The organism is Parabacteroides sp. PF5-9 (assembly GCF_029893105.1).
Lineage (GTDB): Bacteria > Bacteroidota > Bacteroidia > Bacteroidales > Tannerellaceae > JARXWG01.
Map to the genome: position 1 here is coordinate 1 of NZ_JARXWG010000009.1, position 113,586 is coordinate 113,586.

Sequence of the window (113,586 nt, forward strand, 5' to 3'; positions counted from 1 at the left end):
GCTGTAACGAATACTGCCATTTTGTTTCGTTTCTAACATAAGTTTACTTTTGTTGAATGACAACCTATTTCAGGACAGGACAGGTACGTCTAAAATAATTTAGAGGTACGTCTAAATCTATTTAGAGGTACGTGTAAAATAATTTAGAGGTACCTCTAACAAAAAACAGACCTGGGTGTAACAAAAAAACAGACAGATTGATGTTTTTATCTCTATAGGATGATGCAAAAAAGGCATGCTGATTTTTCAAAAAAACAGCTAATGGGTAAATATGCGAAACAAAAAGATGGGAGATTCAATCAGTCGGCACGGCTCATCACCAACTTACCATGTTTTATACCCTTAATGGTCGTTAATCGATCGGAAAGTTCAGTCAAACGGTGTGCTGTTCCCAAGACTGTGACGATATGCAAACAGAAATTCTGATTCACATAATATTGAGAAGAAGAGAGGATCACATCCTGGTAATTCTGTTGGGCAGCAGTAATTTTTGAGGCGATCTCCTTTTTGATCTGATCATACATAATAATAATAGTACCGGCAACGATATGGTTGCATTGCCACTTTTTCTCTGCTAAATTTTTTTCGATCAAAAAACGGATCGCTTGAGAACGGTTGGAAAAACCGTTTTCTTCGACATATTGGTCTAACGACTCCAACAGGTCATCTTCCAGAGATACTCCAAAGCGCTTCAGTGACATTTGATTCGTATTGTTTGTGTTTGTAAAGATAAAACTAATTCTTTGAAATCACGGAAAACTATGAATTTCCGATTATTTTGACCACACCAGATGGGGTTTGTTTAAAAAATCAAAAAATAGTTGTTCGTATGATAATAATGTTTTCCTTTGCATTAAACAAATGTTTAAAACAACCATTTAAAACAGATGCTTAAAACAAAAGCCGACTCAGAAGTAAAAGAACGGATCCTCAAAGCGGCACGAGATCTGTTTATTGAGAAAGGGTATAATGGAACAAGTATACGCGACATAGCTACCGCCTCCGGCACCAATGTGGCTATGGTCAATTACTATTTTCATTCCAAATACAACCTGTTTGAGATTGTTTTTGAAGATGCTTTTACCGGTCTTCAGGAAAAAATATTTTCAACGTTAACATCCGATCTTCCGTTTTTTGAATTAATCGAAACAGTCATTGATTCCTATTACGAGATGCTACTGGAATATCCTCAGATCCCCATATTCATCTTAAATGAAGTCAATCAGAATCCGGAGCGATTATCGGATAGGATCAGAATAACAAACCCTCACAATGCGTTTGCCAAAATATCTGAAAGGATCAAAGAAGAAGAAAAGAGAGGTACCATCCGGGAAACACCACCGATCGATTTGTTGTTAAATCTCTTATCCCTCTGTGTATTCCCGTTTATACTAAAAAATTTAGGTTCTAATGTTGCCAACGTTTCACCCGAAGAATACACGGTAATGATAGAAAAACATAAAAAATATGTCATCCAATTTGTTATTAATGCATTAAAAAAGTAATTCCTTTTTTTGCTTTTATATTAAACATTGGTTTAATGGGAGGAGTCTGTCATGAAAGTCAAAAAAAATGTTTGTAGAATAGGAATCGATGTGGGTTCTACTACACTGAAATTGATCGTTTTAGATCACAAAGACAACGTTATTCACAAAGCTTATCGTCGTCACAAAGCGAATATCACCCCTATATTAGCTGCAGAATTAAACGATATCATCACGCAATTTCCCGATCTGAGTTTTTCAATAAACATTACCGGATCAGCAGGTTTAGGGATAGCCGAACGAATCGAGATCCCTTTTATTCAGGAAGTTGTCGCCTCTGTAGAAGTCGTAAACAAATTATACCCTGAGACCCGTACTTTAATTGATTTAGGAGGTGAAGATGCTAAGATGGTTTTCTTCAATGTTGGTAAACAACCCGATATCCGCATGAATGGCAATTGTGCTGGTGGCACCGGATCGTTTATCGATCAAATGGCTGACCTGATGCATATCGCCATTAACGAATTAGGCGAACAAGCCCTATCGCATGAAAAGATCTATCCGGTAGCATCACGTTGTGGGGTGTTTGCCAAAACAGATGTTCAAAATCTGATTTGCCGCAACGTACCCATTCCCGACATTGCGGCATCGATCCTGCATACAGTCGCTTTGCAATGCATCACGTCTTTAGCCAGAGGATACGATATCAAAGAAAAAATCCTTTGTATCGGTGGTCCGCTGACCTTCATCCCGGCATTAAGAGATGCATTCAGAAATCTATTGAAAATGGATGACAGTCAATTTATCATACCCGAAAACGGTGAGTTTTTTCCGGCTTTAGGGTGTGCGTTATCTGCTGATATAAACCCTGATGCTGTGATCTCATTATCCGGTTTAATTGAAAAGTTAGCTGATAACGACAAAGTTCAAACAGAAACTTTACCCGCTCTTTTCAGTAATCTGGAAACCTATCTCACCTGGAAAGAGCAGCGAAAAATAAAAAAAATAAACCGGCAAGCGTTGGGTATCCATAAAAATATCTCCTGCTTTTTAGGTATTGATTCGGGATCAACCACCACCAAAATACTGGTAATGAAGGATTCGGGAGAAATTCTTTACACCTATTATGCCGGTAATGAAGGGAATCCTCTGAAGAAAGTCGTCGAAGGATTAGACCGCTTTTATAAGGATGCCGAACAGAAAGGGGTCACCTTTCATTTTCTGGCCTCAGCGGTAACAGGCTATGGTGAAGACCTTATAAAATCGGCATTGAACCTGGATTATGGGATTGTAGAAACAATGGCTCACCTCTCAGGTGCCCAGTATGTAGATCCCGAGGTTACGTTCATTCTTGACATAGGCGGACAGGATATCAAATCGTTATTCATTGAAAATGGTCTTATTGCAAATATAGAGTTGAATGAAGCCTGTTCATCTGGATGTGGTTCTTTTTTGCAGAACTTTGCAGCGACCATGAATCTTTCGCTGGAAGAATTCTCTAAAGCGGCGTGTATGTCCGAATATCCGAGCGATTTAGGATCTCGTTGTACTGTCTTCATGAACTCCAAAGTAAAACAAGCGCTCCGCGAAAATGCACAGTTAGGAGACATTGCTGCCGGATTGGCTTATTCGGTCGTCAAGAACTGTCTATTTAAGGTGCTTAAAATAGCCAATCTGAATCAGTTAGGAGACCATATTGTTGTGCAAGGCGGTACATTTCGGAATGATGCCGTATATCGGGTGTTGGAACTGTTATCAGGTAAAACGGTTTCAACCACCGATCATCCCGAATTAATGGGCGCTTTAGGTTCTGCACTGTATGCCCGGAAAATGTGGGCGGAAGAGAAAAAAAGCAGTTCGTTCTCCGGAGCACTTGCTTTACCGGAGATTGATAAGATCGAAACGAAAGAGTTATCCTGCAAAGGGTGTACCAATAAATGTGCTGTTCTCCGTTTCAGATTCGATAACGGAAATACCTGTTATGCAGGTAATAAATGCGAAAAGGTATTCTTTAACAATAGCCAGGCTGAAAAGAAAGGATATAATGCCTTTGAAATGAAAAACGACTTGCTCTTCAAGTCGGAGGTTTCGTCGATCAATACTCCGGATCCTTTACCGACAATCGGTATTCCTCGTGTATTGAATATGTTTGAAAACTATCCTTTCTGGCATGCATTATTTACCGCATGCGGATTTAATGTCATCCTATCACCGGAATCTACATTCTCGCTTTACCAGAGTGGAGCGGGAAGTATCATGTCGGAAAATATCTGTTTCCCGGCTAAACTGGTACACGGACATATTCTTGCCCTTATCCAACAAAAGGTCGATCGCATATTCTATCCGATGATACCTAAAGAAGAGAAAGAATTCAACCGGTCGGTCAATTCTTTCAACTGTCCGGTGGTAAGCGGTTATCCCGATGTCATAAGAAGTGCGATGGATCCAGAAGGTAAATATGGGATACCCTTCGACAAACCGGTTATTACGTTCAATACTGAGAAAGCTTTGGAAAAAACCGCCTATGCCTATTTCGCAACATTGGGCATCTCCAAACCGGTTTTTCTAAAAGCGCTTGGCAAAGCCAAACAGATACACAACGATTTTAAACAGCAATTAATCGACCAGCAAAAGCAATTACTTGAAAAGGCTGCTAACGACAAAGAGTTGGCTTTCATTGTTGCCGGACGACCTTATCATGCAGATCCGTTGGTGCATCAGAAAGTCGGACAGATCCTTTCAGATCTCGGAGCACATGTCTTTACGGATGATGTTTTCCGGACTGCTCCCAACAGTGGTTTTGGCAAATTAAATATCGTCTCCCAATGGTCTTATCCCAACCGGGTGGTACAAGCAGCAATGGAAGTGGCCAAACTGCCACAACATATACAGTTGATTCAGTTAAACTCGTTTGGATGTGGTCCTGATTCTTTCTTTATGGATGAAATCAATGACATATTAAAACAGGCCGGTAAAAACCATACCATTCTCCGGATAGATGAAATAGCCAGTCCGGGATCTATCCGTCTGCGGTTACGTTCGTTGATCGAATCCTTAAAATCGGCTCAACAAAAAACGACATTTACCCCAATACAACCATTCAAGGGATACGATACGTTTTATACGGAAAAAGATCGACAAAAAACGATCTTAATTCCCTGGTTTGCTGATTATATCTCCCCTTTTATACCGGCTATTGGAGCGTTAGCCGGTTATACGTTTGTCAATCTGCCGAAATCGACCAAACAATCGGCCGAAACAGGACTTAAATACGGGCATAACGAAGTCTGTTATCCTTCCACGTTAATATTGGGGGATATTATCAACGCCCTGCAATCGGGCAAATACGATCTGGAGAATACCGTTGTTGCGATCACCCAGACTGGGGGACAATGCCGGGCAACCAACTATATTGCTCAAATCAAGAATGGTATTCAAAATGCCGGTTTCAAAAACATCCCTGTCCTGGCCGTCAGCACGGGAGAAGTATTTCAGAACGATCAGAAAGCCTTTAAAGTACCTGTCGTTAAATTGCTCAACATCATTGTATATGCGCTGTTATATGCAGACGGATTACAACAGATGTACAGTTCGACCATTATTCGGGAAAAGAAAAAAAATGAAACACAAAAGTTATTCGATTTTTATGTCGAGCGAGGGATCGATGCCATCAAAAAGAATAATCATCACCTGTTGCTCGGTTTATTGGAACAAGCCGTAGCCGACTTCAATCAGGTCGATATTCATGAAAAATCATTTACCCCCATCGGGCTGATCGGTGAGATCTATCTCAAATACAATGATTACGGACAGGCGCACATCACCGAATGGCTTCGTTCGAAAGGGATGGAAGTGATGACTCCTCCGATTATGGATTTTGTCATGCCGTACTTTGTCAATGCCAAAGTCAATATGCAAAACGGACTTCTCTCTTCCGGAGTTTTAAAACAGCTGTTCCAGTCCATCGCCTGGAAATACATCAACTCCAGGATGGAGAAAACCGAACAGGTGATGAAGAAATTCCGTTTCTACAGACCGGCAGAATCGGTCTTTACCAAGGCGGAATATGCTTCCGAAATTGTCGATCTGTCTAATCAGTTCGGAGAGGGATGGTCTATTCCGGCCGAAGTGGCTTGTTACGCCCATCAGGGAGTAAACAAAGTGGTCTGTGTACAGCCTTTTGGGTGTATTGCCAATCACGTAGTTGCCCGCGGTGTAGAAAAAAGGATGAAAAAATTATATCCGGATATGAACCTGTTGTTCCTGGATATCGACGGAGGAATAGCCGAAGTAAATCTACAAAATCGATTGCATTTTATGTTGGCGTATGAATAATACTGTAAGTATCGACACATGGATATAAACAATCCATTTTAAAACTTATACGTAAGCATTAATCGCCCCTCACCGGTAGTAGATGTCACCGTCTCAAAATTCTTATAATTCGTTTCGCGGCTATAGGTGCTCCCTATAGTTGTTAAATAAAAGTTTTTCTTCAGCCGTAAGTCCAGTCGGAGACTTACTGCATGAAGAATCGCTTTCGAGCGATCTCCCTGTGCATCGAGCGTTTTACTATTAAAATCGGTCCAATCGATATCTCCCGGATACCCTTTCCAGGTATACATCCGATACACTTCATAGAGCGTTGAAGCGGCAAATTTCCCTTTCTTGTATATAAAATTAAAGCCGACCTTTGTGCTAAACCCACTCGCCAGATTATAATTGCGGTCATCCACCCGATAATAGTCACTGAATGCACCACCCAACAGTATACCATTCAAATGTCCGAATGCGTCAATATCCCACCACTTAAACCGTTTACTTTGATAAATAACACCTATCCCAAATGATGCCGGTGTACAAAACTTATACGGCGTTTTGGCAGACACGTCCGAAATGGTATCCGAATCATAATAGTCAAAGTGTTGATACAATCCCACACTCAGATATTTCTTCTGATCATCCCAGATATCGGTTCCTATTAATCGACCGATAATATTAAGTTGTCCCAACATCGGCTGTGAAGTCTGTCCATTGAGGCTCGCTTTAACCGAAAAATAGTCATATGGTTTACGATCGTCCGAATCAAACCGATCGCCATATTCTATATTGATCTCCGAAGCAACTCCCATACCTGCATCAAAAATCTCATCCCGCAATTCCAAAGTTCTGACACCGATAGAGAATTCCACATATACCTGAGGTACACCGAATTGTTTGCCCGAGGTTGGCCTTTTGCGCCAGGCATCCCCATTGATAAGACGTGTCAATCCACGTGTGGGGGATAAAAGAAAAACAGACAATTCACGTCCAACCCGAGTATTTCCTGTTTTCCGATCATCCAAGATCAAATCGGTTGTTCGGTACAACATTTCTCCTAAAGCCATGCCTCCGATTGGAGTCGCTATAATATCATTGGTCGACGGATATTCGCATTCCATAAACATCTCCCACATCCAACTCCCTGCAAATGCAAACAAGCCCGACTGCCAATAATTGTACCCATTCGATCGAGCCGAATTATAATACAGACTACCATGATAAGGATGAAGAAACATATTAGTCCCCATCTGATCATTGTCCCAAATAAATCCATGTTTGAAATTTTCTTTTATCGTATGTCCGTTGATATAAGCAAAATCCCCTTTCTGAATATACCGATCGAACGTCCATACAGCCATATTCACTCCAAAAACCATTGATCCGGCTAAAAGCCCGTTCTTTTTAGAATGATAAACCACATCGACCGAATCCGGCAACCGGGGCATGGATGTCAGCTTTCGGATTCCAATCTGCGCATAAAGCGTACAACAAGAAATCACAAAAAAGAATAGAAATAACCCTCTTCTCATCATAAGTTAACCAATACAATCCGGATACAAATATCCATTTATCTATACAAATAAGGAAGGGATGTTTAAAGAGGTTTTTAGTCAAAACATATTCTTTTTGACCTAAACACATTTGCTTTACCACTAATCCATCATGACTTCAACGATAAGATATCGCTTTAATAAATGATGTTAATCTGTCGTGATGTAGTCGCACTTGTCATTAAAAATATTGATATCTTTGCGGCAGTCCACAACTCCTCAAAAGGAGTTTTTAAACAAATAAAGAAACACTACAAAATTAGATCCACAATGAAAAAAAGTATTTTACTATTAATTATACTTTGCGGCTTTTTTATGCCTGATTTATCTGCTCAAAATGAGTTTAATATTGAAGAAATCACAGTGATCAACCTGGGTGACGGGCGATACCTGCATCGCCGAAAAAGTGATGACAAACCGATAGATGGAGAACGCCGAATCATTGATGGACGCCGTTCGGAATATAAGCTGGCTACATTTAAGGACGGTCTGTACGATGGGAAATATCAACATTTCAAATACAACAAACTGACAGAAGAAGGAACTTATAAAGAAGGACGTAAAGACGGGATTTTTAAAGAATATACTTCCGACGGAGTTACTCTAAAAAATCAAAAATCATATAAAGAGGGTAAAACAGATGGTCTCTGGATCTCCTATTATACTAACGGAGAACCTGAACGTGAAAAAAATTACAAAAATGGTCTTGAGGATGGAGTCGAACGTAAATATGATTATGAATCCGGAGCCTTAATTACCGAAATGAATTTTGTAGATGGCAAAAAGCATGGCAAACAACGTCAGCAAATCACCAGTAATCACAAAGACTATGTCATCGACAGCAATTATGAGATGGGGGTTCTGAACGGGAAATACTCGGAAACATATGTTGATAATGGCATCGTTCGTAAAGAAGGCGTTTATAAAAACGGAAAAGAAGAAGGTGTATGGCTCCTTCAGACAACGGATGGTATGCCTGAAAAAGAACTGAGATATAAAAACGGAAAACTGGACGGAGAATGTAAAACGAAATTTTTTACAGATGGTTCCGTCAGTGAAATAGAGCACTATAAAGAGGGCAAACGTCATGGTCTTTCCACCAGCTTTCTCTACCAGAAAAAAGGTAAAGTGCAATCCGAAACGAATTATGTCGATGGGAAAAAAGAGGGTCTATACAAGAAATACAACCAGGAAGGCAACCTCTACGAAGAGGGTCGCATAGAAAATGGTAAATTGGTTTTTCAAAAAGAATATTTCTCCAATGGAAAACTTCGCACTAAAAAAGAGTTGAAAGACGGAAGGTTGGAAACTACAGAGAAATACGATGAAAATGGCAATAAAATATAATTCGATGAAACGAGCCATTCAAACTGTTTTGCTGCGATGACTTTCATGCGAGTTCCATACGACCGAAATACAAAAAAATAAATAATGATGTATGAAAACAAGTATCTATTTATTCCATTCTATTTTATTTTCCTCCGCCGTATGTAGCTTATCGGCCAAGGAAAAACCGAACATTATTTTTATCTATGCCGATGATTTAGGGTATGGCGACTTAGGGTGTTACGGGTCGAAGGTCAATCGCACACCGAATCTGGATCAAATGGCCTCCGAAGGGATTCAATTCACCGATTTATATAGCGCCTGCTCTATCTCTTCTCCTTCCCGCGCCGGCTTGTTGACAGGCAGACATCCTGTGCGAATGGGTATTCATAGTGTGTTCTTCCCCGGAAGTTATACTGGCATACCGACCACCGAGGTGACCCTGGCTCAGAAGCTACAGGAAAATGGATACCATACGGGAATAGTGGGTAAATGGCATTTAGGACATATGCAGCAATTTCGCCCATTGCAACGAGGATTTGACGAATATTTCGGTATTCCTTACTCCAACGACATGAATCCATGCATCTATATGGATGGAAATGAAGCAGGAACGACCCTTGTCAACCAAGATTCGATTACCTATACATATACAACCAAAGCGTTGGATTTTATCGAACGGAATCAAGAAAAACCGTTCTTCCTGTACCTTGCACATAATATGCCTCATATCCCATTAGCGGCATCGGCTAATTTCCGGGGTAAATCGGCCAACGGACTCTATGGAGATGTGATTGAAGAGTTAGACTGGGGGATTGGTCAAGTGCTCAATAAAGTCAAAGAATGTGGCTTAGACGAAAATACAATCATTATATTCTCCAGTGACAATGGGCCATGGCTGACGGAAGGCCCTATGGGAGGCGTTGCCACACCTCTTTTCCAAGGGAAAGGCACAACCTGGGAAGGCGGCCAACGGGTGCCTGCCCTCATCCGGTGGAAAGGAACGATTCCCGCCGGTAAGGTTTATCAGGAAATGGTCACAATGTTGGATTGGTTTCCAACCCTTGTGAACATCGGAGGAGGTCAAACTCCGACCGACCGTATGATTGACGGAAAAGATATTAGTCCTATTTTACTCAATCCTGAAATAAAAGAAGAAAGGGAGTTCCCTTTTATCGAATTCGGCCGAATTGTGGCCTATCGCAAAGGAGACTGGAAGTTAATTTTACCGGAAGATATCCGCAAAGGGAATTATTGGGTTGCAGATGTACCGGCACATGAAACTCTATTATTCAACCTTCGTACCGACATCGGCGAACAAACAGATTTGTCGGCTCAATACCCTGAGAAAGTCAAAGAACTCACCGCTGCACTGGAGAAATTCAAAGCAACAATTAAAGATGCTCCTCCTGCCCTATTCACAATGGAATGGCAGACTCCTCAGCTGGTGAGTAAACAACGACAGGAAGCGATTGAGAATCATCAAAAGAAATGATTGGTTAAAAAAAGGATGTCCCAAAAGTCAGAGAGTTATTTGATGTACTTTTGGGACACCCTCCTTTCAGTCTGTATACTCCTCTCGTTTTTCTATAATGAGTGGCATATGCTCTGCCGCCCAATCGACTAAAGCCTGTATATGAGGAAGTAAGCCCTCCCCCATCTCGGTTAATGAGTATTCTACACGTGGTGGAATTTCAGCATAGGCCTGCCTATACACTAATCCATCGGTCTCTAACGACCGTAAAGTAACAGTCAGCATACGTTGAGAGATATCACTGATCCTCCGATGAAGATCGTTAAACCGTAACGTTCCGTTGGCCTGAAGCATAATCAATACCAAAATAGACCACTTATCTCCCAACCGGCTTAAGACGTTTCGAATAGGACAACTATCGATTGTCTGAAATTCTATCAATTTTTTTGTTTCCATATCTCGTTGTGAATGAACGATACTTACCTTTTTGTAAGTAGCTGATTTTCTTGTTCGTTCTTGTTTGGTAAAATGTTAATACTTACATTTGCTACACAAAAGTAATAAACTTACTTAATGTAACTATTGTATCACTTTAATTATTTAAAATCATGGCAAAAAAAGTAGCAGTTTTAGCAGTGAACCCGGTAAATGGTTTCGGTTTATTCCAATATCTGGAAGGATTTTTTGAAAATGGTATTTCTTATAAAACGTTTGCAGTTGCCGACAATAAAGAAATCAAAGCAAACTCAGGGATCACACTTTTTGTTGACGATGTGATTGCCAACCTGAAAGGACACGAAGACGAATATGATGCTCTGGTTTTCGGTTGTGGTGATGCAATCCCTCAATACGGTGAAAATGCGGGTAAATCATACAATCAAGATATGTTGGCTGTGATCAAAACGTTTGCCGATAAAGGTAAATTATTGATCGGACATTGCGCGGCCGGAATGATGTTTGATAGTGTAGAGGCAATAAACGGTAAGAAAATAGCCGTTCATCCACTTGCCAAACCTGCCATAAAAAATGGAGTCGCTACCGACGAAAAGTTTGAAATCGACGGTAATATTTATACCGCTCAAACAGAAAACACCATCTGGATGATGATGCCGGAAGTACTGAAAGCGCTGAAATAATGATGAATTATTAATGATTAATGGTTAATTGAAGCAGATTAATTAATCATTAATCATTAAACGAGATTTCGTGCAAAGGATTCCAAAAGATCTTTTTCCAATTTTTAATTCTGTCGTTTACCACCTCCACACCTTCAGCTTCCAATAGTTTCTGCATCTCACATCCCGGACCAAAAGCATCTTTAGCCGACAACACACCCTGACTATTGACCACCCGATGGGCCGGTATATGATTGACTTTAGAATCGCATTCACTCATTATCTTTCCGACCAGACGGGATAAATTCGGATAACCAATCGCTTTGGCTATTGCCCCATAACTGGTTGCTCTTCCTTGAGGTATTGTTTCGACAATTTCATAGATTGCCTGAACTAAACGTTTTCTTTCCTTCTGATCCATTTCTACAAAGATAAGATGATTATCAGAAAAGTGCTTTACACGTTGTCCGATAAAATATTATTTACTGTTTTTCTACTGATAAAAGAAATTATGTCAGACATATAGCCGTTTTTTGTGACTATTTATACTATTTTTTTCATTTAGAAGGTTTTCTAAATAAAGAAACTTAAATACCTTTGTGACCCAGCCACATATCTTTTTTCACAGAATTTAGGCTGAAAACCAAGCTGAATGTTTAATTACTAATTGATATATACCATGAATACAAACATTTTCAAGCTGACATCCGAACAGCTTAAAGAGATTGCTCAGTCTTTACACGACAAAGTAGAAAACGGTCTTGCCAACGACAACACAGAAGTTCAGTGTATCCCTACTTTTATCATTCCTAAATCTTCCGGAGTAGAAGGTACGGCTTTGGTTTTGGATCTTGGAGGCACAAACTATCGTGTAGCTACTGTTGAATTTACAGAGAAAGGGCCTAAAATACATCCTGAAAATGGTTGGAAAAAAGATTTATCGGTGATGAAAACGCCTGGTTTTACCCAGGAGAATCTGTTTAAAGAACAAGCTGATCCTATCGGAGAAATCAAACGCAATAAAGAAATGCCTATTGGCTACTGTTTCTCTTACCCTGCTGAGTCGATGCTGGATGGAGACGCTAAATTATTGCGTTGGACAAAAGGAGTGGATATCAAGGAGATGATCGACAAACCTATTGGAAAACCATTTATGGATTACCTCAACACACAGAACGATCCGAAATTCACCGGCGTAAAGGTGATCAACGATACGGTTGCCAGTCTATTTGCCGGATTAAGTCATACCAACTATGATGCCTATATCGGACTCATTGTTGGAACCGGTACCAATATGGCGACATTTATTCATTCGGATAAGATCAGCAAATTAGATCCTTCTTCAAATATCAAAGGTTTACTACCGATCAATCTTGAATCCGGTAATTTCAATCCTCCATTCCTGACTGAAGTTGATGATAGAGTAGACGCAAACTCAGACAGTCAAGGTCGTCAACGTTTTGAAAAGGCAGTATCAGGAATGTATCTGGGAGAAATTCTGAAAACATTCTTCTGTAATGATGAATTTGAAAAGAAATTCGATGCAGAGAAACTAACAACAATGATGAGTTATCCAGGCATTTACAAAGAAGAGTATGTTGAGATAGCCCGTTGCATTTATGAAAGATCGGCTAAATTAGTTGCCGCTTCATTGGCCGGATTAGTCAACGTGATCGTGTCACACGACAATTCGATTAAACGTGTATTGTTGACAGCCGAAGGCAGTTTATTCTGGAGTCAGGATAAAAGAGGCAAAAACTATAAAGATATCGTAAACGATGAACTACATAGTCTGTTGGCTGCATTTGGCCATGGCGATGTACATGTCGATATCAACCAGATGGATAATGCCAATCTGATCGGAACAGCAGTAGCAGCATTATCATAAAAGAAAACATCCATATAAAAATTGCGGAAGGAATGGCAGCTGTTCATCCTTCCGCATTTTTATTTTCAATCGTTGAAAAAGTCATATCTTTACACAAATTTTGAGGCTTCATGAACAGAATAAAAGCGTTCCTGCAACAACCCATCCCCACTATTCAAAGGCGCAGTATCGTCGTACTGGTATCATCAATCATTGTCATTCTTATCCTGGGCTTTTTTCAACCTTTTGGACTAAACAATCTCGCATCTCCTTTCAAATGGCTGTTTATTGCCGGTTATGGGCTGGTGACAGTATGCGGCACATCTATTGTCTGTTTTCTTTTTCCTTATCTGTTCCCTCGTTTTTACGATCCACAACAATGGACTGTGGGGAAAAACCTGATTAATATGTTTATCCTATTGTTGATTATCGGATTAGGAAATTTCACCTACGAATGGTCGTTATCCAATCATGATCCCGGAATGTTTGTATCGGTATTACTCGCTTATCTGTTTGTCACACTGCTTGTCGGTTTCTTTCCTGCTGTAATCATCTTTTATATCACTCAGACCTATGCCCTTAAACAAAATCTCCACGCTGCAGCGGAGATGAACAAACGGTTAATGGATCGTCTCAACAACCTGCAAGAGATAAAAACAGACACAGAAAATCGCCTTACACTTACCGGGAGTACAAAAGATTCCGTCGAACTCTCCATTGACCAACTACTTTACATTGAAGCCTCCGGCAATTATGTGAAGATCTGTTATCTGGAGAACGAAGTTGTTAAACAAAAAATGCTTCGTGCAACAATCGCACAAATGGAAAAAGAGTTAGAAGCACACCCCGATATCATTCGTTGTCACCGGGCCTTTATGGTCAACATCCGACAAATAGCGACTGTCGAAGGGAATTCACAAGGTTTTCAATTAAAATTGTATCATATCAAAGAAGAAGTCCCGGTTTCACGTTCCTACACTCCGGTCATTCGCAAAATGTTGGAATAAGTCTGCTTTTTAATACAAGATAAGTTGTAAGTCAAATCCTAAAATAACATAAGAGAAGAACAACCTAAACCAAACTTGTTACTTTTGTACAATTATTTTAGTCCAAATAGCGTATGAGATATCTTCCGGTTGTGTTGATGATTATTGTTTTTCTAGGCGGTAATTACTATGTTTTTAACAGGTTATGGCAGATGATGCCTCCTACAGCGATAGGGAGAGGCGCCTTAATGGCTATTTTCCTCTTTGTATTTCTCTCCTTTTTTCTCGTTATGTTAGCCGGAAACTACCTCCCTTTACACATCGCCTCTATGATGTATAAGATAGGGACTTCCTGGTTTTTTTTCTTTCTGTACCTCTTGATGATTTTCTTGACATTCGATCTGATACGGATTACTCATCTGCTTCCTATCAGCAAACTAATGTACAATAACTGGATCGGTTTCATTCTTATAGCAGTTCTGTTAACCGGTATCTTTGGCTACGGATATTTCAACTATCTGAATAAACGAAGGGTTGAAATGTCTCTCTCTTTCAATAAAGAAAAAGAGTCGACCAAACCGTTGAAAGTAGTAGCCGTCAGTGATCTACACCTGGGTTATGGCATCGGAAAAGAAGAGTTCGAACAGTGGATCTTACTGATCAACAATGAAGATCCTGACGTGGTATTGATAGCCGGTGATCTGATCGATAACAGCCTTAAACCACTTCTCGAAGATGATTTTGCCCCTCTGTTTCGAACAATTCAATCAACCTATGGCGTATATGCCGCTGTAGGTAATCATGAATATATCTCAGGTGCAGCCGAAAGCAAACAGTTTCTAAGTCAAGCCGGAGTCCATGTCTTAACAGATTCGGCAGCACTTATTGATGATCGACTTTACATCGTCGGCCGTGATGATCAAAGCAACCCAGCCCGACGATCGATCTCCGAATTAACCGCTTCTCTGGATCGGTCAAAGCCTGTCATTCTATTGGATCATCAACCCCACCATCTGGAAGAGGCCGAAAAGAATCAAATCGATCTTCAGATTTCCGGGCATACCCATCGTGGACAATTATGGCCGATTACCTGGATTACCGATGGGCTGTTTGAAGTCTCACACGGATATAAAAAGAAAGGACACACACACATCTATGTCAGTTCCGGATTAGGGATATGGGGCGGAAAATACCGGATCGGCAGTCAATCGGAATATGTGGTGTTCAATCTGACACTGTAAATTAAAATCAACATCTTTTTTGCAGATCGCTTATACCTTTTGTCTGAATGGTATCACTATTTTCTTTGCATATTTTAATCGTCTACCAATTGGTAGACGATAGTGACACAGTTGGTAGACGAAAGTGACACAACTGGTAGACGATCAAACGATTCAAATAAAAACAGATGCACATTACGAACAATAACTTTGTAGAACACAATAAAAATGGTAGCTAAACAAAACCCTCTCTTACACGGAAATAGGAATTTGACTTTTGGAATACGTTTTGTGTTATAATTTTCGTTACATTTGTATGGAGTAATAAGTAGTAATACATGACAACGATCATTATTGACGAGAACAGCCCACAGGCAAAAAAACTTCTTGAATATATCAAGACGTTACCTTTTGCAACGGTTGTCGAAGAGAAGAAAAAAAGTTTCCGTAAGGCTGCCGCAGAATGCAACGCGATGCCGGTAAAAGCGTTTACCGACGAGTTGCGTCAGCGCATAGACCAATGGGCGGAATAATGCGTGAAGTCGTAATCTCCCAGATGGTTCTGGATAAAACACCATCAGATCAAGCTTCTATTTCCTTGTTATCAATCTTTTACATTAACTAAGACCGGAAACGTTTTTACCAAGCGAATTGTTGGCTTTACATGGCCACAAAAATAAAGAGTTTCACTATCTTTGCGCCAAAATACAAATACCCATCATTATGAACGATACAAAGATCATGAACAGAGCGGCGGATAATATCCGTATATTGGCAGCATCCATGGTAGAAAAAGCAAAATCAGGGCATCCTGGTGGTGCTATGGGAGGTGCAGACTTTATAAACGTATTATTCTCCGAATTTTTAATTTATGATCCTAAAAATCCGACATGGGAAGGTCGCGACCGTTTTTTCCTGGACCCCGGACATATGTCACCGATGTTATATGCCGTACTCGCTTTTGCGGGTAAATATACCTTGGAAGAATTAATGCAGTTCAGGCAATGGGGCAGTCCTACACCGGGGCATCCCGAACGTGATATCACCCGAGGTATAGAAAACACCTCCGGCCCATTGGGACAAGGTCATACCATGGCTGTAGGTGCTGCGATCGCTGCTAAATTTTTCAAAGCCCGTCTGGGTGAACAGATGAGCCAAACGATCTATACATTCATCTCTGACGGAGGTATTCAGGAAGAAATATCTCAGGGAGCCGGACGAACAGCCGGTTCGTTAGGATTGGATAACCTGATCATGTTCTATGACGCAAATAATGTCCAGTTATCGACGAAGGTAGAAGAAGTCACGACCGAAAACGTCGCAATGAAATACGAAGCCTGGGGGTGGAAAGTCATTACCATTAACGGGAATGATGTTAATGAAATCCGTAAAGCATTAACTATCGCCAATGCTGAAAGGGAACGGCCAACCTTAATTATTGGTAATACCATTATGGGCAAAGGGGCAATGGCTGAAGACAAAAGCAGCTATGAAGACAAAGTGTCGACTCATGGTCAGCCGTTATCTGCCGCAGGTGCTTCGATCACAGAAACGGTTAAGAACCTGGGAGGTGATCCTGAAAATCCGTTTACCATATTCCCTGAAGTGGCCGAGTTGTATATCAACAGAGCAAAAGAATTAGAAGGTATTGTCTCCAAACGATATGCCCAGAAAGAGAGTTGGGCCAAAGCAAATCCTGAATTGGCCGTAAAGATGAATAAATGGTTTAGCGGAGAAATCCCGGCCATCGACTGGTCGGCTATCGAACAAAAGTCGAACCAACCGACCCGTGTTGCTTCGGCAACGGTATTAGGGGTCTTAGCCTCACAGGTTGAGAACATGATTTGTTCTTCTGCCGACCTCTCTAATTCAGACAAAACAGATGGTTTCCTCAAGAAAACACACGCATTTACCAAAGGTGATTTCAGCGGTGCATTCTTTCAGGCAGGAGTATCCGAACTGACAATGGCCTCTATCTGTCTGGGGATGTGTCTGCACGGTGGTATTATTGCGGCATGCGGCACATTCTTCGTATTCTCCGACTATATGAAACCGGTGATCAGAATGGCGGCATTAATGGAACAGCCACTGAAATTTATCTGGTCGCACGATGCTTTCCGTGTAGGAGAAGATGGTCCGACACATGAGCCTGTCGAACAAGAAGTGCAGATCAGACTAATGGAAAAATTGAAAAATCATAAAGGACAAAACTCCATGCTTGTGCTTCGCCCGGCAGATGTCAATGAAACGACAGTGGCTTGGAAGATGGCTATGGAAAATACAACCACTCCGACAGGACTTATTTTCTCTCGCCAGAACGTCAACGATTTGCCCTATAAAAGCGATAACCATTATCAGGAAGCTTTACCCACTGAAAAAGGCGCTTATGTCATAGAAGAAGATGCGAATGCCGATGTGACGCTGATAGCTTCCGGATCGGAGGTTGCTACCTTAGTCGAAGGCTCCGCCCTGCTTCGTGCGGATGGTATAAAGGTGCGTATCGTATCTGTGCCTTCTGAAGGAGTTTTTCGTACCCAGAGTAAAGCGTATCAGGAAGCAGTTATTCCTCCGGGAAGTAAAGTGTTCGGACTGACGGCAGGTCTGCCGGTGACTCTTCAGGGATTAGTCGGTGATCATGGTAAAGTATGGGGACTGGAATCTTTCGGATATTCAGCGCCCTACAAAGTATTGGATGAGAAACTCGGCTTTACTGCTCAGAATGTCTATCAACAGGTAAAAGAATATTTAGCATAATTAGAAACGAATCATGAGTATAATAGGTATATGCAGTGACCATGCCGGCTTCGAATTGAAAGAATTTATCAGACAATTATTAGAAAAAAAAGGATTGCCGTATAAAGATTTCGGAACCTACTCGACCGAACCTTGCGACTATCCCGATTTTGCGCATCCTTTAGCCTATGCCATTGAAAAAGGTGAGGTCTATCCGGGTATTGCGATTTGCGGATCCGGAGGTGGAATCAGCATGACGCTGAACAAACATCAAGGGGTCAGGGCTGCATTATGCTGGGAAAAAGAAATAGCACGTTTGGCTCGTGCGCATAACGATGCAAACGTGCTTGTAATGCCTGGACGCTTTATCAGTAAAGAAGAGACTACAGAGACTCTTGAGGTCTTTTTAACGACCGATTTTGAAGGTGGCCGCCATCAGAAAAGGGTCGACAAAATACCTTTGCCTTTATAAAGGGAGTTGATCTGATCGAACGCGTTATTCGGCGTAATCAATCAATTCCTCTGTTGCAACGGCTTCTATTGAAAGTTCCCTTTGCTCTTTTTGTCGAATCAGAAATCGTTTAGCTGTCGTTGGGAATAATTCCAACAACAATAACTCTTTTTCCGTTTCAGCCAACAGGCTTCCTTCCTCATCCACAAGGGGCTTTTGCATGATATAATTCGCATCATCAAAAGCGATTTCTTTCTGTATACCTGTTATTTTTTGCCTGAAAAGAGGATCTATAGCAACAGGCATTTTACCGTAATCTCCCCTGATTAGTTCGATAAACTGAATAGAGGGATTACTGTATAAAGGACGGTTATTGACTTTATCCAATGCACAAGAAACCGCTTGGGCAGCAATAATCTGGCTGATCGGTGTCACTAACGGAGGCATACCGGCATCTTCCCTGACCTTCGGTATCAAACATAAAGCATCTTCCAATAGTCTTTCTTCACCGACTTGCTTGAGTTGAGCCACTAAATGGGTATACATCCCCGCCGGCAACTGAGACACTTTAACCTGTTCATTCGGAACAGGGAAATTAAAATACGCTTCTATCGCATGACAATACCGTAGTAAATCGTCTTCCTTTCCATGGCGCGCAGCGACTATCGCCTCATTAAAAAATCGATCGATTTCGGCGGGAAAACTATCCACTAACGGGTTAAATGGTTTGGGGAACTCTTTTACCGGATCATATGCCGACAACTCTTTTCGGATCGTATAAAGTTCTTTATTGATCGCTGCAACAGCTTCCATATTTAGATCCAGTTCAATCCCCATTTTTTTACAAAAGACATAAACCAGTTCCAAAGCCGGTGATGCTGATCCTCCGGCAAAATACCAGATATTCGTATCTACCATATCTACACCATGGAGAATAGCCATTAAAACGGAGGCCAATCCATATCCGGGAGTACAATGTGTATGAAAATCGACCGGTACTTTTAAATGTTGTTTAAACAATTGAATGATAGATGCCGTGCGCGATGGCGTCATTAATCCGCTCATATCCTCAATCGTTATGATATTTGCTCCGGCAGCTTCCAACTGAAGCGCTTTTTCCAGAAAATACGCATCCGTATAAATCGATCCGGGTATTTTCTCTCCATGTAAAGCCGCTTTTATCCGGTCGACCGGTGAATAATGTGCATCCACTTCATAACAAATTGCACCATCGACCTTTGCCTTCGAACGTTTGATATAACGAATAGATGATTTCAGATTCTCAATATCGTTTAACGGATCAAAGACCCGCATAAGGTCAATACCTGATTCGATGACATTTCTGTAAAAACTTTCTATAAGCGTATCGGGATAAGGACTGTATCCCACCAGATTTCGTCCGCTTGACACCGCTGAAAGCCGGGACATATTACCTATTTCTGCTTTAATTTGATCCAACCGGTTCCACGGATTCTCCCCCAGAAAACGCATCATGGTATCAGGTACTGCCCCTCCCCATACCTCCATGGCATAAAAACCGGCATTTCTGTAATAAGGAAGTACATGATTGATCTGTTCCTGAGTCATCCGGGTAGCAAAGGTAGATTGTTGAGCGTCACAAAGAGTTAAGTCACGAACGAATATTTTTTGAGTCATATCGATTTTGATTAGATTGTTTCACACATATATCTATAACAGACCATATCGGAAATCAGCAGATATTTTAAGATTTATTTAGAAATATAAAACATATCGATATGCATTCATCAGGAACAAAATATTCAACCGGATTGTTACATTTATAAGACATCAGTGATAAACGACAAAATAACTATTAAATCTTACGTCTTATGATTCAAAGAGAAAAAAGTATTGAACTGCTTAACAAGGCAGTAGCAGAAGAGATGAATGCAGTCAACCAGTACATGTATTTCCATATCCTGTTGGAAGATATGGGTTATGATTATCTGGCGGCTTATTTCAAGCGTACATCCATCAAAGAAATGATCCACGTAGAAAAATTTGCAGAACGCATCCTCTATCTCAAAGGAGAATTAGATTTGAAAGCGACCAAAAAAGTAGAACGGATAAAAGAGGTGAAAGGTATGTTGGAATTAGCCAATCAAATGGAACTGGATGCTATCGAAAAGTACAATGAATGGGCAAAGATCTGTGGTGCTGAATCGGACTCGGCATCGAAAAAACTCTTTGAGAGTATCATCCTTGAAGAAGAAGAACACCAGGATCAATTTGATACAGAGATGGATAATTTGAAAAATTTCGGAGATAATTATCTGGCTCTTCAATCGATTGCGCATAGTAAAAGTGCTGCTAAAGAATAAAAAAAACGAAAAATAGAAACAAGGAAGACCGTCAAATTGGCGGTCTTTTTTTATTGCTTTGCAGCTGATTTTGTTTAGTTGTATAAGTTACAGCGGTTGATTTTTATCAAAAAATAATCAAAAACAAAAAAAACGCCCTGTTTCTTCGATGATATGATTAACTTTCTGCCCTCAATTTATTATACAGACAAAACAGATGAAAAAACTATCTATTTTAACAGGAATGCTACTGTTGTGCATCACCACTTTTGCGCAGCAAGCTTTATTCGGAGGACAAAGCGTCGTTTCACCGGAAGTGCACGAGAACAACACAGTGACATTTCGTTTTACGGCTCCTAAAGCAATAAAGGTACAATTAACCGGAGATTTCCTTCCTACGCAAAAAATGGAAACACAATTCGGAACAGTTGATGCTCCTGGTATAGCAGATTTGAAAGAAGGCGAAAACGGCGTATGGGAATATACAACACCCTCTCCTCTTTCCCCTGAACTATACAGTTACTCATTTATCGTTGACGGAGTAAGAACAACTGATCCAAACAATGTATATCTGATCCGTGACGTGGCATCAGTCACAAATATTTTTATCATCAAAGGAGGAAGAGGTGATTTATACAGTGTCAACAATGTGCCTCACGGAACGGTCGCCCGTCGTTGGTATGATAGTCCAACATTAGGCATGTCGCGCAGAGTGACTATTTATACGCCTCCGGGTTATGAGAAGAGTGCTCAGCGTTATCCGGTTCTTTACCTCTTACATGGAATGGGTGGCGACGAAGAGGCTTGGATCGCTTTAGGACGAACGGCACAGATCTTGGATAATCTGGTGGCACAAGGCAAGGCTAAACCGATGATTGTTGTAATGACTAATGGTAATGCGATACAAGAAGCTGCTCCCGGCGAATCATCACTCGGACTCTACAAACCAACCATGCAATTGCCGAAAACAATGGAAGGATCTATGGAAACAAGTTTTCCTGATGTGGTCAAATTTATTGATAATAACTACCGGACCATCAACCGGAAATCGAGCCGTGCAATATGTGGTCTTTCCATGGGTGGATATCATTCGCTACATATATCAAAAGAGTATCCCGATATGTTTGATTATGTGGGTTTATTTTCAGCAGCGATCATACCGAATGATAATGTCGAGTCGAAAATATATAAAAACATGGATGAAAAGTTGAAAATTCAATTTGGTAAAAAGCCTAAACTTTATTGGATTGCTATCGGTAAAACTGATTTCCTTTATCAAGCCAATCTCGACTACATGAAAAAATTAGATGAAAACAACTATCCATATACCTACTTCGAAACTGACGAAGGGCATATCTGGAAGAATTGGCGCATCTATTTATCGGAGTTTGCTCCGTTGTTATTCAAATAAATAAACATTCTCCAACTGAGGAATGTTAATTACTTATATAATTAATTAATCGTGCATTATGGCAAAATTTGAAATTACAAAAAGAAAAAATGGAGAGTTTCAGTTTAATCTGAAAGCAGGAAATGGAGAAATTATCCTGACAAGTGAAGGGTATAAAGCGAAAGACAGTTGTAAAAACGGGATAGAGTCTGTAAAGAAAAACAGCCAGATCGATGAACGTTTTGAAAAATTGACAGCAAAAAACGGAAAGCCTTATTTCACACTAAAAGCAAGCAACGGACAAGTGATTGGAATGAGTGAAATGTATGCTGCTGAATCGGGTCGGGCAAATGGAATTGCTTCTGTCAAAAAGAATGCTCCTGATGCTGAAGTTGTAGATCTCTCTGATAAATAAAAACGAGGTTTATAGATAAAAAACGAGGTTAGTCAAAAGATTAACCTCGTTTTTTGTTATATATATCCTCTGTTTATTTTATACGACGTGCACCGTCACTAATCACGACATCATATAATTTAGGTTCACGACCAAATTTTTCTTTATAGGCTGAGAATGCTTTTTCTATAAAAGCATCGTACTTCTCTGCTTTGACCAGATTGATTGTACAACCTCCAAAGCCACCTCCCATAACACGTGAGCCTGTTACTCCGCATTCTTTGGCAATATCATTGAGGAAATCAAGTTCTTCGCAGCTTACCTCATACAGTTTGCTCATGCCGTAGTGGGTTTCGTACATCTTTTGTCCTACAGTTTCATAATCTCCCCTTTCAAGAGCATCAGAAACATCGAGTACGCGCTGAATCTCTTCAACGACATATTCTGCACGCATATAATCCTCCTCACTGACTTCCGATTGCACGGCTTTCAGCATCTCCATATTGACATCACGTAAAAATTCCACATTCGGATGAGTCCGCTGAATAACAGCAACAACATTTTCACAAGATTGACGACGTTTATTGTAGGCAGAAGAGGCCAATTCATGTTTTATAACCGAATCGAGCAATACCAGTTTATAACCTTCCGGATTAAATGGGAAATATTTATACTCTAACGACCGACAATCCAAACGGATCAAACTACCTTTCTTGCCGAAGATAGATGCGAATTGATCCATAATACCACAATTAACTCCTACATAGTTGTGCTCTGTTGCCTGGCCTATTTTGGCTAATTCAAACTGATCAATGCCTAACTGAAACAACTCATTCAATGCAAAACCATATGTGCTTTCCAATGCCGCGGAAGAGGACATTCCGGCACCCAAAGGAACATCACCGGCAAATACCGTATCAAAACCAGCTACCTTTCCTCCTCTTTTTATGATCTCACGACAAACGCCGAATATATACTTTGCCCATCCGGCAGTAGGGATATCCCCCTCTTCAAGGCCAAACTCTGCATAATCATCTAAATCAATGGCAAAAGCACGTATGCGATCTGTTCCGTTAGGTTTGATCTCTGCAATCATTCCTTTATCTATTGCGCCTGGAAAAACAAAACCTCCATTATAGTCAGTATGCTCACCGATCAGGTTTATACGACCAGGGGAAGCAAAAACCGAACCTTCGGTTTTAAATAGTTCATCAAACTTTACTCTAATCTTTTTTTGCATGGGTTATTGTCTAATTAATAGGTTATAAAACGGGAAGAAACTATCCGACCAGGCCTCCTGTATCGAATAGTTTCTTCACTATATTAAATGGTCATATTCAGTCGTCTGTCATTCAACCGGAATATCTTGATTGACATTCTTGCTACCTATTAAAGCATAATACAACAGATAAGCAAAACCTGCAATAGGTACCCAATATGAAGTCATATAAGTAGTTGCGTCAGCTATAGCGTTCTGAATCAAAGGAAGAATACCTCCACCGCAAACCATCATCATAAAGATACCGGAAGCAGCAGCCACATATTTACCCAGACCTTCAACAGCCAGGTTAAAGATTCCACCCCACATAACAGATGTACACAAACCGCATAACATCAAATACAAAGCATTAATAGGCACACTAACCATACCTAATGAAATTGAACCGACATCATTTGTCTGAATAACAGGCATAGAAACTGTTGAAGTAATCGGCGAGAACATAGCTAACAACACCAATAAAATACCTACGGCAGAAGCTCCTGTCAACATGGTCTTACTGGATACTTTTCCACCAATCGCAGCACCGATTGTACGACCGATAAGCATCAAGAACCAGTATGTTCCAGCCACGAATCCGGCTGTAGCAGCACCTACTCCACCGGCATTAGGATCTGCAAGGAATAAATTCATTGTACCCGGAATACCAACTTCAATACCTACATATACGAAAATACCAACAGCACCTAACACAAAATGACGGAAAGCCCAAGGGCTATGTGCATGTTTTACACCTGTAGACTTTGCAATATGAGGTTCAGGAATGTTTACAAAATAAAGAACAACAAAAATTGTTAGGAAGATACCCATAGCCATATACATCACAGGATAAACATCCGTAATATTTGCTTTTGTTACTTCACCAACCAACGCACCAACCATCATCGGAACGATAGTAGCACACAATGAGTTCAACGTACCTCCAACCTGGATCAATTGGTTACCTTTGTTACCACCGCCACCAAGTGTGTTCAACATCGGGTTTACTACTGTATTCAACATACACATAGAGAAACCTGCAACGAATGCACCTAATACATACACAGCAAAGCTACCTGCTGTTCCCGACAGATATTGAATACCTACGCCGATAAAACCAACAGCGATTGCTGCCAATGCAGTCTTTTTGTAACCGATTTTTTCCAGCAATTTACCGGCAGGAATACCCATAAAGGCATAAGCGGCAAAATTGGCGAAGTTACCTAACATTCCGAGGAAGTTAGACGCTCCAAACTGGTTTTTCAATACAACACCCATCGGTGCAGCAAGATTGGTTACAAATGAGATCATCGCAAACAAGATGATCATCATAATAATAGGCACCGTGTAATTTTTTTGATTTGTAGATTCCATAAATATTAAAATATTAGTTAATAAGATTATGTTATTCTATTGAAAATTTATAACTCGTTTGACTACGAAAAACCTCACCCGGACGCAACACGGTAGAGGGATATTCCGGTTTATTCGGACTGTCCGGGAAATGATGGGTTTCCAAGCAAAGGGCGGAACGGGCGGGATAACGCTGTCCATGCTTGCCTTCAAAATTACCGGTCATCCAGTTTCCGGTATATAATTGTACACCTGGTTCCGTAGTATATGTATCCATAACAATCCCCGTTTTGGGAGATGAACAACGGGCACAGAATGACAACTCTTTCCCTTCCTTATTTAAGACATAAGTATGGTCATATCCTTTTCCAAAGATCAGTTGTTCAAAATCTTCATGGATACGATCCCCTACTCTATAAGGTGAACGGAAATCCATAGGAGTTCCTTCCACCTGCTCTTTCGGACCATAAGGAATAGCTGTGTCATCTGTCGGCAGATAATAATCAGCGTTGATCGTCAACAGATGATCACCAATCGAAGGATCTCCTGCCCCGGAAAGATTAAAGTAAGAATGATTAGTCAGATTGACAACAGTAGGTTTATCTGTTATAGCCTCATAAGTCATAACGACTTCGTTCTCATCCGTCAGATGATATATCAATATTGTCTGTAAATTTCCGGGAAAGCCCTCCTCGCCGTCTTCAGATGTATATTTCAACACGACAGTCTGTGGGTCTTTTTGCTCGATATCCCACACAACAGCATTGAACCCTTTAACTCCTCCATGCAGGTTATTCGATCCGTTATTAATCGCTAATTGATCATAAACAATACCGTCTATAACAAACCGTCCGTTGGCAATACGATTTCCATATCGCCCACACACAGCGCCAAAATAAGGTTCTTCGGAAGAAAGATATTCATCTATCGAATGATGACCGGTCACTACATCGATTAATTTCCCGTTGCGATCCGGCACCATTAAGGATACAATTTTAGCCCCATAATTGGTAACTGTCAATTCGGAGCCTGTTTGATTGGTCAGTACACAAAGTTGCGTATCTTTTCCGTCAATCTGTTTATTAAAGTTTTCTTTAGCTAAACCAGACAGGGTATTTTCGTTCTTCATGTATTACTTTGAGTTACTAAATTGCGTGTAAAAGTAACTTTCTTCTTTGTATTACGATCCCCTAAAAAACATGTTTTAAAGCATGGTTTACTGTTTCGTTCTCACTTATAAGAAGTTTCATTCAAACCAATGAAATCGGATTAGATATTCAGACAAGTTTGCTTCTGCGCGCGGCTTTTCATATCTTTGTGAACACAAGCAAAAAAGCATGATTCAAAAATACCCCTCTGTTCTTCTCGAAAATGCAGTCAGAGAATTGGCCTCATTACCCGGAATAGGCAGAAAAACAGCTCTACGACTCGCCTTACATATTTTGCGTCGCGACGAAACATATGCCGAAAATTTTGCTGCCGCCATTACTGCTTTACGAAAAGAGGTGAAATACTGTAAATGTTGTCATAACATCTGTGATGAAGAGATTTGTGAGATCTGCGGAAATTCAAATCGCGATCACTCTATCATCTGTGTTGTTGAGAACATCAAAGAAGTGATGGCCATCGAAAACACCGGACAATTCCGGGGTATTTATCACGTCTTAGGAGGTATTATCTCACCGATGGATGGGATTGGCCCTGGTGATTTAGAAATTGATAGCTTGATACAACGGGTTGCCAATGATGATATTACCGAAATAATTTTGGCTTTAAGCACGACCATGGAGGGAGACACGACCAATTTTTTCATCTATCGCAAACTTTCAGCATATGATGTCAAAGTATCTGTCATTGCCCGTGGTATTTCTATCGGAGATGAGATCGAATATGCCGATGAGATCACCTTGGGACGTTCCATCTTAAACCGGACAAATTTTAGTGACTCGATGAAAATTTAATTGAATACTTAATATGTACGAAACAAAATTATCTATTCTTATTTTCAACTATACGTCCAAACCTTTACTTGAACAATGCCTTTATGCCGTTCAAGCTGCTACAACCGGTATGGATCTCGAACTATTTATCATCGACGATCATTCGTCCGACGAGATCAAACCATTTGTAACAGAACATTTCCCGCACATAACACCGGATGATAACCAGATAAATTTCACAACAACAAAAGAAGATGCGATCCGGCAATCTCAGGGAGAGTATATCTTGTTACTAAACAGTAATACAATTATAGGAGAAGAGAGTTTACGTACACTCTGCTTTTTTATGGACGAACACCCTAAAATCGGCCTGTTAGGCTCCAAACTAATTGATATACACGGGGTATTTCGCCCGGAAAGCAAACAACGATTCCCTTCATGGCTGACCGCTTTTTGTAAAAAAACAGGTCTGGTACATCTTTTTCCCCAATCACGAAGCGAATTGTCTCATTTAAATGAAAACAAACAACACAAAGTTGATGTATTGCCTGATACTTTTTTGTTGATTCGCCATGAAGCTTTTGATCAAACAAGACGGCCTGAGGGAGAGCTAAACTATCAGGAAGCACATATTGAACACTGTTATCGGATCATGCAAGCGGGCTACAAAAACTATTATTATCCGGAACGGATACTCTATTTCGACCCGCTTTCTCCTCCTGCTAAAAAGAAAAAAAAGATCAAACATCGTCGTTTATTGATCTTATGTGAAGAAGATCATTTTGAAACGATAAAAGCAATCGCAGTCAAACAGATGCCCGAGCTGGAGTATGTCAATCTGTGGGATCTGGATGTTGAACGCGTAACAGATGCCATCTGCAGAAGAAATCAAATGAAAGGATTCACCGATTACGTATTCTGTTATCCGGATGCCCGTTTCGAACAGATGTTGCTGTTTATGGACAAAATGGTCAACAAAAATTCAAATTATCATTTCTATAATCTAAAAAACAAGCGATTCTTTTCGCCGGAAAAATAAGTATGTCTTTACTTGAAAACAATCGTATACGTTTACGAGCACTTGAGCCGGAAGATCTGGCGTTGCTCTACCAATGGGAGAATGATTCGGATCTATGGAGTTGGGGTAATTCGCTTATTCCTTATTCGCATTACACGCTTAAAGAATATATTTTGCAGGCACACCGGGATATTTACGACTTAAAACAACTCCGGTTAGTGGTCGAACAAAAATCCAACAATAAAGCGATCGGACTGATCGATTTGTTTGACTTCGACCCGCATCACCGACGAGCCGGTATGGGGATATTGATCGATAAAACGAGCCAGAAAAACGGATTTGCTTCCGAGGCTGTTGATATACTGTGCAACTATGCCTTTGTTTTCCTGAAACTGCATCAGATATATGTGCATATACCTGTCTGCAACGAAGTCAGTACAAGATTATTTAGTCGTTGTGGGTTTACACAAACCGGCCTGTTAAGCGACTGGATAATTGCAGAGAATGACTACATGGACGTTCTGGTCATGCAAAAAATCAATCACTCTACCACAGATCAATAAGATCGTATTAATTTAATTGAGGATCTTTGGGATAGTTGATCCACGATTTGTAGTCACTACCCAATAATTTCAGTGAATTTTTCCAGTATAATTCGCCTTCAGCCTGAATGATACTGTCATTGACTGCCTGACTGACTACCCATGAATGGCCTTCGATCTCTTTTCCTAATTGTCCCTTTGTCCACCCACTATAACCCAGGAAAAATTTTACTTTATCTTCGACAGCAAGTCCGTTTCTTATATATCCTTTAAGGATATCAAAATCACCATCAAAATAGAGATGATCATTTATTTTTTTTGAATCAGGAATAAGATCTCCTAAGGAATGAATAAAAAACAAGCGATTCGCACAGACCGGTCCTCCTAGAAAAATAGGCATTTCAGCTAAATCTTCCAGTTCTGTAAAAAATGAATTGACTAATAAATCGGTTTTTTTATTTAATACAAACCCCATCGAGCCATCCTGGTCATGATTTACTAACAGCACTACCGAACGTTGAAAATACATATCCTGCAGGCCAGGTTCCGAGATTAGGATATTTCCTTGGGTAGGTAATAGATTGTTATCCGTGACTCTGAATATGTTATTGAAATACGCCATAGTTATGGATGTAAACAATTAGTTAGCACCCACAATATATGGTTTTCTATCAGAATATACAAATACTGACTCCGATAATTGTGTTAAGAAAAGTAAATAAACAGAGCGGCGATGTGAATTAAAGCGGGTGATTTTGACTGAATAACTTCAACCGTTCTTCAAGCAACGCATACTGATGATCTTTAATAAAAGAGGTACACGCACGAAGCCCTTGTTGATTACTTCCGGTGGTACTCAACGAAATCGCACTAACCCCATAATAGATCAACTCCTCCATCAGTTCACCGCCAGTCATTCCTGGGTAAGCAATGGTAAAATAAAAGCCATCTGCTATCGGTTCGTCCAGATCATGATCGTACACGATCCGAAAACCATAATCTGTAAAAATCTTTTTCAATCGCTCCGCCCGTCGTCCATACGCTTTGACCTCCGATATAAAATCAAATGTTCCGTCAGAAGCAGCTTTAAACATAGCAGCCAAGGCATACTGAGCCGAATGGCTCGTCCCCGATGAAAGCGCATATAACACACGATGAATATAAACCGTTCCGAATGTGCCTCCGCCATAACGTTTGGTCAGCCCCGGATAAATACGTTGATAGAGTTTGTCAGAGATAGCAGTCACTCCGATGCGTTGTCCGGCATAACTGAATGCCTTTGAACCCGAAATCTGCAAGACATAATTCTCCGTATAATTGGCCACCGAAGGCTGATAAGGAGGTTCAAAAGGAGTACCCAGTTCTTTACGGAAATCCATCGCAAAATAGGCCAGATCTTCTATCACCACCACATCATATTTATCGGCCATCTCGCCAATGATCTTCAACTCATCCTCCGTCAGACAAAACCAGGCCGGATTATTCGGATTGGAGTAAATCATTGCTGCAATATTTCCCTTTGAGAGGAACGATTCAAGCTTTTCCCTCAACTTCTCCCCCCTGTATTCATACACATCAAACGATTCGTATCGACTGCCCATAACCGTGATTTGCTGTTTCTGTACAGGGAATCCCGGATCAATAAAAAGAATCGTATCCCTTTCCGGCCAACACTGGCTGCAGACCATAAACGAAGCATACGTACCCTGCATCGAACCTGTTACCGGAACACACGATTCGGGCGAAACAGTGATATTCATAAAGGCCTTAATAAAACGAGAAGCCTCGTTTTTCAACTCGGGAATACCATTAATATTCGGATATATAGAGGCTATACCTTTCTGCAATGCTTCTATTTCCGCATCTACACCCACCTGAGCCGGTTTCAAACCAGGAACACCCATTTCCATATGGATAAACTCTGTTTGCGTTTGCTGTTCCAACTCGGTTGAAATAGCAACCACTTCACGGATGGTCGCTTTTCCAAAATCGGGAAGCCCGTAAGCTTGAATAACCTTTTGCACTGCTTGATAATCTACAGGTGTATTTTTCATATCCGAAATTATTTATTGGGATACAAAAGTAGAAAAATTATTGATGCCGTAAAGGTTGTTCCTCTTTTCATGAAATAAAATGCCCAATACCTTATCCTTTTCTTCACTTTATGTTCCATAATTGATCTGCATACGTTGACATTTTTATAAAAATGGATTAATCGTCCAACAGCCGTGTCACTTCCGTCTACCAGTTGGTGCACTTTCGTCTACCAACTGTGTCACTATCGTCTACCAATTGGTAGACGATTAATTCTTCCGGCAAAAAAGTGAGAGAGATACGATAAAACCAATAGTGCATCGGGATAAATTTATTAAGGCTACAAAGAGTCTTTTTTCTACCCCTCCTTCGAAAATATTTTACAATCTGTTCATTTGCATATCCAAATAAAAACATTACCTTTGCGCCCGAATAAATGGCCGGTCGGGTAGCTCAGCTGGATAGAGCAACAGCCTTCTAAGCTGTGGGTCATGGGTTCGAATCCCATCCTGATCACAACGCATTAAATCACTGGATTACAAAGGCTTTGTATTGATTTACAAGGCCTTTTTTCTTTTCAAATCTGAAAACTAAAACAACTAAAACAAACAAAAAATTTGATATATTTGTTGGCAATCTTACAAATACCTTACAAGAATATCATGGCAAAATTCACTCCATGCATTAGGAAAAAGAGAAGTGATGGACTGTACCCTGTATATATTGCTACTAACCAATCAAAAGTTGTTGGATTCTACAATTAATCCATTTGATTTGCCAATATTATGCAAAAGATCATTCATTAGCAATTTTTCTAATTCTTCCCGGTTTAGAGACCTCATGTATTCGTCTATAGTGACAAACAGCTTCTTCATTTTTTCTCTTATAGCTATTTGAATATGGCTTAAAACCTCCTCTATATCGAAATAAACTTGTGTTGAAAAAGAGGTTTTCTTGTTAGAAACGCACTTTAAGTAATACTTAAATTCAGTGTTTGGTTTAATATTCTTAGGGAAAAGATAAAAAGTATTTCCCCATTCAAAGCTATGCTCATAACGATGCGCAACATGCTTATGTCTAAGATCCATCAATATCTCATGCGTTTGAATAAGATTTTCAGAATTTTTAAAGATATTTTTTGCGTTTAATATAGGAATGCCTACTCCTGCATTAGTGAAGCATTTACCATATAATGTAGCAATTGAGTTGACCAACGATGTTCTAATGGATGCACTTTCTGTTATCTCTAATAAATGCAAGTATTCTTGGCATAGTTTCAAATCTTGTTCAATAAAGAAGTAGCCTAAAAAGATCTTTGATTGCTTATGAGAAGAAGCATCAAAGACTTCATACTCGTTAATCCATCCTAGATTACCAGCTTCGATAATAAGTCTTGCTTTCTTTTCTTTTTCATTTGTCATAAAAACTGTCACTAATGAGTCAAGTTACTAAAACGAGAATGAGACAATATGATTATTCCTCTGGTTTTCTGTATCCTATCGGATTGCGGGGCTTGTTCACTTGTTTATGTTTTGCAGCCAATTCTGCCAATGCGATATAAATATCATCAAACTCTTTTTGAGTATCTTCGGACAAGTCGTTTATTGCAGCTAAAGTTTCCTCGCTGACTTCCTCTAAAGTCTTTATACGATCCATCAGAGCCGGCAACAGATCGTTATCTTTCGCAGCGGTCAAAACGTTACGTAGGGCTACAAAAGCGCGCATGATACCAATATTAACCTCTATGGCTATATCACTATTAAGCAATCCGGATAACATCCCAACACCTTGTTCCGTAAATGCGTATGGTGTAGCTGATTTAGGACGCTTTGTCGGGTATGTCATCACAAATTGTGATAACATATTCTTCCATTCTTCAGGTGATAACCGGAACATAAAGTCAGGAGGAAAACGCTTTATATTACGTTTGACAGCTTGATTTAAGGTTCTTGTTTCTACCCGGTACATCTCGGCTAAATCATAGTCCAGCATTACCCGGACACCTCGAATCTCGTATATCTTACTTTGTATCAGTGATAATTCCATAATGTCAATAACTGATCTTTTATTCCTTTCCTACGCTTTATCCTTCTGCCACAATGCGGACAGTTTACTGTATTTTTAGAAGGCTGGTCGAAAAGGTTCGTAAAGGGTACATTTAAAGTGTCTGCAATTTTTTGCAATATTACTCTGACTTTTAGAAAACAGAACTCTTTGGTTTTGTTTTGCGTGTTAAAAAAATCTAAAAGTTTTGTTTATTGCTCTTTTTACGTCTTTAATTCTTCGTCAGTAAAGGTGGGTATTATCCCATTTACTTTTCCATATACACCTTTTAATGAATAGTTTCTACTTACTCATAAGTCGTTATATTCTTTACCCCGATGATATCGCGTTCGGCTACTGTTGAATTAAACAAATATTGTAATTCATCGGTAGAGATAGACGATTGCGGATTAAACTTCTCCGAAGCCATATATTCATAAATAGCTTGTCGGAACTGTCTGCCCTCTGGTTTGTCCATAATCTCATCCAGACGACACATACTAACCAGTAAACTCCCCTCTCCTACTTTAAATTCAAACAATAATCCGAGTTTATGATTTCGTTCGATATTATCAATCACCTGAATCAATGGTTTATACCCAGCAGGAGCTTTATCCAAAATAAAAGGCCGTGAGTGCTTAGAGATCATCCACCATTGCCAATTACTGTGTAAATCGGTTGGAAAATGATCAAATAACGGATGTGCAGGATCAGTCAGAATCGATAGTGTCCCAGGAGAGACTTCACGCCCAAGGCCTTCCGATATATTCTTAAACATTGCATAATTCCAATAATCAGGAGTAAACAAACCACCTACCGAGAGCGATTGCATCGCTTTATGATCGGGGGTATAAAGTACTTTTTCTCCACGTTTCAGTGTCTCTATTACTACCGGCATAGCGGATGTTTCAATAATCGCATAATTATTTATTTTTTCTATTTCCGGATAAACCCATAAATCATAGGCATTTACTTGTGAGCCGATCGTTAATACCAGACGTAATTGTGTCGGTACATCTACTGTCTGAAGTGGCAATTCAATCTGTCCGACATCACTTAGTTCACCTTGGCTGATATTGAGATAAAATTTTCCTTCACCCAATATCTCCAGACTCTTTTCATTCAAAATAGTCCATTCCAGTTCGGCATCACGAATCGCTGCTGCTGAATAATTACTGACTTTTATCTCAGAATGAAAAATTTCATGAGTACTCCAACAATATTTAGGCATGACGGCAAGCGGTACAATTTCATTACAAAACCCTTTGAATTCTTCCGGTGTCATACCCTCTTTACTATCCATAAACGCATCCAAAAGGCCGACATAAGCACTCCCCTGCCCCGGGTAATCCTGAAGATCCAATACTTGAAAACCTCCAAAACCAGGGGTACGGAAACACATTTCAAAATCAGCTTTGTAACACAATGCCGCAAAACGGGCAGTCGCCTGATGAAACAGTTCTGCCTGATCGTCAAGTCCGTTTTCCTCCAGTCTTTTACGGAATATTTCCAGATTATACGGATACAGTACACCGGTATATTTTGCGATCTCATCGTAATTCGGATACACTTGAAACTGTCCGTTCTCATGACTGATCACAGGAACCGTACAATCGTCAATTGCCGTTTCAAAGGTCAGATCTGTAGAAGGATAACAACCATTCATATATCCGCCATCTTTAGCATCGGCAAAAGAAAAAGTGGCACGCGTATGCTGAGAATAATCGTCCGAACCAACTTGTCCTCCAACCCTACAAGTCACGAAAAAGTCTTCTCCTTCCTGTTGACCAGCTGTTCCCAACGCATTATTCGCACCAAAGGCATAAAATGGGCGATCATCCAGATTCCGGAAATGATCCACGATTTCATGCATCAGACTAAAGTCGCCTCCCAACTCATTGCCTAAAGCCATCATCACAAAAGAGGGATTATTGGCATAAGAGGACAAAATATGCTCCCCTTCACGTATCAGGAAAGTGTTTAATTCTTCATTATCCCGCTTCATTGTCCCCCAATAAGGTAATTCGGCCTGCATATAGATACCCTCTTCATTCGCGGCATCAAAAGCGGCCTGTGGAGGAGTCCACGAATGAAACCGGTAATGATTAATCCCATATTGCTTGGAAATCCGGAACTGTCGCACCCACTCCTCTTTCTCCATCGGCGGATAACCTGTCAGTGGAAATACACACGCATCATGCTTACCACGCAGAAATGTCTTCAGAGAATTAATTGTAAACTGAGTTCCGTTGGTAGAAAAATCCCGCATACCAACATCCAATGTGCGATAATCGCAGTATTCCCCGCTGGAAAGTTCAAAATTCAGTTTGTATAATGCCGGATCAAATTCACTCCAAAGAAACAGATTGTCTCCCATTTGAACCTCAAATGCATATTCACTCAATCCTTCCGGCAAGTCTAAGTCTATTTTCTGATCCGGAATTTGAATCTTTTCCGTGGTATTCCAGGAATGACCTCTCACATCTATCGACGCTTTCATCGGTGAAACCGACCGGATTTGCATGGCTACACGAACAGATTTTGAACTTATCTGTGGTGATACCGTCACTGATTCTATTAGAATCTGTTCAAATGCCTCAAGGCCAAATCGGCCGATAATCCCATTCCAATTCGTCTGTGTCGCATCCGTCCAGGCATGAGACCCTTTGATTCCCTGAGGTACTGCATTTTCTCCGTTATCCACCTCTATACACAATTGATGCTTTCCTTCAGAAAGTTTACCGATCAAATAAACCTGAGGAGATAATATCAACGCATTTGTACCTATACGATTACCGTCTATCCAAAGAGTTGTCGGCTTGGTACGTTCCATAATCAAGCGCCACTCTTTATGTGCCAAAGATGCCGGAATATCGATCTCTTTCGAATACTTCATTTTTCCTGTAAAAGGATATAAACGCGTCAATTGCCCTGTTTGCAACGTATCGCTGTTCAAAGAGACCAACCGACTTTCGTCGACAGTTCCCGGCAGCCGTATTTCGCCCGAATCACAAAGCCAGACACCCGATAAATCCAGAAACATTCGCTCTTTAAAACCGTTTTCTGCAGGTTTGTTACACGCAAACAAGACAAGTAAAAGAGTATGAAGTAATAAATATTTGTACAATTGCATTGGAATACGATTTGCTGTTATTTTACCGACAAATATAATCCAACTTGAATAACCAACCAAACTCTGATTTTCAACATATCAAAGAACAGAATCTCACAATCTCCCTTCAACTCAAAGACAAATGATCAGAAGAAAAATTATCTTTGTCACTTAAAGAATCCATGAAAATGAAAATACGGCAAACAACTCCAAAAGAGATTGACAGACTATTAAGCATATACGACTATGCACGGTCATTTATGCAAAAAACAGGGAATGCCAATCAATGGATCAACGGCTATCCCTCCAAAGAACAAGTAATGGCTGATTTAGCCGAAAAGAACAGTTATGTCTGTGTAAATGAACACAATGAGGTCATTGCTACTTTTTATTTCAAAACAGGAGATGATCCCACCTATAGTAAAATCTATCAGGGAGAATGGCTGAACAGTAAACCCTACGGGGTGGTACATCGTCTGGCTTCCGATGGGAGTCAAAAAGGAATAGCAGCCTTCTGTCTGCAATGGTGTTTCGAACAGTGTAAAAACATACGGGTAGATACACACCATGACAATCTTGTGATGCAAAACATTCTGCGAAAACTGGGTTATATCGAATGTGGCATTATCTATGTGGCCAACGGTACAGAACGAATTGCTTTTCAGAAAACAGAAAAGCCCTAAAAAACATCTTTTATTTTCATACATTTGTTTCGTCATAATTCTTAAAAGAACATCTTATATGAAAGTTATACTTATCAATGGAAGTCCACACCCTAAAGGGTGTACCTATACTGCATTAAATGAAGTGGCATCAACATTAGAAAAAAACAACATTGAAACCGAGCTGTTCCAATTAGGTCGAAAACCGATCTCCGGCTGTTTGGGATGCAATAGCTGTACGCAAACCGGCAAATGCATTGTAGATGATTTAGTCAATGTATTCATCGACAAAGCCAAAGAGGCCGACGGTTTTATCTTCGGATCTCCGGTGCATTACGCCTCCGCCTCCGGTGCTATGACTTCCTTTATGGACAGAGTTTTTTATGCCGGAGCAAAAAATATGCGATTCAAACCTGCTGCTGCTGTTGTCAGTTGTCGAAGAGCCGGCTCTACAGCGGCTTTGGATCAGCTAAACAAATATTTCATGCTCAGCCAAATGCCTGTTGTTTCGTCACAATACTGGAATATGGTGCATGGTTTCACGCCGGACGATGTCCGTCAGGATAAAGAAGGGATGCAAACGATGCGGGTATTGGGCAACAATATGGCTTGGTTCCTTTACAGCTTTGAAGCAGCTCAAAAGGCCGGAATAAATCGACCCGAACAGGAAGAGAGAATCTGGACACCTTTTATTCGATAAGTATCATGTTTTTCAACTGTCAAACAGTACTTTTAGCAACAATCACTTCATTTTTTTATCATGAAAACAACCTTTATAATTTCCCTCTTCACGTTGTTGATCCCCTCGATGATTCATGGTCAACAAAGAAACAGTGGACTAATCGCACCCGGTGCCGAACTGGAAGTTTTAGCCAAAGCGTTTGCATTTACCGAAGGGCCAGCTGTCGACAAAAACGGAAATGTCTATTTTACCGATCAGCCGAATGACCGCATCTATGTGTGGTCGGTCGACGGAAAACTGACCTTGTTTCAGGAAGGACAAGGACGTGCCAATGGCCTCTATTTTGATAAAAACGGCAATCTGCTTTCCTGTTCGGATATGGAAAATGAAATCCGCAGTATTGATATGCATGGTAACTATACGGCCTTCGTCACAGCATTTGACGGTAAAAAACTGAATGGGCCGAACGACTTATGGCCAGACCCCAACGGAGGTATTTACTTTACCGACCCATTGTACAAGCGGGATTATTGGAACAGAGATCCTGAAATGCAACAGGATGGCGAATATGTCTATTACCTCTCTCCCGACCATCAATCATTAGTACGAGTTGCCACCGACTTGAAAAAACCCAATGGAATCATAGGTACTCCTGATGGGAAAAAGCTGTATATCGCTGATATCGGCGACCGCAAGACATACGTATACGATATTCAACCGGACGGTTCCCTCATAAATAAGAAATTATTTACCGAGATGGGTTCCGACGGTATCACCATGGATGAAAAAGGGAATATTTACCTGACCGGAAGAGGTGTTACCGTTTTTAATCCTCAGGGAGAACAAATCGAACATATCCCCATAGAAACCGGATGGACAGCCAATGTTTGTTTCGGAGGAAAAGATATGCAAACGCTTTTTATTACAGCGACCGAATATCTGTATGCACTTAAAATGAATGTAAAAGGAATAAGGTAAAACCTTATTCCCTTTTTACGTTTATATAATCCTGTAACGCATTCACATAATTCTCAAAAGCATCTACTCCGGTTTTTGTAATTTTCAACACCGTTCGCGGACGTTTACCATCGATAAATTTACGCATTTCAATATATCCGGCTTCACTCAGCTTTTCAATATGCGTACTCAGATTGCCAGCTGTTGCTCCCGTCTTTTCTTTCAGATAAACAAAATCGGCCTCTTCCACAGCGATTAGGATAGACACAATAGCCAGCCGTTGCTGGGAATGCAACAATGGATCTAAGTCCTTATACATTTTTCTCTGTTTTGCGATTCAACATATGCCCCGGAACGATATAACCAACGGCGATACACAAGGCAAAGATAACATATTGCCCGGCTGGTTCATGCGCCACTACATAATAAATAAAACAGGCAATTGCACCCAACCAGAACCCCCATGCTCCCCAGTAAAACGGTTTGTACTTGCAGGTTGCAGCAGTGACATACTGGCCTAAACCAGTCAAAATCAATACTGATGGAGTTATCATCCACATAAACACATCGTTTCTTGTAGCATAAGCAAATCCGAATAATATCCCAAACAAAAGAATTAATGCAATCATAAAACCCACCCAAATTGCTGTTGTTATCGTATCCATATGCGTTCGTACAATCGCTTTTTTCCCATCCTTCCCATTTTTATAAAAAGAGATAAACAAAACCGGCCCCAACAGCGCCCAGATCCAATGAGCCATATAAGAGGGTGTCAATACATACATGAGTATAGCATCTAATAAAGAGGCTACGACCAATGCATAGCCGATCACAAGATAACTGAATGCATCTCCTTTTCCGATATTACTCCTTGTTTGTGCAATCATCTCACTGATCAATTGCAAACTGTCCTGTTCATTGAATTTTTGTTCCATGTTTCTGTGTTTTATTCATTTATATTGACTGATTCCGGAAATCCGTTTTTACAACTCACCTTTTCAAGTTTGTGTTGCAAATATAAATTAGTTTGCAATACAAACCAAATTATTTTACAAACTTTTGTAAAAAATCAACACAATTCCTCATGAGCATGCAAAAAAAAGACGGGCTTTCTTCTGTTGTTACAATAATCATTTCCATATTCAATAAATATAATTGGATGTTAACTTTCGAATTGTTTCAGCAAAAGTATACACCTTAATTGAAACGCAAAAATCAACAACAATCTACAACTCAGATATATAATATCTATTTTTGAGTTAAAAAGGAGCATATTCCCAAGAACTATTGCCGAAAGTCACATAAAACCGTATCTTTGTATATCAACATAGTTGTTATTTGTTAGAAATAAACTATTTATGGGAATTTTCACGGTGAATATTGCCTCATTACAACTCCTGAAATTAGGGAAAGAAAGTATGCCAAAGATTTTGGTACAGGCTTTTATTGTACTGAACTAAAAGAACAGGCTGTTCGATGGGCAAAACGATATCATACACCACTTTACTTTAAACAAAAAATGTATTGCTATCAAGAATATAATCCCGACATACGCTTAACCCCTTGGATAAAAAACTATTGGTCTGCAAGTAGTTTTAGGAGTAATGAAGTGACTTCAAAAGTGTTTCCTGATGGTTGTACCGATATTATTTTTAAAATTGATAAAACCCAAGGGACTTCTTTAGCTGCTCTTTTCGGAATATCAACGACCTTTATCGAAGTCGATTATCCAGGATCTACCCAAATGTTCGGAATTCGTTTTAAACCGATGGGTATTACAGCCTTTACACGTATTCCTGTTGTAGAACTTACCGACCGTAGTGTGGAATTATCCCTAGTTGACACCTTGTTCGATGAATCGTTTTATGAAGCATTACCTGAAAAACAATCAGTAGCTGAAATGGTGGCGTATACGAATACTTGTCTTTCAAACCGAATTTCTCATTTGTATCATACAGACAGACAAATATTACGTGCTGTTGATTTAATTAGTCATGCGAAAGGACAGTTAGTTCTTGCTGATGTAGCTTCTGATGTTTGTCTTAGCCAACGTCATTTCGAACGTAAATTTAAATCTTCGATTGGTGTTAGTCCCAAAATGTTTGCAAAAATAATACGATTCAAATACGTTTTACACTATATGCAGAAATATCCCGACAAAGATCTCCTGACAATTGCTGTAGATAGTGGATACTATGACCGAACGCATCTCATTCATGATTTTAAATCGCTATCGGGTGATACACCGAATGATTTTCGAGAAAATAAGTCGATTTTTTATGCTTACGGTGAAGACTATTCCCTATAATTTTGTAAAATTATTAATCTCTTTAAAATAATGGATATGAAATTTAGCAATGTAAGACTGTTGGTTAAAGACTACAAAAAGTGCTTTAAGTTTTATACAGAAAAACTTGGATTAGAACCTGCATGGGGAGATGAAAATGGTTGTTATGCAAGTTTCAAAGTCGCAGAAGGTATTGAAGGGTTTGCTTTGTTTGTATCTGATCTTATGGCTCCGGCCGTTGGCAATACAGACAAAAGTCAACCTATAGGGTATAGAGAAAAAATGATGGTTTCTTTCGAAGTAGAGAATGTCGATGAAGCTTATCAATCACTTTTAAAAAAAGGTATTGACTTTATCAATGAACCAGCAGATATGCCTAATTGGGGAATGCGTACCGCTTACTTACGAGATCCAGAAGAAAACCTGATCGAATTGTTCACTCCTTTGGCAATGGAATAAATAGGAAAGAGCATAAAAACACTTACTTCCGAAGAAATTTTATCCCTATTTCAAATATAACTCTGATCTTTTGACATTCAACACAAAATAAGAACCGGTCGAACGCGATCGAACGCGTCAGAATTTTCAAATAAAATCGTCAAGTTGCTGAAATAAAGCATTTGACGATTTTTTGTTTTGAATCATTTAGTCAATGCCGAATCCAGCTTCCATCCCTCCGGCTCTCTTCAATTGATGACCCCATATATAACAGAAAATGAACACAATGTCTTCAGATAAAAGGATAGTGTAAATATTGTCGCAATTTAAGTTATAAAAAGTAGGGTTTTATTTCAATGAGTTAAAAAAGTACGAAAAAGTACAGAAATGGGGAATGTGTTTTTATATTTGTATCGTCGTTTTTCAGATTTTGCAGTATCTGCTTCCTTCCCCCCTTATTACTTCATGCAATGGAAAAGCCACCGGTTTAAGCTGGTGTAGATGAGGCTAAAACTAAATGAATTATGTATTTGTATGAGCAACAAAACCTGTCAGCATGCCCTCACTATCGTGAGAGAGAGTATGGTAGTGTCAACCATGTAGTGCTTTCACAAGGAGAAAAATATGTAAAAAAAAACATCGATGCTGAAATTGTTTATATCGAAAAAGGAGAAATAGAACTACGCGACAGTGCTTCCTACCAGCAACAGGCTGGCGAGGGAGAACTCTGCTTCCTGCCTCCTGGATTATCAAGGAGTATTTACGCGGTATCAGAGACTATCCTTACTATTTTTTGTCTGTCCGGGCCTATGCGTGTATGTAAATTGTCGAAGAAGGTCGAAGGCAGAGACGAAATAGATCTTAGGGAGGAGACACATGTTCTCCCTACCAGGAAAGAAGTGAAAGAATATCTTCTCAATCTCAAAATGCACATGGGGAACACGACTATATGTCCCCGTTTTTTTATTCTCAAAACAGAGGAACTGTTCCTTTTGTTAAATGCTTACTATAGCGAAACGGAGAGACGAAGATTCTTTCATTATGAAGGAAATCGCGACAGCCAGTTCATCTATTTTGTGTTATCCAACTACCATAAGGTTAAGACTGTCAAAGAATTTGCCTCCCTTGCCGGCGTCAGTCTATCGAGTTTCGTGAAAATGTTTCGCCGAGTGTTTGAGATGGCTCCTTGTCAATGGATGAAACAGAAACGTGTAGAACAGTTGCGCGATGAGTTGGTATACAGTAAAAAACCACTCAAAGAAGTCAGTGATCTCTGCGGCTTTGCCTCACCCTCACATATGACCGGTTTCTGCCGGAAGTATCTTGGAATGACTCCTGGGGAAGTCAGGAATACCTCTTTGTAGCTATTTCTAATGGAAATACAACTATGTGGATAAAAATATCCAATAAAATACCTGTTTTTTATATAAAAATGTCTGTATTGAGAATAAACGAAGGGGTAGACCCATCGTATATTTGCGGCATTAATTTTTCATCTTTTTCCGTTGCAGACAAAGAGGTTTGAGGGGAAGAAAACGGCAGATCTTAAACGAACAAAACGATAGCTGATAGAAGTGATCGGCTAAATTTTACAACATGAAGCATAAGGTTTTAATGACCGTGATATTGTCTATGTGTGTATCGACAGGTATGTGCCAGATGACGATCGGTTCGCACAATACGCCAGAGAAGGCGAACTTGCTGCAGATAGAAAATAGAGGTGGCCTCGGATTCTCGCGTGTAAAACTGGAGTCGCTGACGACTCTTGAACCATTCATTCCTCTGGTTGAGCAGACCGCTACCATTAAAAAGAATCATACAGGTCTTACGGTATACAACCTTTCGACAACAGGCGGTTTCAAACAAGGTATCTATACTTGGGATGGCGAACGATGGACGAAAGCCAAAGAGGGTGGTGGTAACGGATGGTTTTATATGCCACCCTTCGATCTCCCACTCGACAAGAAAGGACAGACATACACGTATGACCTCTATGGCGAGTATGAAAGCCGGTTTGATATAAAAATGGGTACAGCGTACAAAAAAAACGAACTGGATTATGCCGTAATACAATACAATAAGGATATCATAGAAGTCACAGGAATAGATGACAGTGGGGTGATGACGTATACAGTCAAAGACGACGACCCGGATCCCACTTCATTTATGACAGTAATCTTTATTCCTAAAAATGAATAATAATTGATGTATGAAAAAGATAGTAATAATAAGCAGTTTACTCCTATTGACCAGTTTTTATAGTCATGCACAGAAAGAAACCTGGAACTGGACGTTCGGTAGTAAATCCGGACTGACTTTTAAGCCGGACAAATTGCGGAGCCATGCCGGTATAGGTTTGGATCAGACACCTAATGCCACCTTACACGATCTACCCGGTGCTTTTCTTACGCAAATGTCAAACCTCGAAGGTGTTTTCTCGATATCCGACAAAGAGGGTGATCTGTTATTTTATTCCAATGGAATAAATATATGGAAAGCAGACGGCACAAAAATGATGGATAAAACAGGGCTACAGACTTTAGTGTTGGGAGGACATGATTCTTCTTCGCAATCGGGCATCGTAGTGCCCTATCCGGGCTCCAATAACAGATATATTTGTGTTGGATTGGGAGAGAAGAAAATGAATATTATGAATTATGTGATTGTGCAAGCGAACAGTCCTACGGATGTGTCGGTAATCAGTGACGTCGAAACCTTTTCCAATGCAGTCGGTCTATTAGGCGAAAGTATGACGGCTGTTAAGCATGCCAACGGACAAGACTGGTGGATCGTAGCTGTCGGCAAGCCTACCACATCAAGTGGTTTTGCTTACCTTAATGCTTGGCTGGTAACAGCGTCAGGTGTCGAACATTCCGCACCTAAAAAAAGTACCAATACGGTTTTTTTTGTGACTGCTAATACAGCCAATGGTTACTTAAAGTTTACGTTCGATGGCAAATATTTTGTCTATCCAACCTATGACCAAAAATATTTTATTTTCGGTGAATTTGATAATGCAACAGGTGATTTTTTCAATATACGGAATATTCCGGGACAAATGTACGGAGCAGAGTTTTCACCCGATCAGAAATATCTGTATCTAACGGCGACAAGCAACAGTTCATCTTTCCCGAATGGCTTATATATTTACGATTTTGAAGAGTTGAAAAATGATGTTTCTACCTCCCATTTTAAATATATTAGTATACCACGGCCGGGTGCGTTGCAATTGGATCCCTTTGGCCGTATTTGGGCAGGGTATAGTGTCAACCGGGATATGGTTTTGATAGATAACCCGGATCATCCGGAGAGTCTGAGAATATATAGATTGGAGAATTTTTTATTACAAAATTCGAATTTCGGTTTACCCTCTTTTTCGGCTTCATGGTTTTACATGCCAATCAAAGGATCAACCGGTTTTTGTGTAAAAGAGAGCCAAACCTATACGTTTAAAGTCAGTAAGGGGGCGGCTGCTCTCGAACTGTCGCATACCGAATGGGACTTTGGTGACGGAAGTGCTGCTATTACAGATAAGACATTCGGAGAACAAACACAGAGCCATACATATAATAAACCGGGAACCTATACTATAACGGTACGGGCTTTTCTGCAAAGTGATGGCTCGGAAGCATACCACGACGTGCTTAAAGTGACCGTATATCCTTGTGTGATACCGGTGAATCCGAATGTACACTTATATCATTGAGCGTTGAATTGTAATTATCCAAAAGTAGAATTGAAATTAAATTAAAATATGAAACGAATACAATTCGTATTACTACTCGTTGTTATCGCCGGAACTGTTCCGGCATGGGGGCAGGTCACTGTAGGATCAGGAATCGAACCGGAAAGAGCTGCTTTGCTGGAATTAAAAACTCAGGCTCCGGATGTGAATAATGTGACCTCAAAAAAAGGAGGACTGGGGCTTTCCCGTGTCTCTTTAGTGTCGATAATGACCTTAGAACCTTTTATCTCGACCTCCGATGTCGACTGGATCAACAATGACGTCACTAAAATAAAGGAGAAACATGCCGGATTGGTCGTGTATAACTTGACTACGACCAACGGTTTCAAGAAAGGGGTATATGTCTGGAATGGCACCAAATGGACGCCGATAAGTGGTGGAACCGGTGGCGAAAAACGATATTTCTATGTACCCTCGTTCAACATTCCATTGCCAACGCCAAGTTCCACAGAGCATATATTTGATCTGTATGCCGAATATAAAAAACAATTTACCAAGAGTGGCAATACCACATTCCTTAGTAACAATACTCAATTGACACGCATTCCCTCTCCCGAATCAGACGCCTTGTATGATCCTGCAGACTTAGACTACGTGATTACCTATTATGATGATCGGGTATTGCAAGTTACCGCTCTGACAGACGATGGCAAAATGAAATATAAAGTATTGTCGCAGTCAACATCGTCTGCCTCTTTTCTGAATGTGGTGTTTGTGGTGAAAGAATAAGATTAATAACGAATTGTATATGCAAATAAAAAGAATCATATATACCGGGTGTCTACTACTGTTCGTTTGGACAACGGGATTCGCACAGAAAGAAACCTGGAACTGGGTGTTTGGTGCGAATGCCGGACTGACCTTTAAATCAGAGCAATTGCGAAGTTTCAATGGAACAGGTATGAACATACCGGATGCGATATTATCCGATTTACCCGGTACTTTTTCATCTTCCATGTCTAACCTGGAAGGAGTATTCTCAATATCTGACAAAGATGGGAATCTATTGTTCTATTCCAATGGAATGGGAATATGGAAAGCAGACGGTACGAGTATATATGCCGCTCTGGGAGGACATAGTTCTTCGGCACAGTCAGGGATTGTAATACCTTATCCGGGGGATAATAACAAATATATCTGTGTCGGATTAGGCGAGAAGGCTGATAATAGGATGAATTATGTAATCGTGCAAGCAAACAGCCCCACGGATGTATCGGTCATTGGAAACCTGAAAACCTTTTCAGGGCATACAGGCCTTTTAGGCGAGAGTATGTCGGCCGTAAAGCATGCCAATGGAGAAGACTGGTGGATTGTGGCTCCCGGGAAGAGCACCCAGTTGGGTAGTACTGTATACATGAATGCCTGGCTATTAACAGCATCTGGAGTCGAAAATTCCGTTCCCCGAAAGACAACCAATACAGGACTTTATATATCAGCTAACAGTGCTAACGGTTACTTAAAGTTTACGCTCGATGGTAAATATTTTGTCTATCCAACCTATAATCAGGATTTAATATATGGTGAATTCGATAATCAGACGGGTGAATTTTTGAACATACGGAGCATTGAGGGAGGAAGGTATGGTGCGGAGTTTTCGCCCAATCAAAAATATCTGTATTTAACATCGACGGATAATAATGATCCATATAATGGGCTGTTTGTTTGGGATTTTGAAGCTCTGTTGCAAGGCACGACTACAACCCCCATCAAACAACTTCATTTGAATCTACCGGGGGCGTTGCAATTAGACCCTTTTGGACGTATTTGGGGAATATACCCAAGTGGGAGAGATATGTTTTTAATAGAAAATCCGAACGAACCAAATAGTCTAAAAGTGTATAAATTGATCGATTTTTTATTGCCTGGCACTATTGCCCGGTACGGTTTACCCTCTTTTTCGGCCTCCTGGTTTTATCTGCCAATCAAAGGAGCAGATGATTTTTGTATGCATGAGACACAAACATATACGTTTAAAGTAAGTAAAGGAACAGGATTCTACGAATTGTCGCATACCGAATGGGATTTTGGTGACGGTACAGTTGTTCTGGACACTAATTTCGGAGAGCAGACGCAAAGCCATACATACACCAAGCAAGGGAGCTACACCATTACCGTAAGATGTATCAAAACGGACGGTTCGGAAGCCACGAACCAGCGACAAAGGCTGAAAATAAGGGTAAAAAGCTGTCGTTTGCCGGTGAATCATAACATCTCAACCATGAGTATTGATGGTTGATGTTTAAAGACTAAAAAAAAGGCTGTCCAATTTTACTTTTTTGGACAGCCTTTTTTATGCTCCGGATTTATCCGGGAATGCGACTAAACAATTACTTTAAAGACATATTCACCGATAACAACCATGTAGATCCCTTTTCGCATAGGAATGGAAGTTGTACCTTGCGGTAACTCCTGTTTCACAATGAGTGCTCCGGGTATATCGTAAATCATCAGGTTATTTTGCTTGTTGTCCGTGAGATTATTCTCTATAATGATACAGCCTGAATTTGAATAAACAGCTAATCCTTCCGGGATTTCTGCATTCCCAACAGTATTTGAAGTTACTCCGGTTATCGAAACCGAAATATTTTCCGTGATCGTTTTTATGATGTATACTTTATCTCCATTAGGCAGGGTGTGATCTGGTGTGATCTCCTTTCCATTGGCTTTAAATACAAGATTTTCGATCGAATATCCATCTAACGCAGAGATGGTCACGGTTAGTGAACTATTCTTTTTCACAGACACTTTCGTCGCCTGATCCATACGTATACCTTCAACCTCAGGGATAGTAACCGTATAATAAGTGGTTTGCGGAGGATTCACTTCTTGTTTATGACCAACTATAGTTAACGGAATGCTGTTGTCCATCAGGTTTTTATCCTCAACACCAGCTGTTGTAACTATCGCATGAAGTGTCATGTTCTCTTTTGGCTGTGTAATTCGGAAAGAAACAACTGTAGTCAACTTTTCGCCTTTAGTATCATCATACAGTTTACTGGCCTCAATTGTTTGCACCTCTCCCAGATACAGTTCTTCTCCTCGAATATCTGTATAAAGTCCAATCTGAATACCCTTAAGATCCTTTATGGAGAAAGGAGAGTTGTTGATTACCTCAAGTAGAACGATGTTATTACTACCTTCGGTATTCATACTTAATAGATTAACTCCCAGATCAACTTTATTCAGATTGATTGAACCGTTAATCTGATCACCACTACCGCTTCTAGTCTGTACATCTTGCTCAAAAGTAGGCGTGATAGTGTACGATATAGGCTCATAACCCAAATCATCAGAGACTGTATAACTCACCCGAATCTTTTGAATATGGTTCGGAAGCATTGCTACAGCATCATTGAATACCTCAACTCCATTAAAATCAATCTTCACAGACTTAACAGGCAGATACCCATCGTTGCCTAAGGTAAAGTCGATGTCTATATTAGCTCCAGGATAGATATCCTGAGAGATAACCTCTTTGGAGAGGAGAGAGACTTTATTTTCATAAACAATCTCTTTCTCAAGAATGACGGCTGCTGAATGATCGGTAGACAATGCCGCAGCCACTTTTAGCGTTTTAGCATCAGCCATATAGGCATCATATGAATGAATACGAGGAGTCGCTTCCGGTGCGGTTAATACTTTAACCGGCTGAGAACTATAGATCTGATTGTCTTTCAGTACGAGTTTAGCCGCAAATAGAGCAGTCTCTATATTATTTTCGCCCGAGACCACTGCTTCGCTCCAAACAACAGAGACATCTGAAAGCGAAGATGCATTTTCTTTAGCTATTAATCGATAATTTGCAGGAATTTTATTAGATAAACCGCTGAATCCGGAGATACCGGCAGGTTTTCCCTCTTTATCGACAATCGTCAGGTAAAGATCATCCTCGCCTAATTCGTTTTTAGTGATGTATGAAACGATGAAGCGGTTTTCTTTCCATGATTTAATGCGTGGACTATTCCCCTTGCCAAAAGAGAACATATTCGTTTGGTTATTCGGGAAAGGGGATACGCTAATCAAGATGACCTCTTTTTCAATAACTTCTTCGTCCGGAATATTGTTGTTTTCAGCCGAAGCTGTTTCGCGGTCTGTCACAATCAATACAGATCCGTCATTAGCCAAACTGACATAGTAGTGTCCCAACTGGTTTTGATCATTTACAGCCAATAAGGAAGTACTTTTGCTCCATTGTTCACTACTTTGATCGTAGCGTGACATCTTCAGATTCCCATTTATATACGAATTGCTCTCTTCTTCAGAAGATCCATCGGTATTCGGACGTTCTTCCAATATACCACTGGTCCAGACAACAACTGCATTTCCATCGCTATCCATGGCTGTTTTAGGATTCAAATCGCTCAGATTATTATCCGACAGATTGGTTGGTGTTCCCCAGCTTCCATCTTTCTTAATGATCCCCATAACTTCAACAGCCGAAAACGCCTTTGATAAGTCTAATTCTCCATTGTTTGTTGAGATCGGTAACTCCTCATAAGCAACAACTGCTGAATTGTCAAAAGAGGCTGCAGAGAAGTTATAAGCCGATCCTGCCGTATTTAGATCTATTGACGGTGTACCGGCTGCATATTCCTGTATCCTGTCATCATCATAATCTGTAGGCTCTTTGAGATTGTTATAAACCAAAGTTGTTCCTTTTGTAATGTATTGAGGATTTGCATTTGAAGAGATATCCTGAATAATGGTCATGCCCGATTCAGCCTTTGTCATAGGAATAGCAGTCTTTTGGTATATATCACCAATACGTGCAACCGTCTTAGTCTTGGCCGGTTTAAGCGGATTGGTGCTATTATTCGGATAATAGAATGTTTTGCCCCAGTCCGCCAAAATAGATTCTTCTTTTGTTGTCCAGAATAGACGTCGTGTTTCGCTCCATAATTTAATGTATGCATATAAATGAGTCGCAAAACCTGCTTGTGTTTTCTTGGAATCATATAGTTCGAATATTGCCCGTTGTTGATGAGTACCTTTTCCTCCACCTTGTACGCCTACAGATTTTTCCCAAATCAAAAGATTTAGGTTAAGTCCGACTTTAGCATAGAATTCCAATGCCAACGTATTAGTCAACATGAGGTCAGCCTTAAAAGGAGTTCCTTTTTCAGAAGCTTTCTGAAGAATTAACTCTGTTGATAGTTCGCCTAAAATACCATAACCAAACACAACTCCCCACACTTTTAACGAATGATGAAATCCTGCCGATAATTCCACTTTAAGCCCAGCATCTACAAAATCAAATTCGGTCGCTCCTGTATTCGGATTAATAACTGCTTTTCCGGTCACAAAACCTTTAAAACCGGCAAATAAGCTGTTATTCAAGTATGTATTTGATCCCTGAGCACTTTCGCCATGTTTTACCTGACTATATATTTCGTTAAACATGGTCTCAAAATCGGCTCCTATCTCTGCAAGTTCCTGAATATCTCCTCCTGGAATAAAATTCTGGCTATAAATTCCTTTTATATAATATTCATTCCCGTTTCTTGTTATTTGTAAAGTAACCGGAAGAGCGGAAGGCATTGTAAGATCAAAATTTTGGAAAGGTTTTTTGAAGTCTCCACCGGCCTCTTTTCCTGCCTCACCCAAATCATCAACAGAAGTGCCGTTTGTACTCATAGGAAGCGCTAGAGCCGGATTTAAAGTATTGGATAATTCATTTGGAGCGGTTGCCGTATTATTCAGCTTGGGTAGTCTTGTTAATATCGTACTACCTTTAGCCATGTAGATTGAAGAGGTTGATTGCTCTTTTACAAAACCATTAATGTCATACGTAATTTCAGCATAATCATACATAAACACATCGTTGCTTATGAATAGGCAACTTTTAGGTTTTATAGCCGATACGTTATCTCCTTTCAGTTCAAAATCATCTTTTGTGTATTTACCTGCACCATCGGTCAGACAAAGCGATACATTCAACAGGGCATCTTTTTCATAATCCGAATAACTCATTGTCGATTCGATCGAATTATTCAATAAAGAAATTTTCTGACCACCTTGATTCAATTGTGCATCCACATGTTTATCTGCCCGCTCTTTACCTTTCAGAACAATACTAACATTATAGCGATCTGACTTTTTACTTTTTAATAACTGAGGAAGATAACCATCCGCCAAAATTTCCACATATTGGGTATAAGAAGAATTGTTGAATATGGAATGATTCTCATCAAAAGGAACTGCAAAATACCCGTCAGAGTTTGTATAAGAAGCCTCTGACTTTACTGTGTTGCCATCAAGTGTCACATAATTAATTGTGGCCTTAGTCGTAATTCGTTTTCCGGATTGATCCAACAAGCGTATTTGGAAATCCGGCTGAACTGTAAGGTCGTAATGGGTATTTGTCAATTCATCAAAAGCAGAAGAGAGTTTTAAGAAGCTACCTGATGATAACGGTTTTACGTTAGAGATCGTGGCATATACATTCCTATTCTGAATACCTTTTTCAACACCTCGTATAACAAGCGAACCTTTGATTGTATCGGGTTCATATATGCATAAGTAGCCATCTTCACAAATCACTTTCTTTGTCACTTGTTGATCTTTTCCGTTGGTATATTCCAGAGATAATTCTTTTGTTGTATTATATCCGGAAATATGATAGACATATAGTTTATGTTGAAGATTTTCAAAACTATACCTGTATTGGATCGGGTCAACCTGTTCCCACTTCAGATTAATAATATACTCTCCTCCTGTCAATGGATAGTCGATCCGGAATGTACTTATATTATTCAGTAAATGTCGATAGATAACCGAATCGGTATTGCTCAATTCCATTGTCGTTTTTCCCCAGGATGAAGGATAGGAGAGAGAAACAATTCTTGAAGGCCAATAATTTTTGATATAACTATAAAGTTCATCACTGTTATAAGGATCTCCTAGCATTTTAGAGGCTAACTCTGAGCTTTGAATCTTTGTTTCATCCCAATTATCCTTAAATTCATTACTGTCCGGTGCTTTAAACCTTTTAGTTAAAACACCCTCGTCTTTTCTCTTTTTCCGGGTCGTTTGTGAATAGGTTGTTTCAAGTCCCGGAATCTTATTTTTTACTGTGACCAAAACTTCCGTATAATCATACTCTGTTTCAGGTTCTGCCGGAGCGTAAGCTACCGTCATTATTCCTGTATGAGAAAGGCCTTCCGGAGTTAATGCTATTTTAAGCCATTCGGGGAGTCCTCCACTTTCAGGTTGCCAGCCATACTCAAGATCTTTCTTTTCACTTGTTATCAGTGAGGAACTCCAGTCAGTGACCACTCCCAAATCATTCACCGTATTCGCTTTAAAAGCAGTAACTCTATATTCGATGGAATAATTCCCCTTTTTATCCAGACGATTGACCTCATAGGATAATGTGTCTTTTACCCCTGCCGTATAGAATGTAGGTATTGTACTACCTATCATTCGTATTTCAGGTTTTGCCGGGAACATGATATATACCGGATATTCTTTCGTGAGCGACAAACTCCCCCCTTCCAAACATTCCATGTCAATAGAAAGAATCACTTTGTAAACAGGATCATACTCTTTTTCCGCATTGAGTTTGGAATACTTTTTAGGCAATAACTCATCATCAAAAAACAACCTGTAATTCAGCGTGTCTAATCTCAGATTTCGATCCAATGTTTCCCGTTTTACTTCCTTGTCGGAACTATCATAGATGATGGCTTCGATATTGAAATCCCAGCCTAAAGAACCTGAAGGAAAGCCCATTAAATTATGATTGTATTTTATGGTAATAAACTCTTCCTCATACGAATGTTCTTGTGGTTCTGTTGTTAATTTAGGAAATAGCTGATCTGAAACGATAATTTGATATGTTTTAATCAACACATCATCCCGCGATTCTAACATCTGTTCTTCCCGCCTTCCTACTTCATCACTGGTGAATGTTATAGTGGCTATACCCGCACCAACAACAGTTAAGAGGCCTTCTTTATCAATCTTTAATACTCCCGGATCAGATGTAGACCAGATTCCTCTCAATGTCGCATTTTCCGGAGTAATATTTGCTTTCAATTGATATTGAGGATAGGTACTATAAAGCCAAGTACCCTCTTTAAAGATAAAATTAGACTCAGGCAAGCCAGTCACCTCAATCTGATCAATAAACGTATAGTTGGCTAATTCGGTTGAAACAGTAAAAGAGGCGTAAGCACCATACGGATAAATATATTCAGCATGTGTTTTATCCTCTGTCCACACCATTATTTCGGCAAAGACCGTACTATCCTTTCCACTCATGTTAGCCGGAACGTCAAACTTAAAAGTCAGTTCGTTCGTTTGTGCATCGTATGCACTCCAGTTATACGTATTATCAAAAACAGAAAGTTTTATATTTTTCAATGCCTGTTCTTCTGTTGTATGGTTGGCCTGTGCATAAAATTGCAGGTTCTGAATACGCGTTTTGATTTCGCCTTCCGAATACCCGGCATAAACAGGAGCACTCACTTGCAGTTCGCCAAAACGAGGAGGTGCATAAAAAGTATCCGACAACAAGATGTATTCAGGCACACTTCCGTCGTATTCTCCATCAAAGATGTATTCAGTATAGGCATCCTTCAGGTTTTCGATCGTTAAACCGCTAAAAACATAAGCCGGCACAAGCTTTTCGTTTTCATTCGTATATCCCGGAATAACAGCCTCTTCGGCTATTTTGTGAAGATATAGACTGGTATTTAATACTTTGCCTGTATTACATGGAGTTAAACTCGTATTCTTTGAATTAAAATCACTTTGTTGTTCCTGAAATTTTAAATATTGGTCTTCTTCTGATTTGATATACCCGCTAAACTGATTTGCAAAGACCAGATATTGTCCAACTGCATGGGGAGCAATAGTCTTAAATTTTACCTCTGAAGTTTCACAGGCCATGGATGGATCCATCGCAAAAGGCTCCTCATTTCCAATGTTCAGTTGAATTAAAGATTGTGCTGTTTTTGTCCGACTTTCATACGAGAAACTAATAAAAGCCACACAAAGGTCTACGGCTCTTCCTTCAACTGTTATTGTGATCTCCTTTGTGGTTTCCCCGGGGGAAAAGGTTATCTCTTCCATTTGAGCGTTATCCATTTTAACAGAGGTGGATCCATTGGAGAATGGTTCTGTATCCAATAACGCTGTAAGTTTTACCGGATAATTGGCTATTGCACCTTCAGGCCTGTTTAAATACACCTTAAAAGTGCCTCCAAGTTCACCCTCTTTTACATCAAAATTATAGACATAAATATCCGGATTAGTAGAACTGATCCCCCCTCCGGAGAACGTAATTATATCCCCCTCTATCAGTTGTGGAGGATTCGACTCGGGACTTGCAAAAGTCACTTGCGTACATAGGAATAGAAGTAAGGTTATTCCAAACCGTTTAAAGAAATTTTCCATTATCTACCGTTTTTATAATTAAACTAAAATGAATATTCCAGGGGCTTATTTTTTCAAATCAGCACAAAAGAGCCATTAACAATCGTTGAAAAATATTTTTAAAAATAGATTGATAATATTAAAGAGGTGTGTCGTATCTGTACTTTTTTGTACACTATTTGTAAATCATTGAAAAACAACAAATGAGGCGCTTGTTTGTCCGCTGTTTTATTAAAGGATGAAAATCTTAAGATGATGTGATAAGTCGTCGGAATTCGACAGGAGTCATTCCATACTTTTCCTTGAAGAGATGGTAAAAAATGCTGCGACTATTAAATCCGGCATTATGAGCAATGGTTTCTATCGTTCGGCCTTCTGCCGGATTGGAGAGCAGTATTCTGGCATAGTTGAGTCGAAGATGGTTTACATATTCCGAAACACTCATATGACTATATTTACGAATCGCTGTAAATACATATTTTTCATTTGTGTTCAGCATTTTTGCAATACTTCGGCGGTTGATGTTCGGATCTGTATATACAGCAGGATCTTTCATGAGAACCTTCAATTGATCATAGAGTTCTTGTAGTTTTCTGTTTTCTTGATTTTCAGTAGTAAGAGTGTTTTTCTGAGTCTGTTCGCTACGTATGCGTTCATTCTCGGCCTCTAATTGATCCTGTTTCTTGATCTGTTCGAGCATGGAACGATTTTTGATCCGAAGTTTGCGTGCATTGAATACTATGATAGCAAGGATCACACACAATAGTATGAGTACAATAGAAAACCATAGGAGCGTATACCGAAGTGTCTGTTTTTGTTGTTCTTTCTGCATTTCTAGTTTATCGACTTCATGCCGGGTACGCAATGTATTCAACTTGTTAGCCATGTCAACTCGCTGTACGGAGTCTTTCCCGGCGACATACGCCTTATACGCGTTTGCTGCTTTTTCATATTTCCCCCAATGAAAATAAAGCTTGGCGCGTGCCTCTTTGATTTTGGAGGTTGCTTGAAAAGAAGATGTCTCATCTTGTAGAATCTCTTCAAGTTGATTGAGTGAATATTCGGCTTCTGCATACCGTCCCTCTTCATAGAACAGGCTGAAACGTTCGTTTTCGACCGAATACAGTCCCAAACGGGTATTGGCAACCGGGAATCCCTCTGCTTTAGATATATATGTACGAGCCAGGGTGTATTGTCCCAGCTTAGTGTATGAGGCGGCATACCCCAAATAATTAAGGAAACAAAGATTCTTCAATTCGCCGTTGTAGGCATCAATACGTTGTAGATAGGCCTCAAATTCTTTACTCACCTCGAGTGCACTCTCATAACGTTTCTGACCGTTTAACATATCTACCAGATAAGAGTACGCTTCCCCTTTCATACCTGAGTCAGTCTTTTCATCCGCGGCAGTTATACACTCCCGAAAGGCAATCTCGGCCTTATCCAAGAGTCCGAGTTCTTCATACGCCTTACCCATGGTTTGTAATGAAGCGACTAATCCGGAATGACTATTCATACTTTTCGCCTCATCATAAAATTTTTCGGCATAATTCAAGGCTTCTTCATAGTTGCCTTGCAACATGTAAATATCTCCCACGACTGAGGCGACATAGAAATAATGCACTTCAGCCTCGGGTACATCTTGCATAAAATCAAGTGCTTTCAATGATTCTGTCAACATTAGGCTATCTGGCATTCTGTAGTTATACAACGCCTCGACTCTAAGCACGTAAGCTATCGCCTCGGCTTTTTTATCTTTGGCATTTTTTGCTGCAGCGATAAAATCCCGGTTAAATGCCAAGTGGACATCCATATCTTCTACTTCATAAAGCGCTTTATGTAAACGTGGATAGAGTTTCAATAATTCTGCCCCGGATGTTATATCGATAAGGTGTAATAGTGAATCAACTGTTGGCGTATAAACCGGCCGATCCTGACCAGTCGTAAGATCTGAATGACAATATACCGTATTGACCGGTAGTAATATCATTATTACCATTAATACTATAGCGCTGATTTTTTTCACTTTATTTTTATTACAAAAAGAAGCCTTGTACTGCATTTACTGAAAAAAGAGATCTCTTTTGATACCTTTTGTTCATCTATTTTCGAGTAAAGATAGTGTTTTGTGAAAAAACAGCCTAAAAAAATGTATTTTTATTTTGAAAACGGGAGGATATATTTTTATTTCAGGTTATTCTACGATAAAAGCAGTCGTTAGCAGCATAAAACGCCAATGTTTTAAGGCCTGTCTGAAATCAACTTTCTTTAAATGGCTCTTGTTTTCATGAATGCAAAGTTACTCGTCTTTGAAGTGATCACCCATCCGGTTCATTACAACACTTGTTTTACGGGCATGATCCTGTAAATCGGCTATGCTATCTTCTTCGTCCAGGATCTCTTCACCCAATAAGGTTTCGAGCACATCCTCCAGCGTAACCACCCCCTCGAATGTGCCGTACTCATTCATAATGGCAGCGATATGCTCTTTGCTGGTCAGAAACTTCTCCAAAGCGGCCGGCACAGGCAATACCTCTGTGAAGATCATGATCTCTCTTTTAATGGAGGCGATATTGTCGGTAAACCGATCTTCCGCCAGACATTTTAAGACATCACTTCGAAGTACATACCCCACGATATTGTCCATCGGACCTTCGTAGATCGGAATACGTGAATAGGTCTCTTCGGTCGGGAACTCTTTGATCGGTTTGTCTCCATCGGCCACGACCACCACTGTTCTGGGGGTCATAATATCTCTGACTTTTTTCTCTTCAAAATGAATCAGGTTATTGATAATTCTGTTTTCACTCGTTTTAAACACCCCTTCCTGTTCGCCCATTTTTACTAATGAGGAGACCTCCTCCCTGCTGACAGAAGCCTCTTTGTTCTTGGGTGCGATCAGTTTCGTCAGGTGTTTGGACAGCCACACAACCGGATAGCTGATTATATTCATCACCTGAATGGTTACGGCCGAAAAACCGATTAACCGTCTCCAGTAGTAGACCCCTATATTTTTAGGTAAAATTTCAGAAAAGACCAAGATTAAAAAAGTCAGTATACCGGAGATAACCCCTAAGTACTCTTTTCCGAAAACTTCAGCCGCTTCGGCGCCAACACCGGCCGATCCGATGGTGTGTGCAATCGTGTTTAAGGTAAGAATAGCCGTTATGGGGCCTTCCGAATTGGTTTTTAATTTTAAAAATAAACCAGCCAATTTATCTCCCGATTCCACACGCATATTCACGTATGATACCGGAGTGGACAATAATACGGCTTCCATAATCGAACATAAAAAAGAGACTCCGATAGCCAGTACGAAGTATAAAACCATTGTTAAGATCATATCTGTAAAAATCTATTAAACCCATTAAAAATCTTTTCAAATGTACTAATACTTTTTTTATGATTCGAAAAGAGATTAAAACTATAAGTATCTTTGGCTTGTTATTCTACAATTATAGAATTAAAATTTGATCAAAATGAAAAAGAACATTTGGAGTGTTTTGCTGTGTTTAGGCGCTGTATGTGCGGTTTTATCTGCTTGTAATAACCAAAAACAACCTGCCGTAGAGGTACAGGCCGAAGCTGAACCTCCGCAAGTTGTGAGAGATACGCATAATTCTCAAAATGCATTGGACTATGAGGGGCTATATGTTGGTACTTTACCTTGTGCTGATTGCTCGGGTATTTATACTGAAATCACTCTATCGAGGGATAGTTTTTCGATGAAACAGGTGTATCAAGGTATTGAAAAAGAGAATATCGCTTTTGAAAAATCAGGGAAATACAGTTGGAATGAACAAGGCAGTATCATCACGTTGGGAGGAGACAGTGCTGAACAATACCAAGTTGGAGAAAACAAGCTTTTCGCTTTGGATATACAAGGGCATCGTATAACCGGCGATTTGGCAGAACTGTATATCCTGACAAAAAAATAAATAATTTATAGCTGCCGGAGGTATTCTCTGGCAGTTTCTCTGCCCAGTTCAATGATCTGGGCAGCTTTATCAAATTGCATGACACCGTATCTGCTACCGGGAACAGGTATAACCAGATCCGGTTGCTGTTTCTCCACCGAATAGCTGATGAGGCGTTGAACCATTAGAGTCGATGATTTTGTTAGGATAGAACGGATCGATTCTGTTGCCGACCGATTGTTTTTGGTGTCTGAAGCTCCGGCAATTACGCCAAACAGTAAGTCATTCTCACCTCTTTTTACTCTGTCCAGTGGTAATGGGTTGATCAACCCTCCGTCGATTAACACCCTGTTCTCACGGTGTACAGGTTCAAATACCCCAGGCATCGCGATTGAAGCACGGATGGCCTCATGAAGATCTCCTTTATCAAACAGATATTCCTGCCCGTGTGTGATATCTGTCGCCACCACTGTAAAAGGAATAGGTAAATCTTCTATTTGGGCAGGAGGGATATGCCTTTCCAGTAAGTCCATAATACGAACACCTTTTATCAACCCTCCATTCCTGCGTAGAGACAGATCGACAAGCGAGAGCAATTTCCCTCTGGTCAATCCGCACAAAACCTGTTTACATATTGCTAATCGTCCTGTGGCATACGCCGCTCCGATCAATGCGCCTATTGAACACCCCGCGATAGAAGAAATTTCGAAACCCTGTGTCTCCAGTTCTTCAATGACACCTATAAATGAAAGTCCTCTGGCTCCTCCGGTAGATAAGGCCAATGCCACTTTTTTACTCTTTTTCTTTCCCTCCATCCTTCTGGTGATTCTATCTGTTCGATACCTATACGATACGCAAAGGTATTATAATATTTAAAATGTATAGGAGCGTATGGCTACTCTTACCTTTTTGATCAGGGAGTGTTCTTGTTTTGTTTATGATGTGTGACGATTTTTGTGCGGTTAGACTAATCGTCTACCAGCTGTGTCACTATCGTCTACCAGTTGGTGCACTTTCGTCTACCAACTGTGTCACTATCGTCTACCAATTGGTAGACGATTAATATATCGCACAAAAATAACAGCAGATGCGGTTCATTAAAAGAGAGGAATGTAATGAAAATGATTGTTATCGACAGTGTTTTGGATAAAATCCCCGTATTATAATTGGCAGCAACGCAGTATGATTTTCTCTTTGGCTTGGGTGGTGGTGGCAAACAGATAGATGGAGCCTCCATCTTTTATTCCGGTTCGTTTGCGTAGTTCATCGACCGAAAGTGGAAAATTGCGGACGGTAATATTTGCCTGAGGGGTGTTTTTGGCGAATTGTTTGATCGCTTTGTTGTTGAACGGGATGATCTCTTCTATCTGGAAAATCCGGCCGGGGAATGTCTCTATCAGTTGGTTGGAGGAATACAGGTGGCTGCTTACGGCGATTTTACCCAATCCGAACTGAGTCGATACGCTTTTAAATGCACCGGCTTTTAGTATGGATGCATTGGGTTCATACAGATAGGTGCCTGTTTGTTCAATAAAAAATGCTGTTGCCGACTGCTCTTCTATTAAGGTAAATTCAAAAGACTCTTCTTTGTTTGCAGTGGTAAAATTGATGCAATGGATGAAGGGCGTTTCCACAGCTTTGTTTTTTTCGAGTACAAAAAGAAGTTCTTTACATTCGTTTTTAACTGAAAGGATATGGATCGCTGTAGTCTTCGGCAATAAGTCTGACGTTAAACGAATATCGGCCATCGGAGATATCTTGGCAATAATCCGGGGCGCTTTTTCAAACAAAACAGGTAGTAGGCTGATTAAATCAGGTTCACACTCCTGTAGGGCATAAGCCCGTTTGTTGCCTTCTTTTCGGCGGGCCGGGTCGATATAGATGACATCGATATCATTCAATGTTTGAATGATTTGTGTGGCATCGCCTTCGACAAGTTGAATATTGGAGGCGTTCAGGTGCTTGAAATTATGAGAGGCAGCCTTACAATATGTAGGGAAGCGTTCGATATAGGTTACTTTTTTGACCTTTTGGGAAAAGGCCCATGTGTCAACTCCCAGACCTCCGGTGAGATCAACCAAATGGTCGTCACTGTTTACTAATCGCTGTTTATAATAGGCTGTGGGTTCAGAGGAGCACTGTTCGGCAGCAATCTTTGATGGGAAAATAAGTGCTTCATTGCAATACCAAGTGGGTAATTTTTCCTTGATTTGTCGTCGGGCGGACAACTGATCAACAACAAAAGGGATATCGATTCCGGGATAACGGGACGCTTTTAATAGGAGGTCGTTTAAGTCGTCGTTCGTATGCTGGCGAATAAATTCTTTTAATGCATCGGTGAGTAACATCGGCAGACAATTAACGGATTACAAGGTCGCGTATGACTTCGCCTCCGGCGTATTCGTTTAAACTTTTAACCAGCCGCTCACGGCATAAGGTCAGTTCACTACGTAAAACGGAAGAAGAGAGTGAAACATACATAACCCCATTTTTAATATAGATATTCCGTGTATATTGCATCACCATAGGACCGAGCACTTCTCCCCAGGCGCGTTCGATACGACTCTCAAGGATTTTCTGGTGCAGGTCGGTATTTTGTTCGAAAAAATCCCGTAAGACTTCACCGATGGTTTGTGAGTTTTTTCGTCTCATCGTTTACGCTTCCATTTGTTTGGTTTCGCCTTGCTCTACTTTAAATAAGGCATACTCGTGGTTCATGGTCGCAAGTATCTCATCCAAGTACTTGCGGTTGGTGTCGGTGATAAAGATCTGTCCGAACTCTTTTTCTCCGACCAGATGTATGATCTGCTCCACACGGATCGCGTCCAGTTTGTCGAAAATATCATCCAATAATAAAATCGGAGTCGTCTCTCCTTTTTGTTTGAGGAATACAAACTGTGCAAGTTTCAGAGCAATCAGGTATGTTTTATTCTGCCCTTGTGAGCCGATGCGGCGAATCAACGTTCCGCCTAACGTCATGGCCAATTCGTCTTTATGAATACCGGTCGAAGTATATCCCAGGATCCGGTCACGTTCTCTATTGGCCAAAAGGGTGTCATACAATTTGTCGTTGGCTAATTGAGAGGTGTATTCCAACCCGACTTCTTCCGACGAACAGCATATTTTCTGGTAATAACTGTTGAAGAGAGGGGTGAAATCTTCGACAAGCATTTTTCTTTTTTCATAGACCAACTCACCATATCTTTCAAGCTGAATATCGAGTACGTCATAGAGTGAGTGGTCTGATGATTGTGCTTTTAAGAGTGAATTTCGCTGTTGCAATACCTTATTATATTGGATAAGAGCATGCAGGTATTGTTTGTCTTGTTGCGAAATGATCAGATCCAGAAAACGACGCCGTTCACTGCTTCCTCCCTGAATTAACTCCGAGTCGGCCGGTGAAACGATGACCAGAGGCAATAGTCCGATATGTTCGGATAACTTATCATACTCTTTTTTGTTTCGTTTGAATTGTTTGCGTTGCCGGCGGCGGATGGCACAGAAAATCTCTTCGTTTCTGTTGTCGTAGTCGTATTCTCCCTGAACAACACACATTTCTTGTTCTTTATGAATAATCTGGCTATCAGGCGTGTTTAGGTGACTCTTGCAAAATGAAAGATAATGAATGGCATCCAACAGGTTTGTTTTACCCATTCCGTTATTGCCAAAAAAGCAATTGATCTTAGGCGAAAAGCAAACTTCAGACTGAAGGATATTTTTATAGTTGAGAATAGATAGTTTTTTGAGTATCATTATATGGTATTGAACGTACAAAATTAAAAAATATAGTTCGTATGTGTAGTTTATTCCATAAAAAAAACTACTTTTGCGCTTTGAAATGCTAACGGCATTAAAACAACGGTAAAAATTATAAAAAACGATAGTATCAAGTTATGGCTGCTAAGAAGAAAGAGACCCACAAGGAGTTAGAAGTTGAAGAGATTGTTTCAAGATCGGAACAGTTTATCGAAAATCATTCCAAGAAAATTATTTATGCCATTGCAGCGATTGCTGTGGTGATTGGTGCATATATGGGTATCCAACATGGTTATTTGGTTCCAAGAGAAAAGAAAGCGGTAGCTGCACTGTTTAAAGGTGAACAGTATTTTGCGAAGGACTCTTTCAATCTGGCATTAAATGGCAATGGAGCCGATTATGACGGATTTGAGGCGATAATCAGTCAATACGGAAGTACGAAATCCGGTAATTTGGCCAAAGCGTATGCCGGTATCTGTTATTTTAGAATGGGTGACAATCAGAAAGCATTGGATTACTTAAAGTCGTTTAGTGCTAAAGATGAGATGATCTCTCCGGCTGTTACAGGCCTTATCGGCGATTGTTACGTCAATATGGGGAACGTCAAAGAGGGTGTTAGTTATTTTGAAAAGGCTGCTAAAGCAGCAAATAACGAAGTGGTTAGCCCTGCCTATTTGAAGAAAGCAGGTATTGCTTATGAAAGTCTGCAACGGTATAGTGATGCGGTAAAAGCATATACTACCATTAAAGAAAAGTATTATTCGTCGACAGAAGCAAGTGATATCGATAAATATATCACACGCGCATCCTTATTAGCAGGGAAATAAACAATTTTTATTCATGATAAAAAAGGATGTCTTACAATAAGTAGCAGACATCCTTTTCTTTTAATAAGAAGTGTATGGCAACAGCTTATCAGAATTTATCGGAATACGATTTTAATAGTATACCGGATGCTTCAGAAATGAAGGTCGGTATTGTTGTGGCTGAGTGGAATAAAGCGATAACGGAAAAATTATTAGAAGGGGCTTGTAATACATTAGAAAAACACGGAATGCTTTCTGAAAACATTGCCGTAGGAAGAGTTCCCGGGAGTGTTGAGTTGACATTTGGTGCGAAAAGCCTGGCAGAAAACAAAGATTTGGATGCTGTGATCATATTGGGGTGTGTTGTCAGAGGTGATACGCCGCATTTTGATTATGTCTGCGATAGTGTGACTCAAGGAATAACCGAATTGAACCTGATGTATGATATCCCATTCATTTTTGGATTGTTAACGACAGATAACATGCAACAAGCTGAAGATCGGGCTGGGGGAAAGTATGGAAACAAGGGGGATGAAGCGGCAATTACAGCAATAAAAATGATCGATTTTTCTTGTAAATTACAAAATTAATCCTACCTTTGCACTGCGATTGAAAAAGGGGTAGTTTCCAGAGTGGCCAAATGGGGCTGACTGTAACTCAGCTGTCTTTCGACTTCGGTGGTTCGAATCCATCACTACCCACACATGAGCGAGTAGGCTCGCTCAAATTGACAATTAAATTGCGGAAGTAGCTCAGTTGATAGAGCATTAGCCTTCCAAGCTGAGGGTCGCGGGTTTGAGCCCCGTCTTCCGCTCTAAAGAGAGAAAAACTTTCGTTTTTCTCTCTTTTTTTGTGGGTTGTTATAAATTAATCCAATAATTCAACTTGATCATAAACACATTAGACGCAGGCAGCCCGAACATACGGTCGAGGTTATTGCCCCAACCGGAGACAATACGGTTTGCTCTGTCCGACATGGTATGTTCCCAAACCAGATAAAGAGTAGAACCTGGTCTATATTCCCAACGCGCCACCAGATTGGAACGGAATTCATTAAAACTGAAATCAGGATTTGTGAACTGATAATGTTTATCGTTCCAGTTAATATTGTACTGATTATCAATAGGGGCACTAATCTCATTGCCTTCAAACAAATGGTAGCGTTCTTTGTGATTTCGAGCCAATGTATTTGTGGCATGTTTAAACTGAGAATATTTACCGGTAGAGGTATATGGCGAGCCGTAGAACTGAATGGAGATATCCGGCGTCACATTCATTTGAACTTTGAGGGTTAATCCATATGTGTCTTGCCGCATGTGTCCCATAACATAATCATCTGATGAAAAAGGGATGTTCGAAGTGTTACCCGGTATGGTTGTTACGTATTGCATATGTTCTTTTTTGGTTTCATAGGTAAATTCTCCGGATAGTAACAGATGATTGCCCAAGCGTAAAGAGATAGCCGGAGTAATCGTTTGATATAAATTGCCACTTGTAGAATAGTCATTGATATATTCGGTAGAAAACACAACGCGTTTCGATTTATCACTATTTATATTGAGCGTACTTACAATGTACGGATTGACACGAAGTGCAGGACCTCCATACAATTTACGGGTACCGATATAGTTCCATCCATAACTTTCCGCCAGGCTTATCTCAAAACGATTTAAGAGCATGCTTTTCCACTCAAAATCCAAAGAATTCTGGATAGCACGCCCTCCGTAGTCCCATTTATTGGTCTGTTTCAGTGTGAATGTGTTTTTTCTGAAGAATTTCCATCTATTGGTCTGCTTAAATGTAACCTCCGTTTCATTGGAGATATAATCTGCATCTTTCATATATCCGAGCGTATTCAAATCGAATCCGGGAGAAGACCAACCGAACGTTTCGGAAAAGATCCATTTGGCAGTCCCTTTTCTGCCTACTTTCAGGTAGCCTCCTGTTCCTGTTAAAGTGCTCTTGTTGGGATCGACTCCCAGATAGTCTGATGTAGTCCGTTGATAATAATGCGCCGGACTTTGTTGTAAAAGAGTTATAGCCTCTTCTGATCCGGTCAGGTGGCTGAACATCCCTTTGGCTTCAACATAATAAAGACGATCAGCAAAATAACGTGTAAAATCGATCCCTCCCGTAAACGCATTTTGAACCAATATTTTTTTCAGGTGATCTTCATTCAATGCCCGGTTAACTGATGTGACCATTCCTCCCAATAATGTATTTCCTTTCCAGTTTTTCTGTACACGTGCAACGGTGTAATTGGTAAAGGGTTCTACCACTTCTTTTGAAGCTGTTCCGTTACGGGTCACTTTCAAGGATGAACGTGCCGTAAAACTTTGTACGACCCCTAATGTAACTCCTCTCCTATTGGTTCCGGTAAGTTTCAATGCGCCGATAATGGGGATATTCTCCAATGTACTCGCAAAATGAGTTTTATTATCAATATTTTCCGGAGTAAATGAAGGTTGTGCACCTATACGACGCGAATAAAACATCATATCCTTTCCATTGTTGAAATCCAGAATATGTTTTCCTTCCAGAAAAAAAGGACGTTTCTCATCATAAAATGTTTCATAGGCTGTCAGATTCATCATTGAAGGGTCTAATTCAACCTGTCCGAAATCAGGATTGACGGTCAGGTCAAGTGTAAAATCAGCGATAGCAAGTTTGGCATCCAATCCAATATTTCCATCCCATAAATCTCCTTTTTGATACGGACTTCCCGCTACTTTAGGTTCTTGTTTGTATTTACCCATAACATAAGGTAGTATTTCTATGCCTTTTGGTTTGGGTAAATCATTCATACCATGCATTTCACCAAAAGAAAAAACATGCCCATTGTTTGTTGACGGAATCAAACTCCAACTCTGTGATTCATCATTCCTGCGAATAACACGACGTACATGCAGTCCCCAGATGCCATCATTCGAGAGTTGGTTATAGCGTAACTGGCTAAATGGAATTCGCATCTCAGCCGTCCAGATCGAATCCTGTAAATTTACATCTGTTTTAGCATCCCATACGGCATTCCAGCTACGGTTTTCCACTAATTGATCGGTCACGATCTGATCTGTCCGGTTTCCTCCCAGATTCAATTCAAACTCGAATGCTGCCCGAAAGTCGTGATAGGTGTCAAAGGCGATACTGACCAGATCGCCAACCTCATTTGCATCACGATTATCTATAAAACGATTCATTTTCCAAGGTTCGATATCTTTACAAGAAAGGCCGACATAGATGTATTTCTCGTCGTAAAAGATTTTCATCTGTGTCGGAGAATCAGTCAGTCGACGCTCATAAGGTGAACCCTGTACAAAATCATCCGACCATTCCCCCTGGTTTTCCCAGACAGGATCATTCAGTTTCCCATCGATCACGGGCTTTTCATTCGTCAATCGGGTGATATGATATATACGTTTGTAAGAATCTTCAAAAGAAATTTGTGTATAGTGCTGCGCATAACAACTCAGAATCGCGAATTGAAACACTAATAGGAACTTATATTTCATGATTAAATTCTCTTTAGTTTATGGATAGGAGGCTGTCGTATTTTTGTAAATAAAGGCATAACAAGAACACTCTACCGCCATTAGAGACGGCAGAGTATCTTAAAAATAACATCAGTAATTGTTATTGCAACTTATTTAAATCTCTCGTTCGGGTATGTAAAAATCTTTTTGTGTCAGTTGACATTTTTGGGCGATATACTTGCAATAGTCTAAACGTCCTGTCTTCTCATCGCGGGTATCCGAGCCAAAGGTGAATTTCAAACCGGCACGTTTAGCCATAAGGATGAACTCTTCGTGTGGTACGCGTACCAAATCGTTGATCTCGATGGCGATGTTTCTTGCACGCGCGGCATCAATAATCTGTTGTAGGCGTTTTTTTGTCCATAATTTATGGTATTCACGTTCAATACTTGCAGGTAAAAAGAGAGGGCAGGCAAATATATTTATCGGGTCGTCGCCAGTGAGGATCGTCATATAGTGCTGCATATTACGCCCCATAAACGTCTCGGGATCATCAATATAGGATGCATATTCCCATACGTTGATTGTTTCGTTATAACCATTTCCATTGGAAACAACCTGTGGATCCATAGCCACATAGTCGGCCTGAGCAATGAGTTCGGGTGAGAAATTCTTGGACCATCCCGGCATCATGGGCTGTAAACCGATATACACAGGGTAAGGTTTTAATTCATCAATATAAGCTTTTAAATCGGCATCGCTTTTCATGCCCCATGGCGCAATATTCTGCATGACACCAAACCGTATACCTGTTTTTTCAGATTTAGCTACAATATCCTCGATCGTCTGTTTGTTAGAGCGGTGGACATGTAGATCCATCATTAGATAATCGGATGTTGCCGGTATAGTGCTACCATTACTCATTACTTCATCAGCCAGATAGCGTTCTGTTGCTCTAGTTTTTCCCATTAGACCTCCGGCTATAAGTAATCCCGTTGTTTTCAGAAATGTTTTTCTTTCCATATTATTATTCTATTTTAGGTTATATCGGTGAGTTTTTTCTGTTGAATGAATCAACATCGTAAAATTAACTCAAATTCATATGGAGGATAAGTGCGGGAATAATTATGTAGATATTTAAAAAAGCTATCGTATTGTTGGATAGCTTGTTGAATAGTTGTGATAAGATGAAAAATGTAGTTGTTTTAAAGGGGCTGTTATTTCTTTTTTTGATGTAAAATCCCTATTTTCATAACCCTTTCTTCAAATGTATCACGCGATATGGAGGCTTTGTTTCTAATCTTTGTCCTATAATTATAAACAGTACTCAGCGAGCACCGGAGAAAAGACGCTATTTTCTCACTATCGGTAATCCCTAAACGCAACAAGGCATAAATACGTAGTTCTTTATTTAAAAAATTTTTCGATTTTAGTTTAATTCGTTCTTCCTTGAGCAATAGTGCGTTGAAGTCGGCGATAAAAGTAGGATATAAACTTAAGAATACAGTATCAAAATGTCGATACAAATCATCGTATTCACCGTCTACTTCTGTTGTGGATTTTAGTTTTTTGATTAGTTGTTCAAGTTGTTTGTTTATGGCTAATTTATGTAAGGATCTCCGGTTTTCTTCCATTTTGTTGATGTAATTCGAACACAGATCAAAAAATTGAGCAATATATTGTTCTTTAATATGGTTGGCTTCCTGCAAAAGGATGTTTTTCTCCGATAATAAGTGATTGGTATTATTCAAATCTTCATTCAACTGAAGCAATTTATCGTTTGTTTGTAATAGCACTTCTCTCATTTTTGCCAATTTCTTCATCTGTTGATAGATATAGACTACGAGTATAACCAGAAAGACCGAAAGTATGCAGACCAACCCCAGATATAATCGCAATTGCCTTTTCGCATAAGTTTCCTTGGCTTGATGCGAGGCATTTATAATGGAATAAAATTCCGATAGTTGCATGGTTCGAAATTGCACATTGCAAAATACAGCGTCTTCGATAGCTGACTGTGTGTATTGAAAGGCTTTTGCTATATCTCCAGCTTCATAGTATACCAAAGCAAGCTCCTGGAATGACGCATTCTCCTTTATCCCTCCCTTTATATCAGCAATAGCCGACAGTAGGAAATATTTTTTTTCCAGCTGTTTATTCTGCATAATTCTGTAAACTGCTCCAAGATAGTAGGTGATAAATGCATAATCATGTGAATCGACCGCAGCTTCTTCCAATAAGTTCAGGAGTATTTTTTCAGCCTGTTCAGCCTGTTTATAAGTGATGCATTGCCGGGCTTTGTTTATTTTGTATGTATAGACTGAGGTGGGCAATGTGTTCAGTAAGGAGTCGCGGTATTCTTCTTTTTGCTGCGCATAACCTGGTAGATTATAGGCGGCTCCGTAACGTTCAAAAAAGAGGCAGTAGGCATAATAATAATCAGGGAGTAATCCTTTGGGTAATTCAGCTGAATTTAGGCTTTTCAATATATTTTCCGATTCACGAAACAGTCCAGAACAAGAATACATGGTCGCCAACTGAATACAGGAGATGTAGGCCAGCGAATCTATCTCTAATAAACCAGCAATTTGTAGATTCCTTTCTGCAAAACAGACAGCAGAATCCAGTTTGTATGTTTTATATTCTTCATACAATTTCCGGTTTATTTCATATTTCTGCTCCAAAGAAAAATCAGACAGGCTTAGCATATCTTTCAATTTATTTATCCGTTGTTCCTTTTGTAGGGCAAGTTGTTGCTTGTTGACCATCAAATGATCCAGATAATTGGATAATGCTTTTATGTCGTTATTTCCCCATGCAGGAGTATAGACAACACAGATCAACAAAATAAGACACCCTACACCTGAGAATATTCCGGTATTTAGTTTCATTTTTTAATAGACTATGATAAGCGCACTCTTTCCTTATTAAAATAAAAATTCATCCATTCGGATCCATTCCGAATTCATACGGGCAATATAGACAAAAAGTCGGATTGATACAAAAAACGGACAAAGATAAGCGCTTGCAGACTCACTAAATAAATGCGATAATACAACTCACACCCAAAAAAAATCGTAACTTTGCGATTAGAAACAACAAAGGATTTGTTGTATGCGTTTATTTATTAAATAGAGGAGATACAATGCCTACCAATGGTGATAAACAAACATGGAAAGTACCAGAACCGACACTCAGACGATTGCCGTGGTATCTTGCCTTTGTGAAGTTATTGAAAGGCAAAGGAGAAACTTTTGTTTCATCGACACAAATATCCAAAGAGATTAGTGTCGATTCCAGTCAGGTCGCCAAGGATCTTTCTTTTGTAAAAATATCGGGTAAAACGCGGGTGGGATATGAGATTGATACATTAATTAATGTATTGGAAGATTTTCTTGGATTTAATGCACAACATAAGGCTTTTCTGTTCGGAGTAGGAAGTCTTGGAGGCGCCTTATTGCATGATTCGGGATTGGATCAGTATGGCGTAGAAATCATTGCAGGGTTTGATGTGCGTGAAGAACTGTCTGATACAACAATCAATGGAATTCCGGTGTTTCATATCAGCGATTTTGCTAAAAAGCAAAAAGAGTTAGGTGCAACAATAGGCATCATCACTGTGCCGGTAGGTAAAGCACAAGAAGTGACCGATTTGGCTATTGCCGGAGGGATTAAAGCGTTATGGAATTTTACCCCTTTCCGTATCCGTGTACCTGAACATATTGTCGTACAGAACACCTCTTTATACGCCCATCTCGCTGTTATGTACAACCGCTTGAATTCGCTCAACCATTAAAACATGAAGATCATCGCTGTCGGAATGAATTATGCCGCTCACAATAAAGAGCTTCATCATTCGTTAGAATTATCGGAACCTACTATTTTTATGAAGTCCGATTCATCGTTATTGAAAGAGGGTAAACCTTTCTTTATTCCTGATTTTTCATTAGAGATTCATTATGAAACGGAAATTGTCGTAAGAATCGATAGGTTAGGGAAAAATATTGCCGAACGTTTTGCGCACAGGTATTATCAGGAGATTACCGTGGGTATTGATTTTACAGCACGGGATATACAGAATCGGCTGCGATCACAAGGATTGCCTTGGGAAATCAGTAAAGCGTTTGATAATTCGGCGGCAGTCGGTGAGTTTGTCTCGCTGGAAGAGGTGGGTGATATCAATCAGATACCGTTTCATTTAATGATAAACGATCGGAAGGTACAAGAAGGAAATACGGCAGATATGCTTTTTTCGGTTGACAGGATCATCGCATACGTCAGTCGCTTCTTTACTTTGAAAATTGGTGATTTAATATATACAGGTACACCAGCGGGAGTCGGACCGGTTCGTATAAACGATCATCTGAAAGGATTTCTGGGAGACCGAAAAGTGTTGGATTTTAAGATCAAATGAAGCAATTATTTTATACATTACTGTTGTTATTCATTACCGGTACACTTGCGTGGAGCAATGGCAACCGCTATGCCGCCAATTCGGTATTGGATGGTGGAAAATGGGTAAAAATCAGGGTGGACTTTACCGGTATATATAAGCTTTCCTATCAAGATTTGCGTGATTGGGGATTTTCCGATCCGGAGAAAGTCTCTGTTCATGGATATGGCGGTTGGCCTTTGGATGAAGATTTCAGAAAGGAATATGTGGACGATCTGCCTCCTGTTGCCGTCTGGCGCGAATCGGATTATATGCTCTTCTATGCGAAAGGACCCATTAAATGGGATTTATGGAGTTCCAATAACGATCCTGACTATAAATCGTTTACCCATACAGTGAACCCTTATTCCAATTATGGGTATTATTTCCTGACCGACTCTATTCCTCCTAAAGAGATGGATACAATAGAATCTGCTGGTCAAAGTGTTCAAAATATTACTGTTTTTGATGATTACGACCTGCATGAGAAGGAATGGTATTCGCCGAATGAATCGGGACGCGATCTGTTCGGTGAGTCGTTTGCCACAAACCTGAAGCAAGATTTTAAATTCTACATCCCAGGTATTGTTCCAAACGGAAATGCCAAAGTCAGTATGCGTTTTATTTCCAAAGCGACCAGTACCAACGGCGGATCTGTTTCTCTATATATCGACAATGAACGTATTTTACGAGGAAGTTTCCCGTATAGTGCAACAACCGGAAATGAGGTATATACCAAAGCGACCTCTGTCTATCCGATAGAGGATTGGACGGGGGTAAAGAGCGAAAATATAGTGGCCACTGTCCAGTATGACCAGTCCGGACATCAGAATGTTCATCTCGATTTTATCATACTCCATACAGAACGTGTATTAAAACCTTACGACGCATTTACGCTTTTCAGAAGTATTCCTTCGATAGATAAAGCCTCGCAGTTTATCATACAGGAAGCGAATAGTAACACACTGGTTTTTGATGTGACCGACGGTGTCAATCCCAAAGTGATGCAAACAACTCTCAGCGGATCAGAACTTTCGTTTACTATTCCGGCCGGAAGTTTACGTGAATTTGCGATTGTACAGAAGGATAAATCATTTCCTACTCCCCTAAAAGAGGGGGATGTCAAAAACCAAAACTTGCATGCCTTGCCGCAAACAGACATGATCATCATATCCTCTTCTGAATTCAAGACACAGGCTGATCGTTTGGCGCAGATACATGAAGAGAAAGACGGATTAAGCGTGAAAGTCGTCAATCCTAAAGAGATCTACAATGAATTTTCCAGCGGAGCGCCTGATGCAAGTGCTTACCGCCGTTTCATGAAAATGTTTTACGATCGGCATACGTCGGAAAAAGATGCACCGAAATATCTGTTACTGTTTGGAGACGGAGTGTACGACAATAGAGGAGTTTCTAACAACTCTGATATCCAAAGTATCTTCAAGCAATATGGCGATCAGTTATTGCTTACCTATCAATCTGTTAATTCGATCGATATCGGTTCTTATGTCACGGATGACTACTTTGGGTTTCTGGATGATTCGGATATCATTATGCAAAGCAGTACATTGGATATCGGAATCGGACGATTGCCTGTTCGAACAGCTGAAGAGGCGCGGTTGGTGGTCGATAAGCTGATCGGATATATGAATAACAATGTCACCGGTGGATGGAAAAATAATGTGGCTTTTGTTGCTGATGATGGAAATCAGTCGGATTCATTTGATACGGCACATATGTACAATGCTGACGTTTTGGCTGAATACGTCGAAAATAACCATCCGGAATTCCTGGTCAACAAAGTCTATTTTGATACTTACAAGAAAAATAATGCCGGAGGACACAGTTCATACCCAGACGTCAATTCCAAAGTTCAGCAACTATTGAAAAACGGATTATTGACGATCAATTACTCCGGCCATGGAGATACTAAATCATGGGCAGAAGAGCGTGTTATGACGGAAACAATGATTCGGGATGCACAATATACACGGCTACCCTTATGGATCACGGCTACTTGCGACTTTACCCGGTTTGACTCACCTACGACCTCTGCCGGTGAATATGTTTTGTTAAATAAAACCAGTGGAGGAATTGGACTATTTACCACGACGCGTGTGGTCTATCGGGAACGAAATTTTATTATCAACCAACAACTCACACGGTATCTTTTCAGTAAAAATGATAACCGCCGGCTTACGTTGGGTGAAACGATTAAAGAGGCCAAAAGAGCGATAGGGTCAGACAGTAATAAGCTAAATTTTATCCTCATTGGTGATCCGGCTATGAAATTGGCTTATCCGGAATACCAGATGGAGGTAAGCGCCATCAATAATCAACCTGTGGGAAATGACACCGTAACATTTCAGGCACTAAGTAAAATAACTGTCGAAGGATATATTAAAGATCCTGACGGAAATATAGCGACAGATTTTAATGGTAAAATAAATGTCACGGTATTAGACAGTAAAGATAGTATCACAACACTGGATAACAACAGTAGTAAATATGGTGTATTTCAATATACCACCTATCCGAACACCTTATTTATTGGTAATGAAAGTGTAAAGGATGGAAAATTCAGTTTTACTTTTACAGTACCCAAAGACAATTCTTATTCGGGTAAAAGCGGCAAGATGAGTTTGTATGCAGAGGATGAATCTTCCGGCCATGAAGCACAAGGTAAATTCCTGAACTACATTGTCAAAGGGACTGATACAAATGCGGAAGAGGATAGGGATGGACCTACTGTTAAGGCGATATATCTGAATGATACGACCTTCGTTAGTGGTGGAAAAGTAAATCCGACTCCCCTGTTCTTTGCTCGTTTATGGGATAAAAGCGGTATAAACATTACCGGTAGCAGTATCGGGCACGATATGATGCTGACAATCGATAATATGCCTACACGAAGTTATAACCTGAATTCATTCTACGAAATAACGTCAGACTCAGACGGTGAAGGATTGGTGCAGTACTCAATTCCTTCTCTTGATCCAGGCATACATGAGGCTGAATTTATTGTTTGGGATGTACAAAATAATTCAACGAAAACAACATTCTCTTTTGAGGTGCTTGAAGGGTTAAAACCATATATCTCCGAAGTGTATGCAACGCCTAATCCTGCACGTGAACAGGTGGAATTCAGACTCGAGCACAATCGTCCTGAATCAAAAATCACGGTGGAAATAATGGTCTATGATATTACCGGAAGGCTTCAGTGGAAAGCGTCAGAAACTGGCTCCTCCGAACTCTTTAAGGCTTATGTTGTTTCATGGGATCTGACCAATATGAATGGTTCACGTTTGCGTCCGGGTGTCTATTTATACCGGGCAGCGATTCGTACAAAGAATTCCAAAGAGGCTACTAAAGCGAACAAATTAATCATTCTGGCACAATAAAGATTACTCAATTCAGTTTATATGTAAGAGCAATAAATGCTCACGTTTAACAAATAGAATTATTATGATGAAAGTTTCAAAAGTCTATGTATTCTTCATAATCCTTTGTGTGATGACTTCCGTTTCGATCTCAACAACAAAGGCTCAAAACAAAAAAGATTTTGCTCCGATCCATACAGCTGTTCCTTCGCTATCAATTGCACCCGACGCCCGTGGAGGTGCTATGGGGGATAATGGAGTGGCAACAACTCCGGATATCAGTTCCCAGTATTGGAATCCGGCCAAATATGCTTTTCAATACAGTAAAGCGGGTATTTCTTTATCCTATACCCCTTGGTTGCGTAAGTTGGTTAATGATGTGGCGCTCGCGTATTTATCAGGATATTATAAGATCGGCGATAACGATCTTCAGGCAATCGGTGCATCTCTGCGTTATTTCTCATTGGGAGAAGTGAGTGAGCCGGGGCACGACACCCAATCTTCTATCATAATGAATCCTTACGAATTAGCCCTCGACGTCAGTTACAGCCGTAAACTTTCGGAATCTTTTTCTATGGCAGTTGCTTTGCGTTATATCCGTTCAGATATGAGTGCACAGACACAAGATGATATGGTTCCGGCAGATGCGTTTGCTGCCGACTTAGCTGGTTATATGGAAAAATATGTGATGATTGGTGGCGGTGAAAGCTTATGGAGTTTCGGGTTTAATATCTCCAATATGGGGACTAAGGTATCCTATGATGAAGGAACGACCAATCAGTTTTTGCCCACAACATTGAAGCTGGGTACCGGTTTGTTATACCCGCTGGATGACTACAACCGTATTGGTTTCTATGTCGACCTGAGTAAATACCTCGTGCCCAGCTACCCTGTTAAGACGGGAAACACAGAAGAAGATCAGGTCGCTTATGATCAAGCCATTATTGATTATAATAATATCGGATCGATTAAAGGGATGTTCAAATCGTTCAGTGACTCACCCGGTGGTTTCAGTGGTGAATTAAAGGAAATTATGGCATCAATCGGTGTGGAATATGGATATAACGATCAGTTCTTTCTTCGTGGTGGATACTATTACGAAAATGAAAATCAGGGAAACCGTCAATATTTTTCACTAGGTGCCGGTTTCCGTATGAGTGTATTCCAGTTGGATGCCGCTTATCTGATCAGTACCGTACAAAGTAACCCCTTGGATCAAACCCTTCGTTTTTCCCTGTCATTTGATATGGATGGACTGAAAAACCTGTTTCGATAATCAATCAAACCTGTTTTCAGATGAAAATACGCGTTGGATTCGGATATGATGTACATACTCTTGTACCCGATCGGGAGTTATGGCTCGGTGGAATAAAAATCGATCATACCCATGGTCTATTGGGACATAGCGATGCTGATGTGTTAATTCATGCGATTTGTGATGCGCTCTTAGGAGCGGCCAATATGCGGGATATCGGTTATCATTTTCCGGACACCTCCGATTCGTATAAAAATATAGACAGTAAAATTCTTTTGCGGGATACGATTCAACTATTGAATGATGCCGGTTTTGAATTTGGCAACATCGATGTGACAATCGTCGCTGAAAAGCCGAAGTTAAATCCACATATTCCATCGATGCAGCAAACACTTGCCACTGTGATGCATACCTCGCCGGAAGATATTTCTATTAAAGCGACCACCTCCGAAAAAATGGGCTTTGTCGGTCGCAAGGAGGGTATTGCAGCCTATGCGGTAGCCCTCATTACAAAGAAATAACGATTCTCCGACGTTACGATTCCCTCCTCTCCTTCCGGATATTTCGACAGGATGCTCTGTCATAAGGAATTTTTGTCGTAAATTTGCACACGTTCTCCCTGCCCATCAGAGAGATCATCATTGCAACAACCAATCATATAAGTAATGAAAAGAGACACTATCATTTTTGACATTATTGAGAAAGAAAAGCAACGTCAGTTAAAAGGGATTGAATTGATTGCTTCTGAAAACTTCGTGAGCGACCAGGTGATGGAAGCCATGGGCAGTGTGCTAACCAATAAGTATGCCGAAGGTTATCCCGGGAAACGTTATTACGGAGGATGTGAAGTCGTTGATCAAAGTGAAACACTGGCTATCGAGCGTTTGAAAAAACTGTTCAACGCCGAGTGGGCGAATGTGCAGCCTCATTCCGGAGCACAGGCCAATGCCGCAGTATTCCTTGCCGTAATGAATCCGGGGGATACCTTTTTGGGCTTGAACTTATCACATGGCGGACATCTATCTCATGGCTCACCAGTCAACAGTTCCGGTATTTTATACCATGCGACGGAATATAATGTGAAAGAAGATACAGGCCGTGTTGATTACGATCAGATGGAAGAAGTCGCTTTACGTGAAAAACCGAAAGTCATTGTGGGCGGAGGATCAGCCTATTCACGTGAATGGGATTACAAACGTATGCGTGAAATTGCAGACAAGGTTGGTGCAATTTTAATGATCGACATGGCACATCCTGCCGGATTAATCGCAGCAGGGCTGTTAAATAATCCGTTGAAATACGCACATATTGTAACATCTACCACCCATAAGACACTTCGCGGTCCGCGTGGAGGTATTATTCTTTTAGGTCAGGATTTTGAAAACCCATGGGGAAAGAAAACACCTAAGGGAGAGGTGAAAATGATGTCGCAATTATTAGATTCAGCTGTTTTTCCTGGTGTACAAGGTGGTCCGTTGGAGCATGTGATAGCCTCTAAAGCAGTTGCTTTTGGAGAAGCATTAGAACCTGAGTACAAAACCTATCAGGCACAGGTTCAAAAGAATGCAGCAGCTATGGCTAAAGCGTTTATGGATAAAGGATACAAGATTATTTCGGATGGTACGGATAATCACAGTATGTTGATCGACCTCCGTTCAAAATTCCCGGATCTGACAGGGAAAGTGGCTGAAAAGGCATTGGTTGCTGCAGATATCACCGTGAATAAAAATATGGTTCCTTTCGACAGCCGTTCAGCTTTCCAGACATCCGGTATCCGGGTGGGGACTCCGGCAATCACGACCCGTGGGGCAAAAGAAGCGTTGATGCAGGATATCGTGGAGATGATGGATACAACTCTCTCTGCTCCTGAATGTGAAAAGACAATCTCTGCTGTTCGCGAAAAGGTAAACAAGACAATGAAAGATTACCCGCTTTTTGCGTGGTAAATAAAATACGTATAAGCACTAAAACACAGGATATAAAAACCTTAACGGAATAAACGATCCTTGTGTTTTAGTGCTTTTTCTTTTCAATCAAAAACAAGAACTAAGCGTCAACACATGAAAAATCTTATTGCAACAATTTGTGCCGGAGCGGTACTTTATTTCCTGGCTGCCTGTAATGAGCAAACAACAGAGGTGAGTTCGTATAATGAAGGCATTAACATCATTCCAACACCGGCCAATCTGACCATACAAGAAGGTGCTTTTAAACTAAATAAAAAGACCTCATATTATGCCTCTACTCCTGAAGCCAGGACGATTGCTGATTTTTTTGCTGCTAAGATGCGACTGTCAACAGGTTTCCCAATTCTGGTTAATGATGAAGGTTCCGGCAATATATCACTCGTTATCGACCCGGCGGTTGATGTAAATGATGAAGGATATATACTGAATGTGACAAAAAACGAAGTCGACCTGAAAGCGAAAACAACCGCCGGTTTGTTTTACGGAATGCAAACATTGATGCAACTATTCCCTGCTGAGATTGAATTTCCGGAGGTGGTAAGTGGCATTACCTGGAGTGCGCCAGCCGTAACCATTAAAGACGAACCCCGTTTCAGCCACAGGGGTATCATGCTGGATGTCTGTCGCCATTTCATTCCGGTGGAAAATATTAAAAAACACATTGATGTATTATCCTTATTCAAAATAAACCGTTTACACTGGCATCTGACCGACGATCAGGCATGGCGCATTGAGATCAAAAAATACCCTAAGTTAACCGAAGTAGGAGGAAAACGTATTGAAGGAGAAGGGTTTGAATATGGAGGCTATTTTACACAGGAAGAGATAAAAGAGGTTGTTCAATATGCGGCAGAACGATTTATAACAGTTATTCCTGAAATTGAATTACCCGGTCACGGTATGGCAGCAATAGCTGGCTACCCCGAACTTTCCTGTAAAAGTGAAGTAGCTTCGCCTCGTATTATCTGGGGTGTTGAGGATATTGTCTTTTGTGCAGGAAAAGAAGAAACATTTCAATTTCTGGAAAATGTTTTTGCTGAAGTGGTTACATTATTCCCAAGCGAATATGTACATATCGGCGGGGATGAATGTCCTAAAACCAGTTGGGCGCAATGTCCCTTATGTCAGAAACGAATCCGTGAAGAAGGGTTAAAAGCAGCAGATGGACATACAGCGGAAGAACGGCTTCAAAGTTATTTTGTGCAACGCATAGAAAAAGTCTTGACCCGGTTAGGAAAAAAAATGATCGGCTGGGACGAGATCCTGGAAGGTGGATTGGCACCTACAGCTACAGTAATGTCCTGGCGTGGAGAAAATGGGGGAATTGCTGCTGCAAGTATGGGGCACGATGTGATTATGACTCCGCAAAATGATGGCATGTATCTCGACAGGTATGAAGGTGATTCTAAAATAGAACCGGTGACTATTGGCGGGTTTGCTTCGCTTGAGTACGTGTATGGTTATAATCCTGTTCCGGATACATTGGTTCGAATGGGAAAAACAAATCATATTCTTGGTGCACAATGTAATGCCTGGAGTGAATATATGTATACACCGGAACTAAACGAGTACCGGATTTATCCACGGATTATTGCACTCTCCGAACTGACATGGACGCCGCTTGAAAAGAAAAATTATGCCGATTTCGAAAGAAGAATCAATAATGCATACGTCCGGCTGGATGGACATGATATTAACTATTATATTCCGCAACCCGAGCAACCGAACGGCTCTTGTAATTTCGTTGCATTCACAGAGAAAGTGTCTCTCGAGTTTAAAACCGGACGTCCTGTAGTGATGGTTTATACAGTTGATGGAACTGATCCGACTTCGCAATCTGCGGTTTATAATATGCCGATCGAATTGACTACATCTGGTATCCTTAAAATTCGCTCTCTGCTCCCCTCGGGTAAAATGAGTCCGACACGAGTCATTACAGTCGAAAAGCAACAGTTGGCTCCGGCGAAAGAGGTTGCAAAAACGACTCCCGGACTGAAAATGGATGTGACATACGGTTATTTCCTGGAAAGTTCGGAAATGGATAAAGCGACAGACTGGAAATCCTCTGTATTAAGAGATCTGCGTACCATTACCCAGGTGGAGAAAACAGATGAATCGATGCGTGGCGTCAAACAATATGGAGCCATTGCTTCCGGATATGTACATATACCCGAAGATGGGGTCTATTACATCTCTTCAGAGAATGAAGAGGTATGGATCGATGGTAAATTATTGGTGAATAACAAAGGTGAGACCAAACGTTTTTCCAGAAACGATAGTTCTGCGGCACTGGCTAAAGGTTTACATGAGATAAAAGTGGTATTCTTGGGGCATATCATCGGAGGCTGGCCTTCTAACTGGAATCGTGGCGATGTATGCTTACGCAAAGCGGATGCCGAACAATTCTCTCCCATTACTCCGGAGATGTTAGTTCATTAATGTTTTATCGCATTCAGATACTTTTTTCTACATCATCCTAAAGAATAAAGGCATGATTCAGACAGTTTTTCTGTAGCATCTACGTCTGTTTTTTGTTACACCTACCTCTGTTTTCTGTTAGAGGTACGTCTAAATCTGTTTAGAGGTAGGTGTAAAATCATTTAGAGGTACCTCTAACAGAAAAGTGGTCTTGATGTTTCAAATAAACCGTTGGGACGTTTTGGTTTTTCTGTTGATTCGTTCACGAAATAACAGGAACAAAGGAGCGATAGGGTTGTTCACTCTATTTTTATGAATAATACAAGTTAGATGAATATAAGGCATTATTTCCTGACGGTTTCGTAGTGAGATTCAAATAGACGATTCTCGGAGGGGTAAAATAAAACCCGTTTTCTGCATGGCAAAAAACGGGTTTATTTTATTTCTTTTGGTTATTATCTGTTATCTAAAATCCAAGCATCCCGGAAATTAGGTGCATATCTGTTTCTTACAGCATCCCGGCTATAAAGCGCATCTGTCTTATTGTCGAAACTTGTTACGACAACCCGAAGCATGCCTTGTGCATTTTCCGCTAAAACTGGATTGTATCCATCTTTTTGCATACGTTCTTTGAGTGAATAAGCATTCGTTTTATTACGGAAACTACCTATTACAACACTATAACGTTTTAAATGAGCCGGATTTTCTCCTTGAATGGCACTAATTCTTTCTGCACGGGTAGGCGCATCTGTCGCTCTCGGTTTGGAGACAGGAGCAACATCGACAATTTGACTATCATCTTCGATTATAACTTCGACAGGGCCTGTGGATTCTTTTTCTTTTGCTTGTTCATAGGCTGCTCTGTAGGCACTCTGCTTCGGTTTACATGATCCAAAAGCAAAAATGAGACCTAAGGCAGCTCCAAATAACCAAATCTTATTCATAACTATAGGGTTCTTTAATTATTAATCGCAAAGATATAAATAAAATTTAGTACTTTCGTATGAATTTTATAATATATCCTAAAATGTACATGAATAAATTTAACGTATTTATGTTTATCGCTACTGCCCTATTATCAGCGGCTTGTAATCAAGAAGCATCTAAAAGTAGTCAACCCGAATCTCCGATCGGACGTGCGGAAGTGAAGATACAAGACGGACTTATGACTCCTGAAGTATTATACAGCATGGCGCGTGTTGGAGACGCCAGACTATCTCCGGATGGTTCTAAAGTGCTTTACGGAGCGACTTTCATGAGTATCGAACAAAACAAAGGGAATCGTGAATTGTTTGTTGTTAATCTGGACGGAAGTGAAAAACGACAATTGACACAAACTCCGTATAGCGAACAAAACGGTGTCTGGATAAATGCCGGAAAACAGATCGCTTATTTGTCAAGCGAGAGTGGTAGTTCGCAGATTTGGGTCATAAACAGCGATGGAACCGGCAAAAAACAGGTGAGCAATTTCCATGGAGGTATTAATGGGTTTGTATTTTCACCTGATGAAACAAAAGTTCTTTTTATTAGTGATATTAAATATGGTGAACGGGTAGCGGATATCTATCCGGATCTCCCTAAAGCTAGTGGAAGGGTTGTTGATGATCTGATGTATAAACATTGGGACGAATGGGTCGAAACCATTCCTCATCCGTTTATCGCTTCTTTTGATCTTAATACAATCATAGAAACGGCGACCGATATTATGGAAGGTGAACCTTTTGAAGCGCCGATGAAACCGATGAATGGTATTGAGGATCTGGCATGGAGCCCCGATGGAAAAACAGTCGCATACGCCAGCCGTAAAAAAACAGGATTGGAATACAGCATCTCTACAAATTCGGATATCTATCTCTATCATTTAGAAACCAGACAAACCACCAATCTGACAGATGGCATGCTGGGGTATGATATTATGCCTGCCTTTTCTCCGGATGGTCAGTATCTGGCCTGGGTCAGTCAGGAACGTGATGGGTATGAATCGGACAAAAAGCGCCTATTCATCGCAAATTTAAAGAGTGGAGAAAAGCAGTATCTGACCTCCGACTTTGATTATGACATAGATGCTTTCGAATGGCTGCCGGATAGTAAATCACTCTATTTTATTGCTTGTAAAGAAGCGCTTACGCATATCTGGCAGATTGGAACAGATAAACAAATCCGTCAGATAACGACCGGACAATATAATTATGTAGGCATGCATCATATTGCTGGTAAAATGGTTGCGCTTCGTCAATCAATGGAAAGTCCGACCGAACTCTTTTCTGTTAATACGGAGAATGGTGAAGTGGCAGAAATCAGTTTTGAGAATAAAGCTATTATGGATCAGTTGGCCATTGGAAAGAGCGTGCCTCGTTATATAAAGACCACCGACGGTAAGGATATGCTTACCTGGGTGATCTATCCGCCGAATTTTGATCCGAACAAAAAATATCCGGCGATACTATATTGCCAGGGAGGTCCGCAAAGTACAGTCAGTCAATACTGGAGTTTCCGTTGGAATTTCCAGATCATGGCTGCTAACGGATATATCATCGTTGCACCTAACCGACGCGGATTACCCGGTTTTGGACAGGAATGGCTTGAGCAGATCAGTGGTGATTACGGTGGACAAAATATGAAGGATTATTTTTCTGCCATTGATGAGGTGGCTAAAGAACCTTATGTCGATGAGCATCGTCTGGGCGCTGTAGGTGCCAGCTATGGCGGATTTTCGGTCTATTGGCTGGCGGGGCATCACAATAAACGATTTAAAGCATTTATAGCACATGCTGGTATCTTCAATATGGAGCAACAATATCTGGAAACAGAAGAGATGTGGTTTGCCAACTGGGATATGGGTGGACCTTATTGGGATAAGAACAATGCGACCGCACAAAAGACTTTCGCCAACTCTCCTCACCGTTTTGTTGACAAATGGGACACCCCAATTCTGGTCACACATGGCGAACTGGATTATCGCATCCTGGCCTCTCAGGGGATGAGTGCTTTCAATGCCGCGAAATTGCGTGGAATACCAGCTGAAATGCTGATTTATCCGGATGAAAACCACTGGATAGCACGGCCACAAAATGGCATATTGTTTCAACGCGTATTCTTTAGATGGTTGGATAAATGGCTGAAAGAATAAAACATTTTCTTACATTTGCACTTTCTTAAAAAAAGACAATAAAAAATTCATAATAAACCATGTTTGAGAATTTAAGCGAAAGACTCGAAAAATCGTTTAAGCTACTGAAAGGTGAAGGTAAAATCACTGAAATCAATGTGGCTGAAACATTAAAAGATGTAAGAAAAGCATTACTTGATGCTGACGTTAACTATAAAGTAGCCAAACAATTTACCGATACTGTCAAAGAAAAAGCGCTTGGGCAGAATGTATTGACAGCAGTGAAACCCAGTCAGTTGATGGTGAAAATCGTACATGATGAACTGGCAACCTTAATGGGTGGAACAGCTTCGGATGTTGAATTGAACGGCTCTCCTTCGGTTATTCTTATGTCGGGTCTTCAGGGATCGGGTAAAACGACTTTTTCCGGAAAACTGGCCAACTTGCTGAAAACAAAAAAAGGGAAAAAGCCATTATTAGTTGCCGGCGACGTATATCGTCCGGCCGCAATAGAGCAGTTGCATATTCTAGGTGAACAGATCGGAGTACCGGTTTACTCTGAACCTGAAAATAAAAATCCGGTAGAAATTGCTCAGAACGCTATCAAAGAGGCTAAAGCCAAAGGATATGATCTGGTTATTGTGGATACCGCCGGTCGTTTGGCAATCGACGAAGAGATGATGCAGGAAATATCTGCCGTTAAAAAAGCGATTCAACCGGATGAGATCTTGTTTGTGGTGGATGCCATGACCGGGCAAGATGCCGTTAATACAGCGAAAGAGTTCAATGATCGTTTGGATTTTAATGGCGTTGTATTGACTAAATTAGATGGTGATACCCGTGGTGGGGCAGCGCTTTCTATCCGAACGGTAGTAGACAAACCGATTAAATTTGTCGGTACCGGAGAAAAAATGGATGCATTGGATATCTTTCATCCCGAACGTATGGCTGACCGTATTCTTGGAATGGGAGACATCGTTTCGCTGGTGGAACGTGCACAAGAGCAGTATGATGAAGAAGAGGCGCGTCGCTTACAGAAAAAGATTGCCAAAAACCAATTCGACTTTAATGACTTCATTGCTCAAATCCAGCAAATCAAAAAGATGGGGAACTTGAAAGAGTTGGCCTCTATGATACCTGGTGTCGGTAAAGCGATGAAAGATATCGATATCGATGATAACGCCTTTAAAAATATTGAAGCAATCATCTACTCGATGACGCAACAGGAAAGGGCGAATCCTTCGATTTTAAATGGTTCGCGCCGTCAACGTATTGCAAATGGTAGCGGTACTTCTGTTCAGGAAGTCAACAAACTCATCAAACAATTTGATGAGACACGTAAAATGATGCGTATGCTGACAACAGCAAAACCGGGAAGTAAAAAGTTGCCGGGATTAAGAAAAAGATAAATCTAAAGACTAAAATTAATCAACATCACATTGTTATACAATACTATAATGGAAGAGAGAGGATATCAACTGTTAGACGGAAAAGCTGTTTCTGCTCAAATGAAACAGGAAATGGCCGATGAAGTCGCACTGATTAAAGCTGACGGAGGTAAAATACCACACCTGGCTGCTATACTTGTCGGACATGACGGTGGAAGCGAAACATATGTGGCTAATAAAGTCAAAACTTGTGAAGAGATCGGCTTTAAATCGACCCTGATCCGTTACGAAAATGAGGTTACTGAAGAGGAATTGCTTCGTAAAGTCAATGAATTGAATAACGACCCTGATGTGGATGGTTTTATTGTTCAACTTCCGTTACCCAAACATATTTCGGAACAAAAAATCATTGAAGCAATCGATTATCGTAAAGATGTTGACGGTTTTCATCCGATTAATGTTGGACGTATGTCGATCGGATTGCCTTGTTTTGTCTCAGCTACACCTGCCGGCATAGTCGAACTGCTCAAACGTTATAAGATTGAAACAAAGGGAAAACATTGTGTCGTGTTAGGCCGTAGTAATATTGTCGGAAAACCTGTCGCCTCATTGATGATGCAAAAAAATGATCCGGGAGATTGTACAGTGACCGTATGCCACAGTCGTTCTAATAACATCAAAGAAATGTGTCTGAGTGCAGATATTATTATTGTAGCATTGGGCGTACCAGAGTATCTGAAAGCGGATATGGTTAAAGAGGGTGCTGTTATCGTTGATGTTGGTACAACACGTGTACCCAATGCATCCACTAAGAGCGGGTTCAAATTAACAGGGGATGTCAAGTTTGATGAAGTCGCACCCAAATGTGCATATATCACCCCCGTTCCGGGAGGCGTAGGGCCAATGACTATTATATCCCTTATGCGTAATACCTTATTGGCCGGAAAAAAGGTAATTTATCCCTAAATTAAGCATCGTTTTTTCTGTCTAAAACTTGCAATCTTAGAAATAATATCTATCTTTGCAGCGTCTTAATAAAAACAGTTGTTTTGTAAGATTACATGGTGATTGTAGCTCAGTTGGTTAGAGCATTGGATTGTGGTTCCAAGGGTCGCGGGTTCGAATCCCGTCTTTCACCCCACCTCCAGATAAACCATCTCAAATAGAGGTGGTTTATTTTTTTGTATCCCCCATTCTATATCGCCCCTTAAAGTGGGCGTATTTTACAACGTTTACCCAAAAGAAAAACCGCCAAACATCTGATTTGTTGATGCTTAGCGGTTTGGCGTTGAGGTTCCTGGCGGATTCGAATACACTGTCCTTGCATGCTGAATATCAGAAAGATACAATTTCTTAAAATTGCAATTCGGTCAACTTTCGGTCAATACTTATAGTTTATGCTATCGGTTTAACGATTTCAATCTTCAATCCAAGAGCATTCATGATTCGATAGAATGTTCCTACGCTTGGATTGATAGAGCCATTCTCTATACGGGATATGTATGACTTTGTACTATTAATTCTTTTGGCAAGTTCGGATTGAGTAACTTTAACTTCCTTCCTTGCTTCATGAAGTATTTGTCCGGTATAGAAAGCGTATGCTTCTTCATCGAACTGTTCCCGTTCGGGCGTGCCATGTGCACCAAACTCTTTTTCAAGTTCTGCACTGATGTCAGTCAGCATGTTGTCTTTTGTACTCATAATATTCCTCCTTAATTTTAATTGCCTTTTCTATTTCAGAAGAGGGTGTTTTCTGTGTTTTCTTTTGAAATCCATTAAACAAGACCACTATTTTCCCTTCATCAAAGATGAAAAAGATACGGTAAATGTTATTGTTATAGTTGATACGAATTTCATATACCCCATCCCGTATCAGCTTAATAAACTTCGTTGGTAAACGATCTTCGGTTTCGAGAAGCGAAAGTATGTATTTTACTTTCAATACCTCTTTATCTGTGAGCGAGGCAATGAATTCCGCATAATATCGACCGAATGCGATTACTTTTCTTTTCATGCTACAAAGGTAAGGAAAAGTTTCATAATAATGAAACATTTCAAGGTGTTTCATAGATAAATTCCTAAAAGTCCAAAATCTGCGCACTTTTTAGGATTTCTATCCGATTCCAAAGCACCCTAAAAAACAGAACTATGTAATTACAAAGAATAATTATCATTCTATTTTCACAATCCGCATCAATAAAATGCCGTTAAAACAAGTTAAGATTAGTATAAAATTCTTTGTTTTATTGTGCGTTTTTTACATGTGTTTATGCAGTATATGAATATATTAGACAGTAATAAAAATGAATATGCAGTATGTGCATATTTGTTTTTTTCAAATTGCAAAATAACGTGAATTTTTGAATTCTTAACATTTTTAGGATTTTTAAAAATTAATATTATACATGTACTTTTGCAACAAATGGAGAGAAGAATTAAATATTTAATCACATATTCTAATTGTTAAATTATGGAAGTAGTAAAGTATATAACAGATGAGAAAGAATTAGAAAAAGTCATTGCAAATATTATGGATAAGCGCTTACCACCGCAAGTTTCCAATCAAGTCGAAAAAACATATAGTATTAATCAAGTTGCTCGCTTGTTGGGACGTTCACATAAGAAGATTTCAGATTTGGTTGCGAGCGGTGTCTTTAGAACCACTCCTGATAGAAGAATCTATGAGAGTTCAATCAGAGAATATAATGATAAATGAGACGCAACAGAGGTTGTGCAATTTCTGAAATTCTTCCAACTACCACATTGGGGAGAATTATAACGCCATCTTCAAAGGTGGCGTTTTCAGTAAACAAAAAAGGATAAAGCCGGCAACCTTATCCTAATCATTGTAGAAATTTTGTTTCTACGTAGCGACAATACGAAGATATAAATTTCTGCTGTAATAGCATAGAAATGAGTATATGAAAAACGAAATAAAGTTCTATTCGGTTCAAATTAAAACTGATAGTGAAGGAAATATCAAGACGGAAATTAGAATCAGATACAAAGAATTCATTGACCTATTATATAGTTTTGGATTTCGAAGATATGATATCGGAAAAGCTTCTATCTACATTCAAATAAAAAACAATATAGTTAAGGAGCAGTCCATAACTCAAATCCAGGATTACTTTCTGAACTACCTCAAATCGCTACCCGAGAATATAGAGGGAAATGTGCGACGAGATGGTATTCTGGAAAAGATTTATTCTAATCCGGCTAATTACTTCTGCGAGAAGAAACTCAATTTGCTTATGTGTGATGATTCTATTGAATTTAACCAGGATTCAAAGAATAGTGTCTTCATCTACTATCAAAACGGATATGTAAAGGTTACAAAGGATGGTTATGCCTTGCACAGTTACACAAAACTGAATAAATGTATTTGGGAAAACCAAATTCTCCCACGAGAGTTCCAATCTATTACTCCTGAAGAATATCTTCAGGGAGTCTTTTCCTGTTTCTGCTTTAATATCGCTAATAAAGACCAGGATAGATACAATGCGCTTAAAACTATAATAGGGTATAATTTACATACCTACTTTGAGACAAAGTTAAAAGCGACTATTCTGACCGACAGCAAAATATCAGAGACACCGAGCGGAAGAACAGGCAAAACCTTATTTTGCAAGAGTTTAGGAAAGATCAAGAACTACTGTGAAATTAACGGAAAGGATTTCGACCCAACGTATAGGCATAAATATCAAGAGGTTGAAGTTGATACACAACTTGTTTGCCTAAATGATGTTAGAAATGATTTTGATTTCGAATTACTATACAACGATATTACAGAGTTTCTTCCTGTTCAACGAAAGAACCAACAACCATTCAGAGTACAGGCAAAGCTGCTAATCACAACAAATAAAACCATTCAAACAAATGGAGATAGCTCAAAAGACCGCTGTATCGAGTTTGAATTTTCAGAACACTACCATAAAGGATACAGTCCGGAAGATGAATTTGGCTGCCGATTCTTCACAGAATGGGATAACAAAGAATGGTGCAATTTCGACAACTTCATGCTAAATAGTATTTGTGTTTATTTAAAGAACGGATTAATTGAGCCGGCTCCTATAAATCTCAACACAAGAAAAATGATAGAACAAACTTCATCCGAACTCGTGGAATTTATCTCACAGTGCATAGAAGAGTGCATCATTCAGTTGGGATTGGAATATTCAAAAAGTCTTATTCATGAAAAATTCAAAAAAGAATTTGATATCCCGGAGAAAGGACATCGATATTCGAATATCACTATCTTTTTTAGACATATTCGGACTTTCTGTGAGTTATCAGTCCCACAGCTAATCTTTGGTGAGCGGTCAAGCAATGGGACTAGATTATTTTCAATGAAATACCTGGGGTCTATTTAATACGATTTTTGCGCACTTTGCGCACTTTTGAAGATAATGGTATGATTATAAGTAATATACGCAGTGCGCTAAGCAGTGCGCAAGCAAAAACGATGCGCACTTTGCGTACTCAATCAGTGCGCAAAAATGGTTCACAGTGCGCAAAAGTACGCCAGCAAAACAGTTTGCGTACTCTGCAATCATTTGATTTACAGTTACATATCAGCAAAAGTGCGCAAAGTGCACAAATTTTCTTATATAAATCACCCACCCACTCATTAAAGAGAAACAATAGGGAAATAAGAACTTTTTATTTTTTCCCTATTGTTTGAAATTTGACAAGACATTTTAGGCAATCAAAGTAGATCTGGATAATGTATATTTTATAGACGTACATTGGTAAAGCAAGTAGTACTTTTGTACGTACAAAAGTGGTACTTGCCCCTGATAGGGGAGGGTCAAATTACTCGCAACTCGTAATTTTTAGAGATAAAAAAGAACAAATAAGCTAAAGCAAATTCATCTCAGAATGACGAAAGAATTCGCAGCTCACTTTATTATTGTTCTGCCATCATCTGTATATGTTATGATATCTTTTTGTGACCAGTGCATACATACAACAAAAATAGCTATCAGCCCTATAGCAATTTCTTTGATGTAATACCCGGCAATACATATTGCCGTTATGACAATAAGTCCTTTTAGTAACTGCCAGAAAGCCCTTGCTTTTTGCCCTGATACAAAATGCCGGTAAATACTCCGAATCCATCTGAAAATGAAGCGAAAAATCTTGTAGGCAAGATAGCCAATCACTAAAACTATAAATATGATGTGTAATATTTCTAACATCTCAATGCGCAATTGTGTAAATATGTGTTTATGTGTTTGCGTAAATACACAAACACATATTTAGATATCTTTTGTTATGCAGAAATAAATATGATTATCTTTCGTTAGTAAACAGCTCAACCATTTCAGACATAGATGAAGATGTAAAAGTCTTCTCCCCTTTCAATTCATCAACAAGCTTATCATTAATGTATGCCTTGATGGAATAGCTGCATGTTGTACCTTCATCAATGCTGATCATCGTTAACAGGACGAATAAATTATTTCCTTTACCGTCTGTACTACAAACAACTTTCTTCACGTTCTTAAGCTTATCATCTACTGAATAGAGAGTTCCTTTGTACTGCCCATTGCTATCGTATAGCTTGGCATTACTGGCATCCTGAAATCCAACAGAAACATTTACTTCATCACTCCCGGACAATTCGACCACGATTTTATGCACTCCAATTGTTCCTATCGGGTCGTTATCACCCGAACCACCACAACTGAAAAAAATCACCATAAACAATGCTGCTACAACTAAAAATTTACTTTTCATAAGAATGTGTTATTGATTTATATATAAATAATTACGCAAATAAGCAGTTAGTCAAAGAAGCTGACTAACCTTTCTTTCAATTTGATTTCTTCTTCAATATCTTCAAAATCACCACTGCACTGAGAAAATATGCCCTTCGCTTTGTCGTAAATATCCAAGGCTTTATCTACATCAAGGACTTCCTTCTTTTTTTCTTCGTATGTTTCTTGAATGAATGAGACAGGAGAAAATTCAAGTCCTCCATGAAGAACTGTGTTAGCTTCTTCCATTGCCAGGTAATGAGGTTCACCTCTCAATGAACTTTGCAAGTAAGCACTATGAGCCGAGTTAGCCCGTTGAACGATGAATTCTTCTACATCATCATCCTTAAGCATTTGTGGCTGATAGTTGTTCAGATAAGAGAATAGGTTCCTTTGAAAAGAATCAAGAAGGTTTAATTTATTATCCATGAGATTATATTTTTGTATGTATACTTGTTTGTTATTTTAATCCTAACTGGGCTACAGGTAGCCATTCAAGGTTAGTATGGCAATCTGTTTGGGATAGCTCTCAAAATCAAATAGATTAATAGGAATATGTTTTACACTGGTACCCACACCAAGTTCAATCCCGGTGATAATATGAAACAGTCCGAACATTGCTGTATTATTTAGAGAAGACAACTTTACATCTTTCCCTAATGTTTCGTTGTAGGTTTCCAAAGCGTGAAGAAAGACGAGATAAGGATCTAAACTAGTATCATTCTTGCAGTAGTCGGTAATATCTTCGGATATGTACCAGTATTCCAAAAGGTGTTTTGGAATTTCTGAGGTTAGTGCATTGATGTTTTTGTTTATATAGTCAATGCTTTCTTGAATGAGTGAATTTGTTTTTACCATGTTTTCCGTTTTTACAACTTGGAGTATCACGGCAAAAAAAGAAGACGTGGTACTCACCAAGTCCGAAGTGGAGGTACTGGTATACCCGACAAACGAAACAAGGCAAGCCCACGCCTATACGGCATGAGCATTGCACAGTTTCCTCGTTTGTCTCAAATTACCAGTTTTCCACTTCGAGGTTTATGTGAACGCTATACTAATATGTCTTTAGCGGAGTAAACCGCTTATTTTCTGATGCAAAGATACAGTTTTTCTAATAAAAGTTATATATAAAATCTGAATTATGGCAACAATGGCAATTGGGCGCTGGGCGGGGAACACGAATGTTCGTGCGGGTGCGAACGCTTGAAAATCCGACAGGATTTTCTGCGGGAAAACACCTCGCCTTGTGCCGAACCGCTTGTTGTGTGGTCACCCTATTGTTGTCTACAGATTGTTCTTATTGCTTATTATCAAAACTTTTTCCAATCAAAACTCTTGAAACCACTATCTTTTGCCCACTTTCTCCAAACAGCTTCCAATATTTCATTGTCGCGCAAACCTTTTGGATTTTTATATGTATTCAATCTGTTATCAAAATCTCTTTCGTGAGTTTCTAAAATATGTAAATTAAATTCAATATCTGATTTAACACACTGATAAGAAGGCAAAGTCAAAGATTTTTCCCTTTCAAGTGCAGTTTTTACATCTGTCTTGTTTTCTATACAGTATTGTCGAACTTTCTTAATTTCTGCTTCGCTAAAATAAAATTGACGATTTGTGTTTGCATTCCAGTATTCCAAATAACCATCTGTGAAAATGTAAATATGGTTATCGTAATTTATGAAAGTAGTATCTAATCCATTGGTCAGATATGTGTTTTCCTTTACAATATTTCCATTTTCAATTTTTTCAATCAAAATACTGATTAAATCTAATCCTTTATTTTTGGTGTTGTCATAGAGAGAAATGACTGAATTTTCAAATTCAACAAGTTTTTCAGCTAACCCATTACCTTCAAATTGACCTGTTGAGTTTACAAACTGTTGTTTATCTCCAAGACTTTTAATTTGGTCAACATCCACGATTGCTGAGATATTCCCGGAGAATGGGGAAAAGGATATACTCGATTTATCTCCAATTTTCTCACCGGGTTTCACACATTCGTTTTTAAAAAATTGAATAATTTTTCGTATTTCGTCAATATCCTTGGGCGGATATTGCTGATTAGGAATGTTGCTATTTATAAACGGTTCAATACGGTCGGACATATCGGACAGAATGACAATATTCTGGTATGTTAAATGCTTATTTTTCGCTTCAGGCAAACAAGATGCAAACAAAATAATTGCTAACAAAAAAACTATGCTCTTTTTCATTGTCTTATTTAATTTCTAACTACTTGTTCTATTTCGTTTACTCTTTTCGTTACTTCATTTTCAGAATAATAGTTCGGCAGATATTCAATAAATCCTGCTTTATAAGCAGAGATAACAGTGCTAAGAATTTCATCTGTGAATATTTTACCACTTGTTATCCTCGCATTGAAATCGTCAAAGATTATTTTTGTCTGTTTCAATAAATCGGCATATTTGTTTTCTATTTGATTTTGACGATTATTCATTTCTTGTTCTAGTTTTGATATTTTATCATTATTGTCTTTCAATGAGTTGTTGCAGTCATCTATTTTTTTTAGAAGGACTTCTTTATCTCCATTTAAATCTATCATTTTTCTTGCTAATAGTTGAATTTTTCTTGTTTTTTCGGCATCAACAATTTCTCTCTGAGATTTTTTATAGCTGTTTGATACGTAATTTATTATAAAGTGTGTTATAATAAGAGGCAACATGCCGAATACAAAAATCAGCCAAAATTCACCGTGAGTCACAACGTCCCAAATTTTCATTTGAGATTCTTGTCCGACCAACAAACTTTTTATTTCGTCTGTATTTATTGCAACCATTGTGGCAACTAAAACATCAAAAATTAATACGCCAATCCAAAAACACAGGATATTTACCCATTTTTTTTCACTGCCAAATAACTTCAAGTTTGATAGAGAAATCGGGATCAAAAAGAACAATATAGCCATTATTCCAAACAAAGACCCCTCTGTTGAGAATATTTTCAGAATGGCGTTTGCATCTACAAGCTGTGGCAATCCGGGATTTATACCTGCTTCCAATGAAGTGCGAATTGTATTTGCTTCAAAAAATACTTTATACATTGCTGACGCAAAGAATATTGACAAGTAATAAATAAATACGGCTAAACCCAAAAGAGCCAGAACTGTACCAACAGTCCAAAATCTTTTCACAATAACCGCTCCTTCTAATTCTTCTTGTTCGAGTTTGTTTTTTTCAATCTCTTTATTGATTTGGAATAATCCTTTTTCACTTGTGCTGTTATTGCCTGTTTCTAAAATAGATTTTCGCTGTTTTAGTTCTTCATTCTTATCTGAAATTTGTCGTTTTTCTAAATCAATCTCACGCTTCTCTACATTTATTTCAGTTAATTTGTCATTTTCCAAATCTGTTCTATTACCTTCGAATGCAGAACTTATATTTGAAGTAAGAATATTTTTTTTACTACTCAACCCTTCATCCGTTGCAAATACGCGAATTTTTTCTTTGATATTATTATATTCAGACTTAAAAATATCAATATTTCCTTCACTTTCTTTAGATTTTTCATATCCTTGTTTTTTGTAATCTTCAGCATCAATTTGAGCAGACAAATAAACGAGACTATTTAATTGCTGGAAAAAAGCATCCACGAAATTTTGGGGTTGTGATTGTTGCATATTGTTTTCTTTTTGTACTATAGTTGTATTTACATCAATATTATGGTCGATATTGTATTTTAACCTTTCAAATTCGACAAAGAGTTGTTTGTATGTTGTATAATCATCTGAAACATTCACATTTTCAACATTATTATTACTTGCGTTATAAGAATAATTGTATGAACCATTTATTGAAATTTTATTGTCGAGCAAGCAAAATTTATGGTGCATCATTCCTCTTTCATCTCCTGTATCAAAAGCATGAACATTTATATTTGCATCTTTAAGCATTTGCTTTACAGTTTCATTTTGGGCATTTGAAGAAAGAATAATATCAATAAAGACGTTTCTATTTTTTGCATCAATCAGTGCATTTGCAATATCTCTGTCTGTAAACCATGCCATTGCAAGATAAACACACTGTTTTGAGTTGTTTATCTCGGAAATAATTCTTTGTTTAATTCCTGTTCCGTTAGTAATAATTTCATTCATATTCAATTGTTTATTTTTAACCTATATGGTATGTTGTGGTTACAGACCAGTCAACTTAAGATAGGAATAATCCGTAAAGTAGTCAACTAATTTCAGGACGCTACAATACGCATGGTGTCGCACAACTCACATTTTCACACAATCTTTATCCAATTATGCTCGCCCCACAAAGATAGTACTTTCTTAAATAATTCTAATAAATAGAAACTACATTTCTAAAAATTAGACTTTTATGCTACCCACTTCGTCAACATCTCCCTGATTATATCCTCGTCCTGAAGATGTGTGTAAATATCTTTAATGTCGTTCCCTTCCGCATGTCCCATAATTCGTTCAGCAATATTTTCCTGGATGCCTTTCTGGGCAGCAATCGTTCGGAATGAATGCCTGGCTCGATGGAACGTTACCTGTTTATTTATACCTTGTTCGTTCATTATGTCTTTCAGATAACGGTTCGTGGGTTGATTCGTCAAGACGGTAAATATCTTTTGAAAGTCCTTCCCGGAGCCGAGTAAGGCTTTTACTTTATCAGAAACAATCGGAATTCGGTAGGGTATATTATTTTTATAGCGTTCATTGCAAAGCAAAAGACACTTATGTCCATCCACCATATAATATTTCAAATCAGCATAGGTAACAATATCATACTCAGCATACGAAAGTCCACTATAACACGCAAAGAGGAAATTGCGCAAGACCGTTTGTTTTCCTTTGGTATAGACATTGCTTTCGTAAACTTTGTATAGCGTTTCGATTTCTTCTTCCGTTAAAACATCGTTATTCTCTGCTTTGATTTTCTTTTTGATTTCAAAGTTGTCATACGGATTCTTGGTGATTAGCTCTTTCTTCATGGCTACACCTATCAGAAACTTGAAATTAGCATGCTTTTTGTAAACGGTAGATTGTTTGTTGCCGGATTCTATTTCGTGCTTATGGAAGCTTTGAATAAAGTCGAGCGTTATTTCGCTAAACAAAAGGGTTGGTTTCCATAGCTTCATTGTATTGATAAGCTTTTTATAGTTATCAATAGTTCCTTTGCGCCTGTCTGTTTGGAGAAATTCGAGTTCTTGTGTGATGAAGTCATAAAAATCTGTATGACTTTCCGTCTTTTCAAACAATAGCTCTCGAAACTTAGGAATAGGTAGCGGATTATTATGGTTATCCAACACAAGCTTAACCGCTCTCTGCTCTATCTCTTTGATATACTTGTTATAACGGAAAGATAGCGGTTCTCCAGCACGAACCATTGAAGCGTTCTTATCCCAATGCCGGGGAAGAATAGAAATTCCTAAACCAATATGGGTACTCTTTCGATGGGCGACATAACGCAGGGCTAATTGCTGTTTGCCATCTTGCTTGGTGTAGTCCTTGCGTAGGACAATTCTTACTGTTGCTCTCATATTTGCTCGAATAAAATTCGGTCAACATTCGGTCAACAGAATATGCAATTTCTGAAATTTCGCTTTCTAAACCTTCTACCACAAAGGCGTTAATTGCTTGAAAAACAGAAGGATTAGAAATTTACTTTCTAATCCTTCAACATACTTAGAGGTTCCTGGCGGATTCGAACCGCCGTAGACGGTTTTGCAGACCGGTGCCTAGCCACTCGGCCAAGGAACCCAATCAAAGGAAGCTATTCCTTTTTGCGACTGCAAAGTAAACGATTCTTTTTGGAAATAGCAAATGTTTATTTTCTTTTTTGGAAGGGGTTAACTCCAGGGTGTATTGGAGGAGTGGCAAAAAATGGCTTACTTTGTTTTCTCAAAGAAAAGATGGGATATGACATTTACACAAACAGCTATACCGGAAGTATGGATCATTGAACCAAAAGTATTTTCTGATGAAAGAGGATACTTTATGGAAGCATATAAACAGGAAGAATTTGAGAAACATATAGGGAAAGTTTGTTTTATACAGGACAACGAATCCTGTTCTTCTCAAAATGTTTTACGGGGATTACATTTCCAACTCCCTCCCTACTCGCAAGCCAAATTGGTACGTGTTATTAAAGGTAGTGTTCTGGATGTCGCTATAGATATCCGACCCGGATCTCCTACATTTGGTCAGCACGTCGCGGTGGAGTTATCGGAAACAAACAAAAGACAACTGTTTGTTCCCCGAAATTTTGCACATGGATTTAAAGTGTTAAGCAAAGAGGTTATTTTTACTTATAAAGTGGATAATCCATATATGCCTTCGCATGAAAGAGGGATACGCTACGATGATCCGGCAATCGGTATTGATTGGGGAATAACTGATCCGGAGATGTTGATCCTGTCAGAAAAAGACCGTCATGCCCCTCTCCTATCTGAAACTGAATTAACAACCCTTTTCTAATCAACAGACAATATGAAAACTTATTTAGTAACCGGTGCTGCCGGTTTTATCGGTGCAAATTTCCTAAAGTTCATGTTAGGTAAATACCAGGACATAAAAATTGTAGTATTGGATTTGCTTACCTACGCCGGAAACCTGGGAACAATCATTGAAGATGTAGACAACAAAAGATGTCTGTTTGTCAAAGGAGATATCGGAGATCGTTTGTTAGTTAATCAACTTTTTGCAGAACACCATATCGATTATGTCGTAAACTTCGCTGCAGAAAGTCATGTAGATAGAAGTATTGAGAACCCTCAACTATTTCTGATGACCAACATACTTGGCACCCAAAACCTACTGGATGCCGCCCGTTTAGCCTGGACTACAGGAAAAGATGAAACGGGTTATCCGGTATGGAGAGAGGATGTTCGTTTTCATCAGGTGTCTACCGATGAAGTCTATGGAAGCCTCGGAGCAGAAGGGTATTTTCACGAGACCACCCCACTCGATCCACACAGTCCCTACAGTGCGTCCAAAACAAGTGCTGATCTGATTGTCAAAGCCTATTCGGATACCTATAAAATGCCGACTACCATAACCCGTTGTTCCAACAACTACGGTCCTTACCACTTTCCAGAGAAACTGATTCCACTGATCATCAAAAATATTCTGGAAGGAAAATCATTGCCCGTATATGGCGACGGCACCAATGTGCGCGACTGGTTGTATGTAGAAGATCATTGCAAAGCGATTGATCTGGTATTACATCAGGGACGTAACGGAGAGGTCTATAATGTCGGAGGACACAACGAGAAGCAGAACATCGACATTGTCAAAACCATCATCCGTACCATTCGTGAAATTATGGATACAGAACCCGCCTATCGTCAGGTTCTAAAGAAAAAAGAGTTCGACGAGCAGGGTCATATAAAAATCGACTGGATCAATGATCACCTGATCACCTTTGTAAAAGATCGCCTCGGACATGATCAACGGTATGCAATCGACCCGACAAAAATATCCCACGAGTTGGGATGGCTGCCTGAGACTCCTTTTGATAAAGGGATTATCAAAACAATTCGTTGGTACCTGGACAATCAGGAATGGGTAGATACAATTATAGACGGTGATTATTTAAACTATTACGAACAGATGTATCACAACAGATAGCTGCCTTAAATCAAGTCAACTTGTTGATTCCTCATTCCCGCGAACTTCTACTTCTGCGGGAATCGTACTTTCTTCATTCGCAGGTTCTTGCTGCCGAAAACTAACCAATTCGGGAGCAGTCTCTTTGATTTTTTCTCTGATCGCATTACGGATCTCCTGCCTCAAACTCACACGGCTATCATTCAGATCGGCCGACCGGGCAGGTTTAAAGGTATCTTTATACTTACATTTGACAATTTTATATTTAAAATCATCCATATTTCCGGTGACATCTATTCCTAACTTAAACGGAACAGGCGATTTCAATACCGACACATGGTAATTAAAAGTCATATCCAGATTATGCGTTCCCCCTACGGCTACCCGGTAACGATCCATTTCAAGCAGGAACGGGAAAACCTCAATCTTATGATCACGGATCGCCAGATCAACAGAAATACTATCAATCTGATTCCGTTCCTTATTCTTGAACATCAATGTTTTAGATATTTCAGTAAACGTTTCTCCATCAAGCAACACCATATTTTTGCCATACAGATAACAAGCCGACTGCAAAGAGGGCAGAATCATCGACATGGTAGAATCAATATCACAGGTTGCCGTGATCTGACAGTCGACCATCCCTTCAAAAGAACGAAGCATAGGAACCAGCGTATCTATCGACGGGAACAGACCGATCAGTTTGTCCACTAATATCTGTTCCATCTCCAGATCAAAACCGGCAGTAGCCCCTTGGCGATCCTTGGCGGTATAGACCATGGTCAGATTCCCATTCCCTATATTCGACTTCATACTCAGGTTACTCAGATTCAGGCTTTGATCACGTATAATGATCTTTCCTTCCACATTTTCCAGATTCAAGTCCGTATAGTTTACTCGTTTGGCTTTGGTATGTAACGTCATATTCAGATTACGGGGAACAACGAACAGCACATCAGTCGTATCTGCATCTATCACATCTATCTCTTGATGTTGTGCCAATTGCTCATCCTCGTCGATGACCTCGTCGGAGTTCAACAACTGATTTTCGGCCGACTCCAACTGTTCGGCAAACAGCATACCCCGATTAATAGCTTGCATTAATTGATTACAATCAATCGTATCCGATGTTAAATAGAATTCACCCTGTAACGTTCCTCCACGCAACATAGCCTGCCGGATACGACTCAGTTCGCCACTCAATGTAAAATCACTTTTCCCGACACGCACCCGGGCATCAGTCATTGTTACTTTATTCGTGTCAAAATTAACGGAAGTATTTCCCATACGAATAACTGTAGGAAATAACCGGCTAAAAACACGCATCTGTTTAAATTGAACGCTACCTCGCGCTTCCCAGTTTCGTAATAATTGATTGGTTTCACTACCTGTTGTCGACTCCCTACGCACACGACCAGTAGAGTCTCTTCGCGCCCTGAAAGCCTGCATTCTCAGGCTATCCCTTTGAACAGATCTATTCGAAGGGTGTATACTATCCGTCTGAGTACCATTCGCCTGTCGACTCGCTCTTCGCGTTGCCTGTTGTTGACGCATCGCATCGCGATAAGGCAACGCCTCCAATCGAAATACGCTTTCCGCCAAAGTGGCTGTCGTCCGCGTTGGTGCCACAAAATATTTCAACGTATCCACCGATATTTTCATGGCAGCTACAGGTTGCCGCTTATTATTTTCCGAAGCTTTCAGACCACCCTGTACCAATGCCTGGCGCACACTCACCCAGACCGAATCGGGCATACGTGTTCGCAAATGTTCAAATTTCAACTGTCCGGTCACCGGAATAACAGCTGTCGTATCAATTACCTGAGCCGTATTCGCTTCCAGTTCTACCTTTCCGACACGCGTATCTATTTCATCCTTATACCTGATATTCAATGAATCGACAGTCAGTTTAGCATTCAACATATCCTTAACATTCAGATACCGGCTTTCACGTTCGACCGCCCCGACGACCAAATGAGCATCAGCAATCAGCATATCTATATCCAAAGGCTTACTAAACACTTTAAAAGTATCGATATCCAGACGTCCTTTGGCTCGTATCTTATCAAAACGACTATTAATAATGTCCTCAGAAGTAAAAGAGGCACCCAAATCCATATCTGCTACTCCCCGAATCAAAAAGGTATCCGGATTCAGAAACTCTTCTCCCAACCGGGTGAAATCGATACGCCCTTTCATTTGCATATCCACCGATGGAGTATTCAACAGATTGCTCACATTTCCTTCTACATGAAGAGAGGTGTTCAACCCTTCCAACACCAGGCTACCCAGATTCAAATAAGACGATTCGGGAGAGACTCCATCTACAAAAACATCCATATCCATCGAGAGATTTTCAATTCCCTGCTCGACATCTTTCATATGATAAGCGCCATCGGCAATCCGGCAATACAAATAAACCGAAGGCATTATACTATCACCCAACACCCCATTCACACTAGCATCAAGCATCACAGACCCTTTTGCCTCCATCCGGTGACGATTCGGCAAATAGTCACCCGGAATAAAAGCAAGTAATTCATTGATATCCGTTGCACCAAGTCCCAGATTCACATCAAAACGAATGTTATTGCTTTCGGGCATGGCAAAGACAACCCCATTCGCAGTAAAAGGCAATTTATTAATGCGCATTTCAGCGCGGGTTAAAGTCGCCACCGAGAAATTATGGCTCATTTCAACACGGCTTTTGAGTTCCCAATTCAGCCGGTTTGTTAATGAATACGAAGGATTGGTATATAAAAAAGAGGAAGAGCCCGTTTCAATCTCAAACTGATTCCCTCCTCCTGTAAATGAACCGGTAAGCATCAGAAAGAAATCATCCATCTCCATGTACGTATCCTGCTGTTCATCATCATAGATAAAATGTGCATTTGTTATATGTACACGTTTCAGGTCGATAGTCGGCAAAGGCTCCTTTGGAGCATCTACCTCAACAGACTCACCCTCTTCCGTTTGATAAATAGCCCAATTGGCTTTCCCTTCCCTATTGACATATCCATAAAAATGAAGTCCGTCTATCAAGATCTCATCGATAGAGATTATTTTGCGAAACAGGTAGTCAAACGGACGTAAGGAGAGCGTCACCTGATTGAAAAACAGTAATGAGTCGGAATGCAGATTCTCCACGCCTATATGTAAATGGTCGTCATCGGCCGCATGTGAGATTAATCGGCCGTTGGTCAGTTTTACGCCCAGATTAGGGTAGGTCTCCCAAAAAGTTAATTCGACATGTTCACATTCCAGATGAGCATCAATAAAACGATTGGTTTGTTCGATCACCAACGGAGTCAGTTTCTCCGGAGGAAGTACTCCCCATTTTAATATTCCGAATCCGACAAGCGGAAGAATAAACAAAACGGTTACCAAAACAGCAACTGAAATTATTAACAGACTCTTTTTGCGCCTCATACACACTGTTCTTTTATCGGAGCAAACATACGTATAAATTTTCAATTTTGACTTTAGCCACTGATTTGCAAATCATAAAAAAGAAAAAACAAAAACAACGAATGGTTTATTTGTGCCTATTGGAACACTTTTTTGTTAGAGGTACGTCTAAAACAATTTAGAGGTACGTCTAAATCTGTTTAGAGGTACGTCTAAAATCATTTAGAGGTACCTCTAACAGAAAATGAACCTACGTGTCACAAAAAAACGGACAGAATACTTCTTTTATTCCTATAGGATGGTACCAGAAAAGGTCGGTGAACTTAAAAAAACAGTCAAATGCTCCATTCTGCACGATTCTATTGTGAAAATTTTATAATTATTACTATTTTTACACCGTTTTTACTCAAACTAAAAAAAAGAAGATGATATTAACCGCCATGCTTTTCGTATTTGTGATAGGCTATTTGTTTATCGCATTAGAACATCCTTTTAAAATCAACAAAGCCGGGAGTGCACTATTGACCGGAACTGTGTTATGGGTCATGTATGTTTTTGCTGCACCCGATCTGATCCCTTCAGTCTCTTTCGAAGAGTTTCAGCATTTCCTACAATCGTCTCCCGCCCTTCTTTCCGAATCGTTTCGCGACCAATGTATCCATTTTGTAGTAGATCATCAACTGATTCACTGCATCGGAGAAATCGCTGAAACGCTGATCTTCCTGATCGGAGCTATGATTACGGTAGAGTTGATCGATGTTCACGGAGGTTTTTTATTTATCACCAACAGAATCACCACCACCAATAAACGGAAACTTTTAGTGATCATTGCTATGCTGACTTTCTTCATGTCGGCAGCGTTAGACAATCTAACTTCTTCGATTGTCATGATTATGTTGATCCGGAAACTGATCGGAAACTTCAAGGAACGTTGGGTATTCGGCAGTATCATTATCATTGCGGCAAACAGTGGAGGAGCCTGGTCGCCGATTGGTGACGTGACAACGATTATGTTATGGGTCAGGGGAAATATTTCCACCTCTGCCACTATACCGAACCTCATCTTGCCAAGTATTGTTTCGGCATTGATTCCGGTACTGATAGCCACACGCTTTTTACATGGGAATGTAACTCCTCCTATTTATTTCCAGGAAGAAGACAACGACGAATTATTGAAAGAACTCAAGACAAAAGAAAAACTGTCCATATTGATCATTGGGGTGTTATGTTTGATCTTTGTTCCTATATTTAAAACAGTAACCCACCTGCCTCCATTTTTAGGGATTCTATTGGGAGTCGGTATCTTATGGGTCTATACAGAAATCATGTACCGAAGAGATACAATTAATGAAGATTTAAAACTTCGTTTATCCAAAGTTGTGCGACGTATTGACGGAGCGACTCTGCTTTTCTTTTTAGGGATTTTGCTGGCGGTCGACGTTTTGCGTTTCAGCGGCATTTTGGGTAGTTTCTCCGTTTGGCTGGATCAAACTGTAGGTAACGTATATGCGGTCAATATGGTCATCGGGGCATTATCTGCCATTGTCGACAATGTGCCTCTGGTAGCCGGTGCGATAGGGATGTACCCTGTAGCCACCGAAGCGATGGTTGCTGCTTCGGCTAATCCGGAATATATGATGAACTTTGTACAGGATGGTACTTTCTGGCAGTTCCTGACCTATTGTGCCGGGGTTGGTGGTAGCATGCTGATTATCGGTTCTGCCGCCGGAGTAGTCGTTATGGGATTGGAACGTATCAATTTTATGTGGTATTTGAAACGTATCACATGGATGGCAGCGATAGGATATATTGCCGGAGCCTTGGTGTATATGCTCCAAAAGTGGCTGATTAATTTATATCTATGATCTTGATCGCCGACAGCGGTTCTACAAAAACCGACTGGTGTCTTATTCATGAGGGTGTTGTCGTACAGCGTATTCCAACAACCGGGATAAATCCCTATTTTCAAACTCCCGAGGATATTTCGGAAGAATTGAACCATTCCCTTTTTCCATTATTGGAATCCCATCCAATAGAAGCCGTTTTCTTTTACGGTGCAGGGTGTGCTTTTCCGGAGAAAAATCGGATATTGGAAGAACTGCTCGGCAATAAATTACAAGCCCCCGTGGAAGTGCATAGTGATTTAATGGGTGCTGCACGGGGATTATGCGGTTTGTCACCGGGTATAGCCTGCATTCTGGGTACAGGTTCCAACTCATGCCTTTTCGATGGTGTGGAGATTATCGAACATATCCCCCCTTTGGGATACATCTTGGGAGATGAAGGCAGTGGTGCCGTGTTGGGGAAATTATTCGTTGCCGACTGTCTGAAAAAACGTTTGCCTGAACCGCTTATTCAGAAATTTATGCAGCGTTATGAACTTACCCCTGCACTTATTCTGGAGAAAGTATACAAAGAACCTTTCCCAAACCGTTTTCTGGCCAACCTCTCCCGTTTTTTATGGGAAAATCTGCATGAGCAGCCTATCCGCCATTTGGTGCGCAGTAGTTTTCAAAACTTCTTTGTTAGAAATGTGATGGCTTATAGTGGCATGGATCAATTACCTATACATTTTACTGGCTCAATTGCGTTCTTCTATCAGGATCTATTAAAAGAGGTGGGAAGTGCACTCGATCTGAATATCGGAATGATCATGCAATCGCCAATGGATGGACTTATTCAATATCATACCGTTTAAGAATTATGGCTTTTCAGAAAATAACCGAATCGGAATCATTATACAATCATCTGGAAAAGATGTCGGTTGGCGAACTATTGGAAAACATCAACCGGGAAGATCAAAAGGTTGCGCTTGCTGTTCAGAGAGCCATTCCTCAGATAGAACAATTGGTGACCGCATTGATCGATCGGATGAAACGAGGAGGACGGATATTCTATCTGGGAGCCGGCACAAGCGGACGACTGGGGGTATTGGATGCCTCCGAAATTCCTCCCACCTACGGTATGCCTAACACAATCGTTATCGGACTGATTGCCGGAGGTGATACCGCCTTACGCAATCCGGTAGAATCTGCTGAAGATGACTGGATAAAGGGGTGGAACGAACTACAGGCTTATCAGATCGACAAAGATGATACCGTTATCGGAATTGCCGCATCGGGAACCACACCGTATGTGATCGGAGCATTACAGGAAGCACGTAAACAAGGTATTCTCACCGCCTCCATATCCTGCAACCCCGACTCTCCCATGGCTGCTGCGGCCGAGATTGCCATTGAAGCGATTGTTGGCCCTGAATTCGTGACCGGAAGCACACGCATGAAAAGCGGTACCGCTCAGAAAATGATCCTGAATATGATCACCTCCTCGGTGATGATTAAATTGGGACGGGTGAAAGGTAACCGAATGGTCAATATGCAATTAACCAATCAGAAATTGGTCGATCGAGGGGTAAGAATGCTCATGGAAGAATTAAAACTCGATAATGAACAAGCCAAACATTTATTGCTTTTACATGGGTCTGTCAAAAAAGCAATCGACGCTTATCACAAGGAATAATGCTTAATTTATTCTATCTTTGTCACTCATAAAAATTATCGTTCATTCAAATGGGTCTACTACATAAAAAAGAAGAGACAACGGACTATGCCGGCGAACGTTCCGTTGAAGAGTTCATGACATTTATACGGGTTTATTATCAAGCCGTTATGGCTGTCAATCTGGGAATTACCAACATCAATATGTTGCCTGATATGGCCTTATTCAAACGCATGTTGAAAATCCCGACACAAAACAACAAACCGGGTCTGGCCGAAAAATCGCGCGTAAAAAAAGTTCTGATGCAAGATTATGGATTAGGCGAATACTTTTTCAAAGAGATTGATGCATCTGTAAAGAAAAACTGTAAGTCACAACAACATATCCAAACCTATTTTTTCCAGTTTCAAGGCTTTTGTCAGGATCTGTTCGGATTACTTGATAATCTGATGCAATGGAAATTCCGTCTGTCTATGCTTGTCAATAAACTGATGCGACGCCAGATAACCCGTGTGATTCATGACGTGTTTACCAAATCGGAATGGAAAGAGGTAAATGATCAGAAAAGGGCATGGAGTATCCGCAAATACGCCGAAACTCTGGGATATTCGGAACAGTGGGTCACTGACTTTGTGTACAACATCCTTGTACTGGCTAAAGCTGATAACAAAAGGGATCGCAAAAAGAACAAATAATTGGGTTGTGATATGATCTCTAACTGTTCATAATAGGATTCTATTGAAATAATGATCGAAAGATCAGTCTAAAGATTATGAGTAACATGGATCATACCGAAACCCATCCATTAGGATTTTTTCTTCCTGAAAATACCCGGTTATTAATGCTGGGTAGCTTCCCGCCACCCCGGTCGCGCTGGTCGATGGAGTTCTATTATCCCAATATCCAGAACGATATGTGGCGGATTATCGGTTTGATTTTCTATCAGGATAAAGATTACTTTCTGAAAACAAAGAAGAGTTTCAGTCGTGAAAAAGCTGTTGCTTTCTGTGAAGAGAAAGGGATTGGGATCGGAGATACAGCCGCGGAAGTGATCCGGCTAAAAGCAAATGCATCGGATAAGTTTCTGGAAGTGGCAAAACCGTTTGATCCGGAAGAGGTATTGTCACAAATTCCGTTGTGTGAGGCGATTGTGATTACCGGCCAAAAGGCGATGGATACATTCCTCTCCGTGATTCCCCAGGCTGAAGAGCCGAAAGTTGGAGAATATACTTGTTTCACCTGGATGAAGCGCTCTTTCAAACTCTTTCGCATGCCCTCTTCCTCCAGGGCTTATCCCAAGCCTTTAGAAGAAAAAGCGGCGATGTACAGGACGATGTTTGCGTCCATACAGATGTATTAAAAGAGTTTATTCGAACCGGATGCTACGAACCGGATCTATTTTTGTGATGAGATAAGTCGGTCCCAACATCATCAACATGGCTGCTGCCAACGTGCCGAGATTGATCAACAATAAAGAGGTTAGGCTAAGATCGATCGGAACAGCATCCAGATAATAGGTCGACGGGTCTAAAGTAAAAACTCTAAAATAAGATTGGATCAGGCAAATCAATATGCCAACCAGATTACCCCAAACCATCCCCTTTCCGATCAAAAAGAAAGAGACATATAGAAAGACTTTGCGTATACTGACATTATTTTGCCCCATCGCCTTCAGTATACCTATCATATTCGTCCGTTCAAGGATAATGATCAACAAGCCTGAGATCATTGTAAAACCGGCAACAGCCATCATCAGAATAAGAATAACAACGACGTTGACATCCAATACTTCCAACCAACTAAAAATCATAGGATTTAACTCCTTGACAGAACGGGTATAAAACGTGTTTCCATTTCGATCTTGCTTCTCCGCCATATCAAAATACAACGCTTCAGTAATCTGATCCAGTTGATCATAATCATGAACCAACAACTCGATTCCGCTACATTGATCAGCTTCCCAGCCATTTAAACGGCGGATTTGCCTGATGTCGGTTAGAATAAAGAGTTTATCATAATCCAGAAAACCCGTTTCATAAATACCGGAAATATGAAAACGTCGGGCACGTACATCCTCTTGTACGAAATAGGCAAATAGATTGTCGCCGACTTTTAAGCCTAACAGATCACACAAATAGCGGGAAACCAATACCTCCGTCGAATTTTTGTCCGGATCAACCGTAAAGAGTTCCCCCTCCTTCAAGTTATTCCTAAAAAAGGTCCAGTCAAAATCGGTATCTATTCCTTTAAAGATAACACCTTGAAATTCGGCATCTGTCTTTACTATTCCCGGCTTAGTTGCAAACACTTCTATATGCTTTACGCCAGGCCAAACACGCAATGCCTCTTTCAATGAATCATTCACTGCAATCGGAGTAGATTCATACGAAGAATTACTATCAAAATTGGTGATTTGAATATGCGAACCGAATCCGATGACTTTATTCCGGACTTCCTTCTTAAACCCTACGACGATGGCTACAGACAAAATCATGACACCCAAACCCAGTGCCAGACCAATCATGGCAATACGTACAGCAGGAGAAGTCACCTTGCGGTCACCGTCTTTACTGAAATGAATCTTTTTAGCTATGAAAAGTTCTAAATTCAATGGAATCAAATTAATAATTAACAATTAATCATTAATCATTTTCTAAACTGTTCTTCCGGGATAAGCTTCCAATGCTTTGGCCAATACCATAAGGGCTTTGGCTAAATCTTCTTTGTTCAAGACATAGGCTATACGCACTTCATTTTTACCCAAACCCGGCGTCGTATAAAAACCGGAACCCGGAGCCATCATAACCGTTTGACCTTCATACTCAAACTTCTCCAGACACCAGGCACAAAACTTATCGGCATCATCCACAGGTAGTTTCGCCATGGTATAGAACGCTCCCATCGGAATGGGAGAATAACATCCGGGAATACGGTTCAACCCATCAATCAAAAATTTACGGCGTTCCACATATTCGTTATACACATCCAGCATATAATCGTCAGGCGTATCCAATGATGCTTCCGCAGCAATCTGTCCCAAAAGCGGAGGACTCAGCCGAGCCTGGCACCATTTCATGACATTCTCTTTAACCATCTGGTTTTTGGTGATAATGGCTCCAATGCGAATACCACATTCACTGTAACGTTTGGATACCGAGTCGACCAACACCACATTATTCTCTATACCTTTCAGGTGAAAAGCCGAAATATATGGGGCGCCGGTATAACAGAATTCACGATACACCTCGTCGGAGAAAAGAAACAGATCATATTTTTTGACCAGATCACGAATCTGATCCATCTCCTTTTGAGTATACAAATAGCCGGTCGGATTATTGGGATTACAAATTAGGATGGCTTTCGTCCGCGGTGTGATTAGTTTTTCAAATTGCTCCACAGAAGGAAGCGCAAAGCCCTCTTCGATAGAGGAAGGGATTGTCTTAATGACTGCACCACTGGAAATAGCAAACGCCATATAGTTGGCATACGCCGGCTCAGGAACAATCAACTCATCCCCCGGATCCAAACAGGCCATAAAGGAGAAAAACACAGCCTCTGATCCTCCGGTCGTGACGATGATATCATCGGTTGTCACCTGGATATTAAACTTGGCGTAGTACTTGACAAGTTTCTGACGAAAGCTGAGTATCCCCTCACTGGGAGAATATTCCAATACCTTGCGATCGATATGACGTATCGCGTCCATCGCGACTTCAGGAGTAGGTAAATCGGGTTGTCCGATATTGAGATGATACACCTTGGTTCCTTTTGCCTTAGCCTTATTAGCCAGCGGGACGAGTTTACGAATGGGAGAAGCTGGCATGCTTACTCCACGTTGCGAGATACTGGGCATTTTGTGTAATTTAGTAAATGATGTATTCTAATTTCTTGTAAAATGCTACAAAAATAGCGTATTAAGCGATACCATGCAACATCAGGAGCGGATTATATTCCGGGTGGAGGTGAATCTTTACTGGCATGCATTGTCGAGACAAAAGCGTGGGGATCGATCATTTTTATCTCATTTTTCAAACGGGGAAGATCTTTACGTTCCGCAATCGTAAATATGATCTCTTTTTCTTTTCCCTCATACATCCCTTTTCCATGGATAAAGGTACCGCGCATGTTCATTTTTCCAACCATCAGATCTTTAATTTCCTGCGTTTTAGGCGAAACAACAAACACGGCTCGGTTGGGATTTTCCGTTTGAAACATCTCGACCACTTTTCCATAGACAAAAATGGTAAACCAGGAATATAACGGAACAGCCCAGTCCTGAAAAACAATTAACCCCAATAATACGACAATCGAATCCAATACAATGATCATATTACTCACCTTCAAGTTAGAGTTATTGGCTAATACACGTGCCAACACATCCGTACCGGCACTGGTACTATGTGCCCTGAAAATACAGGTCACGCCCATTCCCAGAATGGCTCCCCCATAAAATGCAGCGATAAATGTATCATTCTCCAATAAAGGTTCTGTCATAAAATAAGATAAACCGTCCGTAAATAGAGAAATCAATAAAAAAGTCACCACCGTTTTCGGACCCGACGCCAATCCGATCTTCTTCATGGCCAGAATCATTAACGGTATATTGAAACAGAGTGCTGTTGCCCCTATCGGTAGCCCTTCAGGCATCAATGGAAACAGGCCTTGTGTCACATAATGAATCACGATCGATATCCCATAAACACCTCCCGGCACAATCTTATACGGCGCCAGAAACAAGACATAACTCAATGCCTGTAAGAAAGCACCGACTACGATCAAGGAATAATCCAATGCGTTATTTCTCAATGCCTTTTGAGATGGAAGAACAAATTGTTTCATAGATCAGAATAGATTATTTATGTTTTGCCGGCGCAAAGATAGATATAAAAAAAAGAGACTGTATCCTTCCGATACAATCTCTTTCCGAATTATTCGATCTCGCTTTGTTTATTTCGTATGTGCCAGATAAACATCTGAAACAACAGTATGACCCAAAACACGATTATTGTTATTCGTCACATTCAACAAAGTAACATACTTGCGATACTGTTCCGTAGTCAAGACCTCTTTCATCAGTTTTAGATTACCATACACCGCCTGGTGCATTTTTCTTTCCTGACGTACCGGATTTCTACTCAAACTCTCCTTTTGCATTTCAATGAAATAGTCATTGATATTCACCACTTCTGTCATCTGATAGGGAGCTAAGTCCAGATAAGTACTTAATTTGTTGAAATCAACCATAAAAGGTTTCTTACTTACACTCTGTGCGTGTGTCATACTCAATGTAGCGCTAAAAGCTAAGGCCGCTACTGCCATCACTAAACGTTTCATAACCTAAATTTTTAACCTTAATAAATAACCTAAAATCCGGTAAAACAAGTTTACCTACTTTTCACTTAACAATCTCAATCTTTTGGTCAGTCTATTTTGATATAACCTAAAACACTCTTTTTTGCCCGACCAATTACCTTAATTCATTTTTTGTCTTTACGTTACTGCAAATATAACAACATGTTTTGCAATAATGTTTTAAAACATCGTTAATCTTCATCAAAATATGGAAAAATAACACAAAACAGATTTATCTAAAAACATTTTCATCCCTCATTTACCCCATATACTATCTATATGATAATAGACTCTATCTATAACCTTTCCGTTCTTTGTATTTCTTAGACACAAATATAACAGAAGGTTTAACCGATTTCAAAACAAAATCGACCAAACCGTATAAAACATCTGCGATCACCGCAAATGCATCTGCAAAGAAATGCATAGAGATTGTCAGACAGGCTGTTTGTTTCGTTCGTAAGAGGCTCTTACACGGAAGATATACACAAAGAGAGAGAGAAGACAACAGGCAGCACCCACCAGATAAGCCATAGCCATATATATCTGTGATGCGATAAAACCGGCTAAAAGCATTCCGATTCCAACTCCCAGATCAAACGAAGTCAGATAGGTCGAAGTCGCCGTTCCGCGCATATTATGCGGAGCCACATTGACAAACAGACATTGAAAAGCCGGAACACTGATACCAAACCCAATACCTATCAATAAAGCACAAACAAAAAAGACAACCGCATTATGAAACAGCGCAAATACAGCAAAAACAAGACTCAAAGAGATCAACGAACAGATCGAAACAAGATGAATCTTTCCCCGGTCGACCAATTTACCCGAGATCAAACGAGCCGTCCCGACTCCAACAGCCATATATATAAAGAAATAACCCGGATTGACCACCTGAATCTCTTTACCATATAAAACGACAAACGAAACCACCATGCCATAAGGGATCGCCACAAGCATATAGGAGAACGCCGCTGGCAATGCTTTGAGCAAAAGGAAACGATCCAACGAAAACGGAGGACGTTGTATTTTCTCACGTTTCGGATATCGGATCAGACTCACAGAGAGTACCCCTACAAAAGCGATCGACAAACAAACTCCTACCAGGGGATGAAAGCCATGTCGCCCATAAACCGCCACAGCCACCAGCGGAGCCAGCGACATCGCCAGATTAATATTCAATCCGTAAAAACCCATCCCCTCTCCTCTTCGCTTCGACGGAATAACATCGATCGCAATGGTATTCCCCGCCACAGATGTTAACCCGGCAAATCCACCTTGCAGAAAACGAACCGACATCACCGTCACAACGGTTGCCGCAAAATAATAGCCACAAAACGAAATCGCAAAGATCAGATAAGCAAAGAAATACAATGGTTTACGAGAAATACAATCGACCAGATATCCCGAAAAAGGTCTGACACACAACATCCCTATCGTATAACTCGACAACACCATACCGACCCTGGAAGTATCAATACCCAATTCTTCCACTAAATAAACCGGCATCGTAGGCATCAACATATAAAAGGAGAAATTCAGCAGAAAGTAGGAGATACAACACTGAATAAAATTCCGATTCCAAAGCTGGGGTTTTTGTTCATCCATTTCCTTCAATCAACGTATTGCCTTAAATTATAAGTGTATGCCTTAAATTATAAAAGTGTATGCCTTAAATTACCTTAAACCATAATTGCCAACTGTCAACTGTCAATTGTCAATTAGCGAATACACTCAAGCGTATTCGCTAAGTTCAAGCCAACGCATCGTTTTCTCTTCGATCGCTTCCAACACCTCTGAGATACGCTGCGATTTCTCCATTAATTCGTCATTCGACAGAGAGCCACTGCTCATCAACACCTCCAGTTCAGATTTTTCTGTTTCGAGCGCTGCAATGTCTATCTCTAAAGACTCATACTCCTTCTGTTCTTTATAGGTCAGTTTTTTCTTCTGCTCTTTTTCCTGCCGGTTCGGTTTTTCCGGAGCATTATTCACCTGTCGTTTTATTTGCGACGCTTCCGCCTCCTTTTTCAACTGTTCGTCTGCATCCTTCCAGTCGCGATATTGTGTATAATTACCCGGGAAATCTTTAAGTTCCGCATTCCCATAAAAAACCAATAGATGATCAACCACCTTATCCATAAAATAGCGGTCATGCGAAACCACGATCAGACACCCCTTAAATTGCTGCAGATACTCTTCCAATATATTTAATGTAACAATATCCAGATCATTGGTCGGCTCATCCAAGACCAGAAAATTAGGGTTACGCATCAATACGGTACATAAGTACAACCGCCGCTTCTCTCCTCCACTCAGTTTGTGGATATAATCGTGTTGTTTTTCCGGAGCAAAAAGAAAATAGTTCAGAAACTGAGAGACTCCCATCCGATTACCATTGCCTAAATCGACAAATTCAGCGATATCCCTTACAGCATCGATCACTTTCATCTCCTCATCAAACGCCAACCCCTCCTGGCTGTAATAACCGAAACGAACTGTTTCGCCAATATCAAACCGTCCGCTGTCGGGCTCCACCTCACCCAACAGCATCTTAACAAAAGTAGACTTACCTGTGCCGTTATTCCCTACAATGCCCATTTTCTCATAACGCGCAAAAACGTAATTAAAATCTTCCACAATCTTAATGGCATCAAAACGTTTAGACACATGTTCGGCTTCGAAGATTTTAGAACCGATATACGACGCTTTAACATCAAGGCTCACCTGTGCGTTATCCCGTCGCTGTTTGGCACGCTTTTCCAATTCATAAAAAGCATCGATGCGATATTTTGCTTTCGTGCCTCGTGCCTGAGGCTGACGCCGCATCCAATCCAACTCTTTCTTCAATAAATTATTGGCACGTTCTATATCCGTATTGAAAGTCGCAATACGCTCCTGTCGCTTTTCAAGATAATAGCTGTAATTCCCTTTATATTGATAGATCTGTTGATGATCGATCTCCATAATCTCATTGCAGACACGATCCAGAAAATAACGATCATGAGTCACCATCAAAAGACTGATCGTCGCCCGACTGAGATACCCCTCCAGCCATTCTGTCATTTCAAGATCCAGGTGATTGGTCGGCTCATCCAGTATGATCAACTCAGGTTCGGTGATCAATACATTGGCCAATGCTACCCGTTTCAACTGTCCACCCGAAAGCGTTTCGACTTTCTGATCCAGATTATATATCTTAAGCTGCCCTAATATCTGCTTGGCTTTCTGCTCATAGTCCCACGCCTTCTCATTATCCATCCGCATGAGGATCTCATTCAGTTGCGAATGGTCATCTCCGGACATCACCTTTTCATACTCCGCGATTAATCTGACGGTCTCATTGGTCGAATAAAAACAAGCCTCCAACACTGTTAACCCCTCCGGATATGCCGGAGACTGCTCCAGATACCCCACACGCAAATCGTTTCGAAAAACCACAGCGCCACTGTCGTAATCTTCTTTTCCTGCAATAATATTCAACAAAGTGGTCTTCCCAGCACCGTTTTTGGCGATTAAACCAATCTTTTGCCCCTGAGCAATTCCAAAGGTTATCTCTTCGAAAAGCAACAAATCACCAAAACTCTTTGTCAACCGGTCTATCTGGAGGTAGCTAATCATCTTTAATTTCTTGATCAATTTATGAAAACGCAAAGATAAAAAATATACGGCGACAAACCCTTTTATCTGTTTAGAATTCAAAACAGGAGATAAACAATGAACAACACCCACTCCTTTTTCTGTCTTATTACAGAAACTTAATAGACTTCTTTCGAATACTTTTTGGTTAGAGGTACCTCTGTTTTCTGTTAGAGGTACCTCTAAAACAATTTAGAGGTAGGTGTAAATCCATTTAGAGGTACGTCTAAACGAATTTAGACGTACCTCTAACAAAAAACAGACCCAGGTGTCCTGTCCTGAAATAGGTTGTCATTCAACAAAAGTAAACTTATGTTAGAAACGAAACAAAATGGCAGTATTCGTTACAGCCGCTCATTAA

At 40.1% G+C, this 113,586-nt stretch carries 90 protein-coding genes and 5 tRNA genes; 53 read left to right on the forward strand and 42 right to left on the reverse strand.

From position 1 onward, the window contains the following. Window positions 1-299 precede the first annotated feature (299 nt). Entirely contained in the window at window positions 300-701 is a 402-nt protein-coding gene (gene nikR, locus M2135_RS06740; protein ID WP_280747765.1) for a nickel-responsive transcriptional regulator NikR, read from the reverse strand. 186 nt (window positions 702-887) lie between these two features. On the opposite strand from nikR, the gene M2135_RS06745 reads away from it, so the two are divergent. Continuing rightward, window positions 888-1,505, forward strand: a complete 618-nt coding sequence (locus tag M2135_RS06745; protein WP_280747766.1) for a TetR/AcrR family transcriptional regulator — start codon at window positions 888-890, stop codon at window positions 1,503-1,505. A 51-nt stretch (window positions 1,506-1,556) separates the two neighbouring features. Further along, window positions 1,557-5,819 (forward strand): acyl-CoA dehydratase activase-related protein, encoded by a 4,263-nt coding sequence (locus M2135_RS06750; protein ID WP_280747767.1) that lies wholly within the window; start codon window positions 1,557-1,559, stop codon window positions 5,817-5,819. Window positions 5,820-5,857: 38 nt separating this feature from the next. Here the strand turns inward: M2135_RS06750 and M2135_RS06755 are convergent, their stop codons facing one another. After that, the gene (locus M2135_RS06755; protein WP_280747768.1) at window positions 5,858-7,339 is read right to left on the reverse strand and encodes a DUF3943 domain-containing protein; all 1,482 of its coding nucleotides are present in this window, start codon (window positions 7,337-7,339) and stop codon (window positions 5,858-5,860) included. 288 nt (window positions 7,340-7,627) lie between these two features. Here M2135_RS06755 and M2135_RS06760 point away from each other — a divergent pair, with 288 nt between their 5' ends. Next, window positions 7,628-8,704 carry a toxin-antitoxin system YwqK family antitoxin gene (locus M2135_RS06760; protein WP_280747769.1) on the forward strand — a complete coding sequence of 359 codons (1,077 nt, stop codon included), beginning with the start codon at window positions 7,628-7,630 and terminating at the stop codon, window positions 8,702-8,704. Window positions 8,705-8,795: 91 nt separating this feature from the next. Continuing rightward, a complete protein-coding gene (locus tag M2135_RS06765) occupies window positions 8,796-10,178 on the forward strand; it encodes a sulfatase (RefSeq protein ID WP_280747770.1) in 1,383 nt (460 codons plus the stop codon). Window positions 10,179-10,244: 66 nt separating this feature from the next. On the opposite strand, the gene M2135_RS06770 is transcribed toward M2135_RS06765, so the two are convergent. Beyond that, window positions 10,245-10,613 (reverse strand): helix-turn-helix domain-containing protein, encoded by a 369-nt coding sequence (locus M2135_RS06770; protein WP_280747771.1) that lies wholly within the window; start codon window positions 10,611-10,613, stop codon window positions 10,245-10,247. Window positions 10,614-10,765: 152 nt separating this feature from the next. Here M2135_RS06770 and M2135_RS06775 point away from each other — a divergent pair, with 152 nt between their 5' ends. After that, complete coding sequence (locus M2135_RS06775) at window positions 10,766-11,293, forward strand: DJ-1/PfpI family protein (protein WP_280747772.1); 528 nt, start codon at window positions 10,766-10,768, stop codon at window positions 11,291-11,293. 49 nt (window positions 11,294-11,342) lie between these two features. Here the strand turns inward: M2135_RS06775 and M2135_RS06780 are convergent, their stop codons facing one another. Next, complete coding sequence (locus M2135_RS06780; RefSeq protein ID WP_280747773.1) at window positions 11,343-11,693, reverse strand: MGMT family protein; 351 nt, start codon at window positions 11,691-11,693, stop codon at window positions 11,343-11,345. A gap of 258 nt (window positions 11,694-11,951) precedes the next feature. Between M2135_RS06780 and M2135_RS06785 the strand changes: the two genes are divergently transcribed. From M2135_RS06785 to rpiB, 6 genes are all read left to right on the forward strand, one after another. Further along, complete coding sequence (locus M2135_RS06785; protein ID WP_280747774.1) at window positions 11,952-13,160, forward strand: hexokinase; 1,209 nt, start codon at window positions 11,952-11,954, stop codon at window positions 13,158-13,160. A 110-nt stretch (window positions 13,161-13,270) separates the two neighbouring features. Continuing rightward, window positions 13,271-14,146 carry a LytTR family DNA-binding domain-containing protein gene (locus tag M2135_RS06790; RefSeq protein ID WP_280747775.1) on the forward strand — a complete coding sequence of 292 codons (876 nt, stop codon included), beginning with the start codon at window positions 13,271-13,273 and terminating at the stop codon, window positions 14,144-14,146. 113 nt (window positions 14,147-14,259) lie between these two features. After that, window positions 14,260-15,366, forward strand: coding sequence for a metallophosphoesterase (locus M2135_RS06795; RefSeq protein ID WP_280747776.1), 1,107 nt, complete (start codon window positions 14,260-14,262; stop codon window positions 15,364-15,366). Between the two features lie 317 nt (window positions 15,367-15,683). Then, on the forward strand, window positions 15,684-15,878 hold the full coding sequence (locus M2135_RS06800; RefSeq protein WP_280747777.1) for a hypothetical protein: 195 nt from the start codon (window positions 15,684-15,686) through the stop codon (window positions 15,876-15,878). A 190-nt stretch (window positions 15,879-16,068) separates the two neighbouring features. Then, complete coding sequence (locus M2135_RS06805) at window positions 16,069-18,099, forward strand: transketolase (protein WP_280747778.1); 2,031 nt, start codon at window positions 16,069-16,071, stop codon at window positions 18,097-18,099. A 13-nt stretch (window positions 18,100-18,112) separates the two neighbouring features. Beyond that, entirely contained in the window at window positions 18,113-18,550 is a 438-nt protein-coding gene (rpiB, locus tag M2135_RS06810; protein ID WP_280747779.1) for a ribose 5-phosphate isomerase B, read from the forward strand. A gap of 24 nt (window positions 18,551-18,574) precedes the next feature. Here rpiB and M2135_RS06815 read toward each other — a convergent pair whose 3' ends face one another. Further along, window positions 18,575-20,185 carry a carboxylase gene (locus M2135_RS06815; protein ID WP_280747780.1) on the reverse strand — a complete coding sequence of 537 codons (1,611 nt, stop codon included), beginning with the start codon at window positions 20,183-20,185 and terminating at the stop codon, window positions 18,575-18,577. Between the two features lie 194 nt (window positions 20,186-20,379). On the opposite strand from M2135_RS06815, the gene M2135_RS06820 reads away from it, so the two are divergent. The 3 genes from M2135_RS06820 to M2135_RS06830 all read left to right on the forward strand — a co-directional run bounded on the left by M2135_RS06820 (window position 20,380) and on the right by M2135_RS06830 (window position 22,655). Then, window positions 20,380-20,871 (forward strand): ferritin-like domain-containing protein, encoded by a 492-nt coding sequence (locus M2135_RS06820; protein WP_280747781.1) that lies wholly within the window; start codon window positions 20,380-20,382, stop codon window positions 20,869-20,871. 196 nt (window positions 20,872-21,067) lie between these two features. Then, the gene (locus M2135_RS06825; protein ID WP_280747782.1) at window positions 21,068-22,261 is read left to right on the forward strand and encodes an esterase; all 1,194 of its coding nucleotides are present in this window, start codon (window positions 21,068-21,070) and stop codon (window positions 22,259-22,261) included. A gap of 55 nt (window positions 22,262-22,316) precedes the next feature. Then, window positions 22,317-22,655: a YegP family protein gene (locus M2135_RS06830; protein WP_348537108.1), complete on the forward strand. Its 339-nt coding sequence runs from the start codon at window positions 22,317-22,319 to the stop codon at window positions 22,653-22,655. Between the two features lie 73 nt (window positions 22,656-22,728). Here M2135_RS06830 and galK read toward each other — a convergent pair whose 3' ends face one another. The 3 genes from galK to M2135_RS06845 all read right to left on the reverse strand — a co-directional run bounded on the left by galK (window position 22,729) and on the right by M2135_RS06845 (window position 26,374). Next, window positions 22,729-23,874 (reverse strand): galactokinase, encoded by a 1,146-nt coding sequence (gene galK / locus M2135_RS06835; RefSeq protein WP_280747784.1) that lies wholly within the window; start codon window positions 23,872-23,874, stop codon window positions 22,729-22,731. 108 nt (window positions 23,875-23,982) lie between these two features. Next, window positions 23,983-25,266: an MFS transporter gene (locus M2135_RS06840; RefSeq protein ID WP_280747785.1), complete on the reverse strand. Its 1,284-nt coding sequence runs from the start codon at window positions 25,264-25,266 to the stop codon at window positions 23,983-23,985. 31 nt (window positions 25,267-25,297) lie between these two features. Beyond that, on the reverse strand, window positions 25,298-26,374 hold the full coding sequence (locus M2135_RS06845; RefSeq protein ID WP_280747786.1) for an aldose epimerase family protein: 1,077 nt from the start codon (window positions 26,372-26,374) through the stop codon (window positions 25,298-25,300). A gap of 208 nt (window positions 26,375-26,582) precedes the next feature. Here M2135_RS06845 and recR point away from each other — a divergent pair, with 208 nt between their 5' ends. From recR to M2135_RS06860, 3 genes are read left to right on the forward strand one after another with little or no spacing between them, the layout of a single operon-like run. Further along, window positions 26,583-27,206, forward strand: a complete 624-nt coding sequence (gene recR, locus M2135_RS06850) for a recombination mediator RecR (protein ID WP_280747787.1) — start codon at window positions 26,583-26,585, stop codon at window positions 27,204-27,206. A 13-nt stretch (window positions 27,207-27,219) separates the two neighbouring features. Continuing rightward, window positions 27,220-28,224 (forward strand): glycosyltransferase, encoded by a 1,005-nt coding sequence (locus tag M2135_RS06855; protein WP_280747788.1) that lies wholly within the window; start codon window positions 27,220-27,222, stop codon window positions 28,222-28,224. 2 nt (window positions 28,225-28,226) lie between these two features. After that, window positions 28,227-28,766, forward strand: coding sequence for a GNAT family protein (locus tag M2135_RS06860; RefSeq protein ID WP_280747789.1), 540 nt, complete (start codon window positions 28,227-28,229; stop codon window positions 28,764-28,766). Between the two features lie 7 nt (window positions 28,767-28,773). On the opposite strand, the gene M2135_RS06865 is transcribed toward M2135_RS06860, so the two are convergent. Continuing rightward, window positions 28,774-29,367: a YqgE/AlgH family protein gene (locus tag M2135_RS06865; RefSeq protein WP_280747790.1), complete on the reverse strand. Its 594-nt coding sequence runs from the start codon at window positions 29,365-29,367 to the stop codon at window positions 28,774-28,776. Window positions 29,368-29,485: 118 nt separating this feature from the next. Then, the gene (locus M2135_RS06870; RefSeq protein ID WP_280747791.1) at window positions 29,486-30,799 is read right to left on the reverse strand and encodes a pyridoxal phosphate-dependent aminotransferase; all 1,314 of its coding nucleotides are present in this window, start codon (window positions 30,797-30,799) and stop codon (window positions 29,486-29,488) included. Window positions 30,800-31,221: 422 nt separating this feature from the next. On the opposite strand from M2135_RS06870, the gene M2135_RS06875 reads away from it, so the two are divergent. Then, window positions 31,222-31,295: transfer RNA gene (locus tag M2135_RS06875), tRNA-Arg, on the forward strand. 221 nt (window positions 31,296-31,516) lie between these two features. Here the strand turns inward: M2135_RS06875 and M2135_RS06880 are convergent. The 3 genes from M2135_RS06880 to M2135_RS06890 form a co-directional block, all read right to left on the reverse strand. Next, window positions 31,517-32,200, reverse strand: coding sequence for a hypothetical protein (locus tag M2135_RS06880; RefSeq protein WP_280747792.1), 684 nt, complete (start codon window positions 32,198-32,200; stop codon window positions 31,517-31,519). Between the two features lie 52 nt (window positions 32,201-32,252). Beyond that, window positions 32,253-32,825 (reverse strand): ORF6N domain-containing protein, encoded by a 573-nt coding sequence (locus tag M2135_RS06885; RefSeq protein ID WP_280747793.1) that lies wholly within the window; start codon window positions 32,823-32,825, stop codon window positions 32,253-32,255. A gap of 304 nt (window positions 32,826-33,129) precedes the next feature. Continuing rightward, complete coding sequence (locus tag M2135_RS06890; protein WP_280747794.1) at window positions 33,130-35,955, reverse strand: glycoside hydrolase; 2,826 nt, start codon at window positions 35,953-35,955, stop codon at window positions 33,130-33,132. A gap of 167 nt (window positions 35,956-36,122) precedes the next feature. On the opposite strand from M2135_RS06890, the gene M2135_RS06895 reads away from it, so the two are divergent. The 3 genes from M2135_RS06895 to M2135_RS06905 are packed head-to-tail and all read left to right on the forward strand — an operon-like array spanning window position 36,123 to window position 38,256. Further along, on the forward strand, window positions 36,123-36,617 hold the full coding sequence (locus M2135_RS06895) for a GNAT family N-acetyltransferase (RefSeq protein ID WP_280747852.1): 495 nt from the start codon (window positions 36,123-36,125) through the stop codon (window positions 36,615-36,617). A 58-nt stretch (window positions 36,618-36,675) separates the two neighbouring features. Continuing rightward, on the forward strand, window positions 36,676-37,296 hold the full coding sequence (locus M2135_RS06900; protein WP_280747795.1) for a flavodoxin family protein: 621 nt from the start codon (window positions 36,676-36,678) through the stop codon (window positions 37,294-37,296). A 60-nt stretch (window positions 37,297-37,356) separates the two neighbouring features. Next, window positions 37,357-38,256 (forward strand): SMP-30/gluconolactonase/LRE family protein, encoded by a 900-nt coding sequence (locus M2135_RS06905; RefSeq protein ID WP_280747796.1) that lies wholly within the window; start codon window positions 37,357-37,359, stop codon window positions 38,254-38,256. 4 nt (window positions 38,257-38,260) lie between these two features. On the opposite strand, the gene M2135_RS06910 is transcribed toward M2135_RS06905, so the two are convergent. Together M2135_RS06910 and M2135_RS06915 are read right to left on the reverse strand one after the other, a co-directional pair. After that, the gene (locus M2135_RS06910) at window positions 38,261-38,554 is read right to left on the reverse strand and encodes a transcriptional regulator (RefSeq protein WP_280747797.1); all 294 of its coding nucleotides are present in this window, start codon (window positions 38,552-38,554) and stop codon (window positions 38,261-38,263) included. Next, the gene (locus M2135_RS06915; RefSeq protein WP_280747798.1) at window positions 38,547-39,170 is read right to left on the reverse strand and encodes a hypothetical protein; all 624 of its coding nucleotides are present in this window, start codon (window positions 39,168-39,170) and stop codon (window positions 38,547-38,549) included. Before M2135_RS06915 ends, M2135_RS06910 begins: the two co-directional genes overlap by 8 nt. 584 nt (window positions 39,171-39,754) lie before the next feature. Between M2135_RS06915 and M2135_RS06920 the strand changes: the two genes are divergently transcribed. From M2135_RS06920 to M2135_RS06950, 7 genes are all read left to right on the forward strand, one after another. Beyond that, window positions 39,755-40,543, forward strand: coding sequence for a helix-turn-helix domain-containing protein (locus M2135_RS06920; RefSeq protein WP_348537107.1), 789 nt, complete (start codon window positions 39,755-39,757; stop codon window positions 40,541-40,543). Window positions 40,544-40,579: 36 nt separating this feature from the next. Continuing rightward, a complete protein-coding gene (locus M2135_RS06925) occupies window positions 40,580-40,981 on the forward strand; it encodes a VOC family protein (protein WP_280747800.1) in 402 nt (133 codons plus the stop codon). Between the two features lie 503 nt (window positions 40,982-41,484). After that, on the forward strand, window positions 41,485-42,324 hold the full coding sequence (locus tag M2135_RS06930) for a helix-turn-helix domain-containing protein (protein WP_280747801.1): 840 nt from the start codon (window positions 41,485-41,487) through the stop codon (window positions 42,322-42,324). Between the two features lie 232 nt (window positions 42,325-42,556). Further along, entirely contained in the window at window positions 42,557-43,159 is a 603-nt protein-coding gene (locus M2135_RS06935) for a hypothetical protein (protein ID WP_280747802.1), read from the forward strand. A 10-nt stretch (window positions 43,160-43,169) separates the two neighbouring features. Continuing rightward, complete coding sequence (locus M2135_RS06940) at window positions 43,170-44,666, forward strand: PKD domain-containing protein (protein WP_280747803.1); 1,497 nt, start codon at window positions 43,170-43,172, stop codon at window positions 44,664-44,666. Between the two features lie 48 nt (window positions 44,667-44,714). Next, window positions 44,715-45,434, forward strand: a complete 720-nt coding sequence (locus M2135_RS06945) for a hypothetical protein (RefSeq protein WP_280747804.1) — start codon at window positions 44,715-44,717, stop codon at window positions 45,432-45,434. A gap of 19 nt (window positions 45,435-45,453) precedes the next feature. Further along, window positions 45,454-46,941, forward strand: a complete 1,488-nt coding sequence (locus M2135_RS06950) for a PKD domain-containing protein (protein ID WP_280747805.1) — start codon at window positions 45,454-45,456, stop codon at window positions 46,939-46,941. A gap of 83 nt (window positions 46,942-47,024) precedes the next feature. On the opposite strand, the gene M2135_RS06955 is transcribed toward M2135_RS06950, so the two are convergent. From M2135_RS06955 to M2135_RS06965, 3 genes are all read right to left on the reverse strand, one after another. Beyond that, the gene (locus M2135_RS06955) at window positions 47,025-54,104 is read right to left on the reverse strand and encodes an Ig-like domain-containing protein (protein WP_280747806.1); all 7,080 of its coding nucleotides are present in this window, start codon (window positions 54,102-54,104) and stop codon (window positions 47,025-47,027) included. A 226-nt stretch (window positions 54,105-54,330) separates the two neighbouring features. Then, the gene (locus M2135_RS06960) at window positions 54,331-56,073 is read right to left on the reverse strand and encodes a helix-turn-helix domain-containing protein (protein WP_280747807.1); all 1,743 of its coding nucleotides are present in this window, start codon (window positions 56,071-56,073) and stop codon (window positions 54,331-54,333) included. A 309-nt stretch (window positions 56,074-56,382) separates the two neighbouring features. Further along, on the reverse strand, window positions 56,383-57,414 hold the full coding sequence (locus M2135_RS06965; protein WP_280747808.1) for a hemolysin family protein: 1,032 nt from the start codon (window positions 57,412-57,414) through the stop codon (window positions 56,383-56,385). A 148-nt stretch (window positions 57,415-57,562) separates the two neighbouring features. Between M2135_RS06965 and M2135_RS06970 the strand changes: the two genes are divergently transcribed. After that, window positions 57,563-58,021, forward strand: coding sequence for a copper resistance protein NlpE (locus tag M2135_RS06970; RefSeq protein WP_280747809.1), 459 nt, complete (start codon window positions 57,563-57,565; stop codon window positions 58,019-58,021). A 5-nt stretch (window positions 58,022-58,026) separates the two neighbouring features. Here M2135_RS06970 and M2135_RS06975 read toward each other — a convergent pair whose 3' ends face one another. The 4 genes from M2135_RS06975 to recF form a co-directional block, all read right to left on the reverse strand. Beyond that, window positions 58,027-58,815: a patatin-like phospholipase family protein gene (locus tag M2135_RS06975; protein WP_280747810.1), complete on the reverse strand. Its 789-nt coding sequence runs from the start codon at window positions 58,813-58,815 to the stop codon at window positions 58,027-58,029. A 345-nt stretch (window positions 58,816-59,160) separates the two neighbouring features. Further along, the gene (locus M2135_RS06980) at window positions 59,161-60,348 is read right to left on the reverse strand and encodes an RsmD family RNA methyltransferase (RefSeq protein WP_280747811.1); all 1,188 of its coding nucleotides are present in this window, start codon (window positions 60,346-60,348) and stop codon (window positions 59,161-59,163) included. A 10-nt stretch (window positions 60,349-60,358) separates the two neighbouring features. Next, window positions 60,359-60,652: a DciA family protein gene (locus tag M2135_RS06985; protein ID WP_280747812.1), complete on the reverse strand. Its 294-nt coding sequence runs from the start codon at window positions 60,650-60,652 to the stop codon at window positions 60,359-60,361. A 3-nt stretch (window positions 60,653-60,655) separates the two neighbouring features. Continuing rightward, complete coding sequence (recF, locus tag M2135_RS06990) at window positions 60,656-61,753, reverse strand: DNA replication and repair protein RecF (protein WP_280747813.1); 1,098 nt, start codon at window positions 61,751-61,753, stop codon at window positions 60,656-60,658. A 140-nt stretch (window positions 61,754-61,893) separates the two neighbouring features. On the opposite strand from recF, the gene M2135_RS06995 reads away from it, so the two are divergent. The 4 genes from M2135_RS06995 (at window position 61,894) to M2135_RS07010 (ending at window position 63,376) form a co-directional block, all read left to right on the forward strand. Then, window positions 61,894-62,583: a tetratricopeptide repeat protein gene (locus M2135_RS06995; RefSeq protein ID WP_280747814.1), complete on the forward strand. Its 690-nt coding sequence runs from the start codon at window positions 61,894-61,896 to the stop codon at window positions 62,581-62,583. Between the two features lie 74 nt (window positions 62,584-62,657). Next, window positions 62,658-63,152 carry a 6,7-dimethyl-8-ribityllumazine synthase gene (ribH, locus tag M2135_RS07000; protein ID WP_280747815.1) on the forward strand — a complete coding sequence of 165 codons (495 nt, stop codon included), beginning with the start codon at window positions 62,658-62,660 and terminating at the stop codon, window positions 63,150-63,152. Between the two features lie 28 nt (window positions 63,153-63,180). After that, window positions 63,181-63,263: transfer RNA gene (locus tag M2135_RS07005), tRNA-Tyr, on the forward strand. 40 nt (window positions 63,264-63,303) lie between these two features. Next, window positions 63,304-63,376: transfer RNA gene (locus M2135_RS07010), tRNA-Gly, on the forward strand. A gap of 46 nt (window positions 63,377-63,422) precedes the next feature. Here the strand turns inward: M2135_RS07010 and M2135_RS07015 are convergent. The 3 genes from M2135_RS07015 to M2135_RS07025 all read right to left on the reverse strand — a co-directional run bounded on the left by M2135_RS07015 (window position 63,423) and on the right by M2135_RS07025 (window position 68,923). Continuing rightward, on the reverse strand, window positions 63,423-66,071 hold the full coding sequence (locus tag M2135_RS07015) for a DUF5916 domain-containing protein (RefSeq protein WP_280747816.1): 2,649 nt from the start codon (window positions 66,069-66,071) through the stop codon (window positions 63,423-63,425). Window positions 66,072-66,206: 135 nt separating this feature from the next. Beyond that, window positions 66,207-67,055: a hypothetical protein gene (locus M2135_RS07020; protein ID WP_280747817.1), complete on the reverse strand. Its 849-nt coding sequence runs from the start codon at window positions 67,053-67,055 to the stop codon at window positions 66,207-66,209. Between the two features lie 194 nt (window positions 67,056-67,249). Then, window positions 67,250-68,923, reverse strand: coding sequence for a DUF6377 domain-containing protein (locus tag M2135_RS07025; protein WP_280747818.1), 1,674 nt, complete (start codon window positions 68,921-68,923; stop codon window positions 67,250-67,252). Window positions 68,924-69,177: 254 nt separating this feature from the next. Here M2135_RS07025 and M2135_RS07030 point away from each other — a divergent pair, with 254 nt between their 5' ends. The 7 genes from M2135_RS07030 to M2135_RS07060 all read left to right on the forward strand — a co-directional run bounded on the left by M2135_RS07030 (window position 69,178) and on the right by M2135_RS07060 (window position 79,505). Further along, window positions 69,178-69,828 (forward strand): redox-sensing transcriptional repressor Rex, encoded by a 651-nt coding sequence (locus M2135_RS07030; RefSeq protein ID WP_280747819.1) that lies wholly within the window; start codon window positions 69,178-69,180, stop codon window positions 69,826-69,828. Window positions 69,829-69,831: 3 nt separating this feature from the next. Further along, window positions 69,832-70,446: a fumarylacetoacetate hydrolase family protein gene (locus tag M2135_RS07035; RefSeq protein ID WP_280747820.1), complete on the forward strand. Its 615-nt coding sequence runs from the start codon at window positions 69,832-69,834 to the stop codon at window positions 70,444-70,446. After that, window positions 70,443-73,865: a type IX secretion system sortase PorU gene (gene porU, locus M2135_RS07040; protein WP_280747821.1), complete on the forward strand. Its 3,423-nt coding sequence runs from the start codon at window positions 70,443-70,445 to the stop codon at window positions 73,863-73,865. Before M2135_RS07035 ends, porU begins: the two co-directional genes overlap by 4 nt. Window positions 73,866-73,977: 112 nt before the next feature. Beyond that, complete coding sequence (porV, locus tag M2135_RS07045; protein ID WP_280747853.1) at window positions 73,978-75,120, forward strand: type IX secretion system outer membrane channel protein PorV; 1,143 nt, start codon at window positions 73,978-73,980, stop codon at window positions 75,118-75,120. A gap of 20 nt (window positions 75,121-75,140) precedes the next feature. Continuing rightward, window positions 75,141-75,620 (forward strand): 2-C-methyl-D-erythritol 2,4-cyclodiphosphate synthase, encoded by a 480-nt coding sequence (ispF, locus tag M2135_RS07050; RefSeq protein ID WP_280747822.1) that lies wholly within the window; start codon window positions 75,141-75,143, stop codon window positions 75,618-75,620. A 144-nt stretch (window positions 75,621-75,764) separates the two neighbouring features. Then, entirely contained in the window at window positions 75,765-77,045 is a 1,281-nt protein-coding gene (gene glyA / locus M2135_RS07055; RefSeq protein ID WP_280747823.1) for a serine hydroxymethyltransferase, read from the forward strand. A 114-nt stretch (window positions 77,046-77,159) separates the two neighbouring features. Further along, entirely contained in the window at window positions 77,160-79,505 is a 2,346-nt protein-coding gene (locus M2135_RS07060) for a family 20 glycosylhydrolase (protein ID WP_280747824.1), read from the forward strand. A 434-nt stretch (window positions 79,506-79,939) separates the two neighbouring features. On the opposite strand, the gene M2135_RS07065 is transcribed toward M2135_RS07060, so the two are convergent. Beyond that, window positions 79,940-80,428, reverse strand: a complete 489-nt coding sequence (locus M2135_RS07065; protein WP_280747825.1) for an SPOR domain-containing protein — start codon at window positions 80,426-80,428, stop codon at window positions 79,940-79,942. A gap of 89 nt (window positions 80,429-80,517) precedes the next feature. On the opposite strand from M2135_RS07065, the gene M2135_RS07070 reads away from it, so the two are divergent. The 4 genes from M2135_RS07070 (at window position 80,518) to M2135_RS07085 (ending at window position 85,122) form a co-directional block, all read left to right on the forward strand. Beyond that, entirely contained in the window at window positions 80,518-82,614 is a 2,097-nt protein-coding gene (locus tag M2135_RS07070; RefSeq protein WP_280747826.1) for a S9 family peptidase, read from the forward strand. Window positions 82,615-82,673: 59 nt separating this feature from the next. Next, a complete protein-coding gene (ffh, locus tag M2135_RS07075) occupies window positions 82,674-84,002 on the forward strand; it encodes a signal recognition particle protein (RefSeq protein ID WP_280747827.1) in 1,329 nt (442 codons plus the stop codon). A gap of 48 nt (window positions 84,003-84,050) precedes the next feature. After that, complete coding sequence (folD, locus tag M2135_RS07080) at window positions 84,051-84,947, forward strand: bifunctional methylenetetrahydrofolate dehydrogenase/methenyltetrahydrofolate cyclohydrolase FolD (protein WP_280747828.1); 897 nt, start codon at window positions 84,051-84,053, stop codon at window positions 84,945-84,947. 98 nt (window positions 84,948-85,045) lie between these two features. Continuing rightward, window positions 85,046-85,122 (forward strand) — tRNA-His (locus M2135_RS07085). Window positions 85,123-85,376: 254 nt separating this feature from the next. Here M2135_RS07085 and M2135_RS07090 read toward each other — a convergent pair. Together M2135_RS07090 and M2135_RS07095 are read right to left on the reverse strand one after the other, a co-directional pair. Beyond that, window positions 85,377-85,682, reverse strand: a complete 306-nt coding sequence (locus M2135_RS07090; protein WP_280747829.1) for a helix-turn-helix transcriptional regulator — start codon at window positions 85,680-85,682, stop codon at window positions 85,377-85,379. Further along, window positions 85,654-85,995 (reverse strand): type II toxin-antitoxin system RelE/ParE family toxin, encoded by a 342-nt coding sequence (locus M2135_RS07095; protein WP_280747830.1) that lies wholly within the window; start codon window positions 85,993-85,995, stop codon window positions 85,654-85,656. The genes M2135_RS07090 and M2135_RS07095 overlap by 29 nt, the downstream gene beginning before the upstream one ends. Before the next feature lie 456 nt (window positions 85,996-86,451). Between M2135_RS07095 and M2135_RS07100 the strand changes: the two genes are divergently transcribed. Together M2135_RS07100 and M2135_RS07105 are read left to right on the forward strand one after the other, a co-directional pair. Beyond that, window positions 86,452-86,697: a hypothetical protein gene (locus tag M2135_RS07100; protein WP_280747831.1), complete on the forward strand. Its 246-nt coding sequence runs from the start codon at window positions 86,452-86,454 to the stop codon at window positions 86,695-86,697. Window positions 86,698-86,902: 205 nt separating this feature from the next. Further along, on the forward strand, window positions 86,903-88,354 hold the full coding sequence (locus M2135_RS07105) for a hypothetical protein (RefSeq protein WP_280747832.1): 1,452 nt from the start codon (window positions 86,903-86,905) through the stop codon (window positions 88,352-88,354). Window positions 88,355-89,276: 922 nt separating this feature from the next. Here M2135_RS07105 and M2135_RS07110 read toward each other — a convergent pair. From M2135_RS07110 to M2135_RS07140, 7 genes are all read right to left on the reverse strand, one after another. Continuing rightward, window positions 89,277-89,723, reverse strand: a complete 447-nt coding sequence (locus M2135_RS07110) for a beta-barrel fold lipoprotein (RefSeq protein ID WP_280747833.1) — start codon at window positions 89,721-89,723, stop codon at window positions 89,277-89,279. Between the two features lie 47 nt (window positions 89,724-89,770). Continuing rightward, window positions 89,771-90,172 carry a DUF1896 family protein gene (locus tag M2135_RS07115; RefSeq protein ID WP_280747834.1) on the reverse strand — a complete coding sequence of 134 codons (402 nt, stop codon included), beginning with the start codon at window positions 90,170-90,172 and terminating at the stop codon, window positions 89,771-89,773. A gap of 51 nt (window positions 90,173-90,223) precedes the next feature. After that, a complete protein-coding gene (locus M2135_RS07120) occupies window positions 90,224-90,601 on the reverse strand; it encodes a hypothetical protein (protein ID WP_280747835.1) in 378 nt (125 codons plus the stop codon). A gap of 452 nt (window positions 90,602-91,053) precedes the next feature. Then, window positions 91,054-91,959: a hypothetical protein gene (locus tag M2135_RS07125; protein WP_280747836.1), complete on the reverse strand. Its 906-nt coding sequence runs from the start codon at window positions 91,957-91,959 to the stop codon at window positions 91,054-91,056. A gap of 8 nt (window positions 91,960-91,967) precedes the next feature. Continuing rightward, a complete protein-coding gene (locus M2135_RS07130; protein ID WP_280747837.1) occupies window positions 91,968-93,857 on the reverse strand; it encodes a phospholipase D-like domain-containing protein in 1,890 nt (629 codons plus the stop codon). 230 nt (window positions 93,858-94,087) lie between these two features. Next, window positions 94,088-95,257, reverse strand: a complete 1,170-nt coding sequence (locus M2135_RS07135) for a site-specific integrase (protein WP_280747838.1) — start codon at window positions 95,255-95,257, stop codon at window positions 94,088-94,090. 149 nt (window positions 95,258-95,406) lie between these two features. Further along, window positions 95,407-95,477: transfer RNA gene (locus M2135_RS07140), tRNA-Cys, on the reverse strand. 159 nt (window positions 95,478-95,636) lie between these two features. On the opposite strand from M2135_RS07140, the gene rfbC reads away from it, so the two are divergent. After that, the gene (gene rfbC / locus M2135_RS07145) at window positions 95,637-96,194 is read left to right on the forward strand and encodes a dTDP-4-dehydrorhamnose 3,5-epimerase (RefSeq protein WP_280747839.1); all 558 of its coding nucleotides are present in this window, start codon (window positions 95,637-95,639) and stop codon (window positions 96,192-96,194) included. Window positions 96,195-96,206: 12 nt separating this feature from the next. Further along, window positions 96,207-97,346, forward strand: a complete 1,140-nt coding sequence (gene rfbB, locus M2135_RS07150; protein ID WP_280747840.1) for a dTDP-glucose 4,6-dehydratase — start codon at window positions 96,207-96,209, stop codon at window positions 97,344-97,346. A gap of 15 nt (window positions 97,347-97,361) precedes the next feature. Here rfbB and M2135_RS07155 read toward each other — a convergent pair whose 3' ends face one another. Further along, complete coding sequence (locus M2135_RS07155) at window positions 97,362-100,754, reverse strand: AsmA-like C-terminal region-containing protein (protein WP_280747841.1); 3,393 nt, start codon at window positions 100,752-100,754, stop codon at window positions 97,362-97,364. Window positions 100,755-101,161: 407 nt separating this feature from the next. On the opposite strand from M2135_RS07155, the gene nhaD reads away from it, so the two are divergent. The 5 genes from nhaD (at window position 101,162) to M2135_RS07180 (ending at window position 105,591) form a co-directional block, all read left to right on the forward strand. Then, window positions 101,162-102,598, forward strand: a complete 1,437-nt coding sequence (gene nhaD, locus M2135_RS07160) for a sodium:proton antiporter NhaD (RefSeq protein ID WP_280747854.1) — start codon at window positions 101,162-101,164, stop codon at window positions 102,596-102,598. Then, entirely contained in the window at window positions 102,595-103,431 is an 837-nt protein-coding gene (locus M2135_RS07165; RefSeq protein WP_280747842.1) for an ATPase, read from the forward strand. The genes nhaD and M2135_RS07165 overlap by 4 nt, the downstream gene beginning before the upstream one ends. A gap of 5 nt (window positions 103,432-103,436) precedes the next feature. After that, on the forward strand, window positions 103,437-104,252 hold the full coding sequence (gene murQ / locus M2135_RS07170; RefSeq protein WP_280747843.1) for an N-acetylmuramic acid 6-phosphate etherase: 816 nt from the start codon (window positions 103,437-103,439) through the stop codon (window positions 104,250-104,252). 50 nt (window positions 104,253-104,302) lie between these two features. After that, the gene (locus M2135_RS07175; RefSeq protein WP_280747844.1) at window positions 104,303-104,926 is read left to right on the forward strand and encodes a hypothetical protein; all 624 of its coding nucleotides are present in this window, start codon (window positions 104,303-104,305) and stop codon (window positions 104,924-104,926) included. Window positions 104,927-105,012: 86 nt separating this feature from the next. After that, window positions 105,013-105,591, forward strand: coding sequence for a uracil-DNA glycosylase family protein (locus M2135_RS07180; RefSeq protein WP_280747845.1), 579 nt, complete (start codon window positions 105,013-105,015; stop codon window positions 105,589-105,591). A 6-nt stretch (window positions 105,592-105,597) separates the two neighbouring features. Here M2135_RS07180 and M2135_RS07185 read toward each other — a convergent pair whose 3' ends face one another. The 6 genes from M2135_RS07185 to M2135_RS07210 form a co-directional block, all read right to left on the reverse strand. Further along, window positions 105,598-106,842, reverse strand: a complete 1,245-nt coding sequence (locus M2135_RS07185; RefSeq protein WP_280747846.1) for an FtsX-like permease family protein — start codon at window positions 106,840-106,842, stop codon at window positions 105,598-105,600. 42 nt (window positions 106,843-106,884) lie between these two features. Beyond that, entirely contained in the window at window positions 106,885-108,084 is a 1,200-nt protein-coding gene (locus M2135_RS07190) for a pyridoxal phosphate-dependent aminotransferase (protein WP_280747847.1), read from the reverse strand. A 92-nt stretch (window positions 108,085-108,176) separates the two neighbouring features. Continuing rightward, window positions 108,177-109,070: a YitT family protein gene (locus M2135_RS07195; RefSeq protein ID WP_280747848.1), complete on the reverse strand. Its 894-nt coding sequence runs from the start codon at window positions 109,068-109,070 to the stop codon at window positions 108,177-108,179. A gap of 108 nt (window positions 109,071-109,178) precedes the next feature. Further along, window positions 109,179-109,565, reverse strand: coding sequence for a hypothetical protein (locus M2135_RS07200; protein WP_280747849.1), 387 nt, complete (start codon window positions 109,563-109,565; stop codon window positions 109,179-109,181). Window positions 109,566-110,018: 453 nt separating this feature from the next. Next, window positions 110,019-111,194, reverse strand: coding sequence for an MFS transporter (locus M2135_RS07205; RefSeq protein WP_280747850.1), 1,176 nt, complete (start codon window positions 111,192-111,194; stop codon window positions 110,019-110,021). Window positions 111,195-111,320: 126 nt separating this feature from the next. Beyond that, complete coding sequence (locus M2135_RS07210; RefSeq protein ID WP_280747851.1) at window positions 111,321-113,207, reverse strand: ABC-F family ATP-binding cassette domain-containing protein; 1,887 nt, start codon at window positions 113,205-113,207, stop codon at window positions 111,321-111,323. Window positions 113,208-113,586: the final 379 nt, after the last annotated feature.

Coding starts and splice junctions, on each gene's coding strand:
- nikR (WP_280747765.1), bottom strand. CDS start 701: ATGTCACTGAAGCGCTTTGGAGTATCTCTGGAAGATGACCTGTTGGAG.
- M2135_RS06745 (WP_280747766.1), top strand. CDS start 888: ATGCTTAAAACAAAAGCCGACTCAGAAGTAAAAGAACGGATCCTCAAA.
- M2135_RS06750 (WP_280747767.1), top strand. CDS start 1,557: ATGAAAGTCAAAAAAAATGTTTGTAGAATAGGAATCGATGTGGGTTCT.
- M2135_RS06755 (WP_280747768.1), bottom strand. CDS start 7,339: ATGATGAGAAGAGGGTTATTTCTATTCTTTTTTGTGATTTCTTGTTGT.
- M2135_RS06760 (WP_280747769.1), top strand. CDS start 7,628: ATGAAAAAAAGTATTTTACTATTAATTATACTTTGCGGCTTTTTTATG.
- M2135_RS06765 (WP_280747770.1), top strand. CDS start 8,796: ATGAAAACAAGTATCTATTTATTCCATTCTATTTTATTTTCCTCCGCC.
- M2135_RS06770 (WP_280747771.1), bottom strand. CDS start 10,613: ATGGAAACAAAAAAATTGATAGAATTTCAGACAATCGATAGTTGTCCT.
- M2135_RS06775 (WP_280747772.1), top strand. CDS start 10,766: ATGGCAAAAAAAGTAGCAGTTTTAGCAGTGAACCCGGTAAATGGTTTC.
- M2135_RS06780 (WP_280747773.1), bottom strand. CDS start 11,693: ATGGATCAGAAGGAAAGAAAACGTTTAGTTCAGGCAATCTATGAAATT.
- M2135_RS06785 (WP_280747774.1), top strand. CDS start 11,952: ATGAATACAAACATTTTCAAGCTGACATCCGAACAGCTTAAAGAGATT.
- M2135_RS06790 (WP_280747775.1), top strand. CDS start 13,271: ATGAACAGAATAAAAGCGTTCCTGCAACAACCCATCCCCACTATTCAA.
- M2135_RS06795 (WP_280747776.1), top strand. CDS start 14,260: ATGAGATATCTTCCGGTTGTGTTGATGATTATTGTTTTTCTAGGCGGT.
- M2135_RS06800 (WP_280747777.1), top strand. CDS start 15,684: ATGACAACGATCATTATTGACGAGAACAGCCCACAGGCAAAAAAACTT.
- M2135_RS06805 (WP_280747778.1), top strand. CDS start 16,069: ATGAACGATACAAAGATCATGAACAGAGCGGCGGATAATATCCGTATA.
- rpiB (WP_280747779.1), top strand. CDS start 18,113: ATGAGTATAATAGGTATATGCAGTGACCATGCCGGCTTCGAATTGAAA.
- M2135_RS06815 (WP_280747780.1), bottom strand. CDS start 20,185: ATGACTCAAAAAATATTCGTTCGTGACTTAACTCTTTGTGACGCTCAA.
- M2135_RS06820 (WP_280747781.1), top strand. CDS start 20,380: ATGATTCAAAGAGAAAAAAGTATTGAACTGCTTAACAAGGCAGTAGCA.
- M2135_RS06825 (WP_280747782.1), top strand. CDS start 21,068: ATGAAAAAACTATCTATTTTAACAGGAATGCTACTGTTGTGCATCACC.
- galK (WP_280747784.1), bottom strand. CDS start 23,874: ATGCAAAAAAAGATTAGAGTAAAGTTTGATGAACTATTTAAAACCGAA.
- M2135_RS06840 (WP_280747785.1), bottom strand. CDS start 25,266: ATGGAATCTACAAATCAAAAAAATTACACGGTGCCTATTATTATGATG.
- M2135_RS06845 (WP_280747786.1), bottom strand. CDS start 26,374: ATGAAGAACGAAAATACCCTGTCTGGTTTAGCTAAAGAAAACTTTAAT.
- recR (WP_280747787.1), top strand. CDS start 26,583: ATGATTCAAAAATACCCCTCTGTTCTTCTCGAAAATGCAGTCAGAGAA.
- M2135_RS06855 (WP_280747788.1), top strand. CDS start 27,220: ATGTACGAAACAAAATTATCTATTCTTATTTTCAACTATACGTCCAAA.
- M2135_RS06860 (WP_280747789.1), top strand. CDS start 28,227: ATGTCTTTACTTGAAAACAATCGTATACGTTTACGAGCACTTGAGCCG.
- M2135_RS06865 (WP_280747790.1), bottom strand. CDS start 29,367: ATGGCGTATTTCAATAACATATTCAGAGTCACGGATAACAATCTATTA.
- M2135_RS06870 (WP_280747791.1), bottom strand. CDS start 30,799: ATGAAAAATACACCTGTAGATTATCAAGCAGTGCAAAAGGTTATTCAA.
- M2135_RS06880 (WP_280747792.1), bottom strand. CDS start 32,200: ATGACAAATGAAAAAGAAAAGAAAGCAAGACTTATTATCGAAGCTGGT.
- M2135_RS06885 (WP_280747793.1), bottom strand. CDS start 32,825: ATGGAATTATCACTGATACAAAGTAAGATATACGAGATTCGAGGTGTC.
- M2135_RS06890 (WP_280747794.1), bottom strand. CDS start 35,955: ATGCAATTGTACAAATATTTATTACTTCATACTCTTTTACTTGTCTTG.
- M2135_RS06895 (WP_280747852.1), top strand. CDS start 36,123: ATGAAAATACGGCAAACAACTCCAAAAGAGATTGACAGACTATTAAGC.
- M2135_RS06900 (WP_280747795.1), top strand. CDS start 36,676: ATGAAAGTTATACTTATCAATGGAAGTCCACACCCTAAAGGGTGTACC.
- M2135_RS06905 (WP_280747796.1), top strand. CDS start 37,357: ATGAAAACAACCTTTATAATTTCCCTCTTCACGTTGTTGATCCCCTCG.
- M2135_RS06910 (WP_280747797.1), bottom strand. CDS start 38,554: ATGTATAAGGACTTAGATCCATTGTTGCATTCCCAGCAACGGCTGGCT.
- M2135_RS06915 (WP_280747798.1), bottom strand. CDS start 39,170: ATGGAACAAAAATTCAATGAACAGGACAGTTTGCAATTGATCAGTGAG.
- M2135_RS06920 (WP_348537107.1), top strand. CDS start 39,755: ATGTATTGCTATCAAGAATATAATCCCGACATACGCTTAACCCCTTGG.
- M2135_RS06925 (WP_280747800.1), top strand. CDS start 40,580: ATGAAATTTAGCAATGTAAGACTGTTGGTTAAAGACTACAAAAAGTGC.
- M2135_RS06930 (WP_280747801.1), top strand. CDS start 41,485: ATGTATTTGTATGAGCAACAAAACCTGTCAGCATGCCCTCACTATCGT.
- M2135_RS06935 (WP_280747802.1), top strand. CDS start 42,557: ATGAAGCATAAGGTTTTAATGACCGTGATATTGTCTATGTGTGTATCG.
- M2135_RS06940 (WP_280747803.1), top strand. CDS start 43,170: ATGAAAAAGATAGTAATAATAAGCAGTTTACTCCTATTGACCAGTTTT.
- M2135_RS06945 (WP_280747804.1), top strand. CDS start 44,715: ATGAAACGAATACAATTCGTATTACTACTCGTTGTTATCGCCGGAACT.
- M2135_RS06950 (WP_280747805.1), top strand. CDS start 45,454: ATGCAAATAAAAAGAATCATATATACCGGGTGTCTACTACTGTTCGTT.
- M2135_RS06955 (WP_280747806.1), bottom strand. CDS start 54,104: ATGGAAAATTTCTTTAAACGGTTTGGAATAACCTTACTTCTATTCCTA.
- M2135_RS06960 (WP_280747807.1), bottom strand. CDS start 56,073: ATGATATTACTACCGGTCAATACGGTATATTGTCATTCAGATCTTACG.
- M2135_RS06965 (WP_280747808.1), bottom strand. CDS start 57,414: ATGGTTTTATACTTCGTACTGGCTATCGGAGTCTCTTTTTTATGTTCG.
- M2135_RS06970 (WP_280747809.1), top strand. CDS start 57,563: ATGAAAAAGAACATTTGGAGTGTTTTGCTGTGTTTAGGCGCTGTATGT.
- M2135_RS06975 (WP_280747810.1), bottom strand. CDS start 58,815: ATGGAGGGAAAGAAAAAGAGTAAAAAAGTGGCATTGGCCTTATCTACC.
- M2135_RS06980 (WP_280747811.1), bottom strand. CDS start 60,348: ATGTTACTCACCGATGCATTAAAAGAATTTATTCGCCAGCATACGAAC.
- M2135_RS06985 (WP_280747812.1), bottom strand. CDS start 60,652: ATGAGACGAAAAAACTCACAAACCATCGGTGAAGTCTTACGGGATTTT.
- recF (WP_280747813.1), bottom strand. CDS start 61,753: ATGATACTCAAAAAACTATCTATTCTCAACTATAAAAATATCCTTCAG.
- M2135_RS06995 (WP_280747814.1), top strand. CDS start 61,894: ATGGCTGCTAAGAAGAAAGAGACCCACAAGGAGTTAGAAGTTGAAGAG.
- ribH (WP_280747815.1), top strand. CDS start 62,658: ATGGCAACAGCTTATCAGAATTTATCGGAATACGATTTTAATAGTATA.
- M2135_RS07015 (WP_280747816.1), bottom strand. CDS start 66,071: ATGAAATATAAGTTCCTATTAGTGTTTCAATTCGCGATTCTGAGTTGT.
- M2135_RS07020 (WP_280747817.1), bottom strand. CDS start 67,055: ATGGAAAGAAAAACATTTCTGAAAACAACGGGATTACTTATAGCCGGA.
- M2135_RS07025 (WP_280747818.1), bottom strand. CDS start 68,923: ATGAAACTAAATACCGGAATATTCTCAGGTGTAGGGTGTCTTATTTTG.
- M2135_RS07030 (WP_280747819.1), top strand. CDS start 69,178: ATGCCTACCAATGGTGATAAACAAACATGGAAAGTACCAGAACCGACA.
- M2135_RS07035 (WP_280747820.1), top strand. CDS start 69,832: ATGAAGATCATCGCTGTCGGAATGAATTATGCCGCTCACAATAAAGAG.
- porU (WP_280747821.1), top strand. CDS start 70,443: ATGAAGCAATTATTTTATACATTACTGTTGTTATTCATTACCGGTACA.
- porV (WP_280747853.1), top strand. CDS start 73,978: ATGACTTCCGTTTCGATCTCAACAACAAAGGCTCAAAACAAAAAAGAT.
- ispF (WP_280747822.1), top strand. CDS start 75,141: ATGAAAATACGCGTTGGATTCGGATATGATGTACATACTCTTGTACCC.
- glyA (WP_280747823.1), top strand. CDS start 75,765: ATGAAAAGAGACACTATCATTTTTGACATTATTGAGAAAGAAAAGCAA.
- M2135_RS07060 (WP_280747824.1), top strand. CDS start 77,160: ATGAAAAATCTTATTGCAACAATTTGTGCCGGAGCGGTACTTTATTTC.
- M2135_RS07065 (WP_280747825.1), bottom strand. CDS start 80,428: ATGAATAAGATTTGGTTATTTGGAGCTGCCTTAGGTCTCATTTTTGCT.
- M2135_RS07070 (WP_280747826.1), top strand. CDS start 80,518: ATGAATAAATTTAACGTATTTATGTTTATCGCTACTGCCCTATTATCA.
- ffh (WP_280747827.1), top strand. CDS start 82,674: ATGTTTGAGAATTTAAGCGAAAGACTCGAAAAATCGTTTAAGCTACTG.
- folD (WP_280747828.1), top strand. CDS start 84,051: ATGGAAGAGAGAGGATATCAACTGTTAGACGGAAAAGCTGTTTCTGCT.
- M2135_RS07090 (WP_280747829.1), bottom strand. CDS start 85,682: ATGAGTACAAAAGACAACATGCTGACTGACATCAGTGCAGAACTTGAA.
- M2135_RS07095 (WP_280747830.1), bottom strand. CDS start 85,995: ATGAAAAGAAAAGTAATCGCATTCGGTCGATATTATGCGGAATTCATT.
- M2135_RS07100 (WP_280747831.1), top strand. CDS start 86,452: ATGGAAGTAGTAAAGTATATAACAGATGAGAAAGAATTAGAAAAAGTC.
- M2135_RS07105 (WP_280747832.1), top strand. CDS start 86,903: ATGAAAAACGAAATAAAGTTCTATTCGGTTCAAATTAAAACTGATAGT.
- M2135_RS07110 (WP_280747833.1), bottom strand. CDS start 89,723: ATGAAAAGTAAATTTTTAGTTGTAGCAGCATTGTTTATGGTGATTTTT.
- M2135_RS07115 (WP_280747834.1), bottom strand. CDS start 90,172: ATGGATAATAAATTAAACCTTCTTGATTCTTTTCAAAGGAACCTATTC.
- M2135_RS07120 (WP_280747835.1), bottom strand. CDS start 90,601: ATGGTAAAAACAAATTCACTCATTCAAGAAAGCATTGACTATATAAAC.
- M2135_RS07125 (WP_280747836.1), bottom strand. CDS start 91,959: ATGAAAAAGAGCATAGTTTTTTTGTTAGCAATTATTTTGTTTGCATCT.
- M2135_RS07130 (WP_280747837.1), bottom strand. CDS start 93,857: ATGAATGAAATTATTACTAACGGAACAGGAATTAAACAAAGAATTATT.
- M2135_RS07135 (WP_280747838.1), bottom strand. CDS start 95,257: ATGAGAGCAACAGTAAGAATTGTCCTACGCAAGGACTACACCAAGCAA.
- rfbC (WP_280747839.1), top strand. CDS start 95,637: ATGACATTTACACAAACAGCTATACCGGAAGTATGGATCATTGAACCA.
- rfbB (WP_280747840.1), top strand. CDS start 96,207: ATGAAAACTTATTTAGTAACCGGTGCTGCCGGTTTTATCGGTGCAAAT.
- M2135_RS07155 (WP_280747841.1), bottom strand. CDS start 100,754: ATGAGGCGCAAAAAGAGTCTGTTAATAATTTCAGTTGCTGTTTTGGTA.
- M2135_RS07165 (WP_280747842.1), top strand. CDS start 102,595: ATGATCTTGATCGCCGACAGCGGTTCTACAAAAACCGACTGGTGTCTT.
- murQ (WP_280747843.1), top strand. CDS start 103,437: ATGGCTTTTCAGAAAATAACCGAATCGGAATCATTATACAATCATCTG.
- M2135_RS07175 (WP_280747844.1), top strand. CDS start 104,303: ATGGGTCTACTACATAAAAAAGAAGAGACAACGGACTATGCCGGCGAA.
- M2135_RS07180 (WP_280747845.1), top strand. CDS start 105,013: ATGGATCATACCGAAACCCATCCATTAGGATTTTTTCTTCCTGAAAAT.
- M2135_RS07190 (WP_280747847.1), bottom strand. CDS start 108,084: ATGCCCAGTATCTCGCAACGTGGAGTAAGCATGCCAGCTTCTCCCATT.
- M2135_RS07195 (WP_280747848.1), bottom strand. CDS start 109,070: ATGAAACAATTTGTTCTTCCATCTCAAAAGGCATTGAGAAATAACGCA.
- M2135_RS07200 (WP_280747849.1), bottom strand. CDS start 109,565: ATGAAACGTTTAGTGATGGCAGTAGCGGCCTTAGCTTTTAGCGCTACA.
- M2135_RS07205 (WP_280747850.1), bottom strand. CDS start 111,194: ATGGATGAACAAAAACCCCAGCTTTGGAATCGGAATTTTATTCAGTGT.
- M2135_RS07210 (WP_280747851.1), bottom strand. CDS start 113,207: ATGATTAGCTACCTCCAGATAGACCGGTTGACAAAGAGTTTTGGTGAT.